The sequence below is a fragment of the Anaerolineales bacterium genome (genome assembly GCA_030583885.1).
GTDB lineage: Bacteria > Chloroflexota > Anaerolineae > Anaerolineales > Villigracilaceae > Villigracilis.
Genome location: CP129480.1, coordinates 1,492,719 through 1,608,061, shown reverse-complemented (window position 1 = coordinate 1,608,061; position 115,343 = coordinate 1,492,719). Strand labels below are relative to the sequence as shown.

At 53.3% G+C, this 115,343-nt stretch carries 107 protein-coding genes, 2 tRNA genes and 3 rRNA genes (2 of these 112 cut by a window edge); 55 read left to right on the top strand and 57 right to left on the bottom strand.

Annotated features, from left to right (window positions below; all coding sequences use genetic code 11):
* The 3 genes from QY332_08035 to QY332_08025 all read right to left on the bottom strand — a co-directional run.
* Nucleotides 1-1,587: the 5' portion of an alpha-amylase family glycosyl hydrolase gene (locus QY332_08035; GenBank protein WKZ37877.1), read on the bottom strand. Its footprint begins 1,278 nt before the window's first position; the window shows 1,587 of its 2,865 coding nt (coding positions 1-1,587); its start codon is at nt 1,585-1,587; its stop codon lies beyond the left edge, outside the window.
* A gap of 62 nt (nt 1,588-1,649) precedes the next feature.
* Complete coding sequence (locus tag QY332_08030) at nt 1,650-2,783, bottom strand: hypothetical protein (GenBank protein WKZ37876.1); 1,134 nt, start codon at nt 2,781-2,783, stop codon at nt 1,650-1,652.
* A 162-nt stretch (nt 2,784-2,945) separates the two neighbouring features.
* Entirely contained in the window at nt 2,946-4,073 is a 1,128-nt protein-coding gene (locus tag QY332_08025) for an acyltransferase (GenBank protein ID WKZ37875.1), read from the bottom strand.
* A 446-nt stretch (nt 4,074-4,519) separates the two neighbouring features.
* Between QY332_08025 and hisG the strand changes: the two genes are divergently transcribed.
* The 23 genes from hisG to QY332_07910 all read left to right on the top strand — a co-directional run bounded on the left by hisG (nt 4,520) and on the right by QY332_07910 (nt 29,249).
* Complete coding sequence (gene hisG / locus QY332_08020; GenBank protein WKZ37874.1) at nt 4,520-5,518, top strand: ATP phosphoribosyltransferase; 999 nt, start codon at nt 4,520-4,522, stop codon at nt 5,516-5,518.
* A gap of 8 nt (nt 5,519-5,526) precedes the next feature.
* Entirely contained in the window at nt 5,527-6,873 is a 1,347-nt protein-coding gene (hisD, locus tag QY332_08015) for a histidinol dehydrogenase (protein WKZ37873.1), read from the top strand.
* The gene (gene hisC / locus QY332_08010) at nt 6,870-7,958 is read left to right on the top strand and encodes a histidinol-phosphate transaminase (protein WKZ37872.1); all 1,089 of its coding nucleotides are present in this window, start codon (nt 6,870-6,872) and stop codon (nt 7,956-7,958) included. The genes hisD and hisC overlap by 4 nt, the downstream gene beginning before the upstream one ends.
* 2 nt (nt 7,959-7,960) lie before the next feature.
* Nucleotides 7,961-8,548, top strand: a complete 588-nt coding sequence (gene hisB, locus QY332_08005; GenBank protein ID WKZ37871.1) for an imidazoleglycerol-phosphate dehydratase HisB — start codon at nt 7,961-7,963, stop codon at nt 8,546-8,548.
* Between the two features lie 49 nt (nt 8,549-8,597).
* A complete protein-coding gene (hisH, locus tag QY332_08000) occupies nt 8,598-9,212 on the top strand; it encodes an imidazole glycerol phosphate synthase subunit HisH (GenBank protein ID WKZ37870.1) in 615 nt (204 codons plus the stop codon).
* A complete protein-coding gene (hisA, locus tag QY332_07995) occupies nt 9,209-9,928 on the top strand; it encodes a 1-(5-phosphoribosyl)-5-[(5-phosphoribosylamino)methylideneamino]imidazole-4-carboxamide isomerase (protein ID WKZ37869.1) in 720 nt (239 codons plus the stop codon). The genes hisH and hisA overlap by 4 nt, the downstream gene beginning before the upstream one ends.
* A 90-nt stretch (nt 9,929-10,018) precedes the next feature.
* Nucleotides 10,019-10,774 (top strand): imidazole glycerol phosphate synthase subunit HisF, encoded by a 756-nt coding sequence (hisF, locus tag QY332_07990; protein WKZ37868.1) that lies wholly within the window; start codon nt 10,019-10,021, stop codon nt 10,772-10,774.
* A 16-nt stretch (nt 10,775-10,790) separates the two neighbouring features.
* Nucleotides 10,791-11,162, top strand: coding sequence for a phosphoribosyl-AMP cyclohydrolase (gene hisI, locus QY332_07985; GenBank protein WKZ37867.1), 372 nt, complete (start codon nt 10,791-10,793; stop codon nt 11,160-11,162).
* Nucleotides 11,159-11,434: a phosphoribosyl-ATP diphosphatase gene (gene hisE, locus QY332_07980; protein ID WKZ37866.1), complete on the top strand. Its 276-nt coding sequence runs from the start codon at nt 11,159-11,161 to the stop codon at nt 11,432-11,434. Before hisI ends, hisE begins: the two co-directional genes overlap by 4 nt.
* Nucleotides 11,431-12,543: a hypothetical protein gene (locus QY332_07975; GenBank protein WKZ37865.1), complete on the top strand. Its 1,113-nt coding sequence runs from the start codon at nt 11,431-11,433 to the stop codon at nt 12,541-12,543. Before hisE ends, QY332_07975 begins: the two co-directional genes overlap by 4 nt.
* 106 nt (nt 12,544-12,649) lie before the next feature.
* Nucleotides 12,650-13,396, top strand: a complete 747-nt coding sequence (locus QY332_07970; GenBank protein WKZ37864.1) for a sulfite exporter TauE/SafE family protein — start codon at nt 12,650-12,652, stop codon at nt 13,394-13,396.
* Nucleotides 13,397-13,418: 22 nt separating this feature from the next.
* A complete protein-coding gene (locus tag QY332_07965) occupies nt 13,419-14,483 on the top strand; it encodes a DUF2270 domain-containing protein (protein WKZ37863.1) in 1,065 nt (354 codons plus the stop codon).
* 58 nt (nt 14,484-14,541) lie between these two features.
* Complete coding sequence (locus QY332_07960; GenBank protein ID WKZ37862.1) at nt 14,542-15,777, top strand: NAD(P)/FAD-dependent oxidoreductase; 1,236 nt, start codon at nt 14,542-14,544, stop codon at nt 15,775-15,777.
* Between the two features lie 146 nt (nt 15,778-15,923).
* On the top strand, nt 15,924-16,208 hold the full coding sequence (locus QY332_07955; protein WKZ37861.1) for a virulence factor: 285 nt from the start codon (nt 15,924-15,926) through the stop codon (nt 16,206-16,208).
* On the top strand, nt 16,205-18,220 hold the full coding sequence (locus tag QY332_07950; protein WKZ37860.1) for an ASKHA domain-containing protein: 2,016 nt from the start codon (nt 16,205-16,207) through the stop codon (nt 18,218-18,220). Before QY332_07955 ends, QY332_07950 begins: the two co-directional genes overlap by 4 nt.
* 45 nt (nt 18,221-18,265) lie before the next feature.
* A complete protein-coding gene (locus tag QY332_07945) occupies nt 18,266-19,144 on the top strand; it encodes a homocysteine S-methyltransferase family protein (protein ID WKZ37859.1) in 879 nt (292 codons plus the stop codon).
* A gap of 45 nt (nt 19,145-19,189) precedes the next feature.
* On the top strand, nt 19,190-20,185 hold the full coding sequence (locus QY332_07940; protein ID WKZ37858.1) for a uroporphyrinogen decarboxylase family protein: 996 nt from the start codon (nt 19,190-19,192) through the stop codon (nt 20,183-20,185).
* Between the two features lie 7 nt (nt 20,186-20,192).
* On the top strand, nt 20,193-22,172 hold the full coding sequence (locus tag QY332_07935; protein WKZ37857.1) for a hypothetical protein: 1,980 nt from the start codon (nt 20,193-20,195) through the stop codon (nt 22,170-22,172).
* Nucleotides 22,173-22,234: 62 nt separating this feature from the next.
* On the top strand, nt 22,235-22,960 hold the full coding sequence (locus tag QY332_07930) for a LysM peptidoglycan-binding domain-containing protein (protein WKZ37856.1): 726 nt from the start codon (nt 22,235-22,237) through the stop codon (nt 22,958-22,960).
* A 68-nt stretch (nt 22,961-23,028) separates the two neighbouring features.
* On the top strand, nt 23,029-23,571 hold the full coding sequence (locus QY332_07925; protein WKZ37855.1) for an NUDIX hydrolase: 543 nt from the start codon (nt 23,029-23,031) through the stop codon (nt 23,569-23,571).
* Between the two features lie 10 nt (nt 23,572-23,581).
* A complete protein-coding gene (locus QY332_07920) occupies nt 23,582-24,505 on the top strand; it encodes a DMT family transporter (protein WKZ37854.1) in 924 nt (307 codons plus the stop codon).
* Between the two features lie 173 nt (nt 24,506-24,678).
* Complete coding sequence (gene nifJ, locus QY332_07915; GenBank protein ID WKZ37853.1) at nt 24,679-28,251, top strand: pyruvate:ferredoxin (flavodoxin) oxidoreductase; 3,573 nt, start codon at nt 24,679-24,681, stop codon at nt 28,249-28,251.
* Nucleotides 28,248-29,249, top strand: coding sequence for a dihydroorotate dehydrogenase-like protein (locus QY332_07910; GenBank protein WKZ37852.1), 1,002 nt, complete (start codon nt 28,248-28,250; stop codon nt 29,247-29,249). Before nifJ ends, QY332_07910 begins: the two co-directional genes overlap by 4 nt.
* Before the next feature lie 86 nt (nt 29,250-29,335).
* Here QY332_07910 and infA read toward each other — a convergent pair whose 3' ends face one another.
* From infA to QY332_07775, 27 genes are all read right to left on the bottom strand, one after another.
* Nucleotides 29,336-29,584 (bottom strand): translation initiation factor IF-1, encoded by a 249-nt coding sequence (gene infA, locus QY332_07905; protein ID WKZ37851.1) that lies wholly within the window; start codon nt 29,582-29,584, stop codon nt 29,336-29,338.
* 14 nt (nt 29,585-29,598) lie between these two features.
* Nucleotides 29,599-29,796 (bottom strand): 30S ribosomal protein S21, encoded by a 198-nt coding sequence (gene rpsU / locus QY332_07900; protein WKZ37850.1) that lies wholly within the window; start codon nt 29,794-29,796, stop codon nt 29,599-29,601.
* 237 nt (nt 29,797-30,033) lie between these two features.
* Nucleotides 30,034-30,150, bottom strand: a 5S ribosomal RNA gene (rrf, locus tag QY332_07895).
* A gap of 75 nt (nt 30,151-30,225) precedes the next feature.
* A 23S ribosomal RNA gene (locus QY332_07890) occupies nt 30,226-33,178 on the bottom strand.
* Nucleotides 33,179-33,467: 289 nt separating this feature from the next.
* A tRNA-Ala gene (locus QY332_07885) sits at nt 33,468-33,539 on the bottom strand.
* A gap of 17 nt (nt 33,540-33,556) precedes the next feature.
* Nucleotides 33,557-33,630 (bottom strand) — tRNA-Ile (locus tag QY332_07880).
* Between the two features lie 116 nt (nt 33,631-33,746).
* Nucleotides 33,747-35,256, bottom strand: a 16S ribosomal RNA gene (locus QY332_07875).
* The 16S, 23S and 5S rRNA genes sit together here with 2 tRNA genes alongside, the layout of an rRNA operon.
* Before the next feature lie 367 nt (nt 35,257-35,623).
* Entirely contained in the window at nt 35,624-36,898 is a 1,275-nt protein-coding gene (locus tag QY332_07870) for a glycosyltransferase (GenBank protein WKZ37849.1), read from the bottom strand.
* A 48-nt stretch (nt 36,899-36,946) separates the two neighbouring features.
* Complete coding sequence (recR, locus tag QY332_07865) at nt 36,947-37,552, bottom strand: recombination mediator RecR (GenBank protein WKZ37848.1); 606 nt, start codon at nt 37,550-37,552, stop codon at nt 36,947-36,949.
* A gap of 83 nt (nt 37,553-37,635) precedes the next feature.
* A complete protein-coding gene (locus tag QY332_07860; GenBank protein WKZ37847.1) occupies nt 37,636-37,965 on the bottom strand; it encodes a YbaB/EbfC family nucleoid-associated protein in 330 nt (109 codons plus the stop codon).
* Between the two features lie 106 nt (nt 37,966-38,071).
* Nucleotides 38,072-39,631 carry a DNA polymerase III subunit gamma/tau gene (dnaX, locus tag QY332_07855; GenBank protein WKZ37846.1) on the bottom strand — a complete coding sequence of 520 codons (1,560 nt, stop codon included), beginning with the start codon at nt 39,629-39,631 and terminating at the stop codon, nt 38,072-38,074.
* Between the two features lie 53 nt (nt 39,632-39,684).
* Nucleotides 39,685-39,801 carry a type II toxin-antitoxin system HicA family toxin gene (locus QY332_07850; GenBank protein ID WKZ38465.1) on the bottom strand — a complete coding sequence of 39 codons (117 nt, stop codon included), beginning with the start codon at nt 39,799-39,801 and terminating at the stop codon, nt 39,685-39,687.
* 102 nt (nt 39,802-39,903) lie between these two features.
* The gene (locus QY332_07845) at nt 39,904-40,113 is read right to left on the bottom strand and encodes a type II toxin-antitoxin system HicB family antitoxin (protein ID WKZ37845.1); all 210 of its coding nucleotides are present in this window, start codon (nt 40,111-40,113) and stop codon (nt 39,904-39,906) included.
* Between the two features lie 53 nt (nt 40,114-40,166).
* Entirely contained in the window at nt 40,167-40,658 is a 492-nt protein-coding gene (locus QY332_07840; GenBank protein ID WKZ37844.1) for a lamin tail domain-containing protein, read from the bottom strand.
* Between the two features lie 119 nt (nt 40,659-40,777).
* On the bottom strand, nt 40,778-41,689 hold the full coding sequence (gene prmA / locus QY332_07835; GenBank protein WKZ37843.1) for a 50S ribosomal protein L11 methyltransferase: 912 nt from the start codon (nt 41,687-41,689) through the stop codon (nt 40,778-40,780).
* Nucleotides 41,686-42,024 (bottom strand): DUF190 domain-containing protein, encoded by a 339-nt coding sequence (locus QY332_07830; protein WKZ37842.1) that lies wholly within the window; start codon nt 42,022-42,024, stop codon nt 41,686-41,688. The genes prmA and QY332_07830 overlap by 4 nt, the downstream gene beginning before the upstream one ends.
* Before the next feature lie 2 nt (nt 42,025-42,026).
* Nucleotides 42,027-42,410, bottom strand: a complete 384-nt coding sequence (crcB, locus tag QY332_07825; protein WKZ37841.1) for a fluoride efflux transporter CrcB — start codon at nt 42,408-42,410, stop codon at nt 42,027-42,029.
* Entirely contained in the window at nt 42,407-42,859 is a 453-nt protein-coding gene (locus QY332_07820; GenBank protein WKZ37840.1) for an NUDIX domain-containing protein, read from the bottom strand. The genes crcB and QY332_07820 overlap by 4 nt, the downstream gene beginning before the upstream one ends.
* A 94-nt stretch (nt 42,860-42,953) precedes the next feature.
* Complete coding sequence (locus QY332_07815) at nt 42,954-43,961, bottom strand: hypothetical protein (protein WKZ37839.1); 1,008 nt, start codon at nt 43,959-43,961, stop codon at nt 42,954-42,956.
* A gap of 119 nt (nt 43,962-44,080) precedes the next feature.
* Nucleotides 44,081-45,205, bottom strand: a complete 1,125-nt coding sequence (gene dnaJ / locus QY332_07810; protein ID WKZ37838.1) for a molecular chaperone DnaJ — start codon at nt 45,203-45,205, stop codon at nt 44,081-44,083.
* A gap of 57 nt (nt 45,206-45,262) precedes the next feature.
* The gene (gene dnaK, locus QY332_07805; protein WKZ37837.1) at nt 45,263-47,161 is read right to left on the bottom strand and encodes a molecular chaperone DnaK; all 1,899 of its coding nucleotides are present in this window, start codon (nt 47,159-47,161) and stop codon (nt 45,263-45,265) included.
* Nucleotides 47,162-47,257: 96 nt separating this feature from the next.
* The gene (grpE, locus tag QY332_07800) at nt 47,258-47,809 is read right to left on the bottom strand and encodes a nucleotide exchange factor GrpE (GenBank protein WKZ37836.1); all 552 of its coding nucleotides are present in this window, start codon (nt 47,807-47,809) and stop codon (nt 47,258-47,260) included.
* 65 nt (nt 47,810-47,874) lie between these two features.
* Nucleotides 47,875-48,918 carry a heat-inducible transcriptional repressor HrcA gene (hrcA, locus tag QY332_07795; GenBank protein WKZ37835.1) on the bottom strand — a complete coding sequence of 348 codons (1,044 nt, stop codon included), beginning with the start codon at nt 48,916-48,918 and terminating at the stop codon, nt 47,875-47,877.
* A gap of 124 nt (nt 48,919-49,042) precedes the next feature.
* The gene (locus tag QY332_07790) at nt 49,043-49,717 is read right to left on the bottom strand and encodes a 5'-methylthioadenosine/S-adenosylhomocysteine nucleosidase (GenBank protein ID WKZ37834.1); all 675 of its coding nucleotides are present in this window, start codon (nt 49,715-49,717) and stop codon (nt 49,043-49,045) included.
* The gene (locus tag QY332_07785; protein WKZ37833.1) at nt 49,714-50,199 is read right to left on the bottom strand and encodes a CinA family protein; all 486 of its coding nucleotides are present in this window, start codon (nt 50,197-50,199) and stop codon (nt 49,714-49,716) included. Before QY332_07785 ends, QY332_07790 begins: the two co-directional genes overlap by 4 nt.
* Before the next feature lie 137 nt (nt 50,200-50,336).
* A complete protein-coding gene (locus tag QY332_07780) occupies nt 50,337-51,080 on the bottom strand; it encodes a Yip1 family protein (GenBank protein ID WKZ37832.1) in 744 nt (247 codons plus the stop codon).
* A 67-nt stretch (nt 51,081-51,147) separates the two neighbouring features.
* Nucleotides 51,148-52,500: an aminotransferase class III-fold pyridoxal phosphate-dependent enzyme gene (locus tag QY332_07775; GenBank protein ID WKZ37831.1), complete on the bottom strand. Its 1,353-nt coding sequence runs from the start codon at nt 52,498-52,500 to the stop codon at nt 51,148-51,150.
* Nucleotides 52,501-52,569: 69 nt separating this feature from the next.
* Between QY332_07775 and QY332_07770 the strand changes: the two genes are divergently transcribed.
* Nucleotides 52,570-53,115: a shikimate kinase gene (locus tag QY332_07770; protein WKZ37830.1), complete on the top strand. Its 546-nt coding sequence runs from the start codon at nt 52,570-52,572 to the stop codon at nt 53,113-53,115.
* Nucleotides 53,116-53,155: 40 nt separating this feature from the next.
* On the opposite strand, the gene QY332_07765 is transcribed toward QY332_07770, so the two are convergent.
* Nucleotides 53,156-55,336 carry a right-handed parallel beta-helix repeat-containing protein gene (locus QY332_07765; GenBank protein WKZ37829.1) on the bottom strand — a complete coding sequence of 727 codons (2,181 nt, stop codon included), beginning with the start codon at nt 55,334-55,336 and terminating at the stop codon, nt 53,156-53,158.
* Nucleotides 55,337-55,629: 293 nt separating this feature from the next.
* Nucleotides 55,630-56,121: a hypothetical protein gene (locus QY332_07760; GenBank protein WKZ37828.1), complete on the bottom strand. Its 492-nt coding sequence runs from the start codon at nt 56,119-56,121 to the stop codon at nt 55,630-55,632.
* A 134-nt stretch (nt 56,122-56,255) separates the two neighbouring features.
* Here QY332_07760 and QY332_07755 point away from each other — a divergent pair, with 134 nt between their 5' ends.
* The 7 genes from QY332_07755 (at nt 56,256) to QY332_07725 (ending at nt 64,754) form a co-directional block, all read left to right on the top strand.
* Nucleotides 56,256-57,479, top strand: a complete 1,224-nt coding sequence (locus tag QY332_07755; GenBank protein ID WKZ37827.1) for an MFS transporter — start codon at nt 56,256-56,258, stop codon at nt 57,477-57,479.
* A 72-nt stretch (nt 57,480-57,551) separates the two neighbouring features.
* Nucleotides 57,552-58,547 carry a helix-hairpin-helix domain-containing protein gene (locus QY332_07750; GenBank protein ID WKZ37826.1) on the top strand — a complete coding sequence of 332 codons (996 nt, stop codon included), beginning with the start codon at nt 57,552-57,554 and terminating at the stop codon, nt 58,545-58,547.
* An 83-nt stretch (nt 58,548-58,630) separates the two neighbouring features.
* On the top strand, nt 58,631-60,313 hold the full coding sequence (locus QY332_07745; GenBank protein WKZ37825.1) for a hypothetical protein: 1,683 nt from the start codon (nt 58,631-58,633) through the stop codon (nt 60,311-60,313).
* Between the two features lie 113 nt (nt 60,314-60,426).
* A complete protein-coding gene (locus tag QY332_07740) occupies nt 60,427-60,726 on the top strand; it encodes a hypothetical protein (GenBank protein ID WKZ38464.1) in 300 nt (99 codons plus the stop codon).
* A gap of 64 nt (nt 60,727-60,790) precedes the next feature.
* Nucleotides 60,791-61,831 (top strand): DUF4325 domain-containing protein, encoded by a 1,041-nt coding sequence (locus QY332_07735; GenBank protein ID WKZ37824.1) that lies wholly within the window; start codon nt 60,791-60,793, stop codon nt 61,829-61,831.
* Nucleotides 61,832-61,859: 28 nt separating this feature from the next.
* On the top strand, nt 61,860-63,290 hold the full coding sequence (locus QY332_07730) for a phosphoglucomutase/phosphomannomutase family protein (GenBank protein WKZ37823.1): 1,431 nt from the start codon (nt 61,860-61,862) through the stop codon (nt 63,288-63,290).
* 144 nt (nt 63,291-63,434) lie between these two features.
* Nucleotides 63,435-64,754 (top strand): hypothetical protein, encoded by a 1,320-nt coding sequence (locus QY332_07725; protein ID WKZ37822.1) that lies wholly within the window; start codon nt 63,435-63,437, stop codon nt 64,752-64,754.
* A gap of 31 nt (nt 64,755-64,785) precedes the next feature.
* Here QY332_07725 and QY332_07720 read toward each other — a convergent pair whose 3' ends face one another.
* A complete protein-coding gene (locus tag QY332_07720) occupies nt 64,786-65,961 on the bottom strand; it encodes a transposase (GenBank protein WKZ37821.1) in 1,176 nt (391 codons plus the stop codon).
* 73 nt (nt 65,962-66,034) lie between these two features.
* Nucleotides 66,035-67,447, bottom strand: a complete 1,413-nt coding sequence (locus QY332_07715; protein ID WKZ37820.1) for a hypothetical protein — start codon at nt 67,445-67,447, stop codon at nt 66,035-66,037.
* 99 nt (nt 67,448-67,546) lie between these two features.
* Here QY332_07715 and QY332_07710 point away from each other — a divergent pair, with 99 nt between their 5' ends.
* The 8 genes from QY332_07710 (at nt 67,547) to QY332_07675 (ending at nt 75,466) form a co-directional block, all read left to right on the top strand.
* On the top strand, nt 67,547-68,368 hold the full coding sequence (locus QY332_07710; protein WKZ37819.1) for a TatD family hydrolase: 822 nt from the start codon (nt 67,547-67,549) through the stop codon (nt 68,366-68,368).
* 1 nt (nt 68,369) lies between these two features.
* Nucleotides 68,370-69,335 (top strand): polyprenyl synthetase family protein, encoded by a 966-nt coding sequence (locus tag QY332_07705; GenBank protein WKZ37818.1) that lies wholly within the window; start codon nt 68,370-68,372, stop codon nt 69,333-69,335.
* Between the two features lie 64 nt (nt 69,336-69,399).
* Nucleotides 69,400-69,909, top strand: coding sequence for a DUF177 domain-containing protein (locus tag QY332_07700; protein WKZ37817.1), 510 nt, complete (start codon nt 69,400-69,402; stop codon nt 69,907-69,909).
* Nucleotides 69,910-69,914: 5 nt separating this feature from the next.
* The gene (locus QY332_07695) at nt 69,915-70,277 is read left to right on the top strand and encodes a hypothetical protein (protein ID WKZ37816.1); all 363 of its coding nucleotides are present in this window, start codon (nt 69,915-69,917) and stop codon (nt 70,275-70,277) included.
* 232 nt (nt 70,278-70,509) lie between these two features.
* Nucleotides 70,510-72,315 carry a methionine--tRNA ligase gene (gene metG, locus QY332_07690; GenBank protein WKZ37815.1) on the top strand — a complete coding sequence of 602 codons (1,806 nt, stop codon included), beginning with the start codon at nt 70,510-70,512 and terminating at the stop codon, nt 72,313-72,315.
* 85 nt (nt 72,316-72,400) lie between these two features.
* On the top strand, nt 72,401-72,904 hold the full coding sequence (locus QY332_07685) for a GNAT family N-acetyltransferase (GenBank protein WKZ37814.1): 504 nt from the start codon (nt 72,401-72,403) through the stop codon (nt 72,902-72,904).
* A gap of 90 nt (nt 72,905-72,994) precedes the next feature.
* Entirely contained in the window at nt 72,995-74,194 is a 1,200-nt protein-coding gene (locus QY332_07680) for an SRPBCC domain-containing protein (GenBank protein WKZ37813.1), read from the top strand.
* 3 nt (nt 74,195-74,197) lie between these two features.
* Nucleotides 74,198-75,466 (top strand): serpin family protein, encoded by a 1,269-nt coding sequence (locus QY332_07675; GenBank protein WKZ37812.1) that lies wholly within the window; start codon nt 74,198-74,200, stop codon nt 75,464-75,466.
* A gap of 132 nt (nt 75,467-75,598) precedes the next feature.
* On the opposite strand, the gene QY332_07670 is transcribed toward QY332_07675, so the two are convergent.
* Entirely contained in the window at nt 75,599-77,773 is a 2,175-nt protein-coding gene (locus QY332_07670; GenBank protein WKZ37811.1) for a protein kinase, read from the bottom strand.
* A gap of 136 nt (nt 77,774-77,909) precedes the next feature.
* On the bottom strand, nt 77,910-78,908 hold the full coding sequence (locus QY332_07665) for a phosphatase PAP2 family protein (GenBank protein WKZ37810.1): 999 nt from the start codon (nt 78,906-78,908) through the stop codon (nt 77,910-77,912).
* Nucleotides 78,909-78,979: 71 nt separating this feature from the next.
* Between QY332_07665 and QY332_07660 the strand changes: the two genes are divergently transcribed.
* Entirely contained in the window at nt 78,980-81,310 is a 2,331-nt protein-coding gene (locus tag QY332_07660; protein ID WKZ37809.1) for a transglutaminase-like domain-containing protein, read from the top strand.
* A 42-nt stretch (nt 81,311-81,352) separates the two neighbouring features.
* Entirely contained in the window at nt 81,353-83,065 is a 1,713-nt protein-coding gene (locus QY332_07655; GenBank protein ID WKZ37808.1) for an adenylate/guanylate cyclase domain-containing protein, read from the top strand.
* On the opposite strand, the gene QY332_07650 is transcribed toward QY332_07655, so the two are convergent.
* The 10 genes from QY332_07650 to QY332_07605 all read right to left on the bottom strand — a co-directional run bounded on the left by QY332_07650 (nt 83,057) and on the right by QY332_07605 (nt 93,935).
* Entirely contained in the window at nt 83,057-84,148 is a 1,092-nt protein-coding gene (locus tag QY332_07650) for a M20/M25/M40 family metallo-hydrolase (protein ID WKZ37807.1), read from the bottom strand. The genes QY332_07655 and QY332_07650 overlap by 9 nt on opposite strands.
* Before the next feature lie 32 nt (nt 84,149-84,180).
* Entirely contained in the window at nt 84,181-85,191 is a 1,011-nt protein-coding gene (locus QY332_07645; GenBank protein WKZ37806.1) for a carbohydrate kinase family protein, read from the bottom strand.
* Nucleotides 85,192-85,271: 80 nt separating this feature from the next.
* Nucleotides 85,272-85,817: a DNA-3-methyladenine glycosylase I gene (locus QY332_07640; GenBank protein WKZ37805.1), complete on the bottom strand. Its 546-nt coding sequence runs from the start codon at nt 85,815-85,817 to the stop codon at nt 85,272-85,274.
* Nucleotides 85,814-86,167 (bottom strand): GNAT family N-acetyltransferase, encoded by a 354-nt coding sequence (locus QY332_07635; GenBank protein WKZ37804.1) that lies wholly within the window; start codon nt 86,165-86,167, stop codon nt 85,814-85,816. The genes QY332_07640 and QY332_07635 overlap by 4 nt, the downstream gene beginning before the upstream one ends.
* A gap of 135 nt (nt 86,168-86,302) precedes the next feature.
* Nucleotides 86,303-86,842, bottom strand: coding sequence for a DinB family protein (locus QY332_07630; protein ID WKZ37803.1), 540 nt, complete (start codon nt 86,840-86,842; stop codon nt 86,303-86,305).
* Nucleotides 86,839-88,110: a hypothetical protein gene (locus tag QY332_07625; protein WKZ37802.1), complete on the bottom strand. Its 1,272-nt coding sequence runs from the start codon at nt 88,108-88,110 to the stop codon at nt 86,839-86,841. Before QY332_07625 ends, QY332_07630 begins: the two co-directional genes overlap by 4 nt.
* Nucleotides 88,110-89,216 (bottom strand): Xaa-Pro peptidase family protein, encoded by a 1,107-nt coding sequence (locus tag QY332_07620; GenBank protein WKZ37801.1) that lies wholly within the window; start codon nt 89,214-89,216, stop codon nt 88,110-88,112. Before QY332_07620 ends, QY332_07625 begins: the two co-directional genes overlap by 1 nt.
* Nucleotides 89,217-89,225: 9 nt before the next feature.
* Nucleotides 89,226-90,047 carry an SDR family NAD(P)-dependent oxidoreductase gene (locus tag QY332_07615; protein WKZ37800.1) on the bottom strand — a complete coding sequence of 274 codons (822 nt, stop codon included), beginning with the start codon at nt 90,045-90,047 and terminating at the stop codon, nt 89,226-89,228.
* 86 nt (nt 90,048-90,133) lie between these two features.
* Nucleotides 90,134-92,608 carry an endopeptidase La gene (gene lon, locus QY332_07610; GenBank protein WKZ37799.1) on the bottom strand — a complete coding sequence of 825 codons (2,475 nt, stop codon included), beginning with the start codon at nt 92,606-92,608 and terminating at the stop codon, nt 90,134-90,136.
* Nucleotides 92,586-93,935 (bottom strand): folylpolyglutamate synthase/dihydrofolate synthase family protein, encoded by a 1,350-nt coding sequence (locus QY332_07605; GenBank protein WKZ37798.1) that lies wholly within the window; start codon nt 93,933-93,935, stop codon nt 92,586-92,588. Before QY332_07605 ends, lon begins: the two co-directional genes overlap by 23 nt.
* Before the next feature lie 48 nt (nt 93,936-93,983).
* Here QY332_07605 and QY332_07600 point away from each other — a divergent pair, with 48 nt between their 5' ends.
* The 6 genes from QY332_07600 (at nt 93,984) to QY332_07575 (ending at nt 98,639) form a co-directional block, all read left to right on the top strand.
* Nucleotides 93,984-94,265, top strand: a complete 282-nt coding sequence (locus tag QY332_07600) for a DUF503 domain-containing protein (GenBank protein ID WKZ37797.1) — start codon at nt 93,984-93,986, stop codon at nt 94,263-94,265.
* A gap of 101 nt (nt 94,266-94,366) precedes the next feature.
* Nucleotides 94,367-95,158: an SDR family oxidoreductase gene (locus tag QY332_07595; GenBank protein ID WKZ37796.1), complete on the top strand. Its 792-nt coding sequence runs from the start codon at nt 94,367-94,369 to the stop codon at nt 95,156-95,158.
* A gap of 7 nt (nt 95,159-95,165) precedes the next feature.
* Nucleotides 95,166-95,357, top strand: coding sequence for a hypothetical protein (locus tag QY332_07590; GenBank protein ID WKZ37795.1), 192 nt, complete (start codon nt 95,166-95,168; stop codon nt 95,355-95,357).
* A 19-nt stretch (nt 95,358-95,376) separates the two neighbouring features.
* Nucleotides 95,377-96,882 (top strand): murein biosynthesis integral membrane protein MurJ, encoded by a 1,506-nt coding sequence (murJ, locus tag QY332_07585; GenBank protein ID WKZ37794.1) that lies wholly within the window; start codon nt 95,377-95,379, stop codon nt 96,880-96,882.
* 205 nt (nt 96,883-97,087) lie between these two features.
* Complete coding sequence (locus QY332_07580) at nt 97,088-98,131, top strand: hypothetical protein (protein WKZ37793.1); 1,044 nt, start codon at nt 97,088-97,090, stop codon at nt 98,129-98,131.
* 1 nt (nt 98,132) lies between these two features.
* Complete coding sequence (locus tag QY332_07575; protein ID WKZ37792.1) at nt 98,133-98,639, top strand: CopD family protein; 507 nt, start codon at nt 98,133-98,135, stop codon at nt 98,637-98,639.
* A 50-nt stretch (nt 98,640-98,689) separates the two neighbouring features.
* On the opposite strand, the gene rimO is transcribed toward QY332_07575, so the two are convergent.
* The 3 genes from rimO to rplI are packed head-to-tail and all read right to left on the bottom strand — an operon-like array spanning nt 98,690 to nt 102,287.
* Nucleotides 98,690-100,042 (bottom strand): 30S ribosomal protein S12 methylthiotransferase RimO, encoded by a 1,353-nt coding sequence (gene rimO / locus QY332_07570; GenBank protein WKZ37791.1) that lies wholly within the window; start codon nt 100,040-100,042, stop codon nt 98,690-98,692.
* 26 nt (nt 100,043-100,068) lie between these two features.
* Nucleotides 100,069-101,649 carry a DUF4115 domain-containing protein gene (locus QY332_07565; GenBank protein ID WKZ37790.1) on the bottom strand — a complete coding sequence of 527 codons (1,581 nt, stop codon included), beginning with the start codon at nt 101,647-101,649 and terminating at the stop codon, nt 100,069-100,071.
* A gap of 59 nt (nt 101,650-101,708) precedes the next feature.
* The gene (gene rplI, locus QY332_07560; protein ID WKZ37789.1) at nt 101,709-102,287 is read right to left on the bottom strand and encodes a 50S ribosomal protein L9; all 579 of its coding nucleotides are present in this window, start codon (nt 102,285-102,287) and stop codon (nt 101,709-101,711) included.
* 138 nt (nt 102,288-102,425) lie between these two features.
* On the opposite strand from rplI, the gene QY332_07555 reads away from it, so the two are divergent.
* From QY332_07555 to lysA, 3 genes are read left to right on the top strand one after another with little or no spacing between them, the layout of a single operon-like run.
* Nucleotides 102,426-102,800: a hypothetical protein gene (locus tag QY332_07555; protein ID WKZ37788.1), complete on the top strand. Its 375-nt coding sequence runs from the start codon at nt 102,426-102,428 to the stop codon at nt 102,798-102,800.
* A gap of 36 nt (nt 102,801-102,836) precedes the next feature.
* The gene (locus QY332_07550; protein ID WKZ37787.1) at nt 102,837-103,361 is read left to right on the top strand and encodes a GGDEF domain-containing protein; all 525 of its coding nucleotides are present in this window, start codon (nt 102,837-102,839) and stop codon (nt 103,359-103,361) included.
* Entirely contained in the window at nt 103,348-104,646 is a 1,299-nt protein-coding gene (gene lysA, locus QY332_07545; GenBank protein ID WKZ37786.1) for a diaminopimelate decarboxylase, read from the top strand. Before QY332_07550 ends, lysA begins: the two co-directional genes overlap by 14 nt.
* 5 nt (nt 104,647-104,651) lie before the next feature.
* Here lysA and QY332_07540 read toward each other — a convergent pair whose 3' ends face one another.
* The 8 genes from QY332_07540 to QY332_07505 form a co-directional block, all read right to left on the bottom strand.
* Complete coding sequence (locus QY332_07540; GenBank protein WKZ37785.1) at nt 104,652-105,017, bottom strand: hypothetical protein; 366 nt, start codon at nt 105,015-105,017, stop codon at nt 104,652-104,654.
* Complete coding sequence (locus QY332_07535) at nt 105,014-105,253, bottom strand: DUF1858 domain-containing protein (protein ID WKZ37784.1); 240 nt, start codon at nt 105,251-105,253, stop codon at nt 105,014-105,016. The genes QY332_07540 and QY332_07535 overlap by 4 nt, the downstream gene beginning before the upstream one ends.
* A gap of 57 nt (nt 105,254-105,310) precedes the next feature.
* Nucleotides 105,311-106,489, bottom strand: coding sequence for a hypothetical protein (locus QY332_07530; GenBank protein ID WKZ37783.1), 1,179 nt, complete (start codon nt 106,487-106,489; stop codon nt 105,311-105,313).
* Nucleotides 106,489-106,800 (bottom strand): cupin domain-containing protein, encoded by a 312-nt coding sequence (locus QY332_07525; protein WKZ37782.1) that lies wholly within the window; start codon nt 106,798-106,800, stop codon nt 106,489-106,491. Before QY332_07525 ends, QY332_07530 begins: the two co-directional genes overlap by 1 nt.
* A 173-nt stretch (nt 106,801-106,973) precedes the next feature.
* Nucleotides 106,974-109,001: a cytochrome D1 domain-containing protein gene (locus QY332_07520; protein ID WKZ37781.1), complete on the bottom strand. Its 2,028-nt coding sequence runs from the start codon at nt 108,999-109,001 to the stop codon at nt 106,974-106,976.
* 158 nt (nt 109,002-109,159) lie between these two features.
* Complete coding sequence (locus tag QY332_07515) at nt 109,160-109,843, bottom strand: Crp/Fnr family transcriptional regulator (protein ID WKZ37780.1); 684 nt, start codon at nt 109,841-109,843, stop codon at nt 109,160-109,162.
* 81 nt (nt 109,844-109,924) lie between these two features.
* Entirely contained in the window at nt 109,925-110,602 is a 678-nt protein-coding gene (locus tag QY332_07510) for a Crp/Fnr family transcriptional regulator (GenBank protein ID WKZ37779.1), read from the bottom strand.
* A 45-nt stretch (nt 110,603-110,647) separates the two neighbouring features.
* A complete protein-coding gene (locus QY332_07505) occupies nt 110,648-111,319 on the bottom strand; it encodes a Crp/Fnr family transcriptional regulator (GenBank protein ID WKZ37778.1) in 672 nt (223 codons plus the stop codon).
* Nucleotides 111,320-111,463: 144 nt separating this feature from the next.
* Between QY332_07505 and QY332_07500 the strand changes: the two genes are divergently transcribed.
* From QY332_07500 to QY332_07480, 5 genes are all read left to right on the top strand, one after another.
* Nucleotides 111,464-112,336 (top strand): hypothetical protein, encoded by an 873-nt coding sequence (locus tag QY332_07500; protein ID WKZ37777.1) that lies wholly within the window; start codon nt 111,464-111,466, stop codon nt 112,334-112,336.
* Nucleotides 112,337-112,496: 160 nt separating this feature from the next.
* A complete protein-coding gene (locus QY332_07495; GenBank protein ID WKZ37776.1) occupies nt 112,497-114,026 on the top strand; it encodes a hypothetical protein in 1,530 nt (509 codons plus the stop codon).
* Between the two features lie 146 nt (nt 114,027-114,172).
* The gene (locus tag QY332_07490; GenBank protein WKZ37775.1) at nt 114,173-115,018 is read left to right on the top strand and encodes a hypothetical protein; all 846 of its coding nucleotides are present in this window, start codon (nt 114,173-114,175) and stop codon (nt 115,016-115,018) included.
* 58 nt (nt 115,019-115,076) lie between these two features.
* The gene (locus QY332_07485; protein ID WKZ37774.1) at nt 115,077-115,238 is read left to right on the top strand and encodes a hypothetical protein; all 162 of its coding nucleotides are present in this window, start codon (nt 115,077-115,079) and stop codon (nt 115,236-115,238) included.
* Nucleotides 115,235-115,343: the 5' portion of a 4Fe-4S binding protein gene (locus QY332_07480; GenBank protein ID WKZ37773.1), read on the top strand. Its footprint extends 743 nt past the window's final position; the window shows 109 of its 852 coding nt (coding positions 1-109); its start codon is at nt 115,235-115,237; its stop codon lies off the right edge, out of view. Before QY332_07485 ends, QY332_07480 begins: the two co-directional genes overlap by 4 nt.

Sequence of the window (115,343 nt, the reverse complement as noted above, 5' to 3'; positions counted from 1 at the left end):
GAACCACAAGCGTTGGACATGCTTCTTGGCCAGCGTCATGGCCGCGTCAAAGCGGATCACCGGGAAATTACGCGCCACGTGCAGGATGACTTGAATGACCGCCTCACGGACTGCGGGCTTGCTGTAATCGAGTTGAGCGGTATCGTTCCACGGGAGGGAGGTGCCGTCGTTGCCGTGATACACGTAGCGCGTTCGATTGCCATCATAATGATGAAGCTTGAAAACGACGGACGCATCGGAATGGTTGTAGTAGTGATCTTCCAACACGATCGCGGCACGAGGGTCATCCGAAAGGTTTTCGGAGTTGAAGGTGTAGGACGGATAGGGCTGAACATCCGTCGAGAGGAACCAATCGGGATGTTCGATAACCCAGGCGGAGTCAATGCCCATATGATTGGGGACCATGTCGGCGGAGAGGCGGATTCCGCGTGCCCAGGCGCGCGAGCGAAGGTTTTCCAATGCACCCCACCCGCCGAGGTCGCCGGCGATATCATAGGAATGGAGCGAATAGGCGGAAGCAACAGCGTCCTCCTGTCCCATGCGCTGTTTGATGCGCTGGGAGGCGCGGCTGCGTTCCCATAAACCGATCAGCCACAAGCCCGTGAAGCCGCGCGAGGCAAGCAGGTCCAGTTCTTCGTCGGGAATCTGCTCAAGGGTTTTAATCTCGCTTTGATACTGTTTGGAAAGCTGGTCGAGCCAGACGTAGGTATTTTTTGCCATTAATATCAGGCGCGGCATCCAATCCTTGTCCTGACTGTAGCGCTCGTATTCGGCATACTCGCCGCCATGGAACGTGGGCACGACGGTTTCAGCCGCCTGGGAATCGATTGGCCCATGGCGGCGAATGAGTTCTTCACGGAGAAAATCCACCCCGCGCAGGATGCGGACGGAAAATTCCTCACCGAGCAAATGTCCCCACTTGTCAACGATAAATTTCAACTGCCCCTCCAGCGAATCAGGGCAGGCCCTGATCGGCGCAGCGAGGATGTCATTGAGCGTCTCCCCCTGTTCAAACTCACCGTTTCCAAAGCCGGGCTGGCTGGAAAAAAAATCCAGCAATAATTGCATGAATTCCTTGTAGGCTGAGCTGCCCATGACCGATTCGTCGACCAGGTCTTTGTAGCGGTTCAGGGCCGGGTTTTTATTTGAGTTGTTGACCAGCAGCATCTCTTCGATGGTTGCCGCGCGCACGCCGCGTCCAAGGTCCCCAAGCTTTGGAACTTTAGTGGAGAGATAGATGCCTGCCGTTACCTCACCGCAAAAGACGGAAAGGGGGGGGAATTCCTCGGTGAAGCGGGTGAGGGTCAGGTCATAGTTCGAGCCGAGGCTGGACTGCAGCCTGCCCATGGCCCGGCCCATGACGCCGGTATAGCGGCTATAAAAATGCTTGAAAAGGATGTGATACGCCTCATCAAGCAGGGAAAGTGCATACAGGTCAGTGGCAGGCACGGGGTCTGGCCGGTGCACTGACATGTGGGCGGCAAATACACGGGCGGAGGCCAGATCCCCAAAAACAACGTGCCCGTCCGGGCGAAAAAAATCCCTTGAAAAATTGTATTTGAGGCGGGAGGCGCGGGAGATCAGCATGATAATAATGATAACCGATTAATGATTGGCAATATTACATTCATCAACAATGCGGACACATATTACGCGACCGCCCTACGATAGACACGATTATTTTTATATTCCACACCATTCAGGTTCTTCAAGTCCGCGCGCATTTGCTCGGTGGTCTCGGCAACCTGGGTCATTTCCACATGGACGAATTGCTTGAAATTTAACAGCGTGTTGCCCATTGCATAATACAACAACGCATTACCGCCATGTCCTTGATGTTCGGGCAAAATACCCATGCCATTCACAGCGACCGTATTCGTGCGGCGGACCTCCATCAAAATGTCGATCAACCCAAACGGGAACAACCTCCCCCGTGCGCGTTGAAGCGCGGCGGAAACGTCATGGAAGGCGAAGAGAAATCCGACCACATCCTCGCCGCGCGTGATGATTTTTATCAGGCGGTGGTCGGCAATCGTCATAATATTTTCGACCACAAAATCAATCTCGCGCTGGGTCAGTGGATAATATTCCCAGTTGCGTACAAAGGCATCGTTATACGCCCTGCCGATGCGGGCCGCCCATCCCAATAACTCCTTTTTGTTTTTGAAGGTTTTTATTTCAAGATGACCGCGCTCCATTACCCGTTCTGCAATCTTTTTGACGCGGTCGGGCATTTGGAATTTATCTGCGGGCAGATAACACGAGACGAAATCCACTTCCTTTACAAAACCCTGCGCTTCGATCAGTGACTGGTAGTGGGCGTGGTTGTAATTGAGCATGGTCATCGTCTGACGGTGTTCATGCCCAAAGACCAGCGTCCCATAGCCGTCCAGCGGACCCATGCCCTTGGGACCGATCACCGTATCCAAGCCGCGCGTTTTCGCCCAATCAAAGACGGTATTGAACAGGACGGATGCGGCTTCGATGTCGTTTTCACATTCAAAGAGGTAAAAATCCGCAGTTTTCTCGTTGTGATATGTGTTGAAAGGCTTGTTCTCAATCGCGGCAATGCGACCGACCTCTTTTCCATTGCGCACAGCCAGAAAAAAATCCACGTCCGAATGCTCATGAAAGGGATGTTTTTTGCGATTCAACTGGTTATATGCATCCACATTCAAGGGCGGAACCCACTGCGGGCAGTCCGCATAAATGCGAAACGGAAGTTCCACAAAACGTCTGACCTGCTTTTTATTCTCGGTATCCACTTTTTCGATGGTGAGCATGGGCATTTTTCCTGTTTTTGGGGATATATTCCAAGTATATAACACTGCGTAATCAAAAAGTCACCCAATATTTGATAAACCTTCCTCAAGCTGGCATAATTAAAAGTGGTGAGTTTACTGGCTTGCCATTCCGGAATGTGTCCATGATTTGACACATTCCAGTCACTGAGATTGGGGCTGACTGCGGGTATAGGCGGCAAGAGTATCTTTTAATCGAATCAGGGGATTTTCCATCAGGTGGTAACTTATGGAAGCGATGAGAATGGTCGCTGCAAGGGATATCAGTGTTATCTGAATTGGGGAGATATCTGCAAAGCCTCTTACATCGCGCAGACGCGCCGTAAACCAGATGAGCGGCAGATGATATACGTACAATCCATACGAAATCCTGCCAAGGTATCGCAAAGTCGGCAATTCAAGGAATTTTACAAAAAGGCTTTCATTCACAATACAATAAATCAATACGGCAAACCAATAGTTGAGCAGAGAATACGCCCACAGGAACTGATAGGCGTTCGGCATGGTAACCGGATACCCCAGCGATGAAAGGGATCCCACCTCCCCGGTAGCGAGATATTGGGTGGCAAATCCCGCGAACAGGAGAAAGCTTCCCAAATAAACAAGCTGGCTTCTGGCATTACGGATTGAAAAGCGGGAAATATACGCGCCGAAGGCAAAGGCGTCCACATGAGTAAATGGGAGGGGATACAGGGCAAGAGCCACCGGCTCCTGAAAATATTTGGACGCGCCTAAATTATAGATAAGGAAAAAAACTCCACGAAACAGGAGGCCGGAAAAAATCCCCGCGAGAAACAACTTTTTCAGGTATTTTTCAGGAACAAGAAAAATCAAGAGAGGCCAGACCAAATAAAACTGCTCTTCCACCGAAAGGGACCATAAATGCATTAGAAAGCCTGAAGGTTGAACCCCTCGGACAGCTGAATAAAAGTCATAAATATATAGGAATGCGTACAAAACCTGATCTTGAAACGCCTCCATCAAACCTGCCCGGTACGGGATGGAGATCAGCCAGGCTGCAATTCCCAGCATCAGGATCAGGTAAAAATAATAAAGCGGAAAAATTCTCAGAACCCGCCGGATATAGAATTTATACAGATAGCCCCCCAAATGCAAATTTTCCTTCATCCGCAGAAGGATAATCGTTATAAGAAAGCCTGACAGGACAAAAAACAACTGCACCCCCATCCAGCCGAATTCCAGGTAACCTGTATGCAGCCCAAAAAGGACCAAAAATGCAATTGCGCGCAGCCCATCCAAGCCGGGAATCATGTGATGCTGCCCTTATATTTGAGATTCAAGTTTCGATTGAAGCATGGGTAAAAGCAAACAACGTAGGAGGGAGAATCTTTTCATAGGTATGATATCCGCCTTGAGATTTTGGATGGTTTAAGTATACAACAAAACAGGCATGCAGCAACGCATGTCTGCGTGAAGGATTTGGTGGCTGCGATACCCAGCTGTTAATTTTCAAAAAAGGAGGGGGGGTGATTTCCTTATTGCCAAACAGCCTGAGCATTGGTATACTGTTCCCCACCATGAATTCCATGTACACACACGGCCATCATCATTTCACCAACCCCCTGATTGACCAGGCGGTCCATCTGTGTGTACGTGTGTTCAGGCAATAACAGCCCGCATACCCCGTTTCGCAGAACCCCGGTCAATGACCGGGGTTTTTTGTTTTCATTTTCAGCCATCCATCAAAGGACCCATGCATGCAATCACAACCGACCATCCGCTTATCGCTCCCATCCAAGGGCCGCCTGCAGGACAATGCCTTAGGTTTCCTCTCGGCGGCCGGGCTTCCCGTATTCAAACCCAACCCGCGCCAATATCAGGCGGAGGTGCCGGCCCTGCCCGAATTGGGTGTGCTCTTTCAAAGACCCGCCGATATCGTGGTCAGTGTCCGTCAGGGCAGTGTCGATTTTGGCATCACAGGCATGGATGTGCTTGAGGAAAAGCGCGGCGGAAATGGGGATGTGATCGTCCTGCACAATGCGCTTGGGTTTGGACATTGTTCGCTCATGCTGGCGGTGCCCGAGGCATGGAGGCATGTCACCGATGTTTCATCCCTCGAAAAATTCGGGGCGACATTGGGCCGTCCACTGCGTGTGGCGACAAAATTTCCCGTCCTCACCGAGCGGTTTCTGAATCAACACAGGATCGCGCACATGTTGATCTACGCGGAGGGCACACTCGAAACCGCACCGGCCATCGGGTATGCCGACATCATTTCCGACCTGGTCTCATCGGGGCAAACCCTAAAGGACAACCGTCTGCGCGCCCTGTCCGACGGTGTAATTCAGGAATCGCAAGCCGTACTGATCGCCAACCGCAGGACACTGCAGACCCATCCCGCCGCACTGGAGATGGCGCGTCGCCTGCTCGAATACATCGAGGCGCATCTGCGGGCGAAGGAGAACCTTCTCGTCATTGCAAACATGCGCGGGGAAAGCCCCGAAGCGATTGCTCAAAACCTTTTCACACAGACCACCGTCGGCGGGCTGCAGGGTCCAACCATCAGCCCGATCGTCACGCGTGAATCAAATCAGGGCTGGTATTCCATCACCATCGTTGTGCGCAGCGACCATCTTCCACAGGCCATCGGTGAACTAAGAAGGATCGGCGGCAGCGGCATCATCGTTTCGCCGGTCACCTATATTTTTGAAGAAGAACCGCCGCGCTACACCGCCATGCTGGCCGCACTGAAATAGGAGGCCTCATGCTCAAACAATATGATCCGAACACCGCAAGACAAACCATTCTCAAACGGACCCCGCCCAATGAATTTCCGGTCAGCCCGCGCGTGCTGGATGGCATTGAAAAACTCTTCGGCGAATCCTTGTCAGCGGAACAAGCCGTAACGCGCATCTTGAAGGATGTGCGGAGGAACGGCGACTCTGCGCTTCAAAGCTGGACACGACGCCTCGATGGTCTCGACCTCAAGCCTGCCCCTGTTTCGAAAGCAGCCATCCAGGCCGCATTGGACTCGATCACCCCTGCCCAATGCAACGCCCTCGAACAAGCCGCGGTGCGCATCGAAGCATTTCACCGCCATCAACCCGTGACTTCATGGTTTACAAACGAACTCGGCGGCACGCTGGGGCAGATCGTCCGCCCGATCCAACGCGTAGGCCTGTATGTCCCCGCCGGGACAGCCCCCCTGCCATCCACAGTATTGATGAGCGCCATCCCGGCGCGGGTGGCCGGTGTGAAGGACATCATGGTCGTCACGCCTCCCAATCGTTCGATGGCGGAAAAAAATCCGCCCGTTGACTCGATCATCCTGGCCGCCTGCGCCATCGCAGGTGTGGATGAGGTTCACCTGCTTGGCGGAGCGCAAGCCATCGCCGCTCTGGCGTATGGCACCGAATCCGTCCGCCCGGTGGACAAGATATTTGGTCCGGGCAATCTATTCGTCACACTGGCGAAGCGTCAGGTCTATGGTGTGGTGGGGATCGACGGGCTGGCGGGTCCCACGGAAACTGTTGTGATTGCCGATGAATCCGCCAACCCAGCCTGGGTGGCCGCAGACCTGCTGGCGCAAGCCGAACATGATTTCCTTGCATCTGCCATTCTATTGACGCCCTCACAGAAGTTGATCGGGACGGTGCAGGCGGAGATCGGAAGGCAGATCGAACAACGGGGGCGGGCAGAGATGATTGCTGCTTCGCTGGAAAATCGCGGAGGCGCCGTGCTGACTGCGAATCTGGAGGAAGCTGTGGAACTGGCAAATGAGTATGCTCCTGAACATCTTGCGCTTTCGGTACACGATCCCTGGCGCTGGGTGGAAAAAGTCAATAATGCCGGTGGCGTCTTTCTTGGGGAACATTCCTTCGAAGTCCTCGGTGATTACCTGGCAGGCCCCAGCCATGTCATGCCGACAGGCGGGTCTGCGCGTTTTGCGTCTCCGCTGAATGTATTGGACTTTGTGAAAATCGTCAGCCTTGTTGCGCTGGATGAAGGTATGGCGCAGGCAATAAGCCGAACTGCTGTAATCCTTGCAGAGGCGGAAGGTCTGGATGCACATGCCAGCGCCGCCGACATGCGTACAAGGAGATCTGCATGAAAATCCGCTCCCATCTTGAATCGCTCCCGCCGTACACACCCATCGAACCGTTTGAGGTTTTATCCGCCCGGCTTGGACGAACGCCAGATCAGATCGTCAAACTCGATGCAAACGAGAATCCCTACGGTCCGCTGCCGGTGGTACGCGAGGCGTTGGGCAAAATGGATTTTCCGCACATCTACCCCGACCCGCAAAGCCGTGCCCTGCGAAAATCCCTCGAAGAATTTACAGGCATCCCCGCAGAATATCTGCTGGCAGGCTCCGGCGCGGATGAATTGCTTGATCTGCTGATGCGCTTTTTGCTTGAGCCGGGTGATTGCATCTTGTCATGTCCACCCACCTTTGGGATGTATTCCTTCGATGCCGAACTGAACGCTGCCCGCTGCATTGAAATCCCGCGCAACACAGATTTTTCGCTGGATATGGAGTCCATCCGCAAGGCAGTGGAAGTACATCAACCGAAAATCTTATTCATTGCCTCGCCCAACAACCCGGATGGTTCCCTGCTCGATAAAAAAACAGCGGATGAGTTGTTGTCCCTTCCCCTGCTGGTCGTGCTGGATGAAGCCTACATCGAATTTGCAGGTGATGCCCTCGGCGCAAATTTGAGCCGTATTCGCGATGTGCCTGCGCGGGAAAACCTCGTTGTCCTGCGCACCTTCAGCAAATGGGCGGGACTGGCCGGGCTGCGGGTCGGATATGGCGCATTCCCCGCCTGGCTCATGCCAACCCTATGGAAGGCCAAGCAGCCGTACAACGTCAACGTGGCGGCGGGTGTCGCGGCGCAGGTGTCGCTGGCACACGCGGACCAATTGAGGAATGTTGTGGAGCATCTCAAAGCCGAACGGACAAGATTATTTTCAGCACTACAAAATATTCCCTTCCTACAACCCTATCCCACGCAATCGAATTTTATTTTATGCCGGGTCTCTGGAAGGGATGCCGTGGAACTCAAGTCCCGGCTGGCGCAGGACCATGGGATTCTTATCCGCTACTTCAATAAACCAGGCCTGCGCGACCACATCCGCATCAGTGTGGGCAGGCCGGAAGATTCGGAAGCGTTGATCAGGGCATTAAAGGAGTAAGCATGCGAACGGCAGAACTATCACGTCAAACAAATGAGACACAGATCGAAATTAAACTGGATCTGGATGGAACGGGCAAACACGAAATCTCCACAGGGATTGGTTTTCTCGACCATATGCTCACCCATCTCGCAGTGCATGGATTGTTCGACCTGTCCATTCAGGCAAAAGGGGATCTGCACATTGACACCCATCACACGCTGGAAGATGTGGCATTGGCATTCGGCCAAGCCTTCGATAAGGCGCTTGGTGATCGCAGGGGAATTGTCCGCATGGGGGATTCCTTCGCAGCGATGGATGAAACGCTGGCGCATGTTGCAGTGGATCTGTCGGGCCGTCCGTATGCCGTCATTCAAGCCGAATGGCATTCACCCTATGTTGGAAATATCCCAACCACTTTGTTTCCGCATTTTCTCGAATCGTTCGCGGTGGCATCCCGCTGCAATCTGCACGCGCGTATTTTATATGGACGTGATGACCATCATCAAGCCGAAGCCTTGTTCAAAGCCTGGGCGCGGGCGCTGGATGCAGCGACTCACATCGATCCACGCCGCGCGGGAAACATCCCATCCACCAAGGGAGTACTATAACTCCGCTGTCCGGCGGCCGGCTGTCCGGCCCCAGAAAAAGGATCGTGAAATGAAGGATGTCATCTTAATTGACGCGGGCACGGGCAATCTCCGCTCGGTGCAAAAAGCACTGGAAACCGTTGGCGCAATCGTCGTGCGTACGGACGATCCGCAAAAGGTTTTATCTGGAAAGAGGATTATTCTTCCGGGCGTGGGGGCGTTCGGCGATTTCATGTCCGGGCTGCGGGCACGCGGATTGGAAGATGCCATTAAGGACGCGGTTGGGCGCGGGATTCCACTGCTGGGAATTTGTGTTGGAATGCAGGCCTTGTTTGATATCGGCGAAGAGATGGGCGAACACCCTGGGCTGGGTCTGCTCGCCGGCAGGGTGGCGGCTTTCCCGCAAATGCCCGGGCTGAAGATCCCGCATACAGGCTGGAATCAGGTCGAGGTTAAGGAAGATGCGCCGCTCTTTAGGCAGGTCAAAACCGGGGCGTATGTGTATTTCAATCACTCGTATTATTGTCAGCCAGGAAGCCCGGCGGATGTTCTTGCGGAAATGGAGTATGGTTTAAAGTATGCATGCGCTGTGAAGCGCGGAAATATTTTCGGCGTTCAGTTTCATCCTGAAAAAAGTCAGCGTGTGGGTTTGCAAATATTGAAAAATTTTTTGGAGGCCGCATGAGTTTTATTGTTTATCCTGCCCTTGATTTGCGCGGCGGAAGGGTTGTGCGCTTGCAGGAGGGCGACCCCGCGCGCATGACAGCCTATAGTGACGACCCTGCCCAAACGGCACGGCAATGGTTGCAGGCGGGTGCGCGCTGGCTGCATGTGGTCAACCTCGATGGCGCCTTTGGCGAGAACGATCATGCAAATTGGTCCGCTCTTGAATCGATCTTAAAACTTGGTGCGCGCGTGCAATTCGGCGGCGGGATGCGCTCCCTGGATGCCATTGAAAACGCGCTTGCATTGGGGGTGGGCCGCGTGGTGCTCGGCACAATTGCGATTGAGCAGCCTCAAGTGATTGAAGATTCCTTGAAAAAATTTGGGGCGGAAAAAATTGCCGTTGCAATCGATGTACGTGACGGACTTGTGCGCGTGCGCGGCTGGAAAGGCGGCAGCGGAATTTCAGCATCGGACCTGGCGCTTCAAATGCGGACCGTTGGACTGCGCACCATCATCTTTACCGACATTCGCAGGGATGGTTTGGGCAGCGGGTTGAATATCCCTGCCACGCGCGAACTGGCTGATGTCAGCGGATTGGATGTGATCGCTTCGGGGGGTGTGCATACACGCGCTGATGTAACCTCGGCGCGTGAGGCAGACCTGGCCGGCGCGATCATTGGACGTGCATTGTATGAAGGGACACTTGATTTGAAGGAAGCATTGAAAGATTCCTGAAGACAAAGCACTCAAAGGCACGAAGGAAAAACATTTTGCAACTCCCCACTTTGTGTACTTCGTGCTTATTGTGTTTCAACAAGGAGAATTATGCTGGCAAAACGAATTATTCCCTGCCTCGACATCAAGGACGGACGTGTGGTGAAGGGCGTGAACTTCATCAACCTGCGCGACGCAGGCGACCCCGTGGAACAGGCGCGTCTCTACGATGAGCAGGGAGCGGATGAGCTGGTTTTTCTTGATATTTCCGCCACGAACGAGGGACGCAGGACAACGCTTGATCTGGTCGGGCGTGTGGCGGATACCGTCTTTATGCCGCTCACCGTCGGCGGCGGCATCCGTGAGGTGGACGATATGAGAAAGCTCCTGCTGGCTGGCGCGGACAAGGTCAGTATTAATTCGGCGGCAGTGAAAAGGCCTGAGCTGCTATCCGAAGGCGCAGCCCGTTTTGGTGCACAATGTATCATGCTGGCAATCGATGCGCGCCGCGCCGATGCGGGTTGGGAAGTGTACATCAACGGCGGACGGGTTCCAACTGGAATGGATGCAATCGAATGGGCAATACGCGCAGTGGAATTGGGCGCGGGCGAAATCCTGCTTACCAGCATGGATGCAGACGGCACACTCGCCGGCTACAACATCCCATTGACGCGCGCCATTGCAGGAGCCGTGTCTGTGCCTGTCATCGCTTCGGGCGGCGCAGGGACCTCCTCCCACTTTGCGGAGGTGCTTACGCAGGGCGGGGCGGATGCCGCGCTGGCCGCCTCCTTGTTCCATGACGGCAAGTTAAAGATCGCCGGGTTGAAGGGTGAGTTGAAAGCGCTCAACATCCCGGTCAGAATGTAAACATTGGAGAAAACCGATGCAGGAATTTTCGACTGAGATCAAATTCGATGCGAACGGCCTCGTCCCTGCAATTGTGCAGGATGCGGAAACAAATCAGGTGTTAATGATGGCATATATGAATGCCGAGGCTCTGCAGCTTACACTTGAAAAAAAGGAGACATGGTTCTGGTCGCGCAGCCGCAGCGAATTATGGCATAAAGGATGCACATCGGGAAATAATCAAAAAGTGATCGAGATCCGCGTGGATTGCGATGCCGATACGCTTTTAATTCTTGTTCAACCGGCGGGCCCCGCCTGTCACACAGGCGAACAAACATGTTTTTATAGAGGCATGCTCCTGAAAAGTTTTAATAATCCTCCAGGTCTCGCAAAAGGAAAAAATAAATGAGCATTCAATGGCTGTTCAACATCATCGAAGATCGCAAAAACAACCCCACCGAAACATCATACACGGCAGGTCTTTTCAAGGAAGGCCTGCCAAAGATCGCGCAAAAAGTTGGCGAGGAGGGCACGGAGGTTGTCGTCGCGGCGCTTGCACAGGATGATCAACGCTTCATTGATGAAATCGCAGACCTCACCTTTCACGCCCTCGTTCTATTATCGGCACGCGGCTTAACCCCCGCACACATCCTCGCCGAGCTGGAGAAACGTCACAAATGACAAGGATCATTTTGCTTGATATTGACGGCGTGCTTGTTCATCCCGGCGGGTACCGCGCGGCCTTGCGGGCCACCGTCCAACACCTTCTTGGTCCGCATGTTGAAGTTCAGGAAGATGCATTGACGGATCTTGAGAAGCGCGGAATCGCAAGCGAATGGGATATGACCCCGCTCATCATCGCTTCGTACTGGACCGATATCCTGTCCCGTCAACCCATGCAGAATCTACCCGACGACATCTCCGCTGCCGCCCATGAGATTCAACACAGGCTCAAGGCTATCGCGCCGATAGATGTATCCATCCCGGAATTTAACCTGGTCCATGGTCAGTACCCTGCAGAGACAGCCTTCCAAGCGGGTTGTTTTGCTTCCATTCCGCCCGGCTTGCGGAGGAATTTGTTGACCGCGACACGCGACGTCCATGCCTCGCATACCATGCGAATATTTCAACACTTCACGCTTGGGAGCAAAAACTTCACGGGAACCTACGGCCTGCCTGCAGAGATCGAAACTGAATCCTTTTTATCAACGCATGACAGATCCAATATCGATGATGAGATTCGGTCAAAACTTCGGCAGCCGAATCAACATGTGGCGGCGTTCACGGCCCGCCCGTCGGGACCGCCATGCGGGGTTGCAGGACCCCTCCTCGGTTATGCCCCCGAAGCGGAACTTGCGCTTGAGCTGGCCGGCCTGCAGGACATTCCCTTAATCGCATTTGGAAAACTGGAGTATCTTGCGTCACAATACAAACTGGACCCCGCAACTTTGGTCAAGCCATCCCCGCTTCAGGCATTGGCAGCCACTCTTGCTGCATGGACGGGTGAGGAATGGTCGTCACTGCAAGCCGCGTATCATTGGCGCGAAATGGACAATTTGAACGGGGGGTTCAGCCAGCTGCCAAAGGAATTTGAATTGATCGTTGTGGAAGATACAATGGGCGGGATTCGCTCTGTGAGAGCCGCGGGTGAGATTCTACAAAGAGCGGGTTTTGCTGTCACGGTCCGCACAATTGGGCTAACATCGGGCAGCCTTGCAAAGGCATCTGCGTTCGAGCACGGGCACGTGCAATATTTTGAAAATTGGAACGATTTGATATTTGAGTTATAGTTGCTATGGGGAAGGTTCAGCTTCCGTCGGTTCCATGCAATCATTCCTCGCCTGGAGAGAATCTGAATTACCATAAGCCTGTCAACAAAATGGCGCAGATGACTGAATGAACAGCATATTCCTCTATGTACTTGTATTCCTCATGGCAGTGATATATTCCAGTGCAGGGTTTGGGGGCGCATCGGGATATCTCTTCGTGATGAGTTTCTTCGGCATTCCCGCAAGCATCATGTCCAGCACGGCGCTGGTGTTGAACGTTTTCATCGCTTCAGTCTCGTTCGCCAGTTACACCCGCGCGGGACATCTGCGCCCGAGGCTGCTTCTCCCCTTTTTGATCACGTCCATTCCAGCGGCTTTCATGGGCGGTTACATCAAAATCGCACAGCAGACCTACACCACATTATTGTACGGGGCGCTTACCTATCTTGCATTTCGGATGTTCCTGTTCCCAACCCTCAGCGAATCCAAAAATTGGACTGCGCGCAGCATGCCCTTCTGGTCTGCTCTGGTCAGCGGCGCGGCGATCGGGCTGATCTCCGGCATTCTGGGGATCGGCGGTGGAATTTTCCTTTCGCCTCTCATCATCCTCATGCAATGGGGCGATTCCAAACAGGCGGCCGCGTCGGCAGGCGGGTTTATCGCGATCAACTCCATCAGCGGTTTGATCGGGCGGTATGCAAATGGTACACTGGTAGTTGGTGTGTTTGGTCTGCCCCTCCTGGCTGCCGGCCTGCTCGGTGCATTGATCGGGAGTCAATTGGGCGCGGTCAAGTTTTCAGGCCCGGTGGTGCGGCGCGCGCTGGGTGCAATCCTTATGATTGCGATTGGAACCTATTGGTTTAAGTTTCTATAAAATTGATGGAAGGCGATTCAAAATGGCGGTCAAATCCACGAAAGCACGAAAGAAAACAAAACAGGAGGAACCCGACGAGCCCGTATGGACCTATCGCGGCTATCATTTGAAAACCAGCGAGTTCGTGACCGCAATGGTACATTTTTTTCGCGCAGAGATCCAACGCGCAAATGTATGGAGACAAAGGCTCGACACGACCACGAACTGGGCGGTCGTTGTCACAGGTGCAACGCTTTCCATTGCGTTCAGCCAGCCCAACATCCACCACGCAATTATTCTATTAAATACATTGCTTGTCCTGTGGTTTTTGTTGATCGAAGCGCGGCGGTACCGTTATTATGAATTATGGAGTTACCGCGTGCGCTTGATGGAAACGGATTTTTACGCGGCGATGCTTGTGCCGCCCTTCCATCCATCCCCGGAATGGGCGGAGAACCTCGCGGAAAATTTGCTCACCCCAAGTTTTCCAATCTCGATGTGGGAGGCGTTTGGACGCCGCCTGCGAAGAAATTACTATTGGATATTTCTCATCCTGTATGCATCCTGGGCGGCAAAGATCTGGCTGTTCCCGGAACCGGTGCAAAGCCTGAGCGAGTTTGTGGGGCGCAGCGCGGTGGGCCCCATCTCAGGTGAGATCATGATCGTACTTGGTGTGCTTCTTTATACCGCGCTTGCACTTGTTGCAATCGGCACGGTCAATATGACCCGTGCCACCGGGGAGGTGCTTCCGCGCTTTGGCGATGAATCTGCGACCGCCGCGCCGTCCGCACAAGGCAAGCCGAAGGGATTGCGCGCCCTGCTCGCGCCTCGTCAACGCCGCCGACAATTGCTCGCGCTCATCATCACGGACAAACCTCAATCCGTATCCGACCGGATCCTCACCGACCTCAAACGGGGTGTCACCGCCATTTCAGGCAAGGGCATGTATACAGGCAAGGACCGTTCGATTCTCATGTGTGCGTTGACGGTGACCGAAGCCCATAACTTGAAATCCGCAGTTGCCAAGGAGGACCCGAAAGCGGTTGTCATCGTTTCGCCTGCGCAGGAAATCCTGGGCGGCGGGTTTGCCCCGCTCGAAGAAAAATAATCCCTGCCGTTGAACAGTGGATCGTCAGGGCTGGATCGAAGGTATACTCAAACCTCTTATGCCAAACTTGATCAGCACCAAATGGGACCTTATCGTGGCGGGCGGGGGACCGGCGGGCTTCTTCGCCGCGATCCGCTGTGCGGAGTTGAACCCGAAACTGCGCATATTAATTCTTGAAAAATCCAGCCAGACGCTGGGCAAAGTCCTAATTTCCGGCGGCGGTCGCTGCAATGTGACCCACGCCTGCTTCGACCCAGCGCAGCTCGTCACCTATTATCCACGCGGCGGCATGGCACTGCGAGGCGCATTCACACGCTTTCAAGCGTTGGACACGGTCAAATGGTTTGAAACTCACGGGGTGAAGTTAAAGACCGAAGCTGATAACCGCATATTTCCCATCACAGACTCTTCAAAGACCATTGCGGACATTCTGCTTTTCGAGGCAAAAAATGCCGGGGTGAAGGTGCATGTTGGCATGATACTGCTAAGGGCTGAGAAAAACCCAAAGGGTGGATTCAAGCTCGAGATCAAAAGAGAAGCGGAAGTTCTTCCTCTCCAAACAAAAAAATTACTCATCGCCACGGGCAGTGATCCCAAAACGCGTGAGATCGTCAAATCGCTTGGGCACACTGTTGAAGAACCTGTGCCTTCCTTATTTACATTCAACATCAAAGACAAACGCATAGACGGGCTGGCAGGCGTGGCGGTTGAGAACGTAACCCTCAAGATGGATTCGCTCACGCAGCGTGGTCCGATGCTTATCACCCACTGGGGATTGAGCGGTCCCGCCGTGCTGAGGCTTTCCGCCTGGGGGGCGCGCATTTTGTTCGACAAAAAATACCGCTCCAGCTTAACTGTCAACTGGCTCGGCGACTACAAGCTGGATGCCGCGCTGGAAATTTTACAGCGCAACAAGAACTGGCCTGAAAGTGCACGCAAGAAAATTGCGGCGCAACCCGCCTTCTCGCAAATTCCGATACGCTTGTGGAAACAGTTAACTCAATTCATTGGCGATAAAAACTGGGGCGATGTTTCCAAAGCCGAACTGCTAAAACTTGCTGAAGAATTAACCGCGGGCGAATTCATGATCCAGGGCAGGGGACAATTCAAGGAAGAGTTCGTCACCTGCGGCGGCGTCAATTTGGATGAAGTGGATTTCAAGACCATGCAAAGCCGCATCGTCGAAGATCTCTTCTTTGCCGGGGAAGTGCTGGATATTGACGGCATCACGGGCGGTTTTAATTTTCAGTCCGCGTGGACAACAGGCTGGCTGGCGGGGAATGCCATTTCATAAGTAGGGCCGACCTTTCCATACCAATCAAGACACCTTGTTTTCACTGGGCGGGTCACCCTTACGACCTATTTTTCCATTGACCATCTGCCCATCCTCCCGTAAAATCTCCTCTTGGAAATTATATATAATTTAAGAGGTTACACGCAATGGCAAAATACCGCATTATGTACTGGAAACACATCCCGCAATCCTTTACCGTGGAGGGTGATGGCCGCACGGTTAAGAAACAACTCTCCCAAAAAATCCAGGACAAAATTGACGCGTACGCGATGGCCGTCGGCGCGACATCCACAACAGATTATGCGAAGGAATACAAACGCGGCGATTGGATCGAACGTGACGGTTCTCCCGAAGAAATAGCGGCTGCGCTTCTTTCCGAGCTGGAAGCTGAGTTTGCCAAAATTGAAATTCCACGCCGGGAAAGTGCATGACAAAAAAACATACCATCATCCTGCAACCCTCCGGCAGCCGCGGTCAGGTGGACGAAGGCATGTCCGTTCGTTCTGCCGCACGCGAACTCGGCGTGGAGATCGAATCCATTTGTGCCGAGAATGCCACCTGCGGCAAGTGCATGGTTTTGATCGAGGAGGGCCGCTTCGAAAAGTACAACCTTGATTCCAAACGCGGGAACCTCTCCCCCGTTTCCACCGAGGAAGCGGCGTATTTTGCGCGCCGCCCCAAGTTATTGAAAGACAAAGGCTGGGAAGTCGGACAGGTGCGTCTTTCCTGTCAGTGCAAAATTCGCGGTGATGTGCTGATTAATGTCCCCGAGGAAAGCCGCGGAAATAAACAGATCATCCGCAAGAGCGCCAGTAATCGTGAGATCGAGGTCAAGCCTGCTATTCGAAAATATCTGGTTTCGATGACACCGCCCAATTTGGAACGTCCCATTGCGGATTGGGAACGCCTCGCCAAGGGGCTCGAAACCTCCATGGCACTTGTCCGCGGTACGGATGAAAAACTCCCGCGCTGGCATGACCTGACCATTGATTATCAATGCCTGCGGATGCTTTCAGCCACGTTGCGCGAAGCAACCTGGAATGTGACCGTTTCGGTCTGGCAGGACAGGGAAGTCATCGAAGTGCAGGCTGGATACGTGGAAGACAGCTACGGCGCGGCAGTGGACATTGGTTCAACAACGGTCGCTCTTTATTTGTGCAATCTCCGCACCGGTGAAATGCTTGCGGCTGAATCCGAGATGAATCCGCAGATCGTGTATGGCGAAGATGTCATGTCCCGCATTCAGTATGCCATCGAGCATCCGGACGGCCTGGAGAAATTGCACAAGGCGATCATCGCCACGCTGAACAAACTGCTCAAACAGGCTGCAAGGACAGCGAAGATCGAAACCGAGGAAATCCTGGAAATGGTCCTGGTTGGCAACTCAACCATGCATCATATCCTGCTCAATCTACATCCAAAAGATTTGGGGCTTGCGCCGTTCGTGCCTGCGATCCACAAATCCATGGATGTGAAGGCACGCGAACTGGGTCTGCATATTAATCCCTGCGGCAATATTCATGTACTGCCCACCATTGCTTCCTTCGTCGGCGCGGATACCAGCGCAATGATCGTCGCAGAGGAACCGCACAAGCAGGATGAGAACTGGCTGTTGATCGATGTCGGCACAAACGCAGAATTGATCCTAGGCAATCGCAGGCGATTGGTTTGCACATCTACACCCACGGGACCCGCGCTCGAAGGCGCACACGTTGAATATGGAATGCGCGCCGCGCCCGGCGCAATCGAACGCGTCCACATTGATGAGACGACGCTCGAGCCTCGTTATAAAATCGTCGGCGAGAATGAATGGAACAGCGGCAAGGCCAAGGGGATATGCGGTTCCGCCATCATCGATTCAGTGTCGGAGCTGTTCCGGGCGGGGATCGTGGATTCTCGAGGCAAGTTCAAGCAGGGGCTGGAGTCGAGCCGTATTCGAAAGGGAGAAAGCGGCTGGGAGTATGTCATTGCCTGGGCGGAGGAAACCTCCATCGGACGCGACATCCCCATGACCCAGCAGGATGTGAGACAGATCCAATTGGCAAAGGCTGCCTTGTTCACCGCGGCACGGACATTATTAAAACGCAGCGGTTTGGAATCTCCTGATAAAATCATTCTCGCCGGCGGTTTTGGGAGTTACATCGACAAGGAAAAAGCCATGCTGATCGGCTTGATCCCCGATTGCGAGCTGGACAATGTCTATGCGGTCGGGAACGCGGCAGGCGATGGCGCGCGCATTGCGTTGTTGAACGTCGAGAAGCGAAATGAGATCGACAGTGTGACGCGCAAAGTGGAACGCTTCGAATTGCCAACCGACCCTGAGTTCCAAAACCAGTTCATGCTGGCAACGAGCTTCCCGCACATGAGCGAGCCGTTTCCGCACATCGCGCATCTGATCCCCAATCGCAAAGCGGACCCGATGGCGAAGAATTTTTTGAAATAAATTTTGTAGGGGCACAGCGGCGCTGTGCCCCTACCGAGGTGACAAATGAATAAATTTCTAGAACGATTGAACGGCGGGGAAATTCTCGTTGCGGATGGGGCAACGGGCTCGAATTTGCAAAGGATGGGACTCAAACCAGGCAAGCCGCCGGAGGATCTCATCATTGACGACCCGGATACGATCCTCAACCTTGCATCCTCCTTCGGCAAAGCCGGTTCGGACATCATCCTGACCTGCACCTTCGGCGGGACTCGCATGCGCATGAAGGACTCGAAGTATCAGGATCGCACACCCGAAGTCAACATGCGCGCGGCGGAGATCGCCCGCAAAGCCGCTTCGTTGAACAATGGACTGGTGGCTGGTTCAATGGGACCCGTCGGCGCGATTATCAAGCCGTATGGTCCGCTGGAGTTTGAAGATGTGAAAGCGACCTTTGCCGAGCAAGCCAAAGCACTTGCTGAAGGCGGCGTGGATTTGCTGGTCATCGAAACCATGTTCGCAGTCGAAGAAACGACCGCCGCATTCGAAGGCGCAAAGTCCGTGACCGATCTGCCGATTGTCGTTTCATTCAGTTATGACCGCGGCACGCGTTCGATGATGGGCGTCAAGCCGAAGGATGTCATCAAACGCTACACCGAGATGGGCGCGACCATGATCGGCGCCAATTGCGGAACGACGCTAGAAAATATGGAGGCGGTGGTTCAAGAATATGCGGCAACCATGCCGAACTTCCCGCTGTGGGTCAAGCCGAACGCGGGCGTTCCGCACATGGATATCGAGACCGAGCAGGGCGTGTATGACATGGGTCCCGAGGATATGGCAACTTTCTCAAAAAAATATGTTGAGCTGGGAGCAAAGGTGGTGGGCGGCTGCTGCGGGAATACAGCGGAACATATCGCGGCGATCGTGAAAGCAGTGAAATGATAAGGTAGGGGCGGAGCGTCGCTCCGCCCCTACGGATTTAATGCAATGCGCGAAAAAATTCTAGCCCTTCTCCATGGAAAAAAAAAGGTTGACACCCAACCCGCCTTCAGCGGGTTGATTCACGTCACGGCGGAGGGGTTGGCAAGCGAAGGGCTGGCGTTCAACGAAATATGCACGGATGCACTCAAGATGGCCTCGGCGGCGGCGAGCACGTTCAAACTGACGGGGATGCCGTCCGCGGCGCTGCCGCTGGATCTATGTGCGCCTGCGGAGATGCTCGGCGCGGAATTGCGCTACTATCCCGAGGAGGAGTTTCGTTTTCCGCAGGTAGGGAAGGTACAGTTTGAGTCAACGGAAGAAATCACCACGGAGAACACAAACAGCACAGAGATCCTTGAGATGGGGAGAGCAAGGCTAATTTGCGATGCCATTCAGTTGGTGAAGCAGGATGTTGGAAAGGACATCGTTATTTCGGGGATGCTGCCCGGTCCGTTCACGCTGTTGCTCTATGTGTGCCGTCCTAAAAATGTTTTCATCGAGATCAAGAAAAATCCCGAAGCGGTTTCAACCGCCCTGTTTCATCTCTCCTCTTTTCTTGCAAAAGTAGGGCAAGCCTACCTCAACGCAGGCGCGGACTTTATCACCCTTCATGAGATGGGCGGCTCGCCGGGCTTTATCGGACCGAAGCCGTTCGAGAGTCACATTTTGCCTGCGCTTCAAAAATTGACGGGAGAACTGCCCCGCCCTAGTGTAATTTCAGTCTGTGGAAAAACGGATGCAGCCTTGAGTCTGCTCACGCAAACCGGCGCGGATGCCGTCTCGATTGACCAGATGACAGATCTCACGGCGGCGCGGGCTGTGTTGAAAGGCACCTTGCTGTTCGGGAATCTCGACCCCGTGAGGACGTTGTCTGCGGGGGATAAGGCTGAGGTGGTCGAAGATGTTCAAAGAGCGAAAGAGGCCGGCGTGGATGCCGTCTGGCCGGGCTGCGACCTCGTCGTCCAAACCCCCACCGAAAATCTGAAAGCAATCCGACTATAATTCCCGAATGCAATTTCGACCAACCCCAAAACATAATATCGCCCTCTTCGCCCTGCTCACCCTCATCGCCTACGGACTGCTGCTCCCCGTCACAGGCTTTTACTGGGACGATTGGCCCTTCGCATGGATCGCCAAGTTCCTCGGTCCCGCCGAGTTCAATCCCGCCTTCGCGCCGTTCCGCCCATTCCTCGGTCCCATCTTTTACGTCACCACCAGCCTGATTCCCAACCACCCGCTGGCGTGGCAGGTCTTCGCACTCGTCGTCCGCTTTGCGCTCGGTCTTGCCGCGTGGTGGATGTTCTCGCAAATCTTCCCTACCCGCAAAACCACCGCCTTCATCGCCGCCCTCTTCATGCTCATCTTCCCAGGCTATAGCCAGCATTGGGTCGCGCTCACGCACATCAACCAAGAACTCATCCCATTCCTCTTTTATCTATTCTCTTTCGGCCTCACCTTCAAAGCCCTGCGCACCTGCAAACCCACTGACACCGTCATCGCGCTGCTTTTGCAATTATGCGGCATCTTCCCAACCGAATATTTCTTCGGCATCGAAGGCATCCGCATGCTCTTCCTCCTCGTCTTCTTTCAAGGCAGTTTCATCCAACGCTTCACTCAATCCCTCAAAGTCTGGTTCCCCTACTTACTCATCTGGATTCTCAACGCCGCGTGGCTGTTCTACTACTATCGCTTCGGACCCTACAACTCCTACGAAGTCACCGCCGCGGGATCGCCAAGCATCCTCCCCTTTTTGACTCAGGCGCTGGATGCCATCTGGAAGGCAGGACTCTACATCTGGGGACAGGTCCTCGTGCTGACCTTCACCTCGCTGCCCGCGCCCGCTTCGCTCCTGACGTTGGGTCTGGTTGCCCTCTCCATCTTTTTCCTCATCCCCTACCTGGCCCGCGCCGCGCCCGCCGAGCCGCGTGACGTTCCCTTCGCGCTCTCGCTGATGGGCATCGGCGTCATCGGCATTCTGCTGGGGCGTCTGCCTACCCTCGCGGCAGGTCTCCCGTTGACGTTGCAATCGTCCTATGACCGCTTCATGGTCTCGATGATGATCGGCGGGACAGTCTTCCTGCTCGGTCTGCTCGAACTGCTGATAAAAAATCCGCGCGCGCGGACGATAGCCTTCGCTCTCGTCATCGCCCTCGGCATCGGACAGCAATTCTTCAACGCCAATATCTTCCGCCGCGACTGGAAAAAGCAGGGTGAAATCTACTGGCAGATGGCGTGGCGCATCCCTGCCCTGGAGCCGAATACCCTTCTGCTCACCCACCAAATGCCCATAGACTACGAAACCGATAATTCCTTCACAGCTCCCATCAACTGGATGTACGTACCCGAATATACCCGTTCCAATCTGCCCTACCTCCTGCTGTACACCGAAAAGCGGATTGGCGGGGTCACCCTGCCTGCACTCGAAAAGGGAATTGACATCAACTATACATACCGCACGGTAAACTTCAACGGTTCCACATCCAGCGCGGTGGTTCTCTTCATGCCGCGGGACGGATGCCTGCGCGTGCTCGACCCGGGCCGCGGCGACGCGCTAATCTATTCACGTCAGCCCACTGTGCTAACCCAAGCCATCCCGCTGTCCGACGTGTCACGCATCATCACCGAAACAGCCAATCCAGCCGTTCCTGTCTTCTTCCCCGAACCAGAGCATGAATGGTGCTTCTTCTTTACAAAAGCGGAACTCGCCCAACAAAACAAGGATTACGAACAGGTCGTATTACTTGGGAATCAAGCCATGTCGCTGGGCTACAAGCCGCAGGATCCGAACGAATGGCTGGTGTTCATCGAAGCCTACGCGTTGACAGGCGATCTTAAAACCGCACAGGACCTGTCCATTGCGATGCTGGAAAAGGATGCCAGAACCCGCAGAGGTGTGTGTGCTGTCTGGGAACAGGTGCAGGCACGAGGTCCAGCCGGAAGCGAGGCTCAGATCGATCAGATTTTGTTGTCATTCGACTGCAATTCCTGACTTGCACGGCTTGACGCTTTAAACCTGATGTGCTACCATCCTATGTTGAACGAGGAGAATCCATGAATAAAAAACAACGCGGTTTGCTGGCAGTCTTCATTCTTGTGGTATCAACCATGTTGGTCTCTTCCTGCACGCAGTCCCTGTCTTCCGCACCTGCTGCAACGCCGACCTTACTGCCGGAGGGGTTATTTGTTTCACCCTTCCCCTCTGTTGAAAACCCGATGGCCATGATCGAGGAGTTTGCAAAACAGACTGCCGCAGCACAGACTTCGGCGGCGGGCGGCGACCCGGCCGCGGAAGGTACAGAGGTTACTCCAGATGCCAATGAAAATGAAAGTGAAACGCCAACACCTGACCTGATCAGCACGCCCACCAATGCGGAACCTGGCGCTGCAGCCGCGGCTGATACCGCCATCCCCGCCGCGACATCCATTCCCGGTGTGCGTCCCGCGACCTATACCCTGCAAAAAGGCGAGTTCCCATACTGCATTGCACGCCGTTTCAATGTGGACCCTGCTACGCTGCTTTCACTCAGCGGCCTGACCAGCGCACAGGCAAACAGTCTGGTAACTGGAACGGTCTTAACGATCCCGCAAAGCGGGAACTTCCCTGGAAATCGAGCCCTCGCCCCGCATCCCACCACGTATACGGTCCTTTCCGGGGATGAAACCGTTTATGGGGTGGCCTGTAAATTCGGTGATGTGGACCCGGCCGTCATCGCCGCGGAAAACAGCATTGCTATCTCTGCGAAATTGACCGCCGGGCAGCAGCTGCGAATACCGTAGGAACATAAATAATAAAAGCCCAGGCGTTTGACCTGGGTTTTTTCTTTAAGAGCTCAAAGGAAACCGCCATGCCATTTGAATTGCTTCATTCTGAAACCCTATTAAAGGGACGCGCCTTCACCATCCGCCGCGACCATATGAAAACACCCGACGGACGCGAGACAAAATTTGACATCGTGGAGCACGGCGGCTCGGTCATCATCATCCCGATTGACGGTGAAGGCAACCTGCTCTTTGTGCGTCAATACCGCCATGCGGCGGGCATGGATCTGCTCGAACTGCCGGCCGGTACACGTGACGGCAACGAGCCGTTTGAAGAATGCGCGGCAAGAGAGATCCGCGAAGAGACGGGCATGCAGGCTGGCACACTCAGGAAAGTCGGTGAGTTTTATCTCGCGCCCGGATATTCCACGGAATTCATGGGAGTGTTTCTGGCAACAGACTTGAAGCACAATCCGCTTAAAGCGGATGACGACGAGTTTTTGTCCATTGAAAAAATATCCGTGAAAGAGGCCATTGCCATGGCGGAGCACGGCGAGATGCCGGATGCCAAATCCCTGGCGGCGTTGCTGCTGGCGAGGCCGTATCTGGTCGAATACATGAAATCATGACGGGCTCTGCATGCAGGCAACCAGGAAAAACAAAAAACATCTTGCTGCGGTTTCGACAGCCGTATTCGTAACCATGCTATGGTCAACTTCCTGGGTGCTGATCAAGATCGGGCTGAAAGCCGACCTGCCGCCCATTACATTTGCTGGATTAAGATACACGCTTGCATTTTCATCCATGCTTCCGCTGGTACTTTTCAATAAGGAACACATCCAAACCGTAGGCGGTCTTTCCAGATTTCAATGGGGGGAATTGGTCCTTCTCGGTGTGGTGTATTACACCCTGGCGCAGGGTGCACAATTTGTGGGACTTGCCCTGTTGCCCGCCTCCACGTTGACCTTGCTCTTGAACTTCTCCCCCATCCTTGTCGCACTTTACAGCATGTTCAACATGCACGAGCGGACCTCCCTCCTGCAATGGGGCGGGATATTTCTCTCCATCGCGGGCGCGCTAGCCTACTTTTTTCCGCTCTCTGTCAATGGCGTACTTCTTTCTGGTTTACTTGCGGCATTCGTCGGGGTAACGGCAAACTCAGCGGCATCCATCCTAGGAAGAAAGATCAACTCACAGAATGGACTGCATCCCATTTTGGTCACCACCATCAGTATGGGAGTCGGAGGCGTCTTAATGTTGGTCAGCGGACTTGCCACGCAGGGCGTCGGCGTGCTCACCTTGCAGCAGTGGGGCATCATCGGCTGGATGGCAGTGGTCAATACCGCCTTCGCCTTCACGCTGTGGAACAAATCGCTGCAAACATTAACTGCCGTCGAATCCAGCATCATCAACGGGACGATGCTTCCGCAGATCGCGATCCTGGCATGGGTGTTTTTGGATGAGCCGCTTGGGAGCAGGCAAATCATCGGACTTTGCCTGGTCGGGGCGGGAGTGTTAATCGTTCAGGTTTGGCGGTATTTGCCAGCCTTCAAAAAGGTGTAATTTCAAAAAAGTTCCTACTTTACGGGATATTTCTATTCCCACAAAACTTGTCCAAAATATGACAACAGGCACGCATATTTAAGCTGAACATAACTAACCTTCAAGGGGTAACGGGGATACACTTGTACTTTGAAGAAATATCAGGTCATGAACCTGTTCTCAAAGGAGCAAGCATGAATAAAAATGTCGTTACGATCGACGGCAACGAAGCCACAGCCTCCGTTGCCCATCGACTCAGCGAGGTGATCGCCATTTACCCAATCACCCCCTCCTCCGCCATGGGCGAATTCGCGGATGAATGGACCTCCAAGGGAAAAAAGAACCTTTGGGGCACGATCCCTGCAGTGATCGAGATGCAGTCTGAAGGCGGTGCGGCTGGCGCGGTCCACGGCGCGCTGCAGACAGGCGCGCTCACCACCACCTTCACCGCCTCGCAGGGTTTATTGTTGATGATCCCCAACATGTACAAGATCGCGGGGGAGCTCACCAGTACCGTCTTCCATGTTGCGGCCCGCTCTCTGGCTGCGCAGGGTCTTTCCATCTTCGGCGACCATCAGGATGTAATGGCTGTCCGCCAAACAGGCTGGGCTTTGCTCGGCTCCGGTTCGGTGCAGGAGGCGCACGATTTCGCCGCCATCTCCCAGACCGCCACCCTCAAATCACGCATCCCCTTCCTGCATTTCTTTGATGGATTCAGGACTTCGCACGAGGTCGCCAAGATCTTCCAACTGACAGATGACGAACTGCGCCTCCTGCTTGACGAGGACCTGATTCGTGCCCATCGCGCACGCGGACTCAACCCCGAACATCCCGTTCTGCGCGGCACCGCCCAGAATCCTGATGTCTACTTCCAGGCGCGGGAGACGGTCAACCCATTCTATGCGGAAACCCCCGCCATCGTGCAGGAAATGATGGACAAGTTTGCGAAAGTCACCGGCAGGCACTACAACCTGTTCGATTACGCGGGCCACCCCAAGGCGGAGCGTATTGTAATTATCATGGGTTCCGGCGGCGAGACAGCCGAAGCGACCGTCAATTACATGGCAGAAAAAGGCGAGAAGGTTGGTGTGATGCGTGTACGGTTGTACCGTCCCTTCTCTGTGGATCATTTCATAAAAGCACTGCCCAAATCGGTCAAAAGCATCACCGTTCTGGACCGCACCAAGGAACCCGGCTCCATGGGCGAGCCGCTTTATCTGGATATCGTGAATGCGCTGGTCGAGGGAAAGCGTGACGGGGTGAAAGTCATTGGCGGGCGCTATGGACTTTCCTCCAAGGAATTCACCCCTGCCATGGTCAAAGCCACACTGGATGAATTGAACAAGCCCGAACCCAAGAATCATTTCACCGTCGGGATCAACGACGATGTCTCCCATACCAGTCTCGAAGTGGACGCCTCCTTCTCCATTGAGCATCCCGAAACTGTGCGCTGCGTGTTCTTCGGTCTCGGCTCGGACGGCACCGTGGGCGCGAACAAGAACTCGATCAAGATCATCGGTGAAGAGACCGATAATTTTGCACAGGGCTATTTTGTGTACGACTCGAAGAAATCAGGCCAGATGACCATCTCCCACCTGCGCTTTGGTCCTAAACCGATCCTGGCCCCCTATCTCATCGAGCCAAATCAGGCGAATTTCGTGGCCTGCCACCAATTCAGTTTCCTTGAAAGATTTGACATGTTGAAATATGCCGCGGAAGGCGCGGTCTTCCTGCTCAACAGCCTGTCAGACAGGGATGAGGTCTGGGACACATTACCGCAGGAAGTGCAATCCGCAATCATCAAGAAGAAGCTCAAGTTCCATGTCATCAACGGCTACGAAGTGGCGGAAAAGACAGGTATGGGACAGCGCGTCAACACCATCATGCAGACGGCGTTCTTCGCCATCTCCGGCGTGCTGCCTCGCGGGCAGGCCATTGAAGAGATCAAGCGCGCCATCGAAAAGACCTACGGCAAACGCGGTGAAGCCGTGGTAAAAAAGAATTTCGAGGCGGTCGATGCAACCATTGCGAATCTTCATGAGGTCAAGGTCCCGGCGAAGGTAACGTCGAAGTTGACGCGTCGTGCCGCGGTCCCGGGTGAAGCGCCGGAGTTCGTCAAAAATGTGCTGGCACCAATGATCAGCTTCGATGGTGATAATCTGCCCGTCTCCGCCATGCCTGTGGACGGGACGTATCCGCTTGGCACCACACAATGGGAAAAGCGCAATATTGCGCTCCATATTCCCGTGTGGGAGGCGGATTTGTGCATCCAATGCGGCAAATGTGTAATGGTCTGTCCGCACGCGGTCATTCGGCACAAAGTTTATGATGAAAAATTGATCGCAAATGCACCAAAAACATTCAAGCACACACAGTCCAAGTTCAAGGAATTCTCCGAAGGCATGGCATACACGTTACAGGTTGCGCCCGAGGATTGCACGGGTTGCACCCTGTGTGTGGAAGTCTGCCCTGTGAAGGATAAGCGCGCCGTCGGGCGGCGCGCCATCAACATGGAACCCCAGCCGCCCCTGCGTGAAAGCGAAGCGGAGAACTGGGATTTCTTCATGAGCATTCCAGACCTTGACCGCAAATTGTTCAATCCTTCGACGATCAAAAATTCACAACTGCTGCGACCGTTATTTGAGTTCAGCGGTGCGTGTGCGGGATGCGGCGAAACGCCGTATGTAAAATTGGTCTCGCAGCTCTTTGGTGACCGCTCCGTGATAGCAAATGCAACAGGCTGTTCCTCCATTTATGGCGGAAACCTCCCCACCACACCCTGGGCTGTGGACGCAAAGGGACGCGGGCCGGCATGGTCGAACTCGCTGTTTGAAGACAATGCGGAATTCGGCCTGGGCATGCGCCTGACCATCGACAAGCAAAATGAATACGCGCTTGAACTGCTCAACAGCTTTGAGAAGGAGCTTGGCGCGGACCTGGTGAATGCAATTGCAAACGCAGATCAGAGTGATGAAACGGGCTTTCAGACACAGCGCGAACGCGTGGAAGAATTAAAGAAGAAACTCGCAAAATCCAGCGATACCCGTGCAAAGGACCTGGTCAGCGTGGCGGACAGCCTCGTCAGGAAATCCGTGTGGATCATCGGCGGCGACGGCTGGGCATACGACATCGGCTACGGCGGTTTGGATCATGTGCTGGCAAGCGGCAGGAATGTCAATATTCTGGTGCTGGATACGGAGGTGTATTCCAACACCGGCGGACAGGCGAGCAAAGCCACCCCGCGCGCGGCAGTCGCCAAATTCGCCATGGGCGGCAAGGGCATGCCGAAGAAGGACCTCGGCCTGATTGCCATGTCCTACGGCTATGTTTATGTTGCGCGCATCGCCATGGGTGCGAACGACCAGCAAACGCTGAAAGCCATACTCGAAGCCGAAGCGTATGACGGACCTTCGCTCATCATCGCCTACAGCCACTGTATTGCGCACGGGTACGACATGGCCAAGGGTCTCGAACAGCAAAAGCTTGCGGTGCAATCCGGTCACTGGCCGATGTATCGCTACGATCCGCGCCTTATGGAGCAGGGACAAAATCCGCTGGTGATCGAATCCAAGGAACCCAGCATTCCGATCTCACAATATGCTTATAATGAGACCCGCTACAAGATGCTCACACAAATGGATGAATCCCGCGCGGAACAATTGATGAAGGAAGCCCAGCAGGATGCCAAGGCGCGCTGGACCCTGTACCAGCAAATGGCGTCCATGCACTATGGAAAAGACAACGGCAGCGAGGAGAACAAATCATGACGAATCTTTCCACGACCTATCTGGGTCTGAAATTACAGAACCCGCTCGTCGCTTCGGCATCCCCCCTCTCAAAGAGCCTCGAGAAGGCGAGGAAACTGGAGGAGGCCGGGATCTCCGCCATCGTGATGTATTCCCTCTTCGAGGAGCAGATCATCCACGAATCGCTCGAACTGGACCACTACCTGACCCGCGGTTCCGACTCATTCGCCGAAGCCCAAACCTATCTCCCGGATGGCGGCATGTACGGCATCAGCCCGGAGAAGTATCTCACCCAACTCACGGCGCTCAAAAAGTCCCTCCATATACCCGTCATCGGCAGTTTGAACGGCGTCTCAAAAGGCGGCTGGACGAGTTATGCCAAACACATGGAGGATGCAGGCGCGGATGCACTGGAACTCAACCTATATTATCTGGCCACCGACCCGGACTTAAAAAGCGAGGATCTGGAAGAGGCCCAGGTTGACCTCGTGGCAGATATCCGCGCGACGATCAAGATTCCGCTGGCGGTAAAACTCAGCCCCTATGTCACATCCCTGCCCAATTTCGTGCGGAGGCTTGTCGATGCGGGCGCAAACGGACTTGTGTTGTTCAACCGCTTTTACCAGCCTGATTTTGACCTGGATGAACTGGATATCATCCACAACCTGGACTTGAGCACCTCTGCAGATTTACGGTTACCCCTGCGCTGGATCTCGATCTTATACGGCAAGGTCAATGCGGATTTCGCGCTCACAAGCGGCGTGCATACTGCGGCAGACGTCATCAAGTCCATGATGGCGGGGGCAAAGGTGGCGATGACAGCCTCGAATCTGCTCCAGCGCGGCGAGCAGGCTGTCGGTCCGCTTTTGAACGATCTGGAGACATGGATGAAGGAACGTGAGTATGAATCCATTGAACAGATGCAGGGCAGCATGAGTCAGAAGAATGTCCGTGAACCTGCGGCGTTCGAACGAGCCAACTATATGAGGGTATTGGGTTCATGGCGTGAACTGCCGTAATGTGAATGGAAGTGGAATTGAAATAGCCTCCCGTTTTTGACGGGAGGCTATTTTGTCAGAAAATAAATTAAAAAAGGTAGGGCGAATTATTCAGCAGGAGTAACAGGGGCTTGCTTGCGTTGGCGAAACGTGATGCGTCCACGCGCCATGTCGTAGGGTGACATTTCCAGCGAAACACGGTCACCCAGCAAAATGCGGATGTAATGCTTGCGCATCTTGCCGGAGAGATAGGCCAGCACCTCGTGGCCGTTATCCAGCCGTACGCGGAACTGGGTGCCCGGCAACGCTTCGATCACCAGGCCATCCACCTTGATTTTGCCTTCTTCTTTTGTCATACCTGCCTCTTATTCTATTCAGTATCCTTGAAGGTGCGCCGTTTGATGCGGCGGATTGCCTTCTTTTTTTCCATCCGGCGGGTTTCGCTTTTTGAGACAAACCAACGTTTGCGGCGAACAGTGCTTAACACACCACTCTTGACAACCTTCTTGCGAAAGCGTTTGAGCAGGGAGTCCTGGGACTCACCATTACGTAAATTTACAACTGCCACTGTATTCACCTCCTTTCCGTTTGGAAATAAAAAAAATCGGCTTGTCAGAGAGACCCAGCCGAAGGCGTTAATCAAAAACCTGAAACGAACTCCATGACCGTACGATCAAAAATTACGCTTCACACTCCTTGATGTTAACCAGTGGACAAAACCACCGCTGAATCTGTTGGACGGATTATACACGATAAAAACGCAGGCGGGAAGATTCCCGCGCATGCAATATTAAAAAGAAAAGCCCCTTGGCAATGACCTACTCTCCCGGGAGGTCGCCCTCCAAGTACCATCGGCGCTGACATGCTTAACTACCGGGTTCGGTATGGGACCGGGTGTACCCATGTCGCTCAAATCACCAAGGGACAATTTCACAAAATTGTTCCTGAACAGCAATCATTGATGTATGTCTGAAAAGTACCAAGTTCTCCGCATCACGCAAGTAAGCCCTCGACCATTAGTACAGTTTAGCTTAACACATTACTGTGCTTACACATACTGCCTATTAAGCAGGTAGTCTACCTGCGGTCTTACTCCATTATCTGGAATACAGGGATCTAATCTTAGGGCGAGTTTCCCACTTAGATGCTTTCAGCGGTTATCTCTGCCAGACATGGCTACCCAGCGATGCTCCTGGCGGAACAACTGGCACACTAGAGGTCTGTCCACTCCGGTCCTCTCGTACTAGGAGCAGCTCCCTTCAAATCCCTTACGCCCACAGCGGATAGAGACCGACCTGTCTCACGACGGTCTGAACCCAGCTCGCGTACCGCTTTAACGGGCGAACAGCCCGACCCTTGGGACCTTGTCCAGCCCCAGGATGCGATGAGCCGACATCGAGGTGCCGAGCGAGATCGTCGATGTGAACTCTTGGATCTCACCAGCCTGTTATCCCCGGGGTAGCTTTTATCCGGTAAGCCACAGCCCTTCCACTCGGTACTGTGGGATCACTAAGCCCGACTTTCGTCTCTGTTCGGCGCGTTGGCCTTACAGTCAAGCTCCCTTATGCCTTTACACTCTATGGTGGGTTTCCATTCCACCTGAGGGAACCTTTGGGCGCCTCCGTTACCTTTTGGGAGGCGACCGCCCCAGTCAAACTGCCCACCTGGCACGGTCCCCCATCCGGATCACGGAATGGGGTTAGGATCTAAACATGATCAGGGTGGTATTTCACTGAAGGCTCCACCGACGCTGACGCGCCAGCTTCAAAGCCTCCCACCTATTCTACACAGATCATATCCAAATACAATGCCAAGTTGCAGTAAAGCTCCACGGGGTCTTTTTGTCCTGCTGCGGGTAGGCCGCATCTTCACAGCCATTTCAATTTCACCGGGTCCCTCGTCGAGACAGTGCTCTAATTGTTACGCGATTCGTGCGGGTCGGAACTTACCCGACAAGGAATTTCGCTACCTTAGGACCGTTATAGTTACGGCCGCCGTTCACCGGGGCTTCGGTTCAAAGCTTCGCTTGCGCTAACCTCTCCCCTTAACCTTCCGGCACTGGGCACGCGTCAGCCCCTATACATCGCCTTACGGCTTAGCAGAGACCTGTGGTTTTGTTAACCAGTCACCAGAGCCATTTCACTGCGACCCTCCGAAGCTTTAACACCAAGGAGGGTACCCCTTCTCCCGAAGTTACGGGGTCATGTTGCCTAATTCCTTAACGAGGGTTCTCCCGTTCGCCTTGGTATACTCTACCCATCTACCAGTGTCGGTTTGCGGTACGAGCGCTGGGAAGTTATGCTTAGAGACTTTTCTTGGCAACAAGACTCAACCACTTATGCCTTACGGCTCGCTCTCACCTCAGCTCAACCGGCGGATTTTCCTACCAGTCTCAACGCCTAGATGGATCGCACCCAAATCCAATAATGGGCTGGCCTATCTCGTTGCGTCCTCCCATCGCACTTCCTAGCGGTTCCGGAATGTTGACCGGATGTCCATCGCCTACGCCTCTCGGCCTCGGCTAAGGACTCGACTAACCCGACGCGGAATGACCTGGCGTCGGAAACCTTAGATTTACGGCGAACACGGTTCTCACGTGTTTGTACGCTACTCATGCCTGCATTCTCACTTCTGTCCGCTCCAGTCGCCCTTACGATCGACCTTCACCGCTGACAGAACGCTCCCCTACTGCCCCAGCTTGCGCTGAGACCCATGGCTTCGGTACTATGCTTAGCCCCGTTACGTTTTCCGCGCGAAGTCACTAGACCAGTAAGCTGTTACGCACTTTTTAAAGGGTGGCTGCTTCTAAGCCAACCTCCTGGTTGTTTAAGTAACCTCACCTCGTTTCCCACTTAGCATAGATTTGAGGACCTTAGCCGATGGTCTGGGCTGTTTCCCTTTCGACCCCGAAACTCATCTCCCGGAGTCCGACTGCCATGCTATGGAGTACTGGCATTCCGAGTTTGATTGGGTTCAGTAAGCTGTAAGCCCCTTAGCCCATTCAGTGCTGTACCTCCAGTACTAAACGCATGACGCTAGCCCTAAAGCTATTTCGGGGAGAACCAGCTATCTCCGTGTTCGATTGGCATATCACCTCTACCCACAGGTCATCCCCTAACTTTGCAACGTTAGTGGGTTCGGGCCTCCACGAGTGATTAGACTCGCTTCACCCTGCCCATGGGTAGCTCACACGGTTTCGGGCCTAATCCCAGCGACTATACGCCCTATTAAGACTCGCTTTCGCTACGGCTTCGGGTGTCACTCCCTTAACCTTGCCACTGAGATTAACTCGCAGGCTCATTCTCCAAGAGGCACGCTGTCAGGCATAGCAGGGAACGTCCCTATTTCTAGGGGGCTCAACCTGCTGTTAGCCCTCCAACTGCTTGTAAGCTTATGGTTTCAGGTTCTATTTCACTCCCCTAACGGGGGGACTTTTCACCTTTCCCTCACGGTACTAGTTCACTATCGGTCGCCAAGTGTATTTAGCCTTAGAGAGTGGACTCCCTAGATTCCTGCCGGATTAGCGTGCCCGGCAGTACTCAGGAACACGGCGGAAGACAATCAGTTTTCGCATACGGGGCTATCACCCTCTTTGGCAGGCTTTCCCACACCTTTCCGCTAACTGACTGTTTTGTAACTTCCATATGCCGGTCCTACAACCCCGCCTCTGCAAGCAGAGACGGTTTGGGCTGTTCCCCGTTCGCTCGCCACTACTGGGGGAATAATTTCTTTTCCTCTGGGTACTTAGATGTTTCAGTTCCCCAGGTTCCCATCCTCAAACCTATGTGTTCAGTAAGAGGACACCGTTGGTTCGCAACGGTTGGTTTCCCTATTCGGAGATCCTCGGATCGACGCTTGTACACAGCTTCCCGAGGCTTATCGCAGTGTCCCACGTCCTTCATCGGCACTTGGCGCCAAGGCATTCACCATAAGCTCTTAGTAGCTTCTCCACGTGATGCGGAGAATTTGATACTTTTCTTTTGATAAATTACTTTATCGGCCTACATCAATTGCTATTCAGTTTTTAAGGTTCATTCACCGTTTGACCGGTGACCGATACTCTCGATGGATCGAGGGCATCGGTCGCCCTTCAAACTTTCCGCTTACAGACACAAAACGACCCGGCACTCACCGCCGGGTCATTAAAGGACCTTCTATCTGCGGTGCGCTTCCCTAACTTATGTCTGAATGTTGTTTAACAAACTTTTATTGCTCTCCATGTACCATCTACGAACTCAGTGGAGATGGCGGGATTTGAACCCGCGACCTTCGCGTTGCAAACGCGCTGCTCTCCCACTGAGCTACATCCCCAGGACTTGCCTGGTTAGTGGGCTTGACAGGATTCGAACCTGTGACCCCTGCGTTATCAGCACAGTGCTCTAACCAACTGAGCTACAAGCCCGGGTTTTCCTCAACAACTGAGAAGTGACAGGAAACTCATTCTGCGATCCAGCGCCCAAGTTCACCGTATGGGCAATGTAGAGCGGCTTCCCTGAAGGGAGCGCTCACGTACTCTAGAAAGGAGGTGATCCAGGCGCACCTTCCGGTACACCTACCTTGTTACGACTTCGTCCCAGTCACCAGCACCACCTTCGACGGCGCCCTCCTTGCGGTTAGGCTACCGGCTTCAGGTGTTACCAGCTCCCATGACGTGACGGGCGGTGTGTACAAGGCCCGAGAACGTATTCAACGCACTATAGCTGACGCGCGTTTACTAGCAACTCCAGCTTCATGCAGGCGAGTTGCAGCCTGCAATCTGAACTGAGGACAGCTTTGGGGGATTGGCTCCACCTCGCGGCTTAGCAACCCATTGTACTGCCCATTGTAGCGTGTGTGTAGCCCCGGACATAAAGGCCATGCGGACTTGACGTCATCCCCACCTTCCTCCGGCTTGATACCGGCGGTCCTGTATGACACATGTAACATACAGCGAGGGTTGCGCTCGTTAGCGGACTTAACCGAACATCTCACGACACGAGCTGACGACAGCCATGCAACACCTGTGCAAGCTCCCTTGCGGGTCGTTCACCTTTCAGATCACTACCACTTGCATGTCAAACCCGGGTAAGGTTCTTCGTGTAGCATCGAATTAAACCACACGCTCCGCTGCTTGTGCGGGCCCCCGTCAATTCCTTTGAGTTTTAATCTTGCGATCGTAGTCCCCAGGCGGTAAACTTATCGCGTTAGCTGCGGCACTGATGGAGTTTAAGCCACCAACGCCAAGTTTACATCGTTTACGGCTAGGATTACCGGGGTCTCTAATCCCGTTTACTACCCTAGCTTTCGCGTCTGAGCGTCAGAAATGATCCAGAAGATCGCTTTCGCCACTGGTGTTCCTCCCGATATCTACGCATTTCACCACTACACCGGGAATTCCATCTTCCTCTATCACTCTCAAGTCCGGTAGTATTGGACGACCTCTCCTAGTTAAGCCAGGAGATTTCACGCCCAACTTACCGAACCGCCTGCACGCGCTTTACGCCCAGTGAATCCGGATAACGCTCGCCTCCTACGTTTTACCGCGGCTGCTGGCACGTAGTTAGCCGAGACTTATTCCTGAGATACTGTCCTTGCTCATCTCTCAGAAAAGCGCTTTACGACCCGAGGGCCTTCATCGCGCACGCGGCGTTGCTGCATCAGGCTTTCGCCCATTGTGCAATATTCCCTACTGCTGCCACCCGTAGGTGTATGGACCGTGTTTCAGTTCCATTGTGGGGGGTCACCCTCTCAGGTCCCCTACCCGTCGTAGCCTTGGTGAGCCGTTACCTCACCAACTAGCTGATGGGACGCAGGTCCCTCCCAAAGCGAATTGCTCCTTTAGTTATCGGTTTCTAAAGCCAATAACCACATGCGGTATTAGCAATCCTTTCGGACTGTTATCCCACACTTTGGGGTAGGTCACCAACGCGTTACTCACCCGTTCGCCACTAGGATACTTCCGTATTGCTACAAAAGCACCTCGTTCGACTTGCATGTATTAGGCACGCCGCCAGCGTTCATCCTGAGCCAGGATCAAACTCTCCGCAAAAATTCACTCTTGCGAGTGTAGTTTACTTTACGGAATTTACTGGTTCAACAAAAAATGTTGTTTCCTATCACTTTTCAGTTGTTAAGGTGCTTGCCATTTGAGCGAGCGATATTCTACCCGCCGCCATAACCGCCGTCAAGGTTTTACACAGACTAAAATACCGATGCCTTTCCTTCGCATCGGTTCATCAGGCTGCAAAACCCAGTGCTTTGTGTCTCTGATGGTAGACGGTTACTCAGTTGTCAATGATCTGTCTGGGAGACGAAATCGTTTGTTTTGTACTGGCGAATGACAATTATACGTACTTCCCCCGCTTTGTCAATACTTGCAAGGCATTTCAACCTTAAAAAATCGCGCGGATTTGGGCTCATCTTCGGATGGCAGAATCGACATTTGACTGGAATTCAAGGACATACGCTTCGATCAACTGCACCGCGTCGGCAACCCCGTTTTCGCCTCGTATCCTTTGACCGATAACCTGGGCGCGCTCACGAAATGCATTTGACTCCGCCTCGGCAATTGCCTTCACCAGCCTTTCAACCGAAATGGATTTTACAGGAATGGGCTTTGTTCCCGCCCCTGCCGCATGGACTCGCCTGCCCCAATACGGCTGGTCCGCCATGAACGGCACAATCACCTGCGGAATCCCCGCGCGCAGCCCGGCGGACGTTGTTCCCGCGCCGCCGTGATGGATGATCATTTTACATTTGGGCAGCAGCCAATCATGCGGGGCAGACTCGAGATAAAGCAAATCCTTCGCTGACTGATGCTTCACGGCCCCCCAGCCTGAAAGAACAATGCCACGCACATTGGTTTGCTTCAATGCTTCACGGACCGTTTCATCAATCCGTCCTGCATCTTTATGTACCATGCTGCCAAAGGAAATACAAACGGGCGGATCTCTTGATTGCAGGAACTCGTCAAGCGCAGCTGGCGGGGAATAGGATTCGTTAGGCAAAAAGAAATAATAACCGGTAACATGCACGCGCGAGTCCCAATCGCTTGAAGGCGGGAGAAGGCTCGAGGACCAGGCGCACAGGATCGGGGTCCGAAGGCGAGGCGGATGGTCAGCGAAGGGCCAGAACAATTTTCGTTTGGGGAGTCCCGCCCGGCGGCGGACTTGTTCAAATCCCATCCTTGATGTCAGCCAGGTGATTTGCCGGGAGAGCGTGTGCGTCAGGCGGTTCAGAAAACGATTTCCCAGATCCGGCATGGTGATATTGGGATAATCGCCTGTGGGCGTGAACATGGGGAAGGTTTGGATGTGGATGTCGGGAATGTTTTTCTCACACGCGAGAGTATGTGCCCCGACCGCATGAGAAAAGGTGTGAACAATGAGATCGGCATCCCTGCAGGCTTCCCCGGTTTGGCGGATCATTTCCGCGCCGATTTCAACAGCATGGCCCATTAATTCGCGCACTTGTTTGATGAAGTTATAGCCCGCGTCGTTGAGGCGGCGACTTAGGTCTTCAGGGTCGCCTGCCAATGGATAAAAGGGAATGCCGTGTTCATCGACAAGATGTTGGAAACGAGAAGGCGCGGCGAGGATGACCTTATGCCCGCGCTCCATTAGGCCGAGAGATAACGGAAGAAAAGGCTGGATATCGCCGCGGGAACCATAGGTGAGGATGGTGATGTTCATACAACAAAAACCAGATATGGGGCGACGCATGCCTCGCCCCATATCTGGTTAATTCATTTCCTGCCTGCCGGATAAGGCCCGCAACAGCGTATTTTGATCCGCATACTCAAGGTCGCCGCCGACAGGCAGACCTCTTGCAAGGCGGGTGACATGCACATCGAAGTTCTTCAATTGTGTTTGTACATATTGCGCCGTTGCGTCCCCTTCCATGCTGGGGTTGGTGGCCAGGATGATCTCCTTTACCCCCCCGCCGGCAACACGTGCCACCAATTGTTTGATCTTCAGATCGTCGGGACCAATGCCTTCGATGGGAGACAACACACCCTGCAGGACATGATATTTTCCATGAAAACCGCCTGTGCGCTCCAGCGCGAGGACATCCAACGCTTCTTCAACAACACAGATAAGGGATGAATCTCGTTTTTGCGATTCGCATACCTCACAGCGTTCGCGTCCCGCGTCGGTGATGTTAAAACATTCCGAACAGAAGGCGGTGTTGGCTTTCAGATTCGCCAAGGCCACAGATAAATCTTGGGCAACTTCATCAGATGCACGCAAAAGGAAGAACGCAAGCCGCGAAGCGGACTTGGGTCCGATGCCGGGCAGCCGTTCGAGGGCGGTGACGAGGGATTGGATGGAGGAGGGTAAAAGCATGTGTCAGGTCCCAGGTGTGAGGTGTCACGTGCTCCTGTGCCGAAAAAAACGCTTGACACCTGACACGTGACATGGGAACACTTTTAGAAGGGCATCCCGCCCGCCAGCGGACCCATCAACTTTTCCTGCAAGGCGCGGGACTCATCCAATGCCATGTTGACAGCGGACAAGACCATGTCTTGCAGCATTTCGGCGTCTGCGTCCTGCAAAAATTCGGGGGAGATTTCGACAGATTTGCATTTCTGGTCGCCGGTCATGACGACTTTGATCGCGCCGCCACCTGCTGTGGCACTGACCGTCTCTTCGGCGAGTTTCGCCTGCGCTTCCTCCATTTGTTGTTGCAGTTTTTGGATCTGCGCCATCATTCCGCCCTGTCCGCCCATGGCGGGTCCTTTGTTAAAGCCTTTTGCCATAAATTATTCTCCTAAATTTGATATCAATGCGAGGAGCGTTTGCTGCGGCGAGGTAATCTGAATAAATAGGAGATTGCTTCGCCCCTTTGGGGCTCGCAATGACAATTTACTCATCCATATCCACAATCTCACCGCCGTGCTGGATCGCGGCGGCGACCATGCCGTCCTGCGAGACGTGGGTGGGGAGTTTACCTTTGGCGTTGGTGACCACACAGCGCACGGACACGTCCGCATCGAAGTGGTCTTTGATGAGGCGTTGGATGGTTTCGATCTGGTCGGGTTTGTTGAGTTTCTCCACGAGCACGTCGCTTGCCATGCCAAGGATGAGGGTCCTGCCCTGCACATCTATCATCTTGACGGAGTTCATCAACGCGCCGAGATTTGCCTGCGCTTTGGGAAGCGCGGCAATAAAAGACTTCCATGCCTTGACGATGTCGATGGAATTGAGTACGGGTGCTTCGATCTCGACATCCGGTTTTGTATTTTTTGTCTGGTAGAGCACATCCGCTTCGGGCTTGGATCCGGCTCGGGAAACAGGAGCTTTGGGCTTCGTTCGAGGCGGTCCCCCCACGGAGGACACCGATTCGGTTGGAGCATCCAGCACTTCAGCGAGGGCAAGTTCCAGACTCAAGGATGGCTGCCAGCCGCCGCGTAAATCCACGGCGGCAGTGTTAAAAATCTTCATCATCCGCAAAACATCCGACGAGTTGAACGAATTTGCTTGCGCTTGCATTTGAGTTTTGACCTCGCGCGCGGCTTCGACCTGCTCAATATTGCCCATTTGAATGAGCATGAGCCCGCGCAGGTATTCGACGATCTGGCGGGCCAGCGAGCGCGGGTCGGCGCCAGAGTCAAGGGCACGATGAATGGTCTCGAGACCGCGCGCAGGCTGACGGTCGAGGATCGAGGCGATGAGGTCCAGCACGGTTTGGCTGGTGGCCGTACCGAGGACTTGCTGCGCGAGGGCAAGCGTGATCGTCGATCCAGTGGAAGCAAGTTGATCGAGGAGCGACTGCGCATCGCGCATTCCGCCCGCCGATTGACGGGCAATGAGCGTAAGCGCATCCTCCTCCGCCTGGATGTTCTCGGTCTGCGCGATCTGTTTAAGGTTATTCACGATCTCATCCACGGGCACGCGGCGGAACTCGTGACGCTGACAGCGCGAGAGAACGGTGGCGGGGATTTTATGAATTTCAGTGGTTGCCAAAACGAAGATGGCATGCGGCGGCGGTTCTTCGAGCGTTTTAAGCAGCGCATTGAAGGCCGCTGTGGAAAGCATGTGGACTTCGTCAATGATGTAGATCTTGTACTTTCCCTGCGATGGCGAGAAGTTGATCTTGTCGCGCAGGTCGCGGACATCGTCCACGCTTGTGTTGGAGGCGGCGTCGATCTCGATCAGATCCATAAAGCGGTTCTGGTTGACCGCTTCACAGTGGTCGCAGGTGTTGTCAGGTCGCCGGGCAAGGTCTTCGTTGAGGCAGTTGACCGCTTTCGCCAGCAGGCGCGCGACGGTGGTCTTGCCCGTTCCTCGCGGTCCCGCGAAGAGATAGGCATGACCGACTCTATCTGCCTTGATGGAGTTGGTAAGCGTCTGGACTACATGGTCCTGTCCAATGACGGCATCCCATTGTACGGGGCGGTATTTGCGGTAGAGGGCCTGGGTCATATGATTAGGTATCAGGTTGAAGATCAAAGGTCGGTGGAAAGTAATTGGTACAGTTACAGTAATTTGATGAATTCATCCACGCTGAGACCAGATTGGCGGATGATGGCGCGAAGTGTTCCGCGGTCCAATTCTTTGTGGTCCGGCACAACAAACCTGTCCAAACGGATCATCACGCCGAAGAACCATGTGGCTGCCTTCCTGACGTTTGAGGTGATAGCCAGCTTTGCTTAATGCCTTTACGCACTCACGCCCTGAAATTCTCGGCAGTCCGCTCAAACAGCTACCACTATTGCGCTGAAGTTTTCTTCGGGAACAGGCAGTCCATCTTCTTCAAGCGCCGCAATATAGCCTTTAATCGCTTCCTTTATATTTGCAACCGCCTCCTCGCGAGTCCGTCCTTGACTGATACACCCGGGCAGGCTGGGGCATTCAGCAATGAAATTGCCATCTTCTCCAGAATAAACTATTACTTGTCTCATCATCAATCTCCTGCAAGCATCTGTCGGGTGAATTACCAATCTCCAGTTAGGATTTCCTACGGTACTCTGTAAACAGCACGCAGGTTTCCCTGCGGATCGAACAGCCTTGCATTCTCGCCAGAACTCCAAATGGAATCGCCTACACCCCAGTACAGGTCAATGACGGTATCCGTGCCTGCGTTGGTGTGGACTTGCACAGCTCCATTGGGATACAATATGAGTTTGGGAAAAGTGAAGGTGTTGCCGTTCTCATCCTTCAATTGCCAGGATGCCAGATCCAACTCGCCTTGTCCTTCAAACTTGATGACGACGATCTCGGAATTCAAGGCTCCCGCACCAACAACACTGCTGATCTTCACGGGGATATCCGTTTGCAGTTCACCGCTGGTCATGGCGCCCGCGTCACTGACAGGGGCAGGTTGCTGCACCACAGCAGGCTGGCTGACAGCACGGGAATTACGGTCATACCAGAACAGAATTCCGCCCGTCACACTCGCCGAGACGAACACGTTCAAGAGCAGGTATTGGATGAGTGTACGGCGATCCATGATGTGCGAATCATAGCACAGAATTACAAAATGTCATTGTGAGGCTGTTCTTCCGCGCGAAGCAATCTCCCGCGTAATCAGGGGATTGCTTCGCCGCTATGCGGCTCGCAATGACACGCTTATTTCCTCATGGAAATTGCAACCCAATCCTTCATTTGACGAGTCTCGCCTCGCTTCAACCCTTTGGCCTGCCCTGCCTCCATGACATGTTCCGCCTGATGACTCAGAATCCCGCTAAGGATGATCTCACCATCGGGCTGAATCAAGTCTGCCAGCCCCGCGTCGAAGAGACGAATCAGCACAGGCGCGAGGATGTTCGCCAGCACCAATGGCGCGGACTTGAACTCGAACTGCCCCGCCAGCACTTCGGTCACGGAACCCTGCCCAAGGATCAACTCCTTCCCCATGCCATTGACATCCGCATTCTCGCGCGAGTTCTTCACGGACTCGATGTCAATGTCCACGCCGAGGACGCTGCTTGCACCAAGTTTTAGGGCGGCAATTGAGAGAATACCGGAACCGCAGCCGACGTCGATGATGGTGGACAGGGGACGGTGGTCGCTGGACAGTTCCATCAATTCGAGGCAGAGTTGTGTGGTTGGATGTGTGCCCGTGCCGAAGGCCATGCCCGGGTCAATTTTGATGGGGATGCGCTTGAGGTCGGGCGATTCAAACCAGGCGGGCAGGATCAGGAGTCTCTGTCCGATGAGGATCGGTTTGTAATGCTGCTTCCAAGCTTCCATCCAGTTTTGATCCGCGATCTGAGTATACATGGGAGTCGGCACAGGCTGAATCATCCCCAGATAGAAAAGCGACTCCTCGATCTTCTGCCGCGTCTCTTCAAGTTGATCGTTCACTTCGAGATATGCCCGCACCGTGATGGGACCTGTGGCCGTGCCCTCGTCTTCATCGTTGACAAAGCGCACGCCCTGCTCGGTCATCACGCCGTTCGGCGCAAAACGAGCCAGCACATCCGCAACAGACTCGGCGAGCTCGCCGTCCACGGTCAACGAAACTTCAAGCCAGTTCATTTATTATCGGCCTTGTAAAATCGGATCTGCGCCTTTTCCAACGTGACCAGACCTGCCTGAATATGTTCATCAATTAAATCAAGAAACGATTCGAGTTTTTCCTTTGTATCCACGATCTCCACAATGATGGGCAGGTCTTCGGAAAGACGCTCGATCTTGAACGTGCGGATGACACTGTTCGCACCAAAACCCATCATGCCGCGCAGGACGGTCGCGCCCGCCAATCCCTGCTCGCGCGCCAGCAGGACAATCCATTCGTACAGCGGTTTATGTTCGTGTTTATCTGACTCGCCAATAAATATGCGAAGCAAATAACCTTCCTGCGGTAACTTCATCCCTACCTCCAGATCAAATACGAAATGGTGCGTCCAAGCCAAACAGCAAAGAGGCCGAAAATGACATTCGCGCCGATGTTTCCAAGCGCGGCCATCATTTGATTATCGCGCGCGAGATAGAGTGTTTCGTTGCCAAACGTTGAAAATGTTGTAAAACCGCCCAGGATGCCGGCAAAAACGAACAAACGCGTTTCGCTGGTAAAAGCGCCTCGGGTTTCTGCAAGCTGGGCAAGGAGCCCGAGCATAAAACACCCGACTACATTGACAACAAGCGTGCCATAGGGAAAGCCAACGCTCTTCGATACCTGTTGCACATATCCACTGGCAAGATAGCGCATGACCGAACCGATAAAACCGCCAAAACCGATAAGAAGTAGATTTGTCAATTTGCTTCCTTTGCGCCCCAGCGGATTAAATCCTTTTCCGCGAACAACATGTGCGGCAGATCGTTTGGGTCGAAGAATTTTATTTCAGAAATCTCGTACGAGGGTCTAAACTCGCCACCTACTATTTTACACAAATACACCATGGTGATATGGTGATCCTCCTGCGCGCTGACTGCTGTCAGCAAACGCTCGATTTTGATCTGCATGCCTGTCTCTTCAAAGAACTCACGGAGGATCGCATCCGCAGGCTGCTCACGATACTCAAGACTCCCTGCAGGAATGCCCCACTCAAATTTACGATAGGTATGTTTGAAAAGCAACACCCGTCCCTGCCCATCGAACACCAACGCCGCCACCGCCGCACGGAATTTGGAGCGTGAAAGTTTTGCAGCAAGGATATGCACCCACATCGGCAGGAGACGCCACAGGCGCAATACGTTTTTCACCATGTTCGAAGGATTATAAACGACGGCGGGCGATGGACTGCGGACAACAAAAAACGAGCGGACATTATTATCCGCCCGCTGCCCTCCAGGATACAAGCTAAGGGCTTTGAATTTGAAGGCGATGGGCCATATGCTGAAAATATTCGTATCTTTGATCAAGCATTGCAGGATAATCAAAGTCATTGGGGACTTGAGGGTTTTCATTTACAAAAACCCAGATATCCGCTGCAATTTCATGTTCCTCATTATATTGAAAAGCATGAAACTCCATTACAGGAAAAGACTCGATGCTGACAATAAACTCAAAGCCCTGAAAATCTTCATTTTGAATTGCAGTCTGCCATACGACACTTTTATCGGAATACCACGGGTGCGAGTAATTCGAATCCCTCTCGCCTGCAGCAAGGCGCCATACACGGACTTTCATCACACAGGGATTCCATTCTGCAGGGCTTCCCGTTGACGGCATAAAGTAAATAAAATCCTTTTCAGTGCCCGACACCTGCAAATTGTAACTGCCCGGATATTCCAAATAGACGCCATTGTGGACATAGTATGCCCATTTCCCATCAGAGCCCTGAACGAGGGTCTTTTCTACAATAGAATCAGACGACCAGTTTGAATTGATAAGCTCCAAAGCCTCGTCCATGGTTCTCCCTGCAAAGTATTCAAGCGGCAATCTTTGCTGTTCTCTCATGATATCCTCCTGTAAGGAGGCATGCCCAACAGAGACGAGCCAATTCAAATATGAATTCAGGCCTTCAACTTGCTCGGCGGTGATTCGAACTGTATTGCCATTTCCTTCCAATAAAGATTCCAGCCCAGGGATAAACATGCGGGTTATACGCATAAGTTCCAGCCTGTTTTCAGGATAAGCAGAGGAAATTCGCATTAACTCATCATTATGTTTCCAAAACAACGACTCGTAGTATTGCCCGGCGGGTGATTTTTGCATAATTTCGCTTTGTACACGAAGCAGGACCACCGCTGCATGCATGTCGCTAAATGTTGCCTTTACACGCTCAACTTGTGTAAAAACAATTAATAATATTCCCGCCAACAACACTAGAACGACCATCAAGCGCGAATGCTTTTTTATATTCATGGCCCATACTTTCTCTGAACTGGCAGGCTATCCACCCGCCAGTTACTGCTTACAACTCCCTGCCCATCTAAACCAGGCCTATGTACCTTACTTTCCCACTGGCCAGGTTCCACTTTCCACTATCCCCCCAATGCCTCATTCAACCAGTCCAAAAATCCTTTTTCCTGCGGCTTGACGGCCGTACCCAAACTCTCCGCCAGCTTCTCAAACAACTCGCGCTGTTCTTTTGTCAGCTTGGCGGGGATCGCCACGTTCACGATCACCAACTGATTGCCGCGGTCCCTGCGTCTCAAATACGGCACACCCTTGCCGCGCATTGTAAAGACTTTGCCGGGCTGGGTGCCGGCGGGGATCTTCAACTTCTCATCGCCGTCAAGCGTCGGCACCTCAATTTCTGCGCCAAGCACGGCCTGCGCCACATTGATATCAAGGTTCAACAAAATATCATTCTCGCGGCGTTTGAAGAACTGATGCGGCTTCACATCCAGCACAACGAACAGACTGCCGTTCGGACCGCCAAATACACCGGGAGCGCCTTCCCCATTCAAACGGATCTGCGTGCCGTGATCCACGCCTGCGGGGATCTGCACCTTCTTTTTAACCCGCTTGCGCTCCAACCCGCCGCCCCGGCATGTTTTACACGGCGATGAAATCGTCTCACCTCGTCCGTTACAGGCAGGGCATGTGGCAGATTGCACCATCTGACCCAAAAAGGTCTGACGCACCTGACGCACCTCACCCTGTCCATTACAGTTCGAACATTTCACGGGGCTTGTGCCGGGCTCTGCGCCATTGCCACCGCAGCGTGAACAAGTCTCGTCACGCTCGAATTCGATCTCCTTATCGACGCCAAAGACCGCCTCATCAAACTTGAGCGAAACCGCCATTTGCAAATCACGTCCGCGGCGCGGAGATCTGCGTGAACGGCGCCCCGTCGAGAATCCGAATCCACTGAACAGGTCTTCGAAGATATCGTTGAAGTCCACAGTGTAATCATGGAAACCGCTGCCCCCCATACTGCCAAGTCCCTCCTTGCCAAAGCGGTCATAGCGTGCGCGCTTGTCGGAATCCGAAAGCACGCCGTAGGCTTCATTGACTTCCTTAAATCGATCCTCGGCGTCCGGTTCTTTGCTTACATCGGGGTGATACTGGCGCGCAAGATTACGAAACGCGGCTTTGATTTCGTCATCGCTCGCGTTCCGTCCCACGCCAAGTACTTCGTAATAATCCCGGTTGCTGCTCATAGGTCAAAGGTAAAAAAGTCAAAGGTCGAAAGCCTGTGCCTTTGTCTTTTTACAGGTCTATTCCTTCACTTCACCATCAACCACATCGGGATTCTCATCAGTGGACGAACTTTCCCCGGCTTCCCCGGCCGCTTCGCCGCCAGGAGCAGCCTGCCCCTGCTCATATACAGATGCGCCAATCTTTTGAATTGCCAGACCCAACGCATCCGTGGCTGCTTTGATCTTCTCCACGTCCTCGCCCTGCGCCGCAGATTTGGTCTCGGCGACCTGGGTTTCGATCTCACTGCGCACCTCGGCAGGGACTTTGTCGCCGAACTCGCGCAAAGCCTTCTCCGCGGCATAGGCTGTGTTATCCGCATGGTTACGCGCTTCGATCATTTCCTTGCGCTTGCGGTCGTCATCTGCGTGAGCCTCGGCATCCTTGCGCATCTGCTCCACTTCGCTGTCGCTCAAACCGGAGGAAGCTGTGATCGTAATATGTTGGGAACGTCCCGTAGCCTTGTCCTTCGCGCTGACCTTCAAAATGCCGTTCGCGTCCACATCGAAGGTGACCTCAATTTGGGGCATCCCACGCGGCGCGGGTGGAATGCCGTCCAAAATAAATTTGCCCAGCGATTTATTATCCGCCGCCATCGGGCGTTCACCCTGCAAAATGTGGATCTCAACCTGCGTCTGGTTGTCCGCTGCGGTGGAGAATACCTGCGAGCGGCGGGTCGGGATGGTGGTATTACGCTCGATTTGAGCCGTGGCAACGCCGCCCAGCGTTTCGATTGCGAGAGTCAAGGGAGCGACATCGAGCAGGAGAATATCCTTCACCTCTCCACCGAGCACGCCCGCCTGAATCGCCGCGCCAATTGCCACGACTTCATCCGGATTCACACCTTTGTGCGGGTCCTTGCCAAAGAAGGCACGCACACGGTCCTGGATGGCGGGCATACGGGTCATTCCGCCGACTAGGACGATCTCGCTGATATCCCCTGCATTTAATCCGGCGTCGGACAATGCCTGTTTGACAGGAGCAATCGTTCGGTCAACAAGGTCCGCTGTGATCTGTTCCAGCTTGGAGCGTGTCATGGTCATCACCAGATGTTTTGGTCCGTTCGCATCCGCGGTCAGGTAGGGCAGATTGATCTCCGTCTGCATCACGGTGGAAAGTTCGATCTTCGCCTTTTCAGATGCCTCCTTCAAGCGCTGCAATGCCTGACGGTCATTGTTCAAATCAATGCCATTATCCTTTTTGAATTCCTCGATAAGATGATCCATGATGCGCAGGTCGAAATCATCGCCGCCGAGGAAGGTGTCGCCGCTCGTGGCTCGCACCTGGAACACGCCGTCACCCACATCGAGAATGGATACATCGAATGTGCCGCCGCCAAGATCATAAACGACAATGACCTCGTTCTTCTTTTTATCGAGGCCGTACGCAAGCGAGGAGGCGGTCGGTTCATTGATGATGCGGAGCACTTCCAAACCGGCGATCTTGCCGGCGTCCTTGGTGGCATTGCGCTGCGCGTCGTTGAAATATGCAGGGACGGTGATCACCGCCTGCGTAATCGCTTCGCCCAGATATGCCTCGGCATCCGCCTTGATCTTTGCAAGGATCATTGCTGAAATTTCCGGCGCAGAATACTCCCTCTCCCCCAGGGTCACGCGCACATCGCCGTTCTCGGCACCCTTCACGGCATACGGAACGCGCTTGCGGGTGCGTTCCACCTCGGGGTCATCGGACTTGCGGCCCATAAAACGCTTCACCGAAAAAATCGTGTTCTGTGGATTCGTGATCGCCTGGTTGCGGGCCACACGGCCCACCAGGCGCTCGCCGTTTTTATTCACCGCCACCACGGAAGGGACAAGTCTTTCCCCTTCTGCAGAAGGGATCACAACGGGTTCACCGCCAGACATAACAGCGGCAACCGAATTTGTCGTGCCAAGATCAATACCAATGATTTTTGCCATAATTAAGTTCTCCAGTGTCAAGTTTCAGGTGTCAGGTGTCAGGTGTCAGGTTTTATCACCCATCAAGCAGTCTGACACGTGATATCTGACATACTGTTATTGCGCCACCCGCACCATCGCAGGCCGGATCACGCGCTCGCCGAGCATGTAGCCATTTTGCACCACTTCGATCACATGGCCGCTCTCCACCTCGTCAACAGGTTCATGTGAAATGGCCTCGTGGAAGTTCGGGTCGAAGGCTGTGCCTTCCGCTTCAATTCGTTTCACACCCTCGCTTTCCATAGTATTTTGGAGTTTGCGCACGATCAATTCAATGCCGTTCGCCCAGGCATCCTCCGCGGGACGGTTTTGCAGCGCGCGTTCCAGATCATCAAGCACAGGCAGCATCTTCTTGATGATATCGCCCTTCATGCCGGCATACATCATCTCGGTATCACGCTCGATGCGCTTCTTGTAATTTTGGAATTCCGCCTGGGACCGCGCCCAGCTGTCCTTATATTCAGAGGCCTTCGCTTCCGCATCTTCAAGCTGACGCTGTAACGCCTCCAGCCCCGCCGCGGGCTGTTGGGCCGCCTCGGGCATTGCATCCCCTTCAGCCTGAATCTCATTTACTTCTTCCTCGTATTTGTGTTTCTTTTTGTCGGTCATGCTCTCACTCTCGCTGTTCGATATTGGATATTCGAAATTCGCGTATCGAATTGTCGAATATTGTTTTATTCAATTGAAATCGTTTCGTTCACCAGATCACTTAACAGACCAGCGACATATCGCACGGTTGGGATCGTTCTTGCGTAGGACATCCGCATGGGACCCAGCACACCCAGTGCGCCTGTCGCCATGCCAGGGACGCCATATCTTGCGATGACCATCGAACATTGACGCAGCTCATCCCATTCACCTTCCCCGCCGATCAACACTTGAAGTCCGCCGATGTTGCTGTTCGTGGTCGTGCGTACGAGCAGGTCCTGCAGAGTCGAACGCTCCTCGAATAATTTCAGGGTCTTCCGCGCTTCATCCGAACCTGAAAACTCGGGTTTACTTAATACATTGGTTAACCCGTCTGTATAAATTTCACCGGAGGCACTCGCAGCAGCACGGCGCATATCCTGCAGGATGAGAAGCAGGATGTCCTGGTCAAGCGCGTCTGGGCGATGCGCAAGGGAGTCAATCGCATCCACGGGAAGACCAGCAAGGAGGTTGTTAAGACGCGTGGTGGTCTGGCTGAGCCGTTCCTGGGAGACGGGTTCCGCCAGTGTCAGAATCTGCTGGGAAACCTCTCCTCCGGCCAGCACCAAAACCATTAAGACCTGCCGTCCCTGGGTGGAGATCAATTCGACGTGTTTGTACTTTGCCAGTTGTGCGTGCGGCGCAGTGATGACTGAAACACCCTGTGATTGGTGTGCAAGGATGGATGCCGCGAGGGTCATCCATTGATCCATGTCGGCGCGGGCCTGGTAGAACTGGTGCGAGATGGTATGCTGGACGGTTTCGGGCAGTTCGGCATCCTGGATCATCTCACTGACGAAATAGCGGTACCCTTCCTCGGATGGAACGCGCCCCGCCGAGGTGTGAGGCTGGCGCAGGTAGCCCATCTCTGTCAGCGCCGCCATCTCGTTGCGGATGGTCGCAGAGGAAAGGTCGAGGTGATAACGCTCCGCCAGCCGCTTCGAGCCGACCGGCTGAGCGGAATCGATGTAGTCACGTATGATAAGTAGAAGCAGGGTCTTCTGGCGTTCGGTAAGGTTGGTCATATTCATAATTTGGCACTCTCGAAACGAGAGTGCCAGTCACAGCGGAATAATGATAACAGCGCCAAAAAGGGAAGTCAATAAGAGGAGTGTAAGAAAACCCTGCGCTGGTTCGCCCCGGGCGGGTGGGCGCCTACATCTTTACAGTCTGCAGCCAATCCGGCAGCTGATCGAACAGCGTCCGCATGATACCTTTTGTACGCTCCTCGAACAATGCCAGATTATCGTACGCCTCCCCAGCCTGCTCATTGACCAGGTCACTGACGCCGCGCAGGATGAGCAAACGCGCGTTGTTCTTGTTCGCCACCCAGGCCAGCGCGCCCGATTCCCAGTCCCCGGCAATGGCTCCCTGAGATTTAAGATGGGCAATTTTATGCGGCGGCAGGTCGCTGTCGGCGGAGGCGATGAGTCCGCGGCGGGTGGGATGAGGCTGGGGGTCTGGCAGCCAGCTCAGGTCGAGGGAGGAGGCGTAGTACTCCACGATGTTGAGGTCTCCCATGAGTTCCACAATGTCATAGACAAAGGCGCGTTCCACGAGCACGATGTCGCCCAGTTCGACCAGCCCCTCAAATCCGCCACAGGTGCCGAGGTTGACGATCAGGTCGGGCTGATCATGATCGATGATGTATTGGATCGCGCCGGCCGAGGCGATCTTTCCCCAGCCGCAGTGATAAAGCGTGAGATTCCAATCCCTGAGATTCAACACGGACGATTCACCGTACGGGAAGCGGACGATTTCAAGCTGCGGAAAAATTTCCTTTACAGCGTTCCATTCCGCAATGGCAGAGACGATGATAACCGTTTTCATTTGAGTTTGCCTTCAAGATAATCCAGGATCAATTGCAGGGCGGCATCGCAGGAATATTGTTTATTCTGTGCACGATCTCCAGCCCAGATAAAATGACGCGTCCATTCATCTTCGGGGGTGACCAGACCAATCCATGTGGTGCCGACGGGTTTCTCCGCCGTGCCGCCGCCCGGACCGGCGATGCCGCTGACGCTCACCGCAATGTCAGATTGCAATGCATGGCGCACGCCGCGTGCCATTTCGAGGACCGTTTCCTTTGAGACAGCGCCTTTGGTATTGAGGGTATCCCAGGAAACATTCAGCAGGGATGCCTTGGCTTCATAGGAATAAGCCACGATACCGCCCGTAAAATATTCCGAAGAGCCGGGCACATCGGTGATGCGGTGTGAGATCAACCCGCCTGTGCAGGATTCGGCGGCGGCCAAATGCAAATCGTGGGTACGGAACAAATCACGGACGGTTTCTTCAAGTTTATTGGGCATTGATATCTCCTGGCAACCCGGCAAATTATACATCGGGTGGAACTTGCACATCGCACACGGCGGTGGATTGCACGTAGCGACAACAAAAACCTCCCGCCGCCGGGGAGGTTTTCGTTGTTGTGTAATTCAATGCCATGTTACGGGGCAAATTGCAAGCCTTCGAAGGTCTCCCCGATCATAGGTCCCAGCACCGTAATGCCTGCAAACACAATACAGCAGCAGAAGGCAAAGATGACCAGCCCCGGGATGAACACAGAGCCGATCGCGGGACCCCATCCAAAGCGATTCACGCCCTTGACCGCCATCACTTGAAGCACAAGGGCGTAGATGCCCAGGCCAATCGAAAGGATCCCAAAACAAGCCCCCACATATGGGATCGCACTGAAAAGGGTCAGCACTGCGGAAATCAGGGTGAACGGCACGGAAATCGCCGCGAGGGCGTAGGCAAGTTTGTCAAACGTTCCAATACCTCCGAACAGTTTGGCGATCCATTGTACGATGGCAGCGCCAAGCGCGAAGAAAAGCACGGAGATCCCGCCCGCGACAGGCGAAAGACAAACGCTGATGAGCAACGTGATGACAACGCTGGACGGATCGCCGCTGCCAACGTTTTGAGTGTACTCCTCCAAGCCCGGTATGGTAATCTGGGGGGTGGTCCCGGTCATCGTGTAAATGGCCTGCAGAACAGCCTGAATGACTCCCGAAATCGTTCCCACGATAAATATCCAGATAAAGGCGGTCTTCGAGGTCGCGTCGGGGCTTTCTGTAATTTCAATAAAGGTCTGCTCGCCCGGCTTTGAAACAGCCTTTATCCAGACCGGCAGCCACCCTGCGGGGCCGGGCTTGTGTTCCATGATGGGGGCATTCGAAGGGTTTTCCATTTCGCATTCTCCTTTGATGGATGGTTTCCATTATTGTACTGCTTCAAACCCAAAAGTCCAGCAGCAGTTACTTATTTGCAGCCCTGTCCGTGATCTCCAGCGCCTTGTCCAGTATATCCATCCCCTCCTTCAACTGCTCCCCGGTGATGATCAACGGCGGGATGATCAGCACGGTATGCCAGTGCGTGTACAGGAACAAGCCGTGATCCAGACAAAACTTTCTCAGCGCGACCATCTCCGGCGATGACGCATTCCATGGCGCCATCGGCTCTTTCGTCTTTCTGTCTTTCACCAGTTCGATGATGCCGAACAAACCAATATTGCGGACTTCCCCCACCGATGGATGCGCTTCGCCCAAGTCTGTCAACATGCGCTTCAACACCGGACCCATGCCTGCCGCGTGTTCCACGACTTGATCCTCCCTCATGGCGTGGATGTTCGCCACGGCTGCCGCCAGTGAAATGGGATGGGAGGTGTATGTCAGCCCACTTTCGAAAACATGTTCATCGAACGCCGCCGCGATCTCAGGTTTCATCGCCACCGCCCCCAACGGCGCATACGCAGACGTGAGTCCCTTTGCCATACTGATGATGTCAGGCACAACATCCCAGTGTTCGATGGCAAACCACTTGCCCGTACGCCCGAAACCGCTCATCACTTCATCCGCGATCATGACGATGCCGTATTTGTCGCACAACGCACGGACGCCCTGCATGTATCCGCTGGGGGGGATGATAATGCCATTCGTCCCCGTAACAGATTCCATCAAGATGGCGGCGATGGATTCAGGTCCTTCGTACAGGATGATCTCTTCCAGATGGTTGACATAATCCCGCGCAAAATCCTCTTCTGAAATATTCAGGTTTGCCCGGTGAAAGGTGGAGCGATAGCGATAGGGGTCGAGAAAATGGACAACACCCGGCATGAGGTTCGGCTCCCACGCCACGCGGCGCGGATCGCCCGTCGCCGCCATTGCACCCGCCGTTGCTCCGTGATAGGAGCGATAGCGCGTGAGAATTTTATGACGCTTGGTGTATCCGCGCGCGAGTTTGATGGCATTTTCATTCGCATCCGCGCCGCCAAGCGTGAAGAGGACTTTGCGCAGGGCTTTATTCGGCGTAATATCCGCCACGGCTTTGCCCGCCAGCGCGCGGATCTTCGTCGTCATGCCCGGCGCCGCGTAGGGCAGCTCCGCCGCCTGCTCTTGCATGGCTTTGATGATGCGCTCATCGCCGTGACCGATGTTGACGCACATCGTCATTGAATTGAAATCGAGGTAGCGCTTGTCGTCCACATCCCAGAAATACACGCCCCTGGCGCGTTTCACAGCGATGGGATTGACTTTGGCTTGCGCCGACCACGTCCAAAAGACGTGTTCTTTCGAGAGGGGCAGAATTTCGTCATCGGGGATGTCGAACATTTAAAGATCCTTGTGGGGAATTGATGCGTGATGTATATTACCTATCACGAATTATAATCCCGCATCGCCATGAACGCATTTCCCTGCAAACGAATTGTTGTGATCGGCACCACTTCATCGGGCAAGTCCACGCTGGCAAAGGCATTGTCGGAACGATTGAATTTGGACTTTATCGAACTAGACGCCTTGCACTGGGAGCCGAACTGGATGATGGCGGAGATTGAGGTCTTCCGTGAGCGCGTCCGCGAGACGACGGACGCAAAGGGCTGGGTGGTGGCGGGAAATTACAGCAAAGTACGCGACATCGTCTGGAGTCGCGCCGAAGCCGTCATCTGGCTGGATTATCCCCTCCCCATCGTGTTCTGGCGTTTGCTCGTCCGCACCATCCGCCGCGCCGTCACTCGTGAGGATCTATGGAACGGCAACCGCGAGACATTCTGGGAACATCTCAAATTGTGGTCAGAGGAGTCCTTGTTCCACTGGCTGTTCAAAACGTATTGGAGAAGGAAGCGGGAAACGCCATTTCTTCTTTCCCTCCCCGAGCACCGGCATTTGACGCTGGTCCATTTCAAACATCCGCGTGAAACGGAGGCATGGCTGATGGGTCTTAAATAAAAAATCCCTCCTCTTTCAAGGAGGGATTTTCCTATGAATGTTAATTGCCGATCAAAATGAAGGTGCCGGAATCGACATCCACCTCGAAACGATCATCCACCTGCCTGCCTTCCAAGGCAAGCCAGGGATTGACAGCGGAGGAACTCCATTTCATCGGTACACCGGCCACAGGATAGGAGATGATCACTTTTGCATTCGCAGGCAGGCCATCCACAGGCACTCCCCTTTCAAAAAGGATGATATTCAAACCATACAGGAGGGCTTCACCGTCATTCAAACTGGCCGGTAGTGTTTCATAGGTCAGCAGTTCCAATAATACTTCGTAACCACATAAACCGCTAAAAATGACTTTAATGTCACCGATCAACAGGGTGGAGGTTTCAAACTCGCAGCTGATGCTGGTCAATTGGCCGCCGGTGACGGGGATCAAGGAGGCGGGGAAATCCTTTTTGGAACCTTTTTCCTCATCGTCCACCTTGTCAACCACGGGAGGCAGAAACGGGTTTTTGACAAGCCACGGGTCGTACAGGATGCACTCGGAAACATTGCCGCCCAAACCCGCCGGGTTGTCAAGTGTGATGCCACAACTGTCCGGGACCGTATTATCGTCGTTCGGTCCGCTGGCGTCGCCCCACCAATTCCCACGCAAGTCCACATTGTAGACGCCGTAATAACTGAGAGGGTTCCCTGGGGTCCAACTTGGCTGTCCCGTGGCAGTTGTAGCCGCAAACAGGTTTTGACCTGTAATGGAATTTCCCGAGCCGGTCACGTTCAATACGCAGTCGCCGCCCGCACCGCTGCAATCATAACTGCCATAGTATTCGCCGCTGCCGTTTGATTCAAGGTAGAAACCATAATCCCCACCTGTAAAAACGTTATTGGTGAACGAAGCGCTCACATCGCTGAAAAAATAACCCCAGACATCCGTCGTCACATACGCCCCGATCACATTTGTGGCAACCTTATTGTTATCAATCGTGATGGTGTTGAGGGTATCGCCCCAGCCATTCCCGGAGACCGTCAGGCCGACATCCACATTGGTAATTGTATTGTTCGTGACAGCGACCGGGGCATATGGCGCAAACACAAAAATGCCGTATGAATTGGACGAACCATTCAAAATCGTGTTGCCGCTGATGACATCCGATGCCTGTGTGTTGTCAGTATGAATACCGGTGCCCATGTTTGAAATGGTATTATTCAGAACCTGCGTACCCGTGGACCAGTTGGAAGCAATCCCGTCCCCCACTTCATTGATGGTATTGCCCTCGATCACACCGCCTCCGCCAAAATTAAAGAGGGCAATCGAATATGGGCTGCCGTCAACGTTCTGGATGGTATTATTGCGGATTTCAAACGAGTCGCCATATGCTATCTGGATGCCGCGCAGGTATGTATTTTTCACCTCGGTATCCTCGACAACCAAGTTGTCAGCAGAATTTCCAAAAATGCCGTTGCGCACGTTAATATCGGCGCCATTGACGACTGTGCCGCTGGCCACCAGGGGGTTATCGCCATCAATGGTCAGGTCACGGATGGTCACATTATCAGCGGTGATATAAAACACAGTATTGGCAATGGACGCACAACTGCCAGCACCGCATCCAAGATCAGGAGTGCTGGTGGCGCCGGGATGAACAATCGTAACCCCCACACCGCTTCCCTGCAGGGTTACTGACTTATTAACATTGACGTTTTCATAAAATGTTCCGGGATCGATGTACACTGTCCAACCTGATTGAACCAATCCATCGTTAATCGCAGCCTGGATGGATGCATACGAAACGGTACAGCCCGCTCCCGTGCCGCCCCATGACACAGGTTGAACTCCGGGAGGGCAGCCGATTGGGTCTGGGAAAAGCAGGGCAGTCTGTGCAGCTTCCGCCGCCAAGGGAATCGGGTCACCGTTCCCATCCGCCAGCACAGCCCCGGCCTCCTCCATGATCTCAACGATTTCCGCCACGGATGCCGGGGGACTCTCCTCGGGTGGAACGGCATCAGCAGCATCCTCGTCCGGCGATACAGCTTCCGCAGTTTCATCGGGCGGCAGCGATACAGCCTCCGCAGTTTCATCGGGCGGCGGCGATACAGCCTCTGCCGTTTCCTCGGGCGGCGGCGTGCCATCATCTGCAAGAACAGCGGACGGGAAAACCAAACTCATCACCAAAGCAACTGCCAGAACAAGGAATATAATTACATGATTACTGGTACGAACAGACATTACATCCTCCTTTAATAATTTGGAAACAAAAAAATAGGACTCCTTTTGTCTCTTTTTTCACAAGATGAAGTTATAGCATTGTATATGACCCGTTGAAAAAAGAAAAGGTTTTCTCCTTGACATCTTGTCAGGTTTCCATACAAATTTGAAAACTTTGAATTCGAGTGGCAGCCGGGCATTAAAAATATAAGGGGGGGGGGGGATGTCTACCATCGAAATCAAATGGAATATCCTGGACATCGGACATTCCCAAATGCGCGTTTTCTGAAAATTAAAGTTTTCAGTTAAGCATTCTACCTTTTTACCCATGCCGGCAATTGTCCGGCCAGCCCAAGAAAAATCACACAAAAAAGGAACGTCCCCCAGGCGGACGTGAATTGCCCCCACCAGAACATCATCGCAGACGCGAACAGCAAGCCGCCCAATGCGAGCAGGCTGACACGCAGAAGATGGCGCCGTGCAAAGCCGCCGGCATCCTCCCGCGGGGGTAAAAGATTCAGTTTTTTTCGCAGTTCTGTCATGTCCCATGCGAACAGGGCAAAGATCGCGCCGCTGAACATCCAACCGATGGAGACGTTAATCCATAATCCGATCATCGCAGCCAGGATGGAAAGAAGCAAGGCGAAAGAGGGGAACCATTTCCAGCCGCGCCATTGGGAAAAAAGCCAGAGCAGACCAAAGGCGATCATCCAGTGAGATAAAGTAGCGGACCCCATTTCTGTATACCCCCAGGCAAATGAGCCGGTACTGATTAAGATGCTGAACACAAGCGCGACCATGGTCACAATAACCTCCCAACCACCCGCAGCGGCATCCTACATCTGGAATTCCGGATGATTTTTCCGGACGGCACAATCAAGACACTGCATGGAGGCGATTATAGCAAATAAATTTCCCCGGATGATAAAATACCTGTCACATGGACAATAAACCCATCCTCAACGTCAACTTGCGTTGGTTTCTGGCAGGCATGATCTTCGCCAACATCGCGGGACAGATGGTATACAGCATGTTATCGCTCTACATGCTCGACCTCGGCGCAAGCGTCATTCAGGTCGGCATGGTCTTCACGCTTGCCTCCCTCGTGCCGATGGTCCTGCAGATTTTCGGCGGCTGGCTTTCCGATACCATCGGACGCCTGCGCATCATGGCGATCGGCAGTTCCATCGCGGTTTTCGGCTATCTCATCTTCGCCTTCGCTCCCAACTGGCAATGGGTGCTGATCGGCTTGAGCATCGAATACGTTTCCAACTCCGTGGTCGGACCCAGTTTCGGCGCGTACATCTCCGAGCAGTCGTCCGAAGAATCCCGCGGACGGGTATTCGGGATCACCACCAGCATGTACCAAACCGTCACCGTCATCGGCCCCGCGCTGGCGGGCTTCCTCGCCTATCAATTCGGCTTTGCATTGATGATGCGTGTGGCCTTCGGCTTTTATCTCGCCGCCACCCTCCTGCGCGTGTGGATGGCAACCAACGAACGTTTCAAACCCAGCCGGGACGCGGTCAAACCGACCTTCAGCGGTTTCAAGGGACAACTCGCCGCCATCTTTGCCCTGCTCCTCGGCGGCGGCATCCTCACCTGGATCTGGGTCACAGACGCCGTCGGCGACACATCCTACAGCCTGATCGGGCAACTCTTCCCCATTTACCTTTCCGACATCGGAAAACTCAACCTTGGGGAGATAGGCATCGTCAACGCGGCGGTTGGGGTTGCTGCCATCCTCGCCGCTCCGTTTGCTGGAACGCTGGTCGACAAACTCAGCGAACGGGTCGCGATGGTCGTGGGCTTCACGCTGAACGGGCTTGGGCTGTTCACCCTGCTCAACTCCAGCACCTTCGCGGGCTTCATCCTTGCCATGTGTTTCTTCGGGCTTGGCACCGGTAGTTTAATGCCCGCCTATCAATCGCTTATCTCGAAAGTCATCCCCGAAGAAAAACGCGGGCTGGCATTCGGTTTCTTCGGCACGTCGCTCGGTCTGCTCTCCCTGCCCATGCCATGGATCGGCGCGCAACTTTGGGAACGCGTCTCACCGCAAACCCCGTTCTGGATCGCGCTTACAGCAAGCCTCATATCGATTGCGGTGGTATGGATGAAATTCAAACTCCCAAAATCTGACGCCGCGCCTCGATCCCAGACTTGAAGTTGATCCTGTTTCCTCGATCAGATGCTCAACCGATGCCTTTTGATGTACAATGACAGAATAGGAGACACCATGAGCAACTTCCTTATGTTTCTCAACAACGCAGGCCTTGATACATTAATCAAAGTCCCCGGCGTTGGGCGGAGCGTTGCCGAAAATCTCATCGCCGCGCGCCCGTTCGAATCTGAAGAAGATGCCCTGAACGTAAAAGGCATGGGCAGGTCCCTGCTTGCAAAGCTGGAGCTTTTTGCCGAGGCGCAGGGAAATGAATCAGAAAACAAAGCCCTGATCCCCGTCGAGGAGGAGGCGCTGCCCGCACCCGTCGAGAAGAAACAGCCTGAGCGGGAACCTGTCGAAGACGAACCATCCCTCCTGTCGCGTTTGGGGCGGGCATTTGTCAATTTCCTGAGAGCCTTGCTGAAATTGATCCTTGTCGCAGCATTGATCGTGGTCATCGGTGCGGCGCTGTATTACGGACTGCCATACATTCAAAGGACGTTCATTGCGCCTGTGGAGCAGAACACCGCCGAGATCCAGGGCATGGATGCGGAGATCGCGTCCCTGCAAACGCAGTTGAATGAGATGAAAACCCGCGTGGATGCGCTCGAGTCGTCTGCCAAGGCGCACACGCTTTCGATCCAAAAACTGGAGGAGATGCAAGCCGCGCTCGAAACCGAACTGCGGACAAACAACAGCAGGCAGCTGCTCGAATTGAAGCAGGAAGTGATGTTCACCCGCGCCTTGGATATTCTGGCACGCGCAAGACTGTATCTGGCGCAAAGCAATTTCGGTCTGGCAGAAGCGGATGTGCAAACCGCCCGCAGCCTGCTGGCTGAACTGCAAAGCGAAAAACGGGATGCGACACTGGCACAGGCAATTTCGCGGCTGGACCTTGCGCTCGGCAACCTGCCCGACTTCCCAGTGGTGGCTTCAGGCGACCTGGAGATCGCATGGCAAATTTTGATCTCTGGCAACGTGCCACCCACCCCAACGCCAACACCCGTCCCGCCGTCAGAAACACCGACACCCAAGCCGACGTTGGAAGTTACGCCAACTATGACACCGTAGTAAAAAAAAAACAACTTGATTTCAATCAATTTATAAACTCTATATCTACAATTATAAACCATGCCCAGTTGGGAGATGCTTGAATGAAATGGCTTTTCACTATTTTTGCTGTTTTATTTTTGTCTATGGCAGTCTTTGCATATCAATTGGGTTTGGATAACAATCAGGAATGGGGGAGAGGCAGGATAATTCTACTAACAGGGGGGCTGGCATCCTTGGGTGCTGGTACGATAATCCATTTTTGGGGTGCTAAAGCAGCCAGCATTATAAATAAATATTTAAGCGCACTCAACAAATCCTTCAGCCGTACAAACCAAATAACAATTGCATCCATTCTTGCTGCCGTTCTTACCATCACTATCTATTCATGGGTTCTTCAGCTAGATCAAAGAATAATTCGGAGGGCCGAAAAACAGGATTATGATTACTACAGCGAGTTGGCAAAAAGTTTCAAGGGTGGCCGCTTATATATAGCAGATGCACCGCCTCCTGAATTACTGGCATTGGACAATCCGTATGATTATTTTCTGCGCAGGCAATTAGGCATTGAGAACTTCCCTTGGGACGTATCGCTCTACAAAGGAAAGTTCTATCTTTATTGGGGACCCGTACCGGCAGTTTTATTAACAGCATTTAACCTGAATCAGTTATCCAATATTGCTGATTTTCATCTGGCGTTTGTATTTGCTTGTGGGGTTTTCTTATATATGGCACTTTTGATATGGAGTTTTTGGAAAAATTCCATTCGATACTCGCCTGCCTGGTTGCTCACCTTTTTATTATTCGTTGTTGGACTATCCACACCTGTAACCATCATATTGAAGGGTGCCATGGTTTATGAAGCAGCAATTTTTGGGAGTCAATTTTTCTTCATCGGAGGATTTTATTGGTTATATTCCGCCCTGAGAGATGATAAACCCGTTATTTGGAAACTCGCCCTTGCTACCGCCCATTGGGCACTGGCAGTTGGAACGAGGATCATCATCCTGCCTTCCGTCCTTTTTTGTGTTGGCTTTACGCTGGTTTATGCAATTCGTTGCTACTCTTACACCAAAATAAAAACACCCATATCCATACTTGCAGCATTGTTGCTGCCATTAATACTGGCAGGCATCGGACTGGCTTGGTACAACTGGGCACGCTTCGATTCAATCTTTGAATTTGGATTGACCTATCAATTAGCCAATATTGACTACACAAAATTTGAAGGCTTGTTCTCTATTTCCAGGATTTCATACAATACAAAACTGTATTTTGCGTATCCGCTGAAAATGATGCCAAAGTTCCCCTACATAAGTCGCATTGAGTATCTTCACTCAAACGACAGGCTTGGTGGGCTGTTTTATATTACGCCATATATTTTCCTTTCGATTCTACCCGTTTACCACCTGTTTAAAAAGCTTTTTATCCCAAAAAAATTCTTCGCACCTGGCACAAAATACACTTTGGCGGAACCCTGGTTGTTTTTTGCTTTATTGGGATCGGGCAGTATTTCAATCCTTATTTTGATGTCTTATTACTTTGTGGCCATGAGGTTTATAGAAGATTTTATGCCCGCCCTGCTGATATTAATCACAATTCAAATTGGAAGATCCCATGATGATTTGTTCGAAAACAAAACTCTTAAAAGAAGTTTGTCAGCCATCGTGGTTGCTCTTGGCTTGATTACCATTACAGCAAACCTGCTTTTAGCGATGCCGGGCAACGGCATCGCATTTATGTTGAATTTTATAAACGCCATCAGCAAGTTCATGGGGCTAAAGTAGAAAGCATCATAAAGGGGGGATGGTGGGATTTAGGGATGATATTTACACCCGCGGCGGGTATAATTTTTGCAGATCATCATTTTTGAGGAGAAGATACAAGGACAGACAAGATCATATTCGGAACGGACGGCTGGCGCGGCGTAATCGCGGAGGATTACACGTTCGACAACGTTCGCCGCTGTACACAGGGATTTGCGTCCGACATGCTTTCGCAGGGCAAAAAAGGGCAATGGATTGCCGTCGGATACGATATGCGTTTTAGCAGTGAACACTTCGCCGCCACGGTTGCTGAAGTGCTGGCTGGCAACGGCTTGAAAGTTTATCTAACAGACAGCGCCACTCCAACACCTGAACCGACGATTACCCCCACCGCCACCACCGAACCAACACTGGAAACGACACCAACGCCATAAAGTTGACAATAAAGCAAAATAAGTTTACAATAAAGGTGTCAAAAGTTGTCAACAAGGATTGAACATGGCGCCCCGAAAAACTGATGAAATTCGTAGTTTTATTATTAATAATATAGAAGAGCATCAAAATAAAATTTCCACTGTAACCGCGGAAACGTTTTCGGTTTCACGTCAAGCCGTTTTGAAGCATATCAATTCTTTGGTTAAAGACGGTACGCTTGAAGTGCAGGGAAAAACAAAAAATAGAAGATATACATTAAAACCAATCTTCGATAAAACTTTCACATTTGAACTCAAGGGGCTGGAAGAAGATTCCGTTTGGAGGATAAGCATTGCGCCATTGCTTGAGGGAACGCCAGACAATGTTTACAAAATTTGCCAATACGGTTTTACGGAAATGTTAAATAATGCCATAGACCATTCCGAAGGGAACAAAGTCATGGTTAACGTTCAAAAGACCTTAAAAGAAATCCAAATGTTCATTTGGGATGATGGAGTGGGGATTTTCAACAAGATACAAAAAGTATTTAACTTAAGCGATTCATTGCACGCAATTCTTGAACTCTCAAAAGGCAAATTAACCACCGACCCGCAAAAACATACCGGGGAGGGTATTTTCTTTTCATCAAGAATTTTCGATGCATTTTCCATAACTTCAGAAAAATTGTTTTTTTCACATTCATCCAGACTGGACAGCGCCAAAGGTAGTGATTGGCTGCTTGAAACGAAAGATGAAAAAATAAGTGGAACTGCAATACGAATGAGAATTAGACTTAATTCAACCCGCACCACAAAAGGAGTGTTCGATTTTTATTCTGGAAATGAGGATTACGATTTTTCAAAAACACATGTGCCTGTTTTTCTGGCTCAACATGGCGATGAAAATCTAATTTCACGCTCTCAGGCGAAAAGACTTTTATCAAGATTTGAAAAGTTCAAGGAAATTATCCTGGATTTTCAAGATGTAGGCAGCATTGGGCAGGCGTTTGCGGATGAGATTTTCAGGGTATTTCAGTCTGAACACCCCAAAATAAATTTTTATATCGTGAATGCAAATGAGCAAGTGATGCAAATGATCAATCGCGCTCGGATGAATAAAACATAAAACTACAGATACTCCAGGAGAAGATACAATGACACACAAGATCATATTCGGCACGGACGGCTGGCGCGGCGTGATCGCGGAGGATTACACATTCGACAACGTCCGCCGCTGTACACAGGGGTTTGCGTCCTACATGCTTTCGCAGGGCAAAAAAAGGCAATCGATTGTCGTCGGATACGATATGCGTTTTGGCAGCGAACACTTCGCCGCCGCCGTCGCTGAAGTGCTGGCGGGCAACGGCTTGAAGGTTTATCTAACAGACAGCGCCACACCCACACCTGTCATTGCCTATGCGGTTGTGGATAAGAAAGCCGCAGGCGCGGTAAACATGACCGCCAGCCATAATCCACCTACGGATAACGGATTCAAGGTCCGCAACGAGACAGGCGGGGCAATCGACCCCGAGGGGTTGAAACAGATCGAGGGTGGAATCCCCGACGACGTGAAAGATGTGAAGCGCAAGGCATATAAAGAAGCCGAAGCCGCTGGCGAGATCGTTAAATTCGATGCGGCAACGCCATACATCGAGCATCTTACCCGCGATGGATTGATCGATCTCCAGCCCATCAAAGATGCAGGCTTGACTGTGCTGGTGGATTCAATGTGGGGCAACGGCGCAAACTGGTTCACACGATTACTGGCAGGCGGAAAAACGAAAGTCGTGGAAATCCACAACGAACGCAATCCGTCCTTCCCTGAAATGAAACGCCCCGAACCCATCCGCCCGAACATTGACGTGGGTTTGAAAGCCACCGTTGAGAACAAAGCAGATGTGCTGTTGATCCTGGATGGCGACGCAGACCGCTGCGGCATCGGCGACGAGAACGGCGAGTTCATCAATCAATTACGTGTATTTGGTCTGCTGGCATATTACATGCTTGAGGTACGCGGCGAGCGCGGTGACATTGTGAAGACACTCTCGACAACAGGTATATTAAACAAACTCGGCGAGCTCTATGGCGTGCCTGTCCATGAGACGGGCGTGGGATTCAAATTCGTTGCGCCAAAGATGACCGAGACCAATGCGCTCATCGGCGGTGAGGAAAGCGGCGGCTACGCCTTCCGCGGCAATGTCCCTGAGCGTGATGGGATTTTGGCGGGCTTGTACATGCTCGATTTCATGGTCAAGACGGGCAAGAAACCGACCGAATTACTGAAAGATTTATTTGACAAAGTCGGCGGGGAATATTTCTACGACCGCGTGGACAGTCCCTTCAGCGGCGACCCTGAAGCGCGTAAGAAGATCATTCGCGATAACAACCCCAAGACGCTGGGCGGCTTGAAGGTGACCGATCTCATCACCATGGACGGTTTCCAGTACAAACTCGAAGACGGCGGCTGGATGCTCATCCGCTTCTCCGGCACGGAGCCGATCCTGCGTGTGTACACCGAGACCCGTCACGCGGACAAGGTGCAGGCAATTCTTCAGGATGGTTTGAAGGTGGCGGGGGTGAAGTGAAGAAAAAAACATAAAGCTATGCCAAGCATAAACACAAAAATAACCATTGAAACGATGCGAAGCATAGCACTCAAGCGTGGAGGAAAGTGTCTTTCGAATAGTTATATCAATAACAAGACACCATTAATATGGCAATGCGACAAAATGCACATTTGGAAAGCCAGACCAGATGCAATTATCAGAGGTCATTGGTGCAAAAAGTGCAGTGCCCAAAATATAGCCAACAGAAAAAAATTAGGTATCGAGGAAATGAGAGGCATTGCAGAGAGAAAGGGTGGGAAATGCCTCTCAGATATCTATGTAGATGCACATACAAAACTTTTATGGGAATGTTCAAAAGGCCATAGATGGCTAGCTAAGCCAGCATCAGTTAAACGAGGTGCATGGTGCCGAATTTGTTCTGGAAGTTCAACCTTATCGATCCAAGAGATGCGAAAATTAGCAAGAAGCCGTGGTGGAAAATGTTTATCTAAAAAATATCACGATAACAAAACACCTCTGGAATGGCAATGTTCATCAGGCCACCGATGGTATGCCAAACCAAACAGTATTAAGAATGGGCAATGGTGCGCAGAATGTTCATCAGGTTTAGGCGAAAGAATATGTAGAGAATTTTTTGAACAAATATTTAACACCCCGTTTCCTAAACGTCGTCCTACATGGCTAATTAATTCAAGGGGGAATCAATTGGAACTGGACGGTTATAATTCGACACTCAAAATAGCATTCGAACACCAAGGCTCTCAGCATTTTAGAGAAAATTCGTTCTTCACAAATAGTAAAGACACCTTAGTAACTAGAAAAATTGACGACAATATAAAGAGACAGCTATGCGCACAGCATGGGATATCTCTAATTGAAGTACCCGAGATACCCACCATCCTACCTATTCATAAAGTCCGAGATTTTATAAAAAGAGCATGCAATCAAAATCTCATATCTTTACCCATGGATATTGATTCCAAGGAAATCAATATATCTGCAGCATATTCAACTCCTAATGCAAAAGAAGCCTTTGGTCGAGTTAAAAAAATTGCTCAAAGCAAAAATGGAAAATGCCTCTCGGTAAACTATATAAACAGTAAAACTCCTTTATTATGGGAGTGTGGCAGGGGGCATCAATGGATGGCGCCACCTGAAAGAATTATACAAGGGAGTTGGTGTCGATATTGCGGATACATCAAGGCTTCCACAAAACGAAAGATTAGTTTTGATGACATTTTAATGATTGCAAGAAATCAAGGTGGAAAATGTCTATCAAAAGAATACATAAACACCAAAACGAAACTTAAGTGGGAATGCAGGGAAGGGCATCAGTGGGATGCAATCCCTGAAACCATCAAGAAAGGTCATTGGTGTCCTAAATGCGGCCACAGGAATGGGGCAATAAAAAGGAAAGAAGAAGCGAAACGAAAAGATAAGAATAAATCTATTGTACAGAAAAAATTCCGACCAACTACTTAAATTAGATATCGAAATTGAAAATATCAGTAGATCACGAAAGCACAAAACATGATTGATGTTGAATGACCTCAGTCGCACCCCAGAAGCGTTCAATGGCACGACTGAGCAGGAAAGCGACACGGCGCAAAGAAAGCCAGAAGCGATTGAAAGATTCTAACGGTGTTTTAAGCGCGGAGGCCAGATTCTGGCGCAAGGCAATGTACAGATTGAACAAGACAAAAGCCAAACCAACCAGCAGCAAGCGGATGACAGGATTACGGGTGGAAGTTCGAGCGCGCACCTGGTTCATTTGTCGGTAGCTCGACTCAATGCCGAAGCGTTGACGATAAAGTTCAAACACCTGGGCAGGCAAAATGCCAGAGGGCAATCCGGAGACGGCGTACGCAAACCACTTGCTCTTGTGTCGTCCATAGCGTCCTTTGGAATAGCGCTGGACGACCACCGCCTGCACTGTATATATGCCATATTTTGGGCTGTTAAAGGTGTAGGTGGTGACACGTGATTTACCTTGAAACAAAGTCCGCACACCGCCCGACTTGCCACGCACGGGAATGGGCGTTACGAAACTGACCTTGTGTTGGTCCAGAACCTTGAAAACCGGCTTGGAGCAGAAACCTTTGTCCAAAAACACCCGTCGAATGCGAAATTTGAGTGTTTTCAGGCGTTTCAGCAGCCAGCGGACGATGTCGGCCATATCCTCGCCATGTTCGATGAAGCGCAACGCCACAACGTAGCGCCGATGGTCCCGCACAATCGAAACCGTGGCGTAACCATGAAAATGGGTTGTCCCAGACTTGGGTGCACTGCGTACGATCTCCTTTCTGTCTTCATACGGCTGACCATGATATGGGATCAGGGTCAGGTCAATCGCCACATTGAAATCGCGTTTGCACTTCCATACACTGGGATGGAGTTGCCGATGAAAGATGCGGTTCAATCGGTTCTGCAAACCGGCTCGGTCTGGCAGCGACTGGGCTAATACTTCTCGCAGACGATTACCCGAAGGCGCATTCTGCAACTCCAGACAAGCCGATTCAATGCTCAAACGATGCACATTGGCGTATGCCAACACATACAGGATATCTTCGGCAGTGATCCGGGTGTTTCGCAATTCCAGCGGCAGGTTCTTGCGAACCACCGTCATGAAGGCATTCAGCACTTGCTCGGAACGAATTGTTCGGGTAATCTTGATTGTGGGCTTGGACATGGTTATGGGTTTCCTTGGTCGGAGCCAAGTTAACCACGTTCAAGCCTTTTCGTGAACTACTGAATATAGAAATTTACATTCTAAACTTTCGTTTATTCAACAGAATCATCCCCAACAAAGCCGGGAGAAGGAACGCGCTTCCACACAGGGGATTTCGCGCAAAAGGCACTTCCGTCGGAGCGGGCTGCGCTTCGGGTGTGGATTCGGCCTGGGCGGTGGCAACAAGCTCAAATGTTGGCGGAGGCGTCTCCGTCGGGTAGCGTGTCGGCGGAATCGGAGTGGCAGTCAATCCCAACAAAACAAAATTATTCCCATCCACTTGCACGGCTTCGGGGATTGCCCAGGCCATCTCCTGTAACAAATCCTTTGCCTGTTGATTTTTGGGGTCGAGCGCGAGCGTGGTTTGCAAAGCCGTCAACGTTTTGGTCAGGATGCCTTCGCTGTCCTGTTCGCCCGCCAGATGAATGCCGAAATAGTAACGCGCCCACAATAGATCAGCATAACCGTACTGCCAGAGCGGGTCGTTCGGCAGGAGCGCAAGACATTTTTCATAAGCGTCTTTGCTCAGGGCATACAACTCCAGCCCGGCGCGGTCTTCACGCAGGTATCCCTTTGGCATCATGGCGGCTTCCTTATATGCCTTCGCCAGCCTGCCCCACGTTTCACCGTCGCTGGAATTTTTGGCGGCGGTCTCTTTTTCCTTCAAGACCTTTTCCCACAACGACGGAGTGACAACGACGATCTGGATGTTATCCATATAGGTCGGCTCGAGGTCTTTGAAACTCCAGCGGATTTCGTTCCCGCTTCGGACTCCGCCCGGGGTTGATTCGCCATGCCCAGCTTGACCGGTCAGGTCGAGGTTTTGCTCGCTGACCTCATACGGCAGGCGGATAATTACTTCCGCGCTGCCAATTGTGCCATTCCAACCCGCGCCTGTTTCGAGGATGTACTTGAACGCTTCGTAGGGATAGTAGCCATATCCATTGACGTTGTACACGACTTCGATGATCACCTCCTGATTCGGCGGAAAGGTCACATCAAAGACCGCCCACGGGATTTCCTCCCGTTCAGTGTAGGAATATTCGCTGGCGGCGAACGGCTGGATTTCGCGGCGCGTCGGCATGGACTTGCCATCCACTTTCACCGCAATGGATGGGATTTCAGGGAATTCGCCATAGCCATCAGAGTTTCCGTTGAAGAACGAAAGCGGAAAGCGCACCGCCATTTTCTCTTCCGTTGTACCGAGATTGCGCATTGTGAAAACCGCCTCCGTTTTGGCGATTGCGCCCTGTGGGTTGGATGGGTGCTTGGAAATGGTCAGCGTCACCGTCTCCGCCACCATGCGGACCTGGGTGATTGACTCGCCGGGCAGGAGGTTCGTGCCCGGAGGCGCCTCGGGCGGCGCGGCATCCGCGCGGGCGAATGAGAGTGGAAAAACGGATGTGAGGATCAAAAAAAGAATAAGCAAAAGAGTGGTCTTTTTCATGTTTTCTCCAATATTTACCTCAATATACATCAGCGTGTTACAGCGGTCAATTCAGCAAAAAGTACTGTCCATGCAGGCTGATATAATTCCAATACCGCCATGCAACTCACCGACACCCATTGCCACCTTGATTACAACAAATTCGACCCCGACCGCGCGGAAGTGCTCCGACGTGCGAACGAATCGGGGGTGGTCAAAATTCTGATCCCAGGACTCCACCACAAGTCCAGTAAGGAGGCGGTGCGGCTGGCAGAGTCAAATCCCAGTCTGTATGCGGCGGTCGGTTTCCATCCCACCGATCTGGATGGATTCTCCGAAAGCACATTTCAGGAAGTAAAGGAATTGGCGAAGCATCCAAAGGTGGTCGCCATCGGCGAGATCGGCATCGATTATTTTTGGGTGAAGGAACCTGAAAAACGCGCCTCTCAACGCGAGAGGTTGAAACAACAGTTGCAATTTTCAAAAGGGATTAATAAACCTGTGGTCATCCATATGCGCGAGGAAAATGACGCATGGTTTGGGGAAGCGTCGGTTGACCTGCTTGAAATCTTAAGTGAATGGCAGGGCGGTCTGGAGGGCGCGCTTGCAGAAAGACCCGGCGTGCTGCATTCGTTCAACGGAAATCTCGAAACTGCGCAAAAGGGGCTGGCGTTGAATTTTTTCATCGGCATCACGGGACCCGTGACCTACAAAAATGCGGACGAAAAGCGTGAGATCATCAGACAGATGCCACTTGACAAAATCCTGATCGAAACTGATGCGCCTTTCCTGGCTCCCGTGCCGTTTCGCGGCAAACGGAACGAACCTGCTTTTGTTCATCATATTGCTGATAAAATAGCAGAAATCCATTCCAAAAGCCCTGCGGAGATCGCCGCCATCACGACCGCCAATGCGGCGCGGCTTTTCGCATGGGGAGACTGATTTGAACGCGGTAACCTTCCTATCACCTGTAACAGAAGAAATTAAACTCGTCGAGGAACGGATGCGGGCGCAGGCGGATGAATCCCATCCCGATTTGCGCGCCGCCCTCGAACATCTGCTCGGCGCGGGCGGCAAACGCGTCCGCCCCACCCTCAGCCTGCTCGTCGGAAACATGCTGGGTGCGCCTCTTGAGAAACTCATCACCCTCGGTGCGGCCGTGGAACTTTTGCATACCGCCACCCTCGTGCATGACGATTTGATCGACGGCTCATTACTTCGGCGCGGCATGGCCACCTTGAATGCACGCTGGTCGCCGCCTGCCACTGTCCTGACCGGTGACTTCCTCTTCGCGCGTGCCGCCAAACTCGCCGCTGAAACCGATCACCTGCCATTGATGAAATTGTTTTCCGAAACGCTGGCAGTCATCGTCAACGGCGAACTCACGCAAATGTTCACCTCGCGCGGACTGGTCAGCCGCGATAATTATTACAAACGCATTTACGCCAAGACCGCATCCTTGTTTGAAATGACAACCCGCGCCGCCGCCATGGTCAGCCCGGCCGGCGGGGAGACGATCGAGTCGATGCGCGATTTTGGCTACCAGATCGGCATGGCATTCCAGATCGTGGACGACATCCTCGACTTCAACGGCGAGCAGTCGGAGGTCGGCAAACCGCTCGGCTCGGACCTGTTGAATGGACTGGTGACCCTGCCCGCTATTTACTACGCGGAGGAAAATCCGGACGACGCCGATGTCATCTCGCTCCCCAACGGCGGCTGGACGAATAACGAACACATGACCCGCCTCGTGGAGAACATCCGCGCCAGCAGAGCCACGCAGAAAGCCATGGTCGAAGCCGAAAGGCATGTGGACCGCGCCCTCGCATGTTTGGACTCGCTGGATGCCTGTACCGAACGCGAGGCACTGGTAAACCTCGCAAGATACATTATAGATAGAAAAGCCTGAGTGATTTGACCGATCCCATAGGTCTCTTTGGTATTTCACCCTTCACCTATCATCCTTTTCAATCATGCCCAGCCCTAAAAAACCCTTCCGCTTTAACGTCGGTTTCATCATCCATGAGGAGATCGGCTACAACCATGACTTTCCATTCGAGTTCGAGAAGATCGTCCTTGGTGATGACCTTGAACTGCGCGTCTTTGAGGGCATTGCCAACGTCGGCAAGACCCCGCAGGGACTGATCCTGCAGGGCGATTTCTCCGCAGAGACCACCCTCAACTGCGTGCGCTGCCTCACAGACTTCGACCACGAACTGGACTGGTCCTTCACGGAATTGTACGCCTTCGATAAACGCTCGGAGACCGAGGAGGGTCTCATCCTCCCTGAGGATGCACATCTTGATGTGGCGGATCTTTTACGCGAATACGCCCTGCTTGAAATTCCCATCAGCCCGGTATGCAAACCCGATTGCAAGGGACTTTGCCCCGAATGCGGCGAAAACCTGAATGAAAAGGATTGCGGGCACAGGCCCGAGGAATCCGATTCTCCCTTCGCAAAATTGAAGGATCTGCTGAAATAGCCGCTATGAACTCGGCAGAAATTCAGACCCGCAGAAGGAAGAGGATTCCAAAAGAAGGCTGTTGGTTCACAGGAATTAGAGTCGCAGCGCTCTTCGCCAAGGTCATTGGTGGACTGACCGTGCTTGGCGGGATTACAAGTTCCGTCTCCTTATTTATTAAATCCATCCCAGATATTTCCTCCGCCCTGCAAAATCTGGATCAGGAGTTTGCGCTGTTCGGGCTCACTATAATTGCGACATACATTGGCATCCCTGCAGGGTTGGGATGCGCAGGGATGATTTCCGTCGGGCTGGGGTTTATACTGGATTTCGTTTCCTCAAAGCCGGATGAGCAACATCCCATTGACAAACCCCTCCCGCTCGCCTAAAATTGCGGCCATGAACTTTAAACCTGCTTTCCCAATGGTGTTAATAACCATGGCCATGCGCACAATGCGAATGGAGATGTCCTGCTGCGCCGAGTGGAAAGCACGTTAGTTTTTCATACCTGAAAAAACGGGCTGTCCATTCCGCGGACAGCTTTTTTGTTTGAGAAGAGCCGATATTCGGGATTCGATCTTCGAATATCGAATCCCGAATATCGAGGAACGGAGTTCCATCATGCCCGAAAACATCCTGATCGCCATCGCCTGGCCCTACTCGAATGCCGAGATCCACGTCGGGAATATCACCGGCTCCCACCTGCCCGGTGACATTGTCGCGCGCTACCACCGTCTCAAGGGAAATAACGTCCTTGTCGTGTCGGGTACGGATTCGCACGGCACGCCCGTCGTGCTCGCCGCGGACAAGGAAGGCAAGCCGGTCGAGGAAGTGTACAAGAAATATCACGAATCCTTCATCGAAGTCTTCAAAGGTTTCGGCATCACCTACGACATGTTCACCACCACGCACAGCGAGAACCATTTCAAGGTCTCGCAGGCGATGTTCCTTGCCCTGCAGAGGAACGGATTTCTTTTCAAACAGTTCAGCAAGCAATGGTACTCCCCCAGCGCGGACAAATTCCTGCCTGACCGCTACGTGGAAGGGACCTGTTACATCTGCGGCTTCGAAGGCGCACGCTCCGACCAGTGCGATAACTGCGGCAACGTGCTCGAACCTGAGAAGTTGAAGAATCCGCGCGCCAAGACGGGTGATGGTGCGCTTGAATTACGCGACACCGAACATTTTTATCTCGACCTTTCCAAGCTCGAACCCGATGTCAAAAAGTTCCTGCAGGAGCGCGCGCCGCACATGCGCGACACCGTCATCGGCGAATCCCTGCGCAAGATCGAAAGCGAAGGACTCAAGCCGCGCTCGATCACCCGTGACCTGGACTGGGGCATTCCCGTTCCCGTCGAAGGCTGGACCGAAGCGGGCAAACGCATCTACGTTTGGTTCGAAGCCGTCATCGGGTATCTCTCCGCTCCCATCGAGTGGAGTCAGGTGTCGGGGAATGGCGAAGCGTGGCGCGAGTGGTGGACGGATCCAAACGCGAAGCAATTCCATTTCATCGGCAAGGACAACATCTTCTTCCACACCTCGCAATGGCCCGCCGAATTGATGGGTGCGGGCAGCGCGTTCATGGAGATCTTCGCGGGTGACGCGAACGCGGTCCCGCTGACCCTGCCATATGACGTGCCCGCCAATCAGTTCATGAACCTTGAAGGCAAAAAGATCAGCGGTTCGGGCAACTGGGGTGTGTGGGGACTGGATGCGTTGACGCGCTTCGACCCCGATGCCCTGCGCTATTACCTGACCGTGAACATGCCCGAAGCAAAGGACAGCGATTGGGACTGGGCGGAGTTCGTGGCACGCAACAACAACGAACTGGTAGCGACGTGGGGCAACCTTGCCAACCGCGTGCTGTCGTTTTGTTACAAGCATTGGGAGGGGTATGTACCATCATTTGACGGCACGGAGACCGCGCCCCTACGGGATGCGGATCTTGAATTGTTGAAAACCATCGAAAAGGGCTTTGCCGTTGTCGGCGCGGAACTCGAGGCCATACGCCTGCGCTCCGCATTGGGCGAGGCGATGAAGCTCGCCACCGCCGTCAACGTGTATCTCGACGTCAACGCGCCGTGGTCCGCCATCAAAACGGACAAAGCCGAAGCGGGCAAGACGGTCTACACCGCACTCAAAGCCATCGACTCGCTCAAGGTCATGTTCGCGCCCTTCCTGCCCTTCACCTGCGAAAAACTGCACGGCTTCTTCGGCTACGAGACTCCGCTCTTCGGCGAGCAATTCACCGAGACGGTCAAAGACTCGCTCGGCAAACATACAGTGCTGCGGTACAAATCCGCTGAAGGTTTGTTTTGGAAACCCAGCGACTTGAAACCGGGCGCGAAACTCAACCAACCTGCACCGCTGTTCAAGAAGTTGGACGAGAGCGTGATCGAGGAAGAACGGGCGAGGTTGGGGAAGTAAAAATGAAAACTCGGATGCCATCACGACATCCGAGTTTTCATTTTGGCGCGACGCACTCCGGGCAGCCACTGCTATACTTTCGCTCATGATCACCATCACCCATCTGCAGCCGCACCAGGTCATCGACGCCAAATACCTCATCTCCGCCGTGGCGCAACGCATTTATTCTCCCGGGGAGACCCCCAAATACTTTTACGATGTCCTTGAAGAGGAAGGCGAGCTAAAGGACGTTGACGATTTTCAGCGGGTCTATGAACAAAACCAGGGCATATTCCTCGCGGTTCTCGAGGATGGAAGGCTGGTCGGTACCGGCGCCATGAAACGCATGGACCAGTCCACCGCCGAATTGAAGCGTCTCTGGTTGTTGGAGGAATACCAGGGTCGCGGGATCGGCTATCGGGTGGTGATGAAGCTGTTCGCCTTCGCAAGAGAAAAAGGCTACTCGGCGATCCGTCTGCAAACCAGCCATGAACAAACACGTGCCATCGCCTTCTATAAGAGACTTGGATTCCATGAAATCGAATGCTACAACCATAAAACGGATGAGATTTCCATGGAAATCATCCTGAACACAGCCAGCCTCGCTTGATCGAAGGATATATCCCTCCTTCAGGGGGATGTATTTCGGCGGATTTTCATGTATAAATTGATATATCTACATCCGTCAAAGGAGCATTCCATGTCCACCGTAACCGCCGAAATCCATATTCAGGCGCCGATCAAATTTGCCTACCGCGCCTTCACCAACTCCACTGCCCTGCGCGAGTGGCTGTGTGACGTTGCCACCGTGAACCCGCACCCGAGGGGACGCATGTACCTGTGGTGGCACGGGGATTTTTACTCCAGCGGACACTACCTCGAACTGGAGGAAAATAAAAGGGTTGTGTTTCAATGGCATTCCAACCAGGACCCCGAACCCACCGAGGTCACGATCACTGTGACCGAAAAGGACGGCGGGACCCATCTCAAACTCGATCACGCCGTCCCCGACGATGGTTCATGGACCATGCTCGCAACCGAATTTATCAAGAACTGGGAGGACAGCCTCGAGAATCTAAAATCCGTACTGGAAACCGGCATCGACCTGCGCATCGCCAACCGTCCCATGCTGGGCATCCTGCCCGGCGATTTCACCGAGGAACAGGCAAAGGCATTGAAGGTTCCCGTCCGCGCAGGCTTGCGGCTCGATGGTGTCGTGGATGGCATGGGCGCGCAAAAGGCAGGTCTGCAAAGGGATGATGTCCTTGTGAAAATGGCAGGCAAACCCATCACCGGCGAATTCAACAGCCTGCTCAGCGCGATCGAAGGTAAAAAAGGCGGCGACAACGTGGAGATCGTTTTCCATCGCGGACCTGAAAAGAAAACCGTCACGATGGAATTGAGCAAACGTCCCATGCCCGATGTGCCGTTCCAACCAGCCGAGCTTGCAAGGAAAGCCCGCGCGATCTACGAGCCCGCCCTCGCGGAATTGGAGAAATGCTTCGAGGGCTGCACCGACGGGCAGGCCATGCAGCGTCCTGCCCCAACGGAATGGAGCGCGCTGGAGACCGTCGCGCACCTCATTCAGGGCGAGCGCATCAATTCGATCCACCTCTCCAGCTTGATCGACGGCTATGAACTCACCAACGATGGCGATGGAAGCAATGTCACTGCACAGATGGAGGCAATCGTCAAAGCCAATCCATCCATCCAACTCATGCTCGATACCCTGCGCCGGGCTGTCGAAGAGATCCTCATCTACACGGAACTCATCCCCGAGGACTTTGTGGCAAACAAAGGCAGTTACCACCGTTTCGGCTCAAGCCTGCTTCAGCCGAATTTCCATCTCACCGCGCATACCCAGCAGATAAAAGATGCCCTTGCGACGGCAGCGAAATAAATCATGAAAAAAGCATATACCGTTCTCTCCCGTCTTTTACTCACGTCCTTGGTTCTTGGGGCTTGTGGAGGTGCGTCTGCGCAAATTGCCGAATCAAACTTCCGCCGCGAAATTGATCCAAACATTCCGCCGGCGGAAATCCACAATCTTGTGGAAGGGAACAATACCTTCGCTTTGGATGTGTACCAGGCGCTTCGTTCCGAAAACGGGAACCTGATCCTGTCTCCCTACAGCATTTCCCTCGCCCTGGCAATGACCTACGCCGGCGCGCGCGGCGAAACCGAATCCCAATTGGCTCAGACATTGCATTTCCCCCCGCAGGCACAGGTGCATCCAGCCTTCAATGCACTCGATCTTGAATTGAATAAGAAACCGCTCAACCTGGATAAGGACCAGGAGCCTCTGCAACTTAACATCGCCAACGCAGTCTGGGCGGAGCAGACCTTTGCATTCCTGCCAGAATTTCTGGATACGCTTGCCAGGAATTACGGCGCAGGCGTCCGCCTGGCAGATTTCATAAACCAGCCAAACCAGGAACGCATCACCATCAACAACTGGGTCAGCGACCAGACCGAAGACAAGATCAACGACCTGCTGCCCGAAGATTCCGTGGGACCCGATACGCGCATGGTACTGGTCAACGCCATCTATTTCAAAGCGGACTGGCTCGATCAGTTTGATGCGGATGACACATACGATATTCCCTTCAATTTATTGGACGGCTCACAAGTGAACGTCCCAATGATGGGACAGGGCATGTACATCCCCTATGCCAGCGGGGATGGCTATCAGGCTGTGGAACTTCCCTATGCCGGCAGCACTGCCGCAATGAACATCATCGTCCCGGATGAGGGTAGGTTCGAGGAGATCGAATCCGCTTTGACGTATGACCTGCTTGAAGATGTATTTGGGAAAATGAACCAAACGTCCGTGATGCTGAGATTCCCAAAATTCAAATTCGAGAGCTCGTTTGCCCTGCCCGATGCACTTAAACAGATGGGCATGTCCGATGCGTTTGACAGTGGCAAAGCCGATTTCTCCGCCATGACGGGCGGCAGAGATCTGTTCATCGGCAATGTCATCCACAAGGCGTTCGTGGCGGTGGACGAGGAAGGCACGGAGGCTGCCGCCGCAACCGCCGTCATCATGGAAGCGACTGGCGCGCCCATGTGGGACATCACCTTGGTGATCGACCGCCCGTTTATCTTCTTCATCCGCGACCTGCAAAGCGGACAGATCCTGTTCATTGGACGGATGTTGAATCCACATTAACGGATGCCCGCACACAGACAAAGGTGACACAAAAAGACAAGGCTGCCGCGATTTGCATTCCACGACGAAAGCCTTGTCTCTCAACAAGCGGGGCAGGACATCACCCATTATGACAAGATAATCACTCAGCCACTATGGTTCTCGAACTATAGGGCGCCAGGCGGGGTGGAAATCCGCGGCAGGGTCGGTTGTGAGGCGTGTGCGGTTCGCGCCGGCAACGGTCATATGGAAAATATCAATATTGTTCGGGCTGTCCACGCTCTCGTACGCAAGCAGGAATCCGTCAGGGGAGAAATCCACACTTTCTATTCGGATGACACTGGATTGAAACCGCGTACCCTGTTCATTCGAACGATCCACAGCCGAGATGCTCATGAGGTATGGATTACAAAATGTGGTGGCGCAGCGCTGATTGAAGAGAATCAAATCACCAGTGGGCGACCACGCTGGAGAATAATTCGTAAAGGCGGTGCCGCTCCGCACAATCTGTATTTGTTCGGTCCCATCCGCGTTCATCATCCATATCTGATAGACACCAACGCGTTTAACCACATAAACAAACTGAGAACCATCCTGTGACCAGGCAGGCATACGCGAGTCTATAAGTTGGGCACTCCTGGTGATCTGGGTCACGGCTGAAATATCATTCACGCTGACGGTAAAAATTTCCATCTGCCCGGTCCGCAATGAAGTAAAAGCGATCGCCTCGCCGTCAGGAGACCAGGCTGGGTCAAAATTACCGCCGGGTGAGGAGGCAAGGGATATCATGTCAGTGCCGTCTGCGTTGACAATATACAAACTGGCGTTGTTATAAACATCCTGCATGCCTCTACATGGAGAAATGAACGCCAGTTTCCGCCCATCCGGAGACCAGGCCGGCTGACAGGCCCCATCCGGTATATCCGTAATTTGAACGACATTTTCACTTGCAATATCGAGGAGATATATCTGAGGTGCCCCGCTGCGAGTGGAGGCAAACGCAATCTCCCCGGACCCACCGCCAATAAAAGAGGCAATGTTTACAACAGAAGTTGGCGTATCAACAGGGATCATGGTATTCGTCGGCGCAATGGTTGCAGTGGGCAAAACCGCAGTCGCAGTGAACGTGGGGGGAAGGGTCTGGGTTGGGATGGGTGAAGGTGTGATGGAAGGTGTGCGGGTATCGGTGGGGGCAAACAAGGGGATCATGCCGCGCACATCCGCGGGCAGAATACCGGGCGCAAAAAAAGGCACACTCGCCGAAAGCAGGAGCAATAAAAACAGTACAAATCGGAACAACGCAACCCGTCTTTTACGCTCACGTTCCTTTTGCTTCTTGAGGGGGGAAACGAAAGGCTGATCCTCCTGCACAGTGGTGGGAGGCAAAACAGGTCCTCTGGGGCTGCGGGGAGGTTTTCCATTCCCGGGAGAGACGGGTTCTGCATCTTCATCATGAACAGAAAATTCATCCGCGGGAGGCGGAGCAACCGTATAGCTTCCCGGTGGTTGCTGGGTCTTTGATTTTGAGCCGAGCAGGGCAACCTTGAATTCATCCGCAAGCTGAAAACGATCACTGGGGTCGACTGCCATCGCCTTTTCAATCGCCGCCGAAAGACGGCGGGATATCTTGGTATTCCGTTTTCTTAAGGGAGTCAACTGCGCATTTTCCATTGCACGGGCAAGTCCATCCTCCGGGATGACGCCGCTCAATGCCGCATACAAGGTTGCCCCCAATGAATAAATATCCGTGCGCGGATCTGTACGCGCAGTACCATATTGTTCCGGGGGGGAATACCCAGGGGTCATCGCCCGTGCACCGGTTGTGGTGGCCTGGCTTGCATTTTGATAAACTTTTGCCAGCCCAAAATCCACCAAAAAGATGTGGCCGTCCGGGGTGATCTTCACGTTGCCGGGTTTAATATCGCGGTGCAAAATGGGAGGCTTGCGCGTGTGCAAATAAGCAAGTGCGTCACAAATGGCGGCTCCTATATGCACCGCCTCCTCCTCGGAAAGCATGCCCAGCCGCTCCATGCGATAACGCAAATCCTCCCCCTCAATATAGTCCATGACCAGGTATTGACCCTGATCACCCAGCACAATATGATCTGAGACGCGCGGCAGGTTTGGATGCCGCAGGTTGGCAAGGATCACCGCCTCCAGGCGGAACTGACGCGCATATTCATCGGTTGTAAACAGATTTTCCTTAAGCGCAATTGAAACGCCAAGGTTTTCATCGATGGCGCGATACACCGAACCCATGCCGCCCTGTCCGAGAATTTCAACGATACGATAACGATTATGAAGGAGGGTGTCTTTTTCCAGCGTCATCTAAAACCTTAAGAGCTTCTAAAAAATAGGATTGCCCCGCAAGCGCATGACATACGCGGTCATAACGGGCGAAATCCTAATTGAAAATGCTTTTGGATCGTTTCTTTTCCCTTGCTACGAATGATAAATAATTATATCAGATGGACGCGCCGGTCTTGCCGCCTTCCACCAGTTTGAAGCGGGTGAAAACCCAGGGCGCACCGCCCGTCACCCACCAGCCCACCAGCGCATAACGAATAAAGCGCAATGAATATACAAGAAGTCCGTCGCCGCGAGGGAATATCTCTCCCAATCCCATCCAAAGGATGAGGACGCCGATCAAGCCAATGACATAGCGAAGCGCGCGCATCCATAGCGGACCTGTTGCCTGATACCCCCCGATCGACACGATCCACGCGAGACCGACCGCCAGCCCGAAGAAGGACCCAGCCGAGGTAAAGACGCCGTTCAAGTCCACCGGGGCAGGCTCCTCGGTCCCGGCAAGACGCGCATTTTCCATCCACAGTTCAGGAACCTGAAAGTCGCTTCGGGGCGCAGTGACTGCCCATCCCGCCGCTACAAAAATCATCGAGACAATGAATGCCGTCCATACCTGCTGTCGGAAGGTTTTGCCCGCCAGCCATGCCGCAACCGCATCCCAGTAACGGATGAATGCCCACAGGATCAAACCGCCGATCAACCATCCGAGTACTACATCATGCGGAAAGTGCGCGCCGAGGTATATGCGCGAAAACCCGATCATAAAAATCAACAGGATGCAGATTGCCCGCACCCAGCCTTCGCGGCGGGAGGCGGCCATGATGCCCCACACGCTCATGGCGTGTTGGGCATGCCCAGAAGGCGCGCCGAACGAGGTTTCGGGCCACCATGCGCGGACTTGGGAGCTCACCCAGTAGGGGCGCGGTCCGGCAAAGGCAAGTTTGCCGATGTAATTGAATACATTTCCAACCGCCAGGATCATCCCCACCCGCACGCCAAGCCCGGCGTCGATGCTCCAGTAGATGAGCGGCAGGACGATGAAAAAGAAATCCTCGGTGCCTAGTTGGCTAAAAAAACGCATCGGGGCGATCAACCAGTCGCCAGTTCCCTGCAAGGTGATCACAAAGGCTATGCTGCTCTCAATCAGGGTCTGCATATAGTCCTCCAGTAGGGTTTTTGAATGCTTCACAATTGACGAACACACCGCCTTCATTGTACACTCAATGAATGGAAAAATCATCTCCACGCTGGTGGGACTTTCCCTCCGCTGTTTTTCTGTTCCTGGCCATCCTGTTTTCGGCATGGCGGTTACAATCCACGAGCTGGACAGATGGGCTCGAGCACATCCGCAATGTGGCTTTGCTGGGTCTGATCGTCGGACTGGCCCTGGGGCAAAGCCTTTTCCAAAAACGAGGCGTTGTCCTTCTATCCATTGGATACCTGCTTGTTATTTTTATCTGGCAATGGCTCGGCTTTATAAAATTTGCGGAGGAAGAAGCGTATCTGGGGGACAAACTGTTGATCCTGGCCGGCAGATTATTGCTGGGGTTAAGCGAATTCGCTTCGGGCAGGCCGGTCAAGGATCCATTATTTTTTGTGGCGTTGTTAAGCATCCCCTACTGCTTTGCCAGCCTGATCAGCGGGTATCAATTGACGCGCCATGCACATGGCCTTGCTGCCATCCTACCGAGCGGCATCCTGATGTTCCTTATTTACCTGAACCATTACACGCCCAGGGATTACACCTGGCTGTTTGGAGCTTACCTGTTCACGGCACTGCTCCTGTTGGGGCGTCAAAAATACCTGGTGGACCGAAAAAAATGGCGGGAAAATCGCGTACAGATTTCCGTGGAAAGCGGCATGGATTTCAACAACGCCATCATGGTCTGCACGGCGATTTTGCTCCTGCTGGTGTGGCTGGTTCCAGTCACCCTCCCCGTACACCTGCAGGCAAGGAAGATGTGGCAAAGAATATCCGCAAACTGGTCCTCGGGAAATGAACGCTTTGAAGACCTGTTCGCATCCGTAAAAAAGGATAACCTGCCGTCCCGCGATTACTATCGAAATGAACTGCCGCTTGGCACGCGCATCTCGCAGAGCGAATCTGTGACATTCCTTGTTTATGCGCCGGCCGCCGCACAGGAGTATCCACGATTGTATTGGCGCGGGCGGATCTATGACCGTTTTGAAGAAGGCCGCTGGCTGACTTCGGAGGTGTATGGCAAAAACCATGAGCCTCAAGACGGTGAGTTTGAGATCCCGGATACGGAAAACAGGAAAAACGTGAGTTTTACCTATAACGTATACATTAAAGGACAAGCCATCCTTTACACGGCGGCCCAACCCGTCTGGGTAAGCCATCGAGCCAACATTGTTCATACGAAAATCCCATCCGAGAAGGAAGAGGCTGAGATCATGGATATTGTGACGGTACAGGCGTCGCCGTATCTTGAAGCTGGGGAAACCTATCACTCGAAGGCCCTGCTTGCCAACCCGACCGTCTTTGAATTGCGCAAAGCAGGGGATGACTATCCTGCATGGGTAACGGATAAATATCTGCAATTGCCGGAGGATTTCTCCCCGCGCATCCAGGCGCTTGCATTGGAGCTTGCCGCCACCCATGACAATCCATATGATACAGCCGATGCAATTACAAATTATCTGCGCTCTGAAATCGAGTATAGCCCCGTCATCTCCTTCCCGGAAGACAGCATGGACAGGTTGGAGTATTTTTTATTCGAGGGCAAACAGGGTTTTTGCAACTACTACGCCAGTGCCGGGGTATTAATGCTTCGCGCGGTTGGTGTGCCGGCGCGGCTGGCAGTCGGCTTTGCACAAGGGGAGGCAAATTTGCAAAACACGTTTTACACAGTGCGCGAACGCGATGCGCACGCCTGGCCTGAAGTATATTTCCCGGGGTATGGGTGGATCGAATTTGAGCCGACTGGAAACCAGGAGCCTGTTCAACGTCCGCAGGAGCGCGAGGAACAACCTGCTTTTCCCCCGGATCAAATCAATACGCCACTGGAATTTGAAGCCCTTGAACAGGAAAAACCTCAAGTACCGGTCCAGTTGGAAAGTCCTAATAAAACCATATCAAACCGGCTAATTTTCCAGCTCAGCATCCTTGCCGGAGGATTTATCCTTGTCCTCCTCGCCATCCTCCTCAAGAAGCGTTACATTCCAAACGTTCAAACAGCGGTCATCCTGAAATCCATGGTGGAACGCAACGGCTGGGAAGCTCCCGCATGGCTGGACCGGTGGTATCTTTGGACAGCGCTTCTTCCCACTGAAAAATATTTCCACAGCATCAACGCCAGCCTGCGCTGGATGGGAAAACCACAGTCCATTCACGTGACCGCCGCGGAACGCGCCGTCATTTTGCAGAAGCTCATCCCTGCCGCCGCGCCGTCCATTCAAACCCTGTTGCGCGAACATCAATCCGCCTTGTTCAGCCCGCATGGAGGCGATGTGCCTCTTGCCCGCCGCGCGGCACGGAACATCCTGTATCAAGCCATATATGCCCGTTTAAAAATCTTCATCTTAGGATACAATTAGAAAAAACAGGAAATATTTCCAAGTCTTCCATTGGCATTCTTTATGACTTCCGACCACACCCGCCCCACAACCGTGCATGACCAACTCCTTGCCCTCAGTGACCGGGCAGGCCGCATCCGCACCGAATTGGAAGCCAGCAAGCTAAAACTCCCAAAGAATATTGCTGACGACCTGCGCGGTTTGCAGACCACCCTGGGACAAATCGGCGAAAAGATCGAAGCCTTTCAAAAAGAGCACAGCAACATGCTCGCCCTTGCAGATGTGGGGCGGGTGATCAATTCATCACTAGAACTCGATGAAGTTCTGCGCATCGTGATGGACAACATTGTGCGTCTCACAAAAGCGGAGCGCGGCTTCCTCATGCTGCGCGATGAAAACGGTGAAATGACCATCCGCATGGGGCGCAACTGGGAAATGGCATCCATCGAGTCAACGGAGAAGAACGTCAGCCGCACGGTTGTGCAGCGCGTGATCGAGACAGGCGAAGCCATCGTCACCACCAACGCACAGGAGGACCAGCGTTTTGTTGGCCAGGAAAGTATCGTCGCATTTAACCTGCGCTCCATTTTATGCGTGCCGCTCAAAGTAAAAAATGAAATCATCGGCGTGATCTATGCCGATAACCGCATCCGCACGGGCCTCTTCGCAGAAAGCGAAAGGGATTTGCTCGCCGCGTTCGCAAACCAGGCCGCGGTTGCCATCGAAAATGCGCGCCTGTTCTCCTCCCTGAAACACACCCTCGAAGAAGTGACCGCGCTCAAGAACCTGATGGGCAACGTCTTTGCATCCATTGCCAGCGGTGTGATTACTGCAGATGTTCAGAATCAGGTCACCCTCGCGAATCGCGCCGCGGAAAATATCCTCGGCGCCGCATCGGAGGACATTATCGGTCATCATCTTAACGAGGCGCTTGCCTCCGTTTCGAGCGAACTTGAACCGCATCTGATGGAGATCCGAAAAACCGACAAACCCATCGTTGACCTTGAAATCAGCCATAACCTGCCAAAACGCGGATGGGTGAACTGGCGTTTAAATCTCGCCCCACTCAAGGACGCCGGACAGAAAACCCAGGGTGTGGCAATTGTCCTCGACGACCTCACAGAACGAAAGAAGCTGGAGGCGCAGAGGCGTCTCTTCGAGCGCATGGTCTCCCCGGCTGTCATCGAACAACTGGACCCGAACAGTCTGCAGCTCGGCGGTAAACGTGTGGACATCACCGTGTTGTTCGCAGACATCCGCGGTTTCACCACCTACAGCGAAAGCCTGCCGCCGGAAAAATTGGTAAGCATCCTCAACCGGTACCTCGCCGCAATGGCGGAGGCGGTGCTCGCACAGGAAGGCACAATCGACAAATTCATGGGCGACGCCATCATGGCCTGGTTCAATGCGCCCGTCCTGCAAAATGACCACACCCTGCGTGCTGTGAAGACCGCGCTGGCCATCCGAGAATCAGTGGAAGGCCTGTACCGCGAACTGCCTGAAAACGCGCATCTCGCCTTCGGCGCCGGCATCCATTACGGTGACGCAGTGCTGGGGTTGATCGGCACCGAAAAACGGCTGGAATACACCGCCATCAGCGACAGCGTGAACATCGCCAAGCGCATTCAGGAAAATTCACTGAAGAACCAGATCCTGATCAGCCGCGAAGCGTACGACCGCGTGAAAAAACAAGTGGAAGCCAAACTCCATGCGAATATGACTTTAAAGGGGAAAACCCAGCCGATTGAAGTATTTGAGGTTCTGGGATTAAAGTAATCCCACGACAAAACCTGTAACCGCCTCCACACCCTTTGCAATCGGCTCTGTATTAATATATTCATCCACCGTATGTGCGCCGCCGCCGGTTGTAATTCCCATCACAACAGCAGGGATATTTTGACTCAGGGGAATATTTGCATCCGTTGAGCCTGCCGTCAGGATCGCATTCAACCCTTGTTCCGCCATGCAAGTGACTGCCAGCTCCACAAGCGCATGGTCGGCGGGGATCTCACCCGCCGGCCGTTCCCCAATTACATCCGCGGTGAACTTCACGTCTTCACGGCTGGCATGGGTCAGGACACCTTCCACCTGGTTTACCAGTTTCGCAAGCGTGTGCGGATCCTCCGAGCGCAAATCCAATTCGCATTTTGCTTCAGACGCCACCACATTGACCCCCGTACCTCCAACAATCGTACCAACGTTCATCGTCGTGCGCGGCTGGCGCGGCAACCGCATGGCGGTCAATTGCGTCACCAACGAAGCAAGTTCATGCACCGCCGAGGGCTGGCCGTAATCCGACCAGGAATGTCCGCCCGCTGTTTTTGAGGTAATGCGATAACGCTTTACGCCAATCGCGCGGTGATAGACATGTCCAAGCGCAAGCCCCTCCAGCACAAGATAGCCAAGCACGTCCGCGCCAAAATGCTCCACCACCCCGCGCATTCCGCACAGGTCGCCTAGGCCCTCTTCCCCGACATTTGCCACAAACCAGATATCATGCTTCAAGTCAAGTTCTCTTCCCCGCAATGACCAGAGGATCCCAAACAACGAGGCGACGCCAAGGGAATTATCGCCTATTCCCGGCGCAGCGATGCGCCCCGCTTCCTTCCTGATCGGCAAATTGATGCCCGCAGGGAACACGGTGTCCAAATGGGCGGATATCACCAACGCTTTTGCCTTCCTCTGTTTCCCGGGCAATCGTGCGAGGACATTCCCCAAAGGATCCATTGAAACATCTCCAAGTTTCTCCTTTAGGAAAAGGTTGCGCACGAACTCACCGCGCGGCCCCTCGTGGAACGTCGGTGCAGGGATTTGCTGGATTTGCATCGCAAGGTTGAGGAGTCGGTCGGTGAGGGTCATGGATAAATCCGTACTATGTGAAACATGAAACACTATACTTTCCGCGCCATTTCCTTTAAGGAATGCAGGCGCGCTTCGGCAAGTCCGGGCATGACATCCAACGGATAGAACGGACCACTCCCTTCTATTTTCAGGGAAGCGGAAACATTTCCATGCAATACCGCCATGAGCGGGTCAATCGTCCGCTGAAAGCCGGCCAGGAAGCCTCCGCAGAATGCGTCACCTGCCCCGGTCGGGTCTGCCATCCGCGAGGGATAGGCGGGAATTTCATAACGATGATCTCCCGCCGCATCATAGAGCAATTGACCAAGCGCGCCGCGTTTGACGACAATGACCTGCGGTCCATATCCGCTGACGTGGCGCGCCATCTCCCACAAGTCATTGGTCTCGCCCCAAAAGAGGGTGCGCATCTCCTCTTCAGATGGATGGAAGGCGGTAACGCCTTGCAGGACGACTCGCAGGTCGCGCCAGAGGGAGGGTTTCATGTAACTCGGGGCCGGGTCCAGGCAGACGGTCTGGTTGGAAGCGTTTTTGAAGAGACTGACCATTTGACTCTGGCTTGTAAAGTCAAAGGGACAAAGATGCACAAAACCGGCATCCCGAAAATCCTTTGGCACATCCAGCGCCGCAGGCGAGACCGGGTCTGTCTCCTGCGGATTCCTATACGAGTCATCCAGAGGTTGATAGCCAAGCAGTGATTTTGGGAAGGTCAACTGGCGGCGCGCAAAATGTGAAACTGCGCTGGAGGCGGTGCGTTCGTTTTTGTCGGTGTATGCAATAAAACTGCGGAGATCAAGTGGCTGTGCTTCACGGTGGATGCGGATGCCGCCAATGTCAAAGCCGCGCCCTTCAAGGTCATTGAGCCACTCACGCGGGTATTCTTCGTTAATTCGCGCAACCAGCCCAATGGATGAATCCCATACGGCAAGCCCGCCTGCGGCATACAACAGACTGCCACCGGGAGCATCAAGCCGCGGATTGCCTGATGGAGGCAGGAGGTATTCGCGCGTGAGTTTTCCGGCAATGGCGAAGGTCGGTTTCATTTCCCCAAGTATAAGAGGGGACCAGCACTTTGCCCACTCCGCTTTGCCTTGAAATTCTTCACAAAGGCATCCTCCCTGGTTTATTTTCGCATCCATGCAGGCTTTTGCGCCGCCACCTTATTGTAAATGGGACAATCTTTGGTATGCGCGCCGTGCAGATACCCCGTGGACATGAGGAATTCGTTCACGATCTCGCCGCCCGTGAAAACAAAGGTTTGCTTGAATAGCTTTGTCCACTCATCTTTTGTGGACGGGTGATTAACATCAAGCCAGCCTTTGAAAGAGCCGTAATCCTTCTTAAGTTCGAGGATTTTCTGCGCATTGATGATCGCCGCGTTGATCTTCAATCGGTTACGAATGATGCCCGCATCCGTCAGTAGACGGGCGCGGTCTTTCTCGGTGTATTTGGCGATTTTTTCGATCTTGAACCTGTCGTACGCCTTGCGAAAATTATCCGCTTTCTTCAGGATGGTGATCCATGAAAGCCCCGCCTGATTGATCTCCAACACAAGGCGCTCGAATAATTCATCGTCGCTCTTCAACGGGAATCCGTATTGTGTGTCGTGATAATTTTTATTGAAGATATCTTCGGGGTGGGAGTTGCAGTAATCGCAGTAGGTGGTCACAGATTTATCTCCATAACAGGTAAAATGCGCGGCAGACCGTCCACGCCGCCGTGATGTTCGCCTGCTTTCCGCGCGCCCATTTTCTCATAGAAACCCTTGGCATGCGGGTCGGCTTCGATCTTCAAGATGGACGCGTTGTGCTCTCCTGCCTTTTCAAGTGCATGGCGGAAGAGGGATGTTCCAATTCCCAGCCCCATGAATTTAGGCAGAACCCATAGGTTGTCGAGCCACAGGCCTTCGTTGTTTTCGGCGAACGAGTAATAAGCGGCCGCTTCATTTCCAATAAATACTGTCCATGTCTCGTGAGATGCAATGTAATCAGGTGTGATCGTGAGTACGGGAATCCACAATTCGATCCATCGTGAGTACGGGAATCCACAATTCGATCCACCGTTGCGGGTAGTTCCAATAACGCTTCGCCGCGATGGTAATTTCGGTCAAGCTACCGGCATGTTCAGGTTGAGCAGGTGAAATGACAAAATCCATTACTTAAATTCGGCGGACTGTTTTAAGACATCGTCGAAATGCAACTGGTCATGATAAATGCCGATGCGCAGGGTGATGATCAAATTAACCCAGCCGAATACAGGATCAAAAAGATACAGGTTGCCGAGCACATCTTCATCCTTGCCTTCGTAGAATTGACGAATACGGGCATGCAGATCGCGCAATTCTGTTTTGAGCTGCTCGAGCGTGACAGGTTTGCGGGTGTGAAAGCGCGGCGTCCACAGGAAGCCGACCCAGTGCGGAAATTTTGGGTCGCGGTACACATCTTCGATTTCGGTTGCATAGGGACGGCTGCGGCGCAGGCGTCCATACCATGCACCCAGCTTCCAAATCCACTTCACTACGGGATAGGAGGATGCCATCAACAGGTAATTGTGGTCAAGGATCTCGCCGATGCTCCAGTCCTTTGGCACAGGTCTCTGCCAGAGTTGTTCGTAGCCCAAGCCATCCAGCAGGGAGAGGATGGATTCGCGCTGGGAGTCCATTAGGTTGAGATACGTCGAAACTATCCCGCTCATTCGGAATTCCTGGAAAATGGATTGAGTGAAAGAGCACGAAACCACGACGGGGATGAGGCAATCAAAAGGTATGCCAGCCCGGCAAATACACCCCAGTTCATGGTTTCATCGAATATATACAAAGTTGTTTTGCTCTTCGCGCCAAACAACAAGAAGCTATAATCAAAGACCATGGTATACCAACATGTGGCAAGCATTAGGATAAGCAATGTTGAATAAAACAAGAGGTTTTTTCCCTTGGATGCAAAAAACCAATGAGAAATTTGCGGGATCGTGAACAGTAAAAACGCCAAACGATAATTCCAATTGTTGCCGAGTAAAAATGTGCCCACATATATGGCAGCGCCGAGCCGAAACGCAGCCAAATTCCTTTCGGATTCAACTGGAAACTCTCCCTTATGCCTTATCGCTGCAACAAAAACCCAGGTCAATACAATAAAAGCAGTTACATGCGGCGCGAACCTCATTATAGGTATAGCCTGAAAAACTGTAAAAAACACGGGCAAGAATGAACGCAGTCCATTGTTGAGAAGGTAAAAGATAATATTCACCCCGTACGAATGATTAATTCCACGTTCTGTCAATAGCCAGGCAGCTTTCAGGCTTTCGATGTTGAAAAACAGGTATGTAAGAAAGACTGCTGTCACCGCGATGAAAAAGGCGTAAAATCTTTTTTTATTCTCGTGAAGAAACACAGCCAATCCAAAAAACGGAAATAATTTGAAGAATGAGGCAACTAGCAGAACGACGGCAGAAATTACAGGCAGGCGTTTCACGCTCAGAACAGTCAATCCGGCCAAAGTAAAGAAAGCAAGGTCCACATTGCCTCTTTCATACAAGAGCACACAGGCGGGTGAGAAAATAAAAAGCAGAAAAAGTGGCACATCCCGCACTCGAATCTTTTCAGGAAAAATAAAGAGTATTAGAAAAAACAGGATGATCAAAATGATGCTGATCCATATTGTATCGTCCTGTGTAATATTCAAATTGAACAACCAGTACCAAATTCTAGGGTAATTAAAAAGACGTAATGAGGGATCATAAGGATTTGAAACAGCAGGATCCATCCCTGCTTGAAATGTCTCGGCAGCACCAGGGATAAGACGAAAGTCAAGGAACAACCTTTTGTTTGCCGGAATATGCCACAGATTCCAGGTTTCAAGATGCCCAAGGTAGCGAATAGATAGGATGATCATTCCCCAAACTAATAACACCACCCCGATCAATATTGTCTTCCCATGCCTTTCATCAAAATCGCGAAGCCGCATCACCCCACCACCCGTATCTCTCTCGGCATGTCGGATAAACTCTCCGCACCATCCTTGGTAATCACCATGTTATCTTCAATGCGCACGCCATTGCGGCCCGTCAGGTAAATGCCGGGTTCCACGGTGAAGGCCATGCCAGGCTCGAGGATTTGCATGTTATCGCCGCGTATATAAGGAGTCTCGTGTCCCTCCATGCCAATGCCGTGGCCAGTGCGATGGGGGAAATATTTTCCATAGCCTGCTTTCTCGATCACTTTGCGTGCAGCTTGATCCACATCTGCGCAGGGAACTCCGGGCCTGGCGGCAGCCTGACCGGCAGCATTGGATTCCTGTACGATGGCATGGATCTTTTTATATTCTTCATCCACCTCGCCCACTGCAAAGGTGCGCGTCAGGTCGGAGATGTAACCTTCGTAAGTGGCACCCCAATCCACGACTAGAAGATCGCCTGCCTGTAATTTTCGGTCGGTGGGAGAGGCATGTGGATTTGCCGAATTTGGTCCCGCGGAGACTATTGGCGCAAAGGGCATCTCCGACTCAGAGCCGTGCTTCAACAATTGCATCACCAACTCGGAAGCCAATTCATGTTCGGTCATCCCGATTTTGATCTGCGGGATGACCGCCTCCAGCGCCGCCTGCGCGATCTTCACCGCCCTGCGCATCGCAGCCACTTCGGCTTTGTCTTTTTTGAGACGCAGTTCCGAAAGCACATCGGTTGCATCGGGATATTCCGCTTCGGGAGCGCCCGCTTTTACGTGACGGAATTCCAGCAGGCGCAGTTGACGCGGCTCGACTCCAATGCGCCTCCCATCCAGACGGAGGGTCTGCGCCGCCTTCCGAAAAGCATCATTCCACTCCGACGGATTTTCGCCATAGGGAAAGGCTTTCACCTTATATGGAAATAAATCCACCTTGGGTAATTCAAGTTCAGGCAAAACAAGCACCGGATCTTTATCAGCCGCGACGAATAAAACGACGGGGCGTTCCATGAGATGGAAGTTCAGCCCGCTGAGATATTTCAGCGTGGGACCCGGATTCAGAATAACAGCATCCAGATCCGAGGTCCGCAGGGAGGCGGCAAGCTTGGCAAGACGGGATTTAATCACGCGAGTCTCCTAATCCGATTTGTGTTTGATTCTTGAAAATATATAAGATATCCAGTCAACAGCAACGGGAAAAAGCATATCGAACGTGGTGATGATGCGGAACCACCACGGAATGACCAGGCTGCGGCGCGGACGTTTGGCAACATCCACCACACGGCGGGCGACATACTCGGATGTCATTCGTATATTAATCTTTTTTCGAAAGGAGCCATAGGCTTTGTTTTTTCCAATGTGCCAGCCAAACTCGGTGGAGGCAGGGCCGGGATACATGCCGCTGACTTTGATGCCAAACGGCGCAACTTCGCGGCGCAGCGCATCGGTGAAGGCGCGCACGCCATACTTACTCGCAGAATAACTCGCAATCAACGGCGGTGAGATAAGGCCTGCGACCGAGATCATGTTGATGATATGTCCCCCGCGGCGTTTCAGCATGTGCGGAAGCACCGAGCGTGTGACCTGCATCAGGCTGATGAGATTAACCCTGATAAGCATTTCAATATCGCGTTCAGCGGAATGTTCCTCAAACCATGCCACCCGGCCGATGCCGGCATTATTGAAGAGAATGTCGATCTGCCCGTATAGATCGAGCGCTGATTTCAGCATAATATCCACATCGGCGGGATTTACAATGTCCACCGGAATGGCGATGGCTTCGCCACCCGCATCCTGTATTTTTGCGGCAAGATATTGCAGGCGGTCTATACGGCGCGCGGCCAGCACCACCTTGCACCCCTCCTTTGCAAAGAGTAGCGCGGCATCCTCGCCAAAACCGGAGGATGCGCCGGTGATGATGACAACCCTGTTTTCGAGGGAAACGGGAAAGAGGTTCATCGCAGGACAATTGTAAAACCAAAAACGCAAAACACAACAATGACTATTGTGTTTTGCGTTTTTTCATCTCATGGAATGACCGAGGACTACTCCTCCTCCTGCGTCTCTTCCTTGTTCTGCTTCTTCGGTTTCGGCGGCTTGACCACCGCCTGCTTGCCAACCGCGATCTCCAGCACTTCGTCCATGTGTTTGACGGGGATGATCTTCAACTCGGATTTGGCTGTTTTCGGCAGGTCCACCAAATCTTTGAGATTCTTCTCGGGCAGGATGACCGTTTTCAGTCCGGCGCGATGCGCGGCCAGGACTTTTTCACGAACACCGCCGATGGGTAGCACCCGTCCGCGCAGGGTGATCTCGCCTGTCATCCCAACGTGGCGAAACGTAGGGCGTCCTGTCAGAGCGGAAATGATCGCTGTCGCCATCGTGATTCCGGCTGAGGGCCCATCCTTCGGGATGCCGCCTTCGGGCATATGGATATGAATATCCATGCGTTCGAAGACTTCCATATCAATCTTCAATTTCTCGGCACGGGATTTGATGTAGGTCAACGCGGCGTGAGCGGACTCCTGCATCACCTCGCCCATTTGGCCGGTCATCTGCGTGCCGCCCTTGCCTTCGAGGACGGCAACTTCCACCGCCATGATCTCGCCTCCGTTTTCCGTCCATGCGAGGCTGGTGGCGACACCGACTTCATCCGTCCGTTCGGCTTCGGGCGGAAAGACCTGTGCAGGACCAAGCAATTTCTCGGTCATTTCGGGCGCGATCGAAGTCGGATACTTCTTCCCTTCCGCTTTGAGACGCGCCACCTTGCGGCAGACGCGTCCGATCTCACGCTCCAAATTACGCACGCCCGCCTCATACGTATACTCGCGGATGATTCTCTGCAACGCGGGGATTTCAAACTCGATTCCCAGTTCTTCGATGCCATTTTCTTCGATCTGGCGCGGAATGAGATAGCGGTTGGTGATCTCGATCTTTTCCTCTTCGATGTAGCCGGGGAACTCGATCACTTCCATACGGTCAAGCAATGGCGCAGGGATGGAGGCCAGCGAATTGGCTGTCGTCACAAACATGACCTTGGAAAGGTCAAACGGCATTTCAAGGTAGTGGTCGCTAAAGGCGTAGTTCTGTTCCGGGTCCAGCACCTCAAGCATCGCCGAGGCGGGATCGCCGCGAAAGTCTGAATACAGCTTGTCAATTTCATCCAGCATGAAGAGCGGATTGGACGTCCCAGCCCGTTTCATCGTCTGGATGATTCGCCCGGGCAATGCGCCGATGTACGTACGACGATGTCCACGGATCTCGGCTTCATCTCGCACGCCGCCGAGCGAGATGCGCACGAACTTGCGCCCGAGCGCATCAGCTATCGAGCGCCCCAGCGAGGTTTTCCCCACACCGGGCGGACCGACGAAACATAAAATCGGCTGACGTTCCTTTTTGGGTTTCAAGGAACGCACGGCGATATATTCCAAAATCCTTTCCTTGGCTTTTTTCAAACCGTAATGATCACGCTCAAGAGTTTTTGCGGCATTCCGTACATCGAGGTTATCGGGCGTGGAATTGTTCCACGGCAGGTCAACGATCCAATCAATGTAGGTGCGGATGATGCCCACTTCAGGCGCCATCGGCGGCATTTGATTGAGACGCTCCAATTCCTTCATCGCAACATTCTTCGCCTCTTCCGGAAGACCCGCCGCCTCCACTTTTTTCTTCAATTCCGAGGCATCGCGTGTAAAGATATCGCCCTCGCCCAGTTCATTTTGGATCTGTTTCATCTGCTCGCGCAAATAAAACTCGCGCTGGCTCTTATCGACCTCATTCTGCACACGCGCGTGAATTTCATCCTCGAGTTCAAGCACATCCACTTCCTGAGCCAGTAAATTATTCAACTGACCCAGACGCGCCTTGGGGTCAAGGATCAAGAGCAGGCGCAGCTTGGCCTCATAGGTCAATGAAAGCGACGTGGAGATCATGTCCGACAGCCAGCCCGGTTCGGAAATGTTCAACGCAAACAAATGCGCCTCCTCGGGAATCGAGCGGTCCAATTGCACGCAGCGCTCGAACAGACTCAGCACAGAACGCATCATGGCCTGTGTCTGCCGGTCAGCCGTTTGCGGTTCATGGATCACCCGCGCGCGCACTTTGATGTACGGCTTCAACCGCATGAATTCAACGATCTCAACCCGCCGGCGTCCCTGCACCAGCGCCGAGCGTGACCCGTCCGGCATGCTCAACAAACGCCCCACCGCCATCTCGACACCGATCGGAAGGAAATCCTCCGCATTCGGGTCATCCACTTCGGGGTCCCTTTGCGTCAAGCCGATCACCGTTTGTTCTTTTCGCTGTGCTTCATGCACTGCCAGCAGGGAGGCCTCCCGCCCGACAAAGATCGGTGAGACCATGCGCGGAAAAATGACCATGTCACGCAGGGGCAGAACTGCCGCCTCGATCAAGCCGTCCGCTTTTGGCTCCAGGCTCGGGATGCGATACAGTTCCTCGGTCCGCTGTGAGAGCGTCAGGTCAAAATTATCTTCCTGTTCATTCCAATTCGGTTGACTCATTCAATAACTTCCATTCCTGCATGACTTCCGCGGTCACGAACATCGAGCCGGCGGATAACACAATGCTACCATCTTTCGAGGACAAATCCAACGCCCGCCGCAGCGCATCCTTGACGGGAACCAGCGCTTCTGACTCCACCCCAGCCTGCTCCGCGAGACCCTGAATATGTTCCACGCTCAAAGCCCGCGGATGGTCGGCGCGCGTGACGATGAGTTTCTTTATCTTTGCTTTCATCGCCGCAAACATGCCGGGAATATTCTTATCCTCTGATGCGCCGAAAATGAGATAGACGGACTTGTCTGGGAAGTACGTATCGAGCGTATCAGACAGCTTCTCGAACGAATCCTGATTATGGGCAGAGTCAAATACCAGCGGAGGGTCGAGGCGGGCCACTTCAAAGCGCGCGCGCCATTGTACCTGAGAAAATCCCTTTTGGATCTGTTCATCCGTAATTGGAATCCTGCTTGCCTTCAACGCCGCATACGCCGCTGCCGCGTTTTCGATCTGGTATGAGCCAAGTAATGGAATTCGTATTTTGACCGAAGACCGTGGACCGCGGACCGTGGACCGCCCGCTTTCCACGGTCAATGTTTGCCCATCCAAAGATGATTCCATGAACTCAAACTTTACATCTTTTCCAACCAGCGTAAACTCGCATTTTTTTAATTTGGCTGCACGAATCACAACCTCGAGCGCTTCATCCTTTTGCGGAGCAGAGACCACGGGCACGCCTTGCTTGATGATGCCCGCCTTCTCTCCTGCGATCAATGCAAGTGTATTTCCAAGTACTGCGGTGTGGTCGTACGAAAGCGACGTGATGACCGAAACCTTTGGCGTGACGACGTTGGTTGCATCCAGCCTGCCGCCCAAGCCGACTTCAAAGACCGCGGCATTCGCGCCATATTTGGCAAACGCCATGAACGCCAGCGCAGTTGTGATTTCAAAGGTGGTCAGCTTCTCAATCTTCGCCACATGCGGTTTGATCTCGTCGACCAATTCCACCAGCTGCTCATGCAAGATCGGTTCGCCGTTGATCTGAATCCGTTCCGTATAATCCAACAGGTGCGGAGAGGTATAAAGACCGACCGTATACCCCGCTGCCTGCAATCCCGCCGCACATAACGCCGAGACGGACCCCTTGCCCTTCGTCCCCGCCACGTGGATGATGGGGTATTTCGTCTGCGGCTCGCCCAGCGACTCCATCAACGCGAACATGCGGTCGAGGTTGAAGTCCGCCTTGGCCAGTTCGGACGAATGTTTCAGGCTATAATCCACGAAGGAATACAGGTAGTCAAGGGCTTGGTTGTATCGGGTTTCTATGTCCATGCTTGGGATTGTAAATCGAAAATCGTAAACCGCAAGTCGAAAATTGATATGCTTGTCACCCTCACCATTCACCTCCACCTCCCGCTCTGCAACTCGCTCAAAGACAAACGCGGACAGATCAAACCGCTTATCTCGCGTTTGCGGCGTGAGTTCAACGTCTCTGTGGCGGAGATGGACTTGCACGACAAATGGGACGAAGCCGTCATTGTCTGCGCGATGGTGGGAAATGACCACGCCTTTTTACAATCTGCGCTGCAAACTGTGGCAAAATGGGTGAAAGCGAACTGGACGGATGGGGATGTCTGGGATACAAAGATTGAACTCATCTGATGTCGCTGCGAGCGTTTTTTGCGAAGCAGTCTCCACTATGTATGAGATTGCTTCGACGGAAAATCATCGTCTCGCAATGACATGAAATCAAGGAGAAAACCATGGACTTACACCTAAAAAACAAACGCGCCCTCGTCACTGGTTCGTCACAGGGACTGGGCTACGCCGCCGCTCTGGCATTGGCAAAGGAAGGCTGCAAGGTTGCCATCAACGGGCGGGAGGATGGAAAAATTAAAACAAAGGCGGAGAAACTGCAAAAGGAAACGGGGTCACAGGCAATCGGGCTTGCTGGCGATGTCAGTTTGCCTGATGGACCCGAGAAACTGGTTCATCAGGCAGCGGAATCCCTCGGCGGACTGGATATTCTGATCACCAACACCGGAGGACCGAAGCCCGGCGCACTGGAGTCACTCAGCGAGGAAGACTGGCAAAAAGGCATCGACCTGTGCCTGATGGCTCACGTGCGTTTGATACAATCGGCGCTTCCCCATTTGCGGAAGTCGAACGCCGCCAGCATTCTCACGGTCACCTCGCTTTCGGTGAAACAACCAATTCCAAACCTGATCCTATCGAACAGCATCCGCCTGGCAACCATTGGCTTGACGAAATCCCTCGCGCTGGACTTGGGGAAGGAAGGTATCCGCGTCAACTCCATCATTCCAGGCTGGACGGAGACCGAACGAGTCACAGAGTTGTTGGAGGTTCGGGCAAAAGCGAACAACTCCACGGTCGAGGAGGAGGCGAAGCGGCAGGCAGCAGAGAGTCCGTTCGGGAGGATGGCAACACCCGCAGAGTTCGCCAATGCCGCTGTATTCCTCGTCAGCCCTGCCGCATCCTACATCACCGGCGTCATGTTGAGCGTGGACGGCGGCATGGTCAAGGGAACGTTTTAGGAGAAGTATGACCACACAAAAAGAAAAGGCATGTTTGAGCTGCAACCGCACGGACGACCAGACCCCATTGCTGCACATGATATTCAAAAATGAAACGAAGTATATTTGTGCGCAATGCCTGCCGGTGTTGATACATAAGACCTATATGCTGGCGGATAAACTGCCGGGCATCGAGATCATTTCAGATAAAGCGGATTGACTTTTATCAAGGAATTTGAATGAATAAACTTTCGCGCCTTGCCCGCAACTCCCTGATCGTGGCGTTCTTCTTTTTCATCAACAAGGTGCTGGCGTTCGTGGAGACGATGATCGTTTCACGAATTTACAGGGACCGGGTGCATCTGCTGGATACATTCAACGCGGCGAACAACCTGCCCGACCTGTTGTTCGCTTTGATCTCCGGCGGCGCGCTGGCGATGGCGTTCATCCCGCTGTTGACGGAATATCTGACCACCAAAGACCGCGCCGCGGCATGGGATTTGTTCTCGCGCGTGGCAAACTTTGGGTTTGTGGTGACGGGCATCTTTGCGCTGCTGGTCGCCATCTTCGCGCAGCAGATCGTGGACGCAGAGATCGGCATTGCGCCGGGCTTCGACGCGGACCAGCGCGTTTTGCTGGCGGAGTTAATGCGGCTGAACCTGATCGCCACGATGATTTTTTCCATCAGCGGGCTGGTGATGGCTTCGCTTCAGGCAAACCAGCATTTCGTCATGCCTGCCATCGCGCCAAGCCTGTACAATGTCGGTCATATTTTTGGCGCGCTGGTTTTGGTGCCGAGGTATGGGATTTATGGATTGGTGTATGGCGTTATCATCGGCGCAGCGCTACATCTGCTTGTGCAGGCTCCGATGCTGTTCAAGTTCGGTTTCCGTTGGACGCCCTCGCTGGACCTCCGCCACACGGGTTTGATCGAGGCGGTCAAGTTGATGGCTCCGCGCCTGTTCACGATGGCAGGCATTCAACTCATCTTCATCGCGCGCGACAATCTCGCCTCGCGCCTGGACCAGGTCGGCGCAGTCACGTCCCTGACCTACGGCTGGATGATCATGCAGGTTCCCGAAACCATTCTGGGAACCGCCATCGCCACCGCGCTGTTGCCGACTCTCTCGGAACTCGCCGCAAAGCATGACTGGAAGGAATTCGGCGCTACTGTGGAGCGGGCTCTACGAGTGTTAATTTCCCTGACGCTCCCTATTGCAGCAGTCATGGCAGCGGGGATCAATCCGCTCGTGCGCGCCGTTTTTGGCTTCGACGAAGCCACCTCAACCCTCATTACGTGGACCACGCGCGCCTACCTGGCAACCCTGACAGGCTATGTGATTCATGAGGTCGCAGTCCGCGCGTTTTACGCCCGCAAGGAACCGATGATCCCGCTCTATGCAGTTCTTATTCGTCTCGCCCTGTTTCTGGGGATTGGCATCGCGGGCGTCATCTTCTTTGAGGAGATCGGCGCACCGATCATCGCCTTCGCGGAGATCGCCCTGCTGATCGAAGCGGTCATCCTGCTCGTCTGGCTCTCCCGCCGCACACATGAGCCGCTCAAGACGAACAGCGCCATCATCAAGGGTCTGTTTGCGGCGGTCGTCGGTGGCGTGGTCACCTATGCGATCGCGCTGTACCTGCCCGGTGGTGCCATTGTCACTGCTTTGATCGGCATGGTCATCGGCGGTTTGATCTCGCTGGTGATTGTCTGGCCGGAGGCAAAGCAACTTTTCAATATGTAATAACCTTTATCGGAATTAACTTTTTATCCACGAAGTTCACGAAGAATCACGAATTTCTTTTCTTTCTTCGTGAACTTCGTGTCCTTCGTGGAAGATCATCTTCTTTCCGATGATGTCTACTATACAGCGAGATCCCAAAGGTCTGTTTGCTAAAACAAAAATAAGAAATTTTTCCGGGTATTCAAAGGGAAGTATAATCATTCTCATGTCTGAACACACTGAATCTACACAACCGAATCAACCCTTCAAGGAAGACGACACCCAACCGATCAAGCCGGTCAGGAAAACGGCGCCCTGGCGTTCCATATTAACCGGCATTTTAGGATTTCTTCTGCTGATCGGGCTGGGCGCATTTGGCGGATATTCGTCCGGTATTGGCGCCCGCACCGCCGCGGAAAAAAGCATTATTACAAAACAAGTCTCCGAACAATTTTCGTTCGCGCTGGTGGATATTGAATTCGGGCGCTATGAAGCCGCAAGGCAGCGCCTCGAATTCATCATTTCGAAAGATCCCGGCTTCCCCGGCGCAGCGGAAAAATTGACCGAGGTGTTAATTCTGAGTTCTGTGCCCACCCCGATGCCGACTCCCACACTCACCCCCACCCCCGATTTCAGCGGGGCGGATGAAGCATTTCAACGTGCCCAGCAGCTCGTCCGTGCACAGGACTGGGCTGGCGCGTTGCAGGCGCTGGATACCATCCGCAAACTCGACCCCGGTTTCAAAACCGCGCAGGTGGATGGCATGTATTATTTCGCCCTGCGCAATCAGGGATATGACCTGATCACCAAGCAAGGCAACCTCGAAGGCGGTATTTACCACCTGACGCTTGCCGAGCGGTTTGGTCCGTTGGATAACACTTCCAATGGATTACGGGAAGGCGCACGCATCTATATCACCGGCGCAAGTTTCTGGGATCTGGATTGGCAGCAGGCAGTGTTTTACTTCTCACAAGTCGGCGCAGGCTGGCCTTCCCTGTGGGACGGAACCATGACCGCCTCGCAGCGCTTATACACTGCATACATGCGCCTTGGCGATGAACTCTACCTAAAGGGGGATTACTGCGGCGCGTATGAACAGTATCAAAACGCCACCGCAATCGGTGCTCTGGAGGCAGCCTCGGCCAGCAATGCAAATGAAGCCCAGCTGATTTGCTATCCGGCCACCGTAACACCGGAGATCATCATCCCCACGGAAACACCCACGTCGGAAGTGCCCACCGAGCCTCCAACAGAAACGCCGACACCCTAGCATGGCCGCACCTTCAACATGGATCCTGGCCGTCATCTTCTGGCTGCACATGCTGGCAACCGTTACGTGGATCGGAAGTCTCGCCGCGATCAACATCCTCGTCCTGCCCGCTTCGCAACGGACCTTGAAGCTGGCTGACCAATTGGGCTTTATCTCCGCCCTGCAAAAGCGGCTGGAGCCGCTCGCCTGGTTCTGCATGGGCATCCTGCTGGTGACGGGGCTCTTCCAGCTCAGCACCAGTCCGCATTATGACGGCTTTCTCTCGCTCAGCACACAATGGTCTTTGGCAATCCTCGTCAAGCATGGGCTGGCCGTCGTCATGGTTGTGGTCAGCGCGATCCAAACCTGGGAGGTGCTGCCCGCCATACAGCGTACTTTGCTTAAAAAAGAGAAGGCGGATGAGAATGAACTGGCCAGATTGCAGCAAAAGGAGCTGCTCATCCTGCGGGTCAATCTACTGCTCTCTGCGTTAATCCTCGGAGCGACTGCTCTGGCAAGGGTATCGTAATCTATCATAATACAAGAAGCCCCGGCCTTTATGGCCGGGGCTTCTTGTATTTATATTTTTATCAGTGTTGGTTGTTCCGCCAGGACGCCCGTCAGGTCATAGGCCATGGCCCCGGTGATCCTCACAGGGGCGATCTCCCCAACTGTAGCGTTTCCTTCAATGACGACCATGCCGTCAATTTCAGGGGCATCGCGGTAGGAACGACCAATGGATATGCCGTTGTCGAAACCCTCCACCAATACATCCAACGTTTTACCCACATACGATTGATTCACCTGAAGCGAAATGCTCTGCTGGAGTTCCATCAGGCGTTCGTACCGTTCCTGTTTAACGGAAGCGGGTATCGGGTCGCCCAAAGGCGCGGAGGTTGTCCCGGGCTCGAAGGAAAACTGGAAGGCTCCCACGCGGTCAAAGCGGATCTCCTTCACAAAATCATACAGAGCCTGGAATTCCTCATCCGTTTCACCGGGATAACCAACAATAAACGTCGTACGCATGGACAGGTCATTCACGGTCGCGCGCATTTTTCCCAGCGTTTTGTATACCCAATCCATATTGGACGGACGCTTCATGCGGTACAAAGTTTTCGGGTGCGCGTGCTGGAGCGGCATATCCAGGTAGGGCAAAACCTGCTCCCGCGTTGCCATTACTTCGATGAGTTTATCCGTGATGTAGCCCGGATAGGCATACATGATGCGGATCCAATCCACATCGGGAACGGCATCCGTCAATTGTTCGAGCAGGAGTGCGAGTCCGTCCTTCATGCCCAGGTCGTGGCCGTAATCTGTTGTATCCTGTGCGATCAATACAAGTTCGCGCACGCCCGCATCACGCAACGTCCGCGCTTCATGAATGATCGCCTCAACAGGACGGGAAACCGCCGTGCCTTTGATAAGCGGAATCGCACAAAACGCGCAGGGACGGCGGCAGCCATCCGCCACTTTGATGTAGGCACTTGCGCCGGCCACACTGACGCGCAACGCATCATATTCATCCGTGCCAACGGTCGCCGTTTCAGGCAAATGATAGATCGGCTCAGGGTGTGTCCCTTTGCGTACTTCCTTCACCACCTGCACAATATCCATCCAGCGGCGCGTGCCAAGAATACCGTCGATACCGTGGACTTTTTGCGCCACTTCCACACCGTAGCGCTGGGTCAGACAGCCTGCCGCAATCAGCACCTGCCCGCTGCGTTTGGATTTGGCAAGCTCATCCAGCACGCGATAGGATTCAGCCTTGGCGGGACCAATAAAACCGCAGGTGTTGACGATCAACACGGCCGCTTGCGACGGGTCATCCATCGAACGATAGCCGTCGCGCAAAAGCAATTGCGCCATTGAATCCGAATCGACCGTATTTTTCGCACAGCCCAATGACACTAAATGAAAGGTGTTTTTTGACATGTTGTTTTCCTGACTATAAATAAAACCTATCCGCCATCCGGTGGTGTGACCGTCGGGGTGACTGTGGGGGTCAAGGAGGGTGTGACCAGCGGCGTATTTGTTTCAGTCGGCGGGATGGTTGCGGTCGGCGTCGCAACGCCGGAGACCAGATACACCCGGTTGACCACCTCGCCTACGCCGCCCATCAACCCCAGATCGCGTCCATTATATGTGATTCGCAGGGCCGCCGCATTACCGGTCAACACCACCACCTGGTCATCGGCTTCGAAGACCTTTGTCTCACGCGGGGACATGCGCCCTTCAAAGGCCACCTGGCCATCCACCGAGATTCTCACAAAAGTACGTTCCACCGCGAAAATGCTTACCACCACATTGGCATTGGCGCCCGGTGCCGGTGCATCCTGCGTGGACAATATCTCTCCGCCGAGAGGGGTAGCCCCGACTGTCACAATGGTCAATTCCAGCGTGGGAGTCGCTGGGCCATCGCCAATCACATCCAAAATCGAGGGTGCGGTGGCTTGAACAGCGTTATTGCGTTCATCCTGCAAAAAGAGCACACGCCCCACCCCCCAGATCGCAAGCACTGCAAGAATAACGATCATCATCATGCCGAAGATCAAATCCCCCGCAATAAAAGTCCGCAGGAAGGGCATGGAGGTGATCACTTCGGTTTGAATCTTGTCGCGCGGCGTTTCCCCATATTTCTCGTGCCGCCTTGCCTGCAATGCATCCGCAAAACGCAAAAGAAGGGTTTCAGTATCCAGGTCTAGGAAGGTGGAATAATTTGCAAGCATCCCGCGTGTTTGCACAGGCGACGGCAAGGTGTCGAACGAGCCTGCCTCCAACGCCTTCACGAACACCGCACGCATACGCGTATGGCGTTCCACTTCTTCCACGGTCAGGCTGAGCATCTCGCGCCGCACACGCAGCTTTGCGCCGATCTCTGCAAAGATTACGTTCGCAGGCAGGGAAGGGGTTTCTTTTATTATTTGCGGTGCAGCCTCAGGTTCGTTTTCCTCCTCGATCTCAGGAGTTGTTTCTGATTCTGTTTTCCTGATGCTGAATTGGAAAAGGGATTTTACCTTTGAGATCAGACCCGGCTTCGCTTCTTTCTTAACCTCAGCCTGCTCCTGCTCGACCGGCAGTGCCTCATCTTCACCTTTTATCTCGATCACTTCTGCTTGCGGAGGAAGTCCCTCCTCATGCACAGGTTCAGGGGATGCTGTTTCGGTGGATGGTTCTGCTTTCGGACGGCGGCCAAGCCAGGCCAGGAAAGGATGCGCTGGCTTCTCATCCCGCGAATCGGTTAATGGCGGGATTTCCATCTCGACAAGATTGACCTCCGACAAAGGTCCGCTCACCTCGGAAGGCACGGGCGCATTACGCTGGATCTCCGCAATGATCTCATCAATATCCAGCCCGAGATAATCCGCATAATTGCGCAAAAAACCGCGTCCCTGCGCGGCGGAAGGCATGACGGAAAAATCATCCGCTTCCAGGGCCTGCAAAAAGACGGTGCGGATGCGCGTGGCTTCAGACGCTTTTTCAAGCGTAAGATATCTTGTTGCGCGTGCCTGTTTCAGGCGTTGCCCGATCGATTCTGGCATGGATGTATTTTACTGCCTAGTACGCACATCACCGACTTGCGCCGGTGATGTGTCTTTTTTTATTCGGCTGTGGCAACTGCTTCTTCAGTTGCCGGTTCTTCAATTACGGGTTCTTCTTTGGGCTTGCTGGAACCTTTGTGAGGTTTTTCAGCTTTCTCCTCCACAGCTTGTTCCATTGCACTCTCGACGCTTTCACCTTCGCGGTGGACGATAATCTTGATCTCTGGGACAAGATCCATGGTCAGTCGGATGTGCGCGGTGAACTCGCCGAGCGAGCGGATGGGTTGAATATCCACCTGCTGGCGCTTTACTTCAAAGCGCACCTGTTCAGTAAGTGCGGTGGCAATGTCCTGAGTGGTGATGGATCCGTAGAGTTTACCGGTATCGCCCGCTTTGGCCGGGAAGATCAGCGTGACTTCCTGGATCTGGTCGGCAATTCCCTTGAGTTCGTTGTTCTGGGCACTGCGGCGGACCTCAGCCTGCGCCTTGATCCTCTCCACCTGTTTCATTGCGCCCACGGTGGCGAGCACGGCAAATCCCTGCGGGATGAGGAAGTTGCGCCCGTAGCCGTCAGCTACTTTCTTGATATCTCCGGCGCGTCCCAATTTGTAGACATCTTTAACAAGCAATACTTTCATTTTCTTTAATCCCTTTCTGGCAGTGGAATGTCAGGACGAAGGGTACAACGCCCTGCTTATGCAGGATTTTATCCTGCGGGGCAGGATTGTACCATAAAAGGGTTTGCAATTGCGGGAAAATACGATTAAGATAAAGCCATGCCTCAAATTTCCTTTAACTTTCGGCGAGCGGCAGTTTTTGCCGGTATTTTCATTTTGATCCTGTTTGTTATCGAGTTCAATGCGCGTCTTGAGGAATTAAACCTTTTAAATGACCAGCGCGATCAGGTTCGCGTCCTTGCCACCCAGGCAATGCAGACCCAAATGGCACTGCAAACGCGGGTTGCCTATGCCGAGTCGGATGCGGCGGTTGAGGAATGGGCACGCACCGAGGGACATTATCTGCAGGATGGCGACCAGCCTGTCATTCCCGTGGGACAGCCGGGCAGTGTGCCTGTGATCGCCAGCACCCCCATCCCGGCCCCCACGTCCATGCAAAATTGGGAAGTTTGGTGGGATTTATTCTTTCAGTGATTAATCATAGATCGAGTGCAGGTGAAAGTATTGGCCATGACCGATGCCGTCCGCACGCTCTCCAGCCGCCACGCCTTTGAGGAAACTCTGACCGCAGAAGTGGAACGAGCCAGACGGCTTGGGTATCTGCTCTCGCTTATCATCTTCGACCTGGATTTTTTCAAGGAGTACAACGACCAATGGGGGCACCCCGCAAGAGATGTTCATCTCAAGTCAACGGCGGATCTGATTCGCAGCAATCTGCACAAATACGATATGGCCGCAAGATACGGCGGTGACGAGTTTGTGATCATCCCTCCAAACACAAATCAGCAAAGCGCCTTGGCTTTTGCAAGGTGTTTGCACCATGCGGCCCAGGCGAGCGCTCCTGAACCACCCATTGAAGGCAAAGGCATCTCTGGCTTCACGCTCAGCATGGGGATTGCCATGTTCCCCCAGGATGGCAAGATGCCTGCGGGTCTCCTGCTTGCGGCCGACCAAGCTGAACTCATGGCAAAGCGGCTCGGCAAAAACCAGATCTTTCCTGCAGGCGACCTCGATAAAAAAAATGAACAGGCTTGACCTCTTCCCCGTTTTAACGGAGATCAAAAATGACATCCTAACAATTGCAGGGCTTGATCTTGTAAAATTGGCCGGGGAATATGGCACGCCCTTATATGTCTATGACAAGGCGACAATGGATAATGCGGCAACAGGATATAAAACTGCGCTCGCTTCCCACTACCCCGCGCCTGCTTCTGTCACCTATGCAGGCAAGGCATTCCTCTGCACTGCCATCGCGCAATGGACACAGACACATGATCTGCATGTTGATTGCACCGGCGAAGGCGAGATTGCCATTGCCGGTGCCGGGGGTGTGCCGCGTGAAAATATTCTGGTTCATGGAGTAAATAAATCCGACAAAGACCTGCAATCCGCATTTCAACATGCGGGCACGCTCGTGGTCGATAATCCAACCGAACTCAAACGCCTGTCGGAACTATTCACTCTTCACTCATCCCCTTTCCCTGATCTTTGGCTGCGACTCCTGCCCGGGGTGGCAGTCTCTACGCACCACGCGCACACGCAGACCGGCCATCAGGAAAGCAAATTCGGCATGATACTACAAGAAATTCTTGAAGCGGCTAGTTTTTGCAGGGAACACAATTTGCCATTGAAAGGAATCCACTTCCATCAAGGCTCGAACTTCCGCGACCCGGAGCCGCTCATCCCTGCGATTGACATGGCGCTTGATCTCGCAAAGGAAATCGGATTCAATGAAGAGTGGCATTTCTGCCCCGGAGGCGGATGGGGGGTGGCGTATCACGAAGGTGAATTACCACATCCATCCATTGATAGTTATGTGCGCGGAATTGCAGAAACCGTTATCGAAGGCTGTCAATCACGCGGGCTTGACCTCCCCCGCCTGCATTTGGAGCCGGGACGCAGTCTCGTAGCGCGAGCGGGAGTGGCCATCTATCGCGTGGGAGTGGTCAAACGGCGTGAAAATAAAACTTGGATACTGATTGATGGCGGCATGGCGGATAATCCACGCCATGCCATGTACGAGGCGAGATACTCCTGTTTGCCGGTATCAGGCGTGAGTGGAGAAAGAAGCGAGAGCGTATCCATCGCGGGACCATATTGCGAGTCGGGCGATGTGATCATCGAAGACCTGCCCATGCCAACCATCAAAGATGGCGATTTGATCGCCATTCCAATGAGCGGGGCGTATCATTTGAGCATGTCATCCAATTACAACGGCGCATGCAAACCCGCGGTTTTGATGCTGGATGATGATCGGGCAGACCTAATCCAACGCAGGGAAACGGTGGAAGAGCTGTTAAGGCGGGATGTTGATATGTAACAACTTCAGCTTCGCGAATGAAAATACATTAGCAGAAGAATGATGAGCCAGATAATGATGCGAATTGTCATCGCCACGATGCTGTCAATTGCCACCACGTCGCGGTGGGTGGTTTGCAGGATGAGCATGACCAGCGCATGGACGCCAAACGTGGCGACAGCGAGAGGCATGGCAAGCCTGTGCCCGCTCCAGATGAGAACGGCGGTGACGAAAACAGTCAGGATGCCGACCGTATAGTTATAGACAGGCAGCCAGTTGATCACATAGTAATCAGGAAGGTTGCCGAGCAAAACCTGTCCGCCCGCGAAAACTGCCATTGCGCCGATGATGAACGCGAGAACGGCCGCGATCTTGTTGAGATTTGTTTTCATGTTACTGCCTTTTTCTGATCCTGCTTCCTGCCGATGGCGCGATCAAGAATGTCGAGAAATTCGTTCAAGGGTACACGATGAATTCGTGCTGCCCATTCGACCGTGACCGCCTTCGCCGCCAGCATGCGCAGGGAATATCGTCCCACGCGCTTGATTCCAAAAACTTCCATCACGTCCGCAATGTCGCCATACTCTTCAAGGATGGCGGACACGCGCGTGTCCTTTGTAATCTTCATTTTTTTCGCCTCTTTATAAGAGGGTCACGTGTAAGAACGCAACCCTCTTATCTTTATCTACGCCATCTCGTGTTTATGCAAACCATCTCGCGTAATCTGGAAAAGTTCCTTGACGGGCTGAAGTAACGACAGCGCGTAAAGCACGAAGCCGATGCCATACAACACGCCTCGGATCGGGACGAGGAAGATGCTCACCCATACGAAGATGCTCCCCGCTGTGACAGCCGCAATGCTCATCCATGAGCCGCCGAGTTGCGGATTCTCTTCCTTGAGGAAGTATTTGCGCGCAATGTAGGGGACGAGGGCAATGCCAAATTGCAGCACCCAGCCATAAATCAAGGCTTGAGGCGCTATCGATTCGACGGGACCGCCTTTGATGAATCCAAGCAGGATCAGGGGCGCGACCAGCACGGGAGCGAGGATCCAGAGATACGAAGCAAGCAGATGCCAGCCACCCGCACTGTCCAGACGTCCGCTTGCTTTGAGTGCGCGTCCCAACAGGACGACCAGCCAGATCGTTGCAGCAAGATGCAGGATCAAACCTGATACGGTGGGAGGCAAACTACCGCCCAGCCACGGACCGATCACCAGACCGAGTGCGCCGAGTGACATGCCCCAGAAGATGAACGAAACTTCTTTCACGCTGCCAAGCGGACGACCCGTGACCATTGGAATGAAGTCCACGAGCAGACCCGCAAAGACGAGTGACATGAACCCCCACGAGTTGGCATGGATGTGAACTTCAAGCGGCACTTGAATGTAAAGCGCTTCACTCCAGTTCAGCCACAAGCCTGTGCCGACGATGATGCCAACAAGCAGGTAGAAGATACCTGTAATGTAAAACTTGAGGCTGGCAGGCGCGTCACCGCCGCGCACGTTCCATAGTTGAAAGAGCAACAGGGTTGCCGCGACGAAGACCAGTGTGCCGCCCGTGAAGATCAACGGATGATTGACACTGGCGAAACCTGCAATGAGTGCCACGAAGCCGCCATTGAGTGTCAGCCAAATATCCCAGCGCATGGCAGGGCGCGGCTTTTTGGAAAGCGAAGCGACCAGCAAAGGCAGTAACCCAAATACAACCTGTGAGATCAGCCCGAGGGTGATGAAATGCACGCGCACCCAACGCAGAGCGGGAAATGCGCTAATCAGGTTCAGGCTGACGAATGAGGCGTCCGCTGCCATGAACAGCGCAACGAATGTGAAGAGCAGGGTAGTGATCAAATATGGAATAGGCATTATTTTTCTCCTTTGGATCCTAAAAAGACAACGCGCGTTTTCGCGTTCATGCCGCGTTTCGCGCCGCTCGGCACAATGATCGTCACACCAGGTTTGATGGCGAAACTTTCGTCATCGACGGTCATCAAGCCTTCCCCTTCGAGAAAGTGATACATTGCCGCCTCACCAAGGTGAAGGGGAATTTGTCCGCCTGCTTCCAAGCCGACGACCAGTGCCTTGAACTGTGGTGTGTCGACCAGAAATTGCGGCTTGGGACCCTCTGCCGAAAAGACGGCTCTTGATTTTGTGTCAGCGAAATAGATGTCTGGCATATCGCTCCTTTCTGATATGCGCTTACTTTACTCCTTCCCCCCGCTTCCCACCCCGACTTTAGTCGGGTTTTTCAGCCCAATCCTTGATCTCCCCGAAGCATCCCCCGCTTCACCTTTCAGAAAAACAACATGACCTGTCAGCAACTGACAGGTCATGTTGTGATTGCCACGATTTAGTACACTTCATGAACGGTGTTATAGACGTTGAATTTACCTGTGGGCGTGATCAAGTCCTTGATACGGGCGATCTCCTCCAGGGTCTCATCGTTGTAGATGACGATCTCGCCGGTTTTGCCAGGTTGGTCGGCGCTGCCCCAAATACTGACCCAGACCTCGGTGCCATCCTGGTTGTACTCAAAATGGACGGCGCGACCATAGTCGGCGGCTTCCCAACATTTGTAGGTCTTGGTCGGATCTTCCTTGGCAACAACACAGATCGTGCGCTGGAGAACTTCATCGGAGTTGAGGACCAGATCCACCCAGATCCATTTGCTGTTCGGGTGCGTCTTGATGAAGAGACTGCCTGCGCCGGGAAGTTCGAGATTGCGGACGACCTTCCATGCGCTGTCGGGATGTCCATCAGGGTCAGTGCCAATGGCGATGAAGGAGGCGGAACCAAGGTGGGATGTGCTCCAAACGGGACCGAATTCAGGATCGATCCAGTTTGCACCGCGTCCGGGATGAGGAATTTCAGGCGTATCCACCATTGCTTCAAGATCGCCTTCGAGCGCGTCAACTACAACAATTTTGTTGGATTGATTCGCCGCAACCATGAAATACCGTTTTGTGGATTCCCATCCGCCATCATGCAGGTAGAGTGCGGAGCCAACCATTTTGATTATGGGATTCATCGGATCCTGGTAGTTGACCAGCCAGACCTGCCCGGTTTCCTTGACGTTGACGATCCACTCGGGTTTGTATTCAGAGGCAACAATCGCCGCCACGCGCGGGTCGCCGACATAGGTGTTGGTATCCACGGTATAACCGCGCACACTGACCACCTTGAACGGTTCGAGGGTTTCCCCATCCATGATGGTGAAGTGGGATGGCCAGTAACAGCCGACAATCGCATATTTATCGGTAAAGTCTCCCAGTTCGCCGTTATATTTGCTGACTTCCACCGAGCGGGCATCGTAGCAGGTTTGCACTTCAGCCACTTTTTCGGGGGTTTCCATCCACAAGTCGACGAGAGCAAGTTTGCCATCGCGCCCGATCACGTAGACATAACGCCCTGTTGCAGACATGCGTGAAATGTGAACAGCATAGCCAGTATCGACTTTGGCCACGATTTCATAGGTATCGCCGTCAATGATGGCAACCTGCCCCGCATCACGCAGAGTGACAGAGAAGTAATTTTCCCAGTTGCGCATGGTTTGTGGTTCGGTGGGGCGGTCTTCCGGGGCAACGAACACCTGCCATGTGGCTTTCATCTGCTCAAGAGACATTTCAGGGGGAGTGGGCGGCTCATTCTGCAGGTACTTTGCCATGATCTCGGTTTGTTCCTGCGTAAAGAAACCCTGCCTGCCCCAATCGGGCATGCCTTTAAGGGTGCCGTTGTAAATGATCGAGGCGAGGGCAGTGGTTCCTTTTGGCAGAGTCAGGTCAGGGGTCAGAGAAGGGCCCGTGGCGCCTTTACGCATCGTTCCATGACAGCCGGCACAGCGATCAAAAAAAGTCTGTTTTGCCCATGCAAAATCCTCGTCACTGAGATCAACATCAGCAGTGCTAACCATTACCTCTGCATCTGTCATCAAGGTTTCGCCGCCGGGCAGGGAGGCGAGATATCCAACGATCATGCTAATTTCTTCTCCGTTCAAAACATCTTTCAGATTGGCGGGCATCAGGCCGGATTGACAGATTCCTGTTGGGCAGTTATTCGTCACGAAGGCGTCTGGCTGCAGAACCGCCTCGACAATATACTCAAATGTGGTGCCTGCCTTGCCAGTGTAGTTTTCAGCAGCGAGATGTACTGCGGCGGTTTCTGACATGGTTGACAGATCAGGACCGATCACGCCAACCGCGCCGGGGATGCCAGGGATGGCATGACAGGCGCCGCATCCGCCTTTTGCAAACGCATCCGCCACTGCCTGTGGTTTTAATTCCACAGGTTCAAAAGGTTCCAATTCTTCGGCGGGGGCACATGCCCATACAACCAAGATCAACCCTAGAAAAACTAGGGCATACTTTAGTTCGGATTTCATCTATTTCTCCTGAAAATGTGACTAATGACACAAATGTAAGTGAGAAACAGAACAATGTCTGTGACTTAAATCACTTGACCTTGCTTTATTGAGAATTAGTTAGCCATCCTTTCCCCGCTTCTTTCTCCGACTATTGTAGGTTTTTTCAAACTCGAACCTTATTCTCCCCTCAGCATTGCCCGCTCTGCCAACCCAGCGCGATCTAGAATTCGGATGTGTTGTTTGTCCATTTCGACCAACCCTGCCTTTGTCAACTCGCGGACGACTCGGCTTAACACATCGGGGACCGTGCCAAGGTGCGACGCCATTTCCGTTTGATTTGTCCAGCGGCGGCGTTCGATCACATCCCCTTCGGCTGAATCCAGCAGAAGTTTGGCAAAGCGCGCTTCCACGGTTTTCAACGACAAGTCCGCCGCGAGTGTGACCAGTTCGATGATCTTATCTGCCATGTTGCCAATGATCTGCAATGCTGTCTGCGGATATTTAAGCACGACCTCTTCCAATGCATGGCGTGGGATAAGCCAGATTCCAGACTCTTCCAATGCCACTGCCGTCGCGGGATTGGGTCGTTTTGCCAGCACACCGACCTCGTTGAAAATCTCACCCGTATCCAAAAAACGCAAAACCTGCTCACGTCCATCCAGTGAAGTTTTCAATACTTTCAATGAACCGTACTGCAGGTAATATAAGTTGGCTTCCGTATCCCCCTCCCAAAACACTACAGCATTGGGTGAAAACACCTTCCACACAGCGGATTTTGACAGAGTCGCGAGGGTTTCGCGATCCAGTCCGTGCAGGAATTCGAAGTCTTTTAATCGATTGAGGAGAATGTCAGTTTGCATGGTTTATGCTTTTAGGGAGCACGGCAAGTGATCTTGCCGGCAGTGCCAACGCTGGATGCATCACATCAACCTGTCGCTGGGTTAGCCGCGTTCGACCAAACGCGCCAGTCCTTTACGATCGGTCAACACAAATTCGGTCCGCGTGACTTCGATAAGCTTTTTATCCGAAAAACCGTAGAGCGCACGACAGACCATCTCGCGGGTTGTGCCAATGTGTGCCGCCATTTCGTCGAGCGTCAAGTGGCGTGAGATGGCGGCATCGCCTGCAGTCCCAAAGTTTTCGAGCAATAGCCGCGCCAGCCTGCTTGCCACCGGCTGGAATGCCAGTCCTTCCAAAATCTCGCTGGCACGTTGCATCCGTTCCGCCATCAGGCGGCTGAGTTCCCAGGAAGCTTTTCCATTGCGAAGCAGGAGGGGTAGGATGTCCTTTCGCGACCACAGGTAGAGCGAGCTATCCTCGCGCGCGTCCAGCGTGACAGGCATGGGAGCATCATCGTGGAAGAACGCCAGCCCCCAAAAAAGTTCGCCAACCTCGAAGGATGCCACGCGCAGGACACGTCCCTCTCCGGATTCCTTTATCGCTTCGATCTCCCCGTTCTTGACCAGAAAAAGATAGGGCCATGCGTCCCCATAGAGGATGACTTTCTCACCCTTTAGATAGGAACGGGTGGATGCCAAGCCCGCCGCTTCCCGCAGGTCGGCGGGGGAGAACGAAGCAAAAACAGGATTCTTGGAAAGAAGGTCGGGAAGGTCTTTCATCGGTGAGCCTCCTATTTGCAGGGATTTCCGGTTCGGTGGAGAAGTTTACTCAACACCGACCAAACGTTCCAACGCATCCCTGTCCTGCAAGGTGATGCTGGCGCGTGTCACATGGAGCATCCCGTCCCGCTGTAATTGATAGAGGGTGCGGCAGACGACTTCAGGAGAGGAGGCCACCATGGCTGCGATCTGATCGAGGGTCAGGTCGCGCTGCGCCGAGGTTTCCGAAGCAGGCACATGTTCCAATAGTAATTTTGCCAGCCGGTTTGTTACCGGGTGGAAAGCAAGATCAAAGATCGTTTCGCGCCGCTTGCGGATCAATTTTATCTTTCGACCCAGCAAGGCGCGGATGGCATCGGGGTTGTCGAACAGGATTTGAAGAACATCCTCGCCATTCCATTGATAAATGACGCTTTCCTGAACTGCCTCCAAGGTGGATGGCATGGGTTCAGAGTCGAAAAGCGTATGCGCCCAAAACTCCTCCTGCTCACCCCAGGTGGAAACCACATAACTGCGTCCGTCCGGCGCATGGATGACAGACCTTAACTTGCCGGAAGCAATGAACAACACATTCCTCCAATCGTCCCCCTGCCAGAAAAGCACTTCATCGCGCTCCAGAACCCGCCGAACAGCAAGCGAAGCCAGGTATGTCCTTTGACTTTCTGTGAATTTCCCCAAGACCTCGGCGTTTTCCAATAACGTGATCAATGGGGGCATGGTTCTCATTCCTTTCGAAATATAGGTCACTGTGTCACAATTTATTGACAAAAGTCAAGGCGGGAAGGAAGAAAGATGGATACCATAGGCACATATTATCATACCCTGAAGGATGTTCAGGGCAATCACAATAACGGAGGACAAATGTTACTTTCCACATCCCGCCAGGTACGACTTGCAGTCGTCACCCTTGTAGTGATCGCCGCAATTCTTATGATCGTGGTCATCCCCTTCATCGGGTTCGACATGGTCAATCCAATTGTCCAAGCCCAACAGGCACGCATCGAGAAGTTCACCGCGGAGGGCAACCCGCAGGCGCCCCTGCTGGCTTACACTGTCTGGCTGGTCAGTTTCTTTTTCCCATTCTGGAGCACAATGTCGCTCATCGCAGGCATCGCCCTGCTGGTGATCGCGCTTCCACTGTTTCGCGGCGAAAGGTGGACGCGCGGCCTGGCATTGCTATGTCTGGCAGTACCGGCCATCGGCGGCGCATATATGATCGTGCCATGGATGAACTTTGTCGGCAGTGCACAAGGCGGATTTCCTCCCGCAGTCTTCATCATGACCGTTGGCTTGATCCCGTACTTCGCCATTCTCCTCGCTGAAAAAGTGGACCTGACTCAAAAGGCCGTGGACTTCCTCGTTTTCCTTATGCTGGGCGTCACAGCCGCAGAAAACTTCGCCAACGGCCACGCCGCCTTCCGCATCCTGTACGGACACCCCGCCCGCCCCCTGTTTGCCGAGGGAATCGCCATCACCTTCTTCGGCTGGCTGGGTCTCTGGGTCGGAATGGGGCTGTGCATCGCCGCCATCTACCTGCTAGGCGAAAAGAAAATGTCAGGATGGTACACGGGCTTGATTGGCGGACTAGTAACCCTGGTCGCCAGTGGGGCCACCCATTACGTCCGTCATGCCACGATTGATTATCTCTTGGGAGCTTTGTTTGGACTCAGTATCGTCGTCATGCTGCTCATCCCGCTTTTCAAACAACGCCTGTTGACAGAATATTCGGGCTAGACGCATTCTCCTTTGCAATCCGGGTCCAGTACATGCAAACTGGTCCCGGATTTGCTTTAAGGCAAAGAGGTTGTCATCTATTTGTGATAATGTTCACATATAAATTGACGCGGAATTTCCGTCGCCACACAAATCATTCTCAATACAAAGGAGCGAAGAAATGAAGAAACTGCATTTTGTATTTGCGGCGTTGATCACAGCAGCATTGATATTATCCGCCTGCGCGCCCGCCGTGACCAGCCAGCCGCCGCCCGCCACTGAGGCTCCGGCTTCTGTGGAACCGACCGAAGTCCAAGAAGAGGCGCCACCCGCCGAGGAGCAGGCTGGTTTGTGGACACAGGACTACATCACGCAGATCCCGCCCATCTGGATGATCGATCCGTATTTCCAGATCTTTGGGCAGTCACAGGTGGCAGTCCCTTACACGTATGAGAACGCGGTTAAACTGGCGGGACATTCCTGCGGCGCAACCGCGGGCGCCTGGACGATAGCCCGCAAGGCGCTCGAAGTGCTGTATCCCGATGGGGAAATCCCCGTGCGCGGACAGATCGCGGTCGAAGCTCCCGGCGCTGAGGACGAATGGTTCGTCGGCGTGTTTGGTGAGGTGATCACCTTCATGACCGGCGCATCTCCCAAGACGGGTTTCATCGGCGCGGAGTTCGGGCAGACCAACGATTTATTCGTCCGCCAGAACAAAATGGTCTACAGGGACGAACCCTCCGGAACGCCTCCCCCACAGATGGAATGGATCTTCACCCGTCTGGATACCGGCACGAAAGTGGGCGTTAACTTCAATCTTGCAGTCATTACCCCGGTGGCAACACCCGAACGCCAGGAAATGGGGAAGAAAATGGCGGCTGGCACAGCCACTCCTGAAGAGGCGGCTGATTACCATGAATATTGGAACGACAGGGCGAAATTCGTCTTCGAAAATGCCGATACCCTGGATGGTTTCTTCAATGTCAAAGTCTACCAGGAGCCCACTGCCGCCCCCGACGCGAGCATCGAAAAGTCTGCACCCGCGTCGGTCGAGGGCTTTGCCTGGGATCAGGCGTACATCACCGAAGTGCCGCCGATCATGATGACTGAACCGTATTTCGACATCTTTGGTCAGACCGCGGGACCCGTTCCCTACTATTACGAGGAAGCCGTCAAGTTAGCCGGACATTCCTGCGGCGCGACCACGGGTGCCTGGACGATCACCCGCAAAGCGCTTGAAGTGCTGTATCCCAATGGGGAAATCCCCGTGCGCGGTCAGATCGCGGTCGAAGCCCCTGGGGCTGAGGATGAATGGTTCGTCGGGGTGTTTGGCGAGATCATCACCTTTGTCACCGGTGCTTCCCCTCACACCGGCTTCATTGGCTCCGAGTTTGGGCAGGTAAACAATCTATTTGTGCGCCAGAACAAAATGGTCTATGCCGAGGAGCCAACCGGACAACTCCCACCGATGCGGGAATGGATCTTTACACGGCTGGATACCGGCGCGAAAGTGGGTGTAAAGTTCAACCTTGTGATCATCCTGCCCATCCCGACCCCTGCGCGCATGGAAATGGGGAAGAAGATGGCGGCTGGCACAGCCACTCCTGAAGAGGCCGCTGATTATCAGGCATACTGGAACGACAGGGCGAAATTCGTTCTGGATAAAGCCGATATGGACGGGTTCTTCACCGTGACAGTTTACGAGGACTAACAAGCGAAAGAATCAAAACACAGGACAGGCAACTCGTATGAGTTGCCTGTCCATCATTATTCTGCGTTTGCCTTAAGGCAAAGAAACCCGATTATTGTTGTGATACATTTCACATATAAACCAAAACATTCTATATGGAGGATGCCATGGAAGACACTTCTCAAAACAAACGCCTGATCCTTGCCGTACTGGCTGTCGTGGTCGGCTTGTTCATGGTCGCTGCCGCGCCTTTCCTGATCCAAACCTCATTGGAGCGGGTCATTGCGGCATTGCAGGTGGTTTCAGCGGAAAAACCCGCCTATGCCAGCGGGATTCTGATCTTTTCCTACGCTTTTCCGCTATACCGGGGATTGATCTTCATCGGCGGGATTGCCCTGCTCTGGCTGGCCGGTCCGATCTATCGCGGGGAGGAGTGGTCGTTTCCAGCCGGATTGCTGGCGTCGGCTTTCCCATCCGCAGGCGGGATGTTCATGATGATGCCCTATGTTTCCTTTGTGGACGGGTTTCCCCTTCCAACAGCGGTCTCGATCGTAGGGCTGATCTTCTTCTGGACGTTCATCCTGTTGCGCAACGTGGATAAATGGTTGAAATGGGGTCAATTCCTGGCACTGACCTTTGCAGGGATGCTGACCACACATGCATTCATCGTCGGGACCGGCAATCTGCGCACGCTGTTGACACGTCCCGGAAAGCCCATGTATGACGGACTGGGGACCTGGGTGCTGGCATGGTCACAACCCATTCAGTGGATCTGCGTGATATTACTGTTCGTTGCCATCTACCAAATCGCCGCCCGCAAATTCTCCGGCTGGTGGCTGGCTTTAATCTCGGTGACCTCCCTTGTGGCAATTGACGTTCCGATGCAGATCATCCGCCTCACCATGACGGAGTCCACAGCCTGGGATTACACCTACGGCTTGCCAGTCATCATCGGGTTGTTATTTGTCCTGCTCTTCCCGAAATTCAAGCAGGCTTTGACCGCCGAGGAGTAACTCGGCGCATTCTCCTAACGCCCTCGCCCCTAAAAAATAGGGGCGAGGGTCAAACCCAATGAAAATTCACCCACGCTATTACCCCGCCATCATCATCACCGCGTATGTAATTTTCCTGTTGATCGGCATCCTGCTTGGCTTCGGACCCGAACGCGGCGGCGATGGTCACGGAAGAAGCGCACTGATGCAACTTATCCTGACACTGGAGACTTTGGCATGAACGCCGCCACTCCTGAAAAGCCCTTCTCGCTCGCCAAATGCCGCCGAACGATTCAATGGATGGTGGTCATTGGCACGCTGGTCATTGGACTGCGACATATCATGC

Bases quoted from the DNA above. Each gene is read 5' to 3' on its own strand.
- QY332_08030 (WKZ37876.1), bottom strand. From the start codon at position 2,783: ATGCTCACCATCGAAAAAGTGGATACCGAGAATAAAAAGCAGGTCAGA.
- QY332_08025 (WKZ37875.1), bottom strand. From the start codon at position 4,073: ATGATTCCCGGCTTGGATGGGCTGCGCGCAATTGCATTTTTGGTCCTT.
- hisG (WKZ37874.1), top strand. From the start codon at position 4,520: ATGCAATCACAACCGACCATCCGCTTATCGCTCCCATCCAAGGGCCGC.
- hisD (WKZ37873.1), top strand. From the start codon at position 5,527: ATGCTCAAACAATATGATCCGAACACCGCAAGACAAACCATTCTCAAA.
- hisC (WKZ37872.1), top strand. From the start codon at position 6,870: ATGAAAATCCGCTCCCATCTTGAATCGCTCCCGCCGTACACACCCATC.
- hisB (WKZ37871.1), top strand. From the start codon at position 7,961: ATGCGAACGGCAGAACTATCACGTCAAACAAATGAGACACAGATCGAA.
- hisH (WKZ37870.1), top strand. From the start codon at position 8,598: ATGAAGGATGTCATCTTAATTGACGCGGGCACGGGCAATCTCCGCTCG.
- hisA (WKZ37869.1), top strand. From the start codon at position 9,209: ATGAGTTTTATTGTTTATCCTGCCCTTGATTTGCGCGGCGGAAGGGTT.
- hisF (WKZ37868.1), top strand. From the start codon at position 10,019: ATGCTGGCAAAACGAATTATTCCCTGCCTCGACATCAAGGACGGACGT.
- hisI (WKZ37867.1), top strand. From the start codon at position 10,791: ATGCAGGAATTTTCGACTGAGATCAAATTCGATGCGAACGGCCTCGTC.
- hisE (WKZ37866.1), top strand. From the start codon at position 11,159: ATGAGCATTCAATGGCTGTTCAACATCATCGAAGATCGCAAAAACAAC.
- QY332_07975 (WKZ37865.1), top strand. From the start codon at position 11,431: ATGACAAGGATCATTTTGCTTGATATTGACGGCGTGCTTGTTCATCCC.
- QY332_07970 (WKZ37864.1), top strand. From the start codon at position 12,650: ATGAACAGCATATTCCTCTATGTACTTGTATTCCTCATGGCAGTGATA.
- QY332_07965 (WKZ37863.1), top strand. From the start codon at position 13,419: ATGGCGGTCAAATCCACGAAAGCACGAAAGAAAACAAAACAGGAGGAA.
- QY332_07960 (WKZ37862.1), top strand. From the start codon at position 14,542: ATGCCAAACTTGATCAGCACCAAATGGGACCTTATCGTGGCGGGCGGG.
- QY332_07955 (WKZ37861.1), top strand. From the start codon at position 15,924: ATGGCAAAATACCGCATTATGTACTGGAAACACATCCCGCAATCCTTT.
- QY332_07950 (WKZ37860.1), top strand. From the start codon at position 16,205: ATGACAAAAAAACATACCATCATCCTGCAACCCTCCGGCAGCCGCGGT.
- QY332_07945 (WKZ37859.1), top strand. From the start codon at position 18,266: ATGAATAAATTTCTAGAACGATTGAACGGCGGGGAAATTCTCGTTGCG.
- QY332_07940 (WKZ37858.1), top strand. From the start codon at position 19,190: ATGCGCGAAAAAATTCTAGCCCTTCTCCATGGAAAAAAAAAGGTTGAC.
- QY332_07935 (WKZ37857.1), top strand. From the start codon at position 20,193: ATGCAATTTCGACCAACCCCAAAACATAATATCGCCCTCTTCGCCCTG.
- QY332_07930 (WKZ37856.1), top strand. From the start codon at position 22,235: ATGAATAAAAAACAACGCGGTTTGCTGGCAGTCTTCATTCTTGTGGTA.
- QY332_07925 (WKZ37855.1), top strand. From the start codon at position 23,029: ATGCCATTTGAATTGCTTCATTCTGAAACCCTATTAAAGGGACGCGCC.
- QY332_07920 (WKZ37854.1), top strand. From the start codon at position 23,582: ATGCAGGCAACCAGGAAAAACAAAAAACATCTTGCTGCGGTTTCGACA.
- nifJ (WKZ37853.1), top strand. From the start codon at position 24,679: ATGAATAAAAATGTCGTTACGATCGACGGCAACGAAGCCACAGCCTCC.
- QY332_07910 (WKZ37852.1), top strand. From the start codon at position 28,248: ATGACGAATCTTTCCACGACCTATCTGGGTCTGAAATTACAGAACCCG.
- infA (WKZ37851.1), bottom strand. From the start codon at position 29,584: ATGACAAAAGAAGAAGGCAAAATCAAGGTGGATGGCCTGGTGATCGAA.
- QY332_07870 (WKZ37849.1), bottom strand. From the start codon at position 36,898: ATGAACATCACCATCCTCACCTATGGTTCCCGCGGCGATATCCAGCCT.
- recR (WKZ37848.1), bottom strand. From the start codon at position 37,552: ATGCTTTTACCCTCCTCCATCCAATCCCTCGTCACCGCCCTCGAACGG.
- QY332_07860 (WKZ37847.1), bottom strand. From the start codon at position 37,965: ATGGCAAAAGGCTTTAACAAAGGACCCGCCATGGGCGGACAGGGCGGA.
- dnaX (WKZ37846.1), bottom strand. From the start codon at position 39,631: ATGACCCAGGCCCTCTACCGCAAATACCGCCCCGTACAATGGGATGCC.
- QY332_07850 (WKZ38465.1), bottom strand. From the start codon at position 39,801: ATGATCCGTTTGGACAGGTTTGTTGTGCCGGACCACAAAGAATTGGAC.
- QY332_07845 (WKZ37845.1), bottom strand. From the start codon at position 40,113: ATGATGAGACAAGTAATAGTTTATTCTGGAGAAGATGGCAATTTCATT.
- QY332_07840 (WKZ37844.1), bottom strand. From the start codon at position 40,658: ATGGATCGCCGTACACTCATCCAATACCTGCTCTTGAACGTGTTCGTC.
- prmA (WKZ37843.1), bottom strand. From the start codon at position 41,689: ATGAACTGGCTTGAAGTTTCGTTGACCGTGGACGGCGAGCTCGCCGAG.
- QY332_07830 (WKZ37842.1), bottom strand. From the start codon at position 42,024: ATGAAGTTACCGCAGGAAGGTTATTTGCTTCGCATATTTATTGGCGAG.
- QY332_07820 (WKZ37840.1), bottom strand. From the start codon at position 42,859: ATGGTGAAAAACGTATTGCGCCTGTGGCGTCTCCTGCCGATGTGGGTG.
- QY332_07815 (WKZ37839.1), bottom strand. From the start codon at position 43,961: ATGAATATAAAAAAGCATTCGCGCTTGATGGTCGTTCTAGTGTTGTTG.
- dnaJ (WKZ37838.1), bottom strand. From the start codon at position 45,205: ATGAGCAGCAACCGGGATTATTACGAAGTACTTGGCGTGGGACGGAAC.
- dnaK (WKZ37837.1), bottom strand. From the start codon at position 47,161: ATGGCAAAAATCATTGGTATTGATCTTGGCACGACAAATTCGGTTGCC.
- grpE (WKZ37836.1), bottom strand. From the start codon at position 47,809: ATGACCGACAAAAAGAAACACAAATACGAGGAAGAAGTAAATGAGATT.
- hrcA (WKZ37835.1), bottom strand. From the start codon at position 48,918: ATGAATATGACCAACCTTACCGAACGCCAGAAGACCCTGCTTCTACTT.
- QY332_07790 (WKZ37834.1), bottom strand. From the start codon at position 49,717: ATGAAAACGGTTATCATCGTCTCTGCCATTGCGGAATGGAACGCTGTA.
- QY332_07785 (WKZ37833.1), bottom strand. From the start codon at position 50,199: ATGCCCAATAAACTTGAAGAAACCGTCCGTGATTTGTTCCGTACCCAC.
- QY332_07780 (WKZ37832.1), bottom strand. From the start codon at position 51,080: ATGGAAAACCCTTCGAATGCCCCCATCATGGAACACAAGCCCGGCCCC.
- QY332_07775 (WKZ37831.1), bottom strand. From the start codon at position 52,500: ATGTTCGACATCCCCGATGACGAAATTCTGCCCCTCTCGAAAGAACAC.
- QY332_07770 (WKZ37830.1), top strand. From the start codon at position 52,570: ATGAACGCATTTCCCTGCAAACGAATTGTTGTGATCGGCACCACTTCA.
- QY332_07765 (WKZ37829.1), bottom strand. From the start codon at position 55,336: ATGTCTGTTCGTACCAGTAATCATGTAATTATATTCCTTGTTCTGGCA.
- QY332_07755 (WKZ37827.1), top strand. From the start codon at position 56,256: ATGGACAATAAACCCATCCTCAACGTCAACTTGCGTTGGTTTCTGGCA.
- QY332_07750 (WKZ37826.1), top strand. From the start codon at position 57,552: ATGAGCAACTTCCTTATGTTTCTCAACAACGCAGGCCTTGATACATTA.
- QY332_07745 (WKZ37825.1), top strand. From the start codon at position 58,631: ATGAAATGGCTTTTCACTATTTTTGCTGTTTTATTTTTGTCTATGGCA.
- QY332_07735 (WKZ37824.1), top strand. From the start codon at position 60,791: ATGGCGCCCCGAAAAACTGATGAAATTCGTAGTTTTATTATTAATAAT.
- QY332_07730 (WKZ37823.1), top strand. From the start codon at position 61,860: ATGACACACAAGATCATATTCGGCACGGACGGCTGGCGCGGCGTGATC.
- QY332_07725 (WKZ37822.1), top strand. From the start codon at position 63,435: ATGCACATTTGGAAAGCCAGACCAGATGCAATTATCAGAGGTCATTGG.
- QY332_07720 (WKZ37821.1), bottom strand. From the start codon at position 65,961: ATGTCCAAGCCCACAATCAAGATTACCCGAACAATTCGTTCCGAGCAA.
- QY332_07715 (WKZ37820.1), bottom strand. From the start codon at position 67,447: ATGAAAAAGACCACTCTTTTGCTTATTCTTTTTTTGATCCTCACATCC.
- QY332_07710 (WKZ37819.1), top strand. From the start codon at position 67,547: ATGCAACTCACCGACACCCATTGCCACCTTGATTACAACAAATTCGAC.
- QY332_07700 (WKZ37817.1), top strand. From the start codon at position 69,400: ATGCCCAGCCCTAAAAAACCCTTCCGCTTTAACGTCGGTTTCATCATC.
- QY332_07695 (WKZ37816.1), top strand. From the start codon at position 69,915: ATGAACTCGGCAGAAATTCAGACCCGCAGAAGGAAGAGGATTCCAAAA.
- metG (WKZ37815.1), top strand. From the start codon at position 70,510: ATGCCCGAAAACATCCTGATCGCCATCGCCTGGCCCTACTCGAATGCC.
- QY332_07685 (WKZ37814.1), top strand. From the start codon at position 72,401: ATGATCACCATCACCCATCTGCAGCCGCACCAGGTCATCGACGCCAAA.
- QY332_07680 (WKZ37813.1), top strand. From the start codon at position 72,995: ATGTCCACCGTAACCGCCGAAATCCATATTCAGGCGCCGATCAAATTT.
- QY332_07675 (WKZ37812.1), top strand. From the start codon at position 74,198: ATGAAAAAAGCATATACCGTTCTCTCCCGTCTTTTACTCACGTCCTTG.
- QY332_07670 (WKZ37811.1), bottom strand. From the start codon at position 77,773: ATGACGCTGGAAAAAGACACCCTCCTTCATAATCGTTATCGTATCGTT.
- QY332_07665 (WKZ37810.1), bottom strand. From the start codon at position 78,908: ATGCAGACCCTGATTGAGAGCAGCATAGCCTTTGTGATCACCTTGCAG.
- QY332_07660 (WKZ37809.1), top strand. From the start codon at position 78,980: ATGGAAAAATCATCTCCACGCTGGTGGGACTTTCCCTCCGCTGTTTTT.
- QY332_07655 (WKZ37808.1), top strand. From the start codon at position 81,353: ATGACTTCCGACCACACCCGCCCCACAACCGTGCATGACCAACTCCTT.
- QY332_07650 (WKZ37807.1), bottom strand. From the start codon at position 84,148: ATGACCCTCACCGACCGACTCCTCAACCTTGCGATGCAAATCCAGCAA.
- QY332_07645 (WKZ37806.1), bottom strand. From the start codon at position 85,191: ATGAAACCGACCTTCGCCATTGCCGGAAAACTCACGCGCGAATACCTC.
- QY332_07630 (WKZ37803.1), bottom strand. From the start codon at position 86,842: ATGAGCGGGATAGTTTCGACGTATCTCAACCTAATGGACTCCCAGCGC.
- QY332_07625 (WKZ37802.1), bottom strand. From the start codon at position 88,110: ATGCGGCTTCGCGATTTTGATGAAAGGCATGGGAAGACAATATTGATC.
- QY332_07615 (WKZ37800.1), bottom strand. From the start codon at position 90,047: ATGAACCTCTTTCCCGTTTCCCTCGAAAACAGGGTTGTCATCATCACC.
- lon (WKZ37799.1), bottom strand. From the start codon at position 92,608: ATGAGTCAACCGAATTGGAATGAACAGGAAGATAATTTTGACCTGACG.
- QY332_07605 (WKZ37798.1), bottom strand. From the start codon at position 93,935: ATGGACATAGAAACCCGATACAACCAAGCCCTTGACTACCTGTATTCC.
- QY332_07600 (WKZ37797.1), top strand. From the start codon at position 93,984: ATGCTTGTCACCCTCACCATTCACCTCCACCTCCCGCTCTGCAACTCG.
- QY332_07595 (WKZ37796.1), top strand. From the start codon at position 94,367: ATGGACTTACACCTAAAAAACAAACGCGCCCTCGTCACTGGTTCGTCA.
- QY332_07590 (WKZ37795.1), top strand. From the start codon at position 95,166: ATGACCACACAAAAAGAAAAGGCATGTTTGAGCTGCAACCGCACGGAC.
- murJ (WKZ37794.1), top strand. From the start codon at position 95,377: ATGAATAAACTTTCGCGCCTTGCCCGCAACTCCCTGATCGTGGCGTTC.
- QY332_07580 (WKZ37793.1), top strand. From the start codon at position 97,088: ATGTCTGAACACACTGAATCTACACAACCGAATCAACCCTTCAAGGAA.
- QY332_07575 (WKZ37792.1), top strand. From the start codon at position 98,133: ATGGCCGCACCTTCAACATGGATCCTGGCCGTCATCTTCTGGCTGCAC.
- rimO (WKZ37791.1), bottom strand. From the start codon at position 100,042: ATGTCAAAAAACACCTTTCATTTAGTGTCATTGGGCTGTGCGAAAAAT.
- QY332_07565 (WKZ37790.1), bottom strand. From the start codon at position 101,649: ATGCCAGAATCGATCGGGCAACGCCTGAAACAGGCACGCGCAACAAGA.
- rplI (WKZ37789.1), bottom strand. From the start codon at position 102,287: ATGAAAGTATTGCTTGTTAAAGATGTCTACAAATTGGGACGCGCCGGA.
- QY332_07555 (WKZ37788.1), top strand. From the start codon at position 102,426: ATGCCTCAAATTTCCTTTAACTTTCGGCGAGCGGCAGTTTTTGCCGGT.
- QY332_07550 (WKZ37787.1), top strand. From the start codon at position 102,837: ATGACCGATGCCGTCCGCACGCTCTCCAGCCGCCACGCCTTTGAGGAA.
- lysA (WKZ37786.1), top strand. From the start codon at position 103,348: ATGAACAGGCTTGACCTCTTCCCCGTTTTAACGGAGATCAAAAATGAC.
- QY332_07540 (WKZ37785.1), bottom strand. From the start codon at position 105,017: ATGAAAACAAATCTCAACAAGATCGCGGCCGTTCTCGCGTTCATCATC.
- QY332_07535 (WKZ37784.1), bottom strand. From the start codon at position 105,253: ATGAAGATTACAAAGGACACGCGCGTGTCCGCCATCCTTGAAGAGTAT.
- QY332_07530 (WKZ37783.1), bottom strand. From the start codon at position 106,489: ATGCCTATTCCATATTTGATCACTACCCTGCTCTTCACATTCGTTGCG.
- QY332_07525 (WKZ37782.1), bottom strand. From the start codon at position 106,800: ATGCCAGACATCTATTTCGCTGACACAAAATCAAGAGCCGTCTTTTCG.
- QY332_07520 (WKZ37781.1), bottom strand. From the start codon at position 109,001: ATGAAATCCGAACTAAAGTATGCCCTAGTTTTTCTAGGGTTGATCTTG.
- QY332_07515 (WKZ37780.1), bottom strand. From the start codon at position 109,843: ATGCAAACTGACATTCTCCTCAATCGATTAAAAGACTTCGAATTCCTG.
- QY332_07510 (WKZ37779.1), bottom strand. From the start codon at position 110,602: ATGAAAGACCTTCCCGACCTTCTTTCCAAGAATCCTGTTTTTGCTTCG.
- QY332_07505 (WKZ37778.1), bottom strand. From the start codon at position 111,319: ATGCCCCCATTGATCACGTTATTGGAAAACGCCGAGGTCTTGGGGAAA.
- QY332_07500 (WKZ37777.1), top strand. From the start codon at position 111,464: ATGTTACTTTCCACATCCCGCCAGGTACGACTTGCAGTCGTCACCCTT.
- QY332_07495 (WKZ37776.1), top strand. From the start codon at position 112,497: ATGAAGAAACTGCATTTTGTATTTGCGGCGTTGATCACAGCAGCATTG.
- QY332_07490 (WKZ37775.1), top strand. From the start codon at position 114,173: ATGGAAGACACTTCTCAAAACAAACGCCTGATCCTTGCCGTACTGGCT.
- QY332_07485 (WKZ37774.1), top strand. From the start codon at position 115,077: ATGAAAATTCACCCACGCTATTACCCCGCCATCATCATCACCGCGTAT.